General features: G+C 53.1%; 84 protein-coding genes, 2 pseudogenes and 1 other annotated feature (2 of these 87 cut by a window edge). Of the genes and pseudogenes, 24 read left to right on the top strand and 62 right to left on the bottom strand.

Annotation, left to right across the window (positions count from 1 at the left end; genetic code table 11):
• Together BBD41_RS22050 and BBD41_RS22045 are read right to left on the bottom strand one after the other, a co-directional pair.
• Positions 1-755, bottom strand: partial view of a TetR/AcrR family transcriptional regulator gene (locus BBD41_RS22050; RefSeq protein WP_099478738.1) — the 5' portion only. The gene continues 103 nt to the left of window position 1, outside the view; the window shows 755 of its 858 coding nt (coding positions 1-755); the start codon lies at positions 753-755; the stop codon falls past the left edge of the window.
• A gap of 209 nt (positions 756-964) precedes the next feature.
• Positions 965-1,312, bottom strand: a complete 348-nt coding sequence (locus BBD41_RS22045) for a VOC family protein (RefSeq protein WP_099478737.1) — start codon at positions 1,310-1,312, stop codon at positions 965-967.
• Positions 1,313-1,663: 351 nt separating this feature from the next.
• Between BBD41_RS22045 and BBD41_RS22040 the strand changes: the two genes are divergently transcribed.
• Complete coding sequence (locus BBD41_RS22040; RefSeq protein ID WP_099480740.1) at positions 1,664-2,449, top strand: glucose-1-dehydrogenase; 786 nt, start codon at positions 1,664-1,666, stop codon at positions 2,447-2,449.
• Between the two features lie 46 nt (positions 2,450-2,495).
• Positions 2,496-4,181, top strand: a complete 1,686-nt coding sequence (locus BBD41_RS22035) for a glycoside hydrolase family 13 protein (RefSeq protein ID WP_099478736.1) — start codon at positions 2,496-2,498, stop codon at positions 4,179-4,181.
• An 81-nt stretch (positions 4,182-4,262) separates the two neighbouring features.
• Here BBD41_RS22035 and BBD41_RS22030 read toward each other — a convergent pair whose 3' ends face one another.
• From BBD41_RS22030 to BBD41_RS22020, 3 genes are all read right to left on the bottom strand, one after another.
• Positions 4,263-5,096, bottom strand: a complete 834-nt coding sequence (locus BBD41_RS22030; protein ID WP_099478735.1) for a carbohydrate ABC transporter permease — start codon at positions 5,094-5,096, stop codon at positions 4,263-4,265.
• A 17-nt stretch (positions 5,097-5,113) separates the two neighbouring features.
• Positions 5,114-6,007, bottom strand: coding sequence for a carbohydrate ABC transporter permease (locus BBD41_RS22025; protein ID WP_077567612.1), 894 nt, complete (start codon positions 6,005-6,007; stop codon positions 5,114-5,116).
• Between the two features lie 120 nt (positions 6,008-6,127).
• Positions 6,128-7,519: an ABC transporter substrate-binding protein gene (locus BBD41_RS22020; RefSeq protein WP_099478734.1), complete on the bottom strand. Its 1,392-nt coding sequence runs from the start codon at positions 7,517-7,519 to the stop codon at positions 6,128-6,130.
• Positions 7,520-7,834: 315 nt separating this feature from the next.
• On the opposite strand from BBD41_RS22020, the gene BBD41_RS22015 reads away from it, so the two are divergent.
• The 3 genes and pseudogenes from BBD41_RS22015 (at position 7,835) to BBD41_RS22005 (ending at position 9,951) form a co-directional block, all read left to right on the top strand.
• The gene (locus BBD41_RS22015) at positions 7,835-8,617 is read left to right on the top strand and encodes an endonuclease/exonuclease/phosphatase family protein (RefSeq protein WP_099478733.1); all 783 of its coding nucleotides are present in this window, start codon (positions 7,835-7,837) and stop codon (positions 8,615-8,617) included.
• 196 nt (positions 8,618-8,813) lie between these two features.
• Positions 8,814-9,194: pseudogene (locus BBD41_RS30690) on the top strand (Hsp33 family molecular chaperone HslO); the annotation flags it as partial.
• A 70-nt stretch (positions 9,195-9,264) separates the two neighbouring features.
• Positions 9,265-9,951: a G1 family glutamic endopeptidase gene (locus BBD41_RS22005; RefSeq protein WP_099478731.1), complete on the top strand. Its 687-nt coding sequence runs from the start codon at positions 9,265-9,267 to the stop codon at positions 9,949-9,951.
• Positions 9,952-10,112: 161 nt separating this feature from the next.
• Here BBD41_RS22005 and BBD41_RS22000 read toward each other — a convergent pair whose 3' ends face one another.
• From BBD41_RS22000 to BBD41_RS21985, 4 genes are read right to left on the bottom strand one after another with little or no spacing between them, the layout of a single operon-like run.
• Complete coding sequence (locus BBD41_RS22000) at positions 10,113-12,167, bottom strand: beta-galactosidase (protein ID WP_099478730.1); 2,055 nt, start codon at positions 12,165-12,167, stop codon at positions 10,113-10,115.
• Positions 12,168-12,193: 26 nt separating this feature from the next.
• Complete coding sequence (locus tag BBD41_RS21995) at positions 12,194-13,000, bottom strand: carbohydrate ABC transporter permease (RefSeq protein ID WP_077567618.1); 807 nt, start codon at positions 12,998-13,000, stop codon at positions 12,194-12,196.
• Positions 12,997-13,872, bottom strand: coding sequence for a carbohydrate ABC transporter permease (locus BBD41_RS21990; RefSeq protein WP_099478729.1), 876 nt, complete (start codon positions 13,870-13,872; stop codon positions 12,997-12,999). Before BBD41_RS21990 ends, BBD41_RS21995 begins: the two co-directional genes overlap by 4 nt.
• Positions 13,873-13,898: 26 nt before the next feature.
• Positions 13,899-15,209 carry an ABC transporter substrate-binding protein gene (locus tag BBD41_RS21985; protein WP_077567620.1) on the bottom strand — a complete coding sequence of 437 codons (1,311 nt, stop codon included), beginning with the start codon at positions 15,207-15,209 and terminating at the stop codon, positions 13,899-13,901.
• 268 nt (positions 15,210-15,477) lie between these two features.
• On the opposite strand from BBD41_RS21985, the gene BBD41_RS21980 reads away from it, so the two are divergent.
• Positions 15,478-17,037 carry a response regulator transcription factor gene (locus tag BBD41_RS21980; protein WP_099478728.1) on the top strand — a complete coding sequence of 520 codons (1,560 nt, stop codon included), beginning with the start codon at positions 15,478-15,480 and terminating at the stop codon, positions 17,035-17,037.
• A gap of 20 nt (positions 17,038-17,057) precedes the next feature.
• The gene (locus tag BBD41_RS21975; RefSeq protein WP_099478727.1) at positions 17,058-18,830 is read left to right on the top strand and encodes a sensor histidine kinase; all 1,773 of its coding nucleotides are present in this window, start codon (positions 17,058-17,060) and stop codon (positions 18,828-18,830) included.
• A gap of 150 nt (positions 18,831-18,980) precedes the next feature.
• Here BBD41_RS21975 and BBD41_RS21970 read toward each other — a convergent pair whose 3' ends face one another.
• The 5 genes from BBD41_RS21970 to BBD41_RS21950 form a co-directional block, all read right to left on the bottom strand.
• Positions 18,981-20,213: an amidohydrolase gene (locus BBD41_RS21970; protein ID WP_099478726.1), complete on the bottom strand. Its 1,233-nt coding sequence runs from the start codon at positions 20,211-20,213 to the stop codon at positions 18,981-18,983.
• A gap of 43 nt (positions 20,214-20,256) precedes the next feature.
• A complete protein-coding gene (locus BBD41_RS21965) occupies positions 20,257-20,937 on the bottom strand; it encodes an ankyrin repeat domain-containing protein (protein ID WP_077567624.1) in 681 nt (226 codons plus the stop codon).
• A 318-nt stretch (positions 20,938-21,255) separates the two neighbouring features.
• Complete coding sequence (locus BBD41_RS21960; protein WP_099478725.1) at positions 21,256-23,106, bottom strand: ABC transporter ATP-binding protein; 1,851 nt, start codon at positions 23,104-23,106, stop codon at positions 21,256-21,258.
• Positions 23,090-24,865, bottom strand: coding sequence for an ABC transporter ATP-binding protein (locus BBD41_RS21955; RefSeq protein ID WP_099478724.1), 1,776 nt, complete (start codon positions 24,863-24,865; stop codon positions 23,090-23,092). The genes BBD41_RS21960 and BBD41_RS21955 overlap by 17 nt, the downstream gene beginning before the upstream one ends.
• Positions 24,866-25,499: 634 nt before the next feature.
• Entirely contained in the window at positions 25,500-27,554 is a 2,055-nt protein-coding gene (locus BBD41_RS21950; RefSeq protein WP_099478723.1) for a HelD family protein, read from the bottom strand.
• 306 nt (positions 27,555-27,860) lie between these two features.
• Here BBD41_RS21950 and BBD41_RS21945 point away from each other — a divergent pair, with 306 nt between their 5' ends.
• From BBD41_RS21945 to BBD41_RS21930, 4 genes are read left to right on the top strand one after another with little or no spacing between them, the layout of a single operon-like run.
• Positions 27,861-29,456 carry a spore germination protein gene (locus BBD41_RS21945; protein WP_099478722.1) on the top strand — a complete coding sequence of 532 codons (1,596 nt, stop codon included), beginning with the start codon at positions 27,861-27,863 and terminating at the stop codon, positions 29,454-29,456.
• Positions 29,457-29,493: 37 nt separating this feature from the next.
• Complete coding sequence (locus BBD41_RS21940) at positions 29,494-30,705, top strand: Ger(x)C family spore germination protein (RefSeq protein WP_099478721.1); 1,212 nt, start codon at positions 29,494-29,496, stop codon at positions 30,703-30,705.
• A gap of 9 nt (positions 30,706-30,714) precedes the next feature.
• A complete protein-coding gene (locus BBD41_RS21935) occupies positions 30,715-30,954 on the top strand; it encodes a hypothetical protein (RefSeq protein WP_077567630.1) in 240 nt (79 codons plus the stop codon).
• A gap of 17 nt (positions 30,955-30,971) precedes the next feature.
• Entirely contained in the window at positions 30,972-32,096 is a 1,125-nt protein-coding gene (locus tag BBD41_RS21930) for a GerAB/ArcD/ProY family transporter (protein WP_077567631.1), read from the top strand.
• Positions 32,097-32,893: 797 nt separating this feature from the next.
• On the opposite strand, the gene BBD41_RS21920 is transcribed toward BBD41_RS21930, so the two are convergent.
• From BBD41_RS21920 to BBD41_RS21885, 8 genes are all read right to left on the bottom strand, one after another.
• The gene (locus BBD41_RS21920; protein WP_099478720.1) at positions 32,894-34,165 is read right to left on the bottom strand and encodes a Gfo/Idh/MocA family protein; all 1,272 of its coding nucleotides are present in this window, start codon (positions 34,163-34,165) and stop codon (positions 32,894-32,896) included.
• Between the two features lie 53 nt (positions 34,166-34,218).
• Entirely contained in the window at positions 34,219-35,841 is a 1,623-nt protein-coding gene (locus BBD41_RS21915; protein WP_099478719.1) for an extracellular solute-binding protein, read from the bottom strand.
• A gap of 50 nt (positions 35,842-35,891) precedes the next feature.
• Positions 35,892-36,776 carry a carbohydrate ABC transporter permease gene (locus BBD41_RS21910; protein WP_007127539.1) on the bottom strand — a complete coding sequence of 295 codons (885 nt, stop codon included), beginning with the start codon at positions 36,774-36,776 and terminating at the stop codon, positions 35,892-35,894.
• Positions 36,777-36,795: 19 nt separating this feature from the next.
• The gene (locus tag BBD41_RS21905) at positions 36,796-37,755 is read right to left on the bottom strand and encodes an ABC transporter permease (RefSeq protein ID WP_099478718.1); all 960 of its coding nucleotides are present in this window, start codon (positions 37,753-37,755) and stop codon (positions 36,796-36,798) included.
• A gap of 697 nt (positions 37,756-38,452) precedes the next feature.
• On the bottom strand, positions 38,453-39,490 hold the full coding sequence (locus BBD41_RS21900; RefSeq protein WP_099478717.1) for a LacI family DNA-binding transcriptional regulator: 1,038 nt from the start codon (positions 39,488-39,490) through the stop codon (positions 38,453-38,455).
• A 152-nt stretch (positions 39,491-39,642) separates the two neighbouring features.
• Positions 39,643-40,830, bottom strand: coding sequence for an MFS transporter (locus BBD41_RS21895; protein ID WP_099478716.1), 1,188 nt, complete (start codon positions 40,828-40,830; stop codon positions 39,643-39,645).
• A gap of 138 nt (positions 40,831-40,968) precedes the next feature.
• Positions 40,969-41,271: an ArsR/SmtB family transcription factor gene (locus tag BBD41_RS21890; protein ID WP_007127535.1), complete on the bottom strand. Its 303-nt coding sequence runs from the start codon at positions 41,269-41,271 to the stop codon at positions 40,969-40,971.
• A 45-nt stretch (positions 41,272-41,316) separates the two neighbouring features.
• The gene (locus BBD41_RS21885) at positions 41,317-41,955 is read right to left on the bottom strand and encodes a TetR/AcrR family transcriptional regulator (RefSeq protein WP_077567637.1); all 639 of its coding nucleotides are present in this window, start codon (positions 41,953-41,955) and stop codon (positions 41,317-41,319) included.
• Between the two features lie 175 nt (positions 41,956-42,130).
• Here BBD41_RS21885 and BBD41_RS21880 point away from each other — a divergent pair, with 175 nt between their 5' ends.
• Complete coding sequence (locus BBD41_RS21880) at positions 42,131-42,943, top strand: SDR family oxidoreductase (RefSeq protein ID WP_099478714.1); 813 nt, start codon at positions 42,131-42,133, stop codon at positions 42,941-42,943.
• A gap of 64 nt (positions 42,944-43,007) precedes the next feature.
• On the opposite strand, the gene BBD41_RS21875 is transcribed toward BBD41_RS21880, so the two are convergent.
• The 12 genes and pseudogenes from BBD41_RS21875 to BBD41_RS21820 form a co-directional block, all read right to left on the bottom strand.
• The gene (locus tag BBD41_RS21875; protein ID WP_077567639.1) at positions 43,008-44,171 is read right to left on the bottom strand and encodes an MFS transporter; all 1,164 of its coding nucleotides are present in this window, start codon (positions 44,169-44,171) and stop codon (positions 43,008-43,010) included.
• Between the two features lie 602 nt (positions 44,172-44,773).
• Positions 44,774-46,314 (bottom strand): annotated as a pseudogene (locus BBD41_RS21870) (2-isopropylmalate synthase).
• 98 nt (positions 46,315-46,412) lie between these two features.
• Positions 46,413-46,644, bottom strand: a binding site (T-box leader).
• Between the two features lie 71 nt (positions 46,645-46,715).
• Positions 46,716-47,804, bottom strand: coding sequence for a bifunctional 3-deoxy-7-phosphoheptulonate synthase/chorismate mutase (locus BBD41_RS21865; RefSeq protein WP_077567641.1), 1,089 nt, complete (start codon positions 47,802-47,804; stop codon positions 46,716-46,718).
• Between the two features lie 450 nt (positions 47,805-48,254).
• On the bottom strand, positions 48,255-49,481 hold the full coding sequence (locus tag BBD41_RS21860; RefSeq protein ID WP_077567642.1) for a Gfo/Idh/MocA family protein: 1,227 nt from the start codon (positions 49,479-49,481) through the stop codon (positions 48,255-48,257).
• 45 nt (positions 49,482-49,526) lie between these two features.
• Entirely contained in the window at positions 49,527-53,495 is a 3,969-nt protein-coding gene (locus BBD41_RS21855) for a discoidin domain-containing protein (RefSeq protein WP_077567643.1), read from the bottom strand.
• A 34-nt stretch (positions 53,496-53,529) separates the two neighbouring features.
• The gene (locus tag BBD41_RS21850) at positions 53,530-55,188 is read right to left on the bottom strand and encodes a DUF4091 domain-containing protein (protein ID WP_099478713.1); all 1,659 of its coding nucleotides are present in this window, start codon (positions 55,186-55,188) and stop codon (positions 53,530-53,532) included.
• The gene (locus BBD41_RS21845) at positions 55,169-56,305 is read right to left on the bottom strand and encodes a glycoside hydrolase family 88 protein (RefSeq protein ID WP_099478712.1); all 1,137 of its coding nucleotides are present in this window, start codon (positions 56,303-56,305) and stop codon (positions 55,169-55,171) included. Before BBD41_RS21845 ends, BBD41_RS21850 begins: the two co-directional genes overlap by 20 nt.
• A 13-nt stretch (positions 56,306-56,318) precedes the next feature.
• A complete protein-coding gene (locus tag BBD41_RS21840; RefSeq protein ID WP_077567646.1) occupies positions 56,319-57,200 on the bottom strand; it encodes a carbohydrate ABC transporter permease in 882 nt (293 codons plus the stop codon).
• A 15-nt stretch (positions 57,201-57,215) separates the two neighbouring features.
• Complete coding sequence (locus BBD41_RS21835; protein ID WP_077567647.1) at positions 57,216-58,169, bottom strand: ABC transporter permease; 954 nt, start codon at positions 58,167-58,169, stop codon at positions 57,216-57,218.
• 86 nt (positions 58,170-58,255) lie between these two features.
• Positions 58,256-59,884 (bottom strand): extracellular solute-binding protein, encoded by a 1,629-nt coding sequence (locus BBD41_RS21830; protein ID WP_099480736.1) that lies wholly within the window; start codon positions 59,882-59,884, stop codon positions 58,256-58,258.
• A 267-nt stretch (positions 59,885-60,151) separates the two neighbouring features.
• On the bottom strand, positions 60,152-62,443 hold the full coding sequence (locus tag BBD41_RS21825) for an AraC family transcriptional regulator (RefSeq protein WP_099478711.1): 2,292 nt from the start codon (positions 62,441-62,443) through the stop codon (positions 60,152-60,154).
• Positions 62,444-62,742: 299 nt separating this feature from the next.
• Entirely contained in the window at positions 62,743-63,972 is a 1,230-nt protein-coding gene (locus tag BBD41_RS21820; protein ID WP_099478710.1) for a DUF418 domain-containing protein, read from the bottom strand.
• Between the two features lie 193 nt (positions 63,973-64,165).
• Here BBD41_RS21820 and BBD41_RS21815 point away from each other — a divergent pair, with 193 nt between their 5' ends.
• Together BBD41_RS21815 and BBD41_RS21810 are read left to right on the top strand one after the other, a co-directional pair.
• Complete coding sequence (locus BBD41_RS21815) at positions 64,166-64,864, top strand: response regulator transcription factor (protein WP_099478709.1); 699 nt, start codon at positions 64,166-64,168, stop codon at positions 64,862-64,864.
• The gene (locus BBD41_RS21810) at positions 64,861-66,348 is read left to right on the top strand and encodes a HAMP domain-containing sensor histidine kinase (protein WP_099478708.1); all 1,488 of its coding nucleotides are present in this window, start codon (positions 64,861-64,863) and stop codon (positions 66,346-66,348) included. Before BBD41_RS21815 ends, BBD41_RS21810 begins: the two co-directional genes overlap by 4 nt.
• Before the next feature lie 40 nt (positions 66,349-66,388).
• Here the strand turns inward: BBD41_RS21810 and BBD41_RS21805 are convergent, their stop codons facing one another.
• Positions 66,389-67,345 carry a 3'-5' exoribonuclease YhaM family protein gene (locus BBD41_RS21805; RefSeq protein WP_077567652.1) on the bottom strand — a complete coding sequence of 319 codons (957 nt, stop codon included), beginning with the start codon at positions 67,343-67,345 and terminating at the stop codon, positions 66,389-66,391.
• 240 nt (positions 67,346-67,585) lie between these two features.
• On the bottom strand, positions 67,586-68,506 hold the full coding sequence (locus BBD41_RS21800) for an aldo/keto reductase (RefSeq protein WP_099478707.1): 921 nt from the start codon (positions 68,504-68,506) through the stop codon (positions 67,586-67,588).
• Between the two features lie 215 nt (positions 68,507-68,721).
• Between BBD41_RS21800 and mgtE the strand changes: the two genes are divergently transcribed.
• Together mgtE and BBD41_RS21790 are read left to right on the top strand one after the other, a co-directional pair.
• Positions 68,722-70,077: a magnesium transporter gene (mgtE, locus tag BBD41_RS21795; protein ID WP_099478706.1), complete on the top strand. Its 1,356-nt coding sequence runs from the start codon at positions 68,722-68,724 to the stop codon at positions 70,075-70,077.
• Positions 70,078-70,259: 182 nt separating this feature from the next.
• Positions 70,260-71,252, top strand: coding sequence for a glycoside hydrolase family 43 protein (locus tag BBD41_RS21790; protein ID WP_099478705.1), 993 nt, complete (start codon positions 70,260-70,262; stop codon positions 71,250-71,252).
• Positions 71,253-71,384: 132 nt separating this feature from the next.
• Here the strand turns inward: BBD41_RS21790 and BBD41_RS21785 are convergent, their stop codons facing one another.
• The 3 genes from BBD41_RS21785 to BBD41_RS21775 all read right to left on the bottom strand — a co-directional run bounded on the left by BBD41_RS21785 (position 71,385) and on the right by BBD41_RS21775 (position 72,995).
• Entirely contained in the window at positions 71,385-72,023 is a 639-nt protein-coding gene (locus BBD41_RS21785) for an SdpI family protein (protein WP_077567655.1), read from the bottom strand.
• On the bottom strand, positions 72,007-72,291 hold the full coding sequence (locus BBD41_RS21780; protein ID WP_077567656.1) for an autorepressor SdpR family transcription factor: 285 nt from the start codon (positions 72,289-72,291) through the stop codon (positions 72,007-72,009). The genes BBD41_RS21785 and BBD41_RS21780 overlap by 17 nt, the downstream gene beginning before the upstream one ends.
• Before the next feature lie 182 nt (positions 72,292-72,473).
• Positions 72,474-72,995 (bottom strand): GNAT family N-acetyltransferase, encoded by a 522-nt coding sequence (locus tag BBD41_RS21775; RefSeq protein WP_099478703.1) that lies wholly within the window; start codon positions 72,993-72,995, stop codon positions 72,474-72,476.
• Between the two features lie 218 nt (positions 72,996-73,213).
• Between BBD41_RS21775 and BBD41_RS21770 the strand changes: the two genes are divergently transcribed.
• On the top strand, positions 73,214-74,374 hold the full coding sequence (locus BBD41_RS21770) for a lyase family protein (protein WP_099478702.1): 1,161 nt from the start codon (positions 73,214-73,216) through the stop codon (positions 74,372-74,374).
• Between the two features lie 79 nt (positions 74,375-74,453).
• On the opposite strand, the gene rpoN is transcribed toward BBD41_RS21770, so the two are convergent.
• Positions 74,454-75,764, bottom strand: a complete 1,311-nt coding sequence (gene rpoN, locus BBD41_RS21765) for an RNA polymerase factor sigma-54 (protein ID WP_237086858.1) — start codon at positions 75,762-75,764, stop codon at positions 74,454-74,456.
• 132 nt (positions 75,765-75,896) lie between these two features.
• Positions 75,897-77,444 (bottom strand): L-glutamate gamma-semialdehyde dehydrogenase, encoded by a 1,548-nt coding sequence (gene pruA, locus BBD41_RS21760; protein WP_099478700.1) that lies wholly within the window; start codon positions 77,442-77,444, stop codon positions 75,897-75,899.
• Between the two features lie 180 nt (positions 77,445-77,624).
• Between pruA and BBD41_RS21755 the strand changes: the two genes are divergently transcribed.
• From BBD41_RS21755 to BBD41_RS21745, 3 genes are all read left to right on the top strand, one after another.
• Positions 77,625-78,545 (top strand): proline dehydrogenase family protein, encoded by a 921-nt coding sequence (locus BBD41_RS21755; RefSeq protein WP_099478699.1) that lies wholly within the window; start codon positions 77,625-77,627, stop codon positions 78,543-78,545.
• Between the two features lie 85 nt (positions 78,546-78,630).
• Positions 78,631-80,370, top strand: coding sequence for a sigma-54 interaction domain-containing protein (locus BBD41_RS21750; RefSeq protein ID WP_099478698.1), 1,740 nt, complete (start codon positions 78,631-78,633; stop codon positions 80,368-80,370).
• Between the two features lie 196 nt (positions 80,371-80,566).
• On the top strand, positions 80,567-81,307 hold the full coding sequence (locus tag BBD41_RS21745; RefSeq protein ID WP_099478697.1) for a Bax inhibitor-1/YccA family protein: 741 nt from the start codon (positions 80,567-80,569) through the stop codon (positions 81,305-81,307).
• 126 nt (positions 81,308-81,433) lie between these two features.
• Here the strand turns inward: BBD41_RS21745 and BBD41_RS21740 are convergent, their stop codons facing one another.
• The 7 genes from BBD41_RS21740 to BBD41_RS21710 all read right to left on the bottom strand — a co-directional run bounded on the left by BBD41_RS21740 (position 81,434) and on the right by BBD41_RS21710 (position 88,497).
• Positions 81,434-82,252 (bottom strand): carbohydrate ABC transporter permease, encoded by an 819-nt coding sequence (locus BBD41_RS21740; protein ID WP_077569066.1) that lies wholly within the window; start codon positions 82,250-82,252, stop codon positions 81,434-81,436.
• Between the two features lie 139 nt (positions 82,253-82,391).
• Positions 82,392-83,270 (bottom strand): carbohydrate ABC transporter permease, encoded by an 879-nt coding sequence (locus BBD41_RS21735; protein ID WP_077567664.1) that lies wholly within the window; start codon positions 83,268-83,270, stop codon positions 82,392-82,394.
• Position 83,271: 1 nt separating this feature from the next.
• Positions 83,272-84,375: an ABC transporter ATP-binding protein gene (locus BBD41_RS21730; RefSeq protein WP_077567665.1), complete on the bottom strand. Its 1,104-nt coding sequence runs from the start codon at positions 84,373-84,375 to the stop codon at positions 83,272-83,274.
• Positions 84,376-84,391: 16 nt separating this feature from the next.
• Entirely contained in the window at positions 84,392-85,720 is a 1,329-nt protein-coding gene (locus tag BBD41_RS21725) for an ABC transporter substrate-binding protein (RefSeq protein ID WP_007127502.1), read from the bottom strand.
• A gap of 374 nt (positions 85,721-86,094) precedes the next feature.
• Positions 86,095-86,757, bottom strand: coding sequence for a glycerol-3-phosphate responsive antiterminator (locus BBD41_RS21720; protein ID WP_099478695.1), 663 nt, complete (start codon positions 86,755-86,757; stop codon positions 86,095-86,097).
• Positions 86,750-87,631, bottom strand: a complete 882-nt coding sequence (locus BBD41_RS21715; RefSeq protein ID WP_077567667.1) for a metallophosphoesterase family protein — start codon at positions 87,629-87,631, stop codon at positions 86,750-86,752. Before BBD41_RS21715 ends, BBD41_RS21720 begins: the two co-directional genes overlap by 8 nt.
• 449 nt (positions 87,632-88,080) lie before the next feature.
• On the bottom strand, positions 88,081-88,497 hold the full coding sequence (locus BBD41_RS21710) for a hypothetical protein (RefSeq protein ID WP_206098258.1): 417 nt from the start codon (positions 88,495-88,497) through the stop codon (positions 88,081-88,083).
• A gap of 443 nt (positions 88,498-88,940) precedes the next feature.
• Between BBD41_RS21710 and BBD41_RS21705 the strand changes: the two genes are divergently transcribed.
• Positions 88,941-90,301, top strand: a protein-coding gene (locus BBD41_RS21705) for an IS1182 family transposase (RefSeq protein WP_099476806.1) whose coding sequence is annotated in 2 segments (ribosomal slippage) — positions 88,941-89,508 and positions 89,508-90,301 — 1,362 coding nt in all. Because the reading frame shifts where the segments join, the coding sequence is not laid out codon by codon here.
• 198 nt (positions 90,302-90,499) lie between these two features.
• Here BBD41_RS21705 and BBD41_RS21700 read toward each other — a convergent pair.
• From BBD41_RS21700 to tyrS, 12 genes are all read right to left on the bottom strand, one after another.
• Entirely contained in the window at positions 90,500-90,679 is a 180-nt protein-coding gene (locus BBD41_RS21700) for a GapA-binding peptide SR1P (RefSeq protein ID WP_099478694.1), read from the bottom strand.
• Between the two features lie 331 nt (positions 90,680-91,010).
• On the bottom strand, positions 91,011-91,958 hold the full coding sequence (locus tag BBD41_RS21695; RefSeq protein ID WP_077569067.1) for an ArsR/SmtB family transcription factor: 948 nt from the start codon (positions 91,956-91,958) through the stop codon (positions 91,011-91,013).
• A 216-nt stretch (positions 91,959-92,174) separates the two neighbouring features.
• Positions 92,175-93,575: a family 43 glycosylhydrolase gene (locus BBD41_RS21690; protein WP_206098257.1), complete on the bottom strand. Its 1,401-nt coding sequence runs from the start codon at positions 93,573-93,575 to the stop codon at positions 92,175-92,177.
• A gap of 139 nt (positions 93,576-93,714) precedes the next feature.
• Positions 93,715-95,463, bottom strand: a complete 1,749-nt coding sequence (locus BBD41_RS21685; protein ID WP_077567670.1) for a glycoside hydrolase family 2 protein — start codon at positions 95,461-95,463, stop codon at positions 93,715-93,717.
• Positions 95,464-95,511: 48 nt separating this feature from the next.
• Positions 95,512-97,359, bottom strand: coding sequence for a glycoside hydrolase family 2 protein (locus tag BBD41_RS21680; RefSeq protein WP_099478693.1), 1,848 nt, complete (start codon positions 97,357-97,359; stop codon positions 95,512-95,514).
• 38 nt (positions 97,360-97,397) lie between these two features.
• Positions 97,398-98,333, bottom strand: a complete 936-nt coding sequence (locus tag BBD41_RS21675; protein WP_007127493.1) for a carbohydrate ABC transporter permease — start codon at positions 98,331-98,333, stop codon at positions 97,398-97,400.
• Between the two features lie 15 nt (positions 98,334-98,348).
• Positions 98,349-99,317, bottom strand: coding sequence for an ABC transporter permease (locus tag BBD41_RS21670; RefSeq protein WP_077567672.1), 969 nt, complete (start codon positions 99,315-99,317; stop codon positions 98,349-98,351).
• A 29-nt stretch (positions 99,318-99,346) separates the two neighbouring features.
• Positions 99,347-101,086: an extracellular solute-binding protein gene (locus tag BBD41_RS21665; RefSeq protein WP_077567673.1), complete on the bottom strand. Its 1,740-nt coding sequence runs from the start codon at positions 101,084-101,086 to the stop codon at positions 99,347-99,349.
• A gap of 456 nt (positions 101,087-101,542) precedes the next feature.
• Entirely contained in the window at positions 101,543-102,496 is a 954-nt protein-coding gene (locus BBD41_RS21660) for a glycoside hydrolase family 43 protein (protein WP_077567674.1), read from the bottom strand.
• 135 nt (positions 102,497-102,631) lie between these two features.
• Positions 102,632-103,450 (bottom strand): ABC transporter permease, encoded by an 819-nt coding sequence (locus BBD41_RS21655; RefSeq protein WP_077567675.1) that lies wholly within the window; start codon positions 103,448-103,450, stop codon positions 102,632-102,634.
• Positions 103,447-104,484: an ATP-binding cassette domain-containing protein gene (locus BBD41_RS21650; RefSeq protein ID WP_077567676.1), complete on the bottom strand. Its 1,038-nt coding sequence runs from the start codon at positions 104,482-104,484 to the stop codon at positions 103,447-103,449. The genes BBD41_RS21655 and BBD41_RS21650 overlap by 4 nt, the downstream gene beginning before the upstream one ends.
• A 371-nt stretch (positions 104,485-104,855) precedes the next feature.
• A complete protein-coding gene (gene tyrS, locus BBD41_RS21645) occupies positions 104,856-106,115 on the bottom strand; it encodes a tyrosine--tRNA ligase (protein ID WP_099478691.1) in 1,260 nt (419 codons plus the stop codon).
• Between the two features lie 464 nt (positions 106,116-106,579).
• On the opposite strand from tyrS, the gene BBD41_RS21640 reads away from it, so the two are divergent.
• The 3 genes from BBD41_RS21640 to BBD41_RS21630 are packed head-to-tail and all read left to right on the top strand — an operon-like array spanning position 106,580 to position 109,635.
• Positions 106,580-107,035 carry a MarR family winged helix-turn-helix transcriptional regulator gene (locus BBD41_RS21640; protein ID WP_189636064.1) on the top strand — a complete coding sequence of 152 codons (456 nt, stop codon included), beginning with the start codon at positions 106,580-106,582 and terminating at the stop codon, positions 107,033-107,035.
• Positions 107,036-107,092: 57 nt separating this feature from the next.
• Complete coding sequence (locus BBD41_RS21635) at positions 107,093-108,523, top strand: MFS transporter (protein WP_077567678.1); 1,431 nt, start codon at positions 107,093-107,095, stop codon at positions 108,521-108,523.
• Complete coding sequence (locus BBD41_RS21630; RefSeq protein ID WP_099478690.1) at positions 108,517-109,635, top strand: saccharopine dehydrogenase family protein; 1,119 nt, start codon at positions 108,517-108,519, stop codon at positions 109,633-109,635. The genes BBD41_RS21635 and BBD41_RS21630 overlap by 7 nt, the downstream gene beginning before the upstream one ends.
• 96 nt (positions 109,636-109,731) lie before the next feature.
• Here the strand turns inward: BBD41_RS21630 and BBD41_RS21625 are convergent, their stop codons facing one another.
• Positions 109,732-114,810 (bottom strand): choice-of-anchor I family protein, encoded by a 5,079-nt coding sequence (locus BBD41_RS21625; protein WP_099478689.1) that lies wholly within the window; start codon positions 114,808-114,810, stop codon positions 109,732-109,734.
• A 144-nt stretch (positions 114,811-114,954) separates the two neighbouring features.
• Positions 114,955-115,343, bottom strand: the final stretch of a protein-coding gene (locus BBD41_RS21620) for a helix-turn-helix domain-containing protein (RefSeq protein ID WP_157929326.1). The gene runs 1,900 nt beyond the window's last position; the window shows 389 of its 2,289 coding nt (coding positions 1,901-2,289); its start codon lies beyond the right edge, outside the window — the gene reads right to left on this strand; the stop codon is at positions 114,955-114,957.

Here is a 115,343-nt window from a genome sequence, read left to right as displayed (position 1 = left end):
CGCTCGATTCCGTCCAGAATGCGCTCCAGCCCGAAATCAATGTCGTTCCCGATCGGATTCTCTCCCGGGTTCTCTTCCGTATAGACGCCGGACATAATGACGGGGTACAGGTACGGGAACTGGTCGGGCTTCACGAGCGCCTTCAGCGCGAGGGTATAGTCCGTCCCGCTGAACCGCTCCGCGGTGGACCCTGATTTGAGCGCAAGATCCATATCCCGTTGGATGAGGCCGCTGGATCTCGCGTAGTTGCTCAGCAGCAGAATGAAGGAGATCTTTTCATAGTCATTCAGCGGAAAATCCCTCATGAAGCGCAATCCCCAATCGATGACCCGGAGATTGTTCGGGGTTATCGGTACGCCGGAGATTGGAATGTCGCCGAACCAGGGGTGGTCCCGGAATACCTGCATGCTTAATTTGACGAATAGGCGCATGTTGTCCCGCCAGTCCGGCGCATCCTCGTCCGGAAGCGGAACCTCGCAGACCGCATCCTGCATGAGCAGCAGAAGGTCATCCTTGCTCGGAATGTAGCGGTACAGCGACATGGCGGTGTACCCTAAAGACGATGCCACCCGGTTCATCGAAACGGCAGACAGGCCGTCACGATCCGCAATTTCGATTGCAGCGTCGACGATCTGCCGGATGCTGAGCTCCCTCTTCGGCCCTCGCTGCGGGGGCTTGACCAATCCCCAGCTGAGCGCAGCGCCGCCGGGCAGCATGGGCCCGATTTCATGCTCTGTCGTATTATCTTTTGACATAACGTATGCGTCCTTTCCCTAAGGCTGTACATCCCGATAAGCCATTAAATTGTTTATAATATAAACAGTATATCACAGACTGCGCTTTGCCGGCAGGCCGATCGGGAATCATGGAAATGCTGTTGGCATCGGTACGCACGCTCTTTACAATGACAGTCGTGATCCGGAGCACATCGGATGGGGGATGTATGCCAATTTCCATGTGCGAATCAATGCATCAAAATATTGACGAGCTTGCCGAACGGATCGCGTACGAAAAATCGGCGAACGCCCCAAGGCTCATCCACTGGGCCGTATTCGACAGGGAAGCCGGCGTTGTTCATATCGGCCAACACCGCCTCGACATCGTCGACTTCGATGGAAAGGTCGGGTACGGGCGTGCCGGATCCTCCCTCTTCGGCAAAGCTGATCTGTACCTGCATCGTCTCCGGCGACCCGTAGGTGGCGATCCAGCCGTGATCCATCAGCAGATCAAGACCAAGCACGTCCTGGTAGAAGCGTTTAGCTTCCGCAACTCGTCCCGTATCAATATTAGCGACAATTCGTTTGACTGCCACAGCACCTATTCCTCCTTTATTAGAGCCTACACTCTTTAGCTCTTATGCTCTCTGCCCTTCTAGCTTTCTGCCCCTCTCCCCTTCTACTCTTCTACTCTCCTGCTCCGTATAAATCCCTTTTCTCGCACTCCCCAAATCAACGAATCCGGCGTCCACGCTGCAGCACACGCTTATCGCTTGCTCTGAAGTATAACAAATTCTTCCATAAAGAAAAACACCTGCAACACTTCATGCACGAAGGACCGTGATCACCGATCGGCTGTTCCCTCCAACGCGTCCATGTTGAACGCGAAGAAATTCGGTTAATTATATTATTGTATTCCATTACACGATCGTTAGGAGGCATTCATGGTGTACAAGGATCTGGAGGGAAGCACAGCCGTCATTACCGGCGCCTCGTCCGGCATCGGGCGCGCAATCGCTCTGAGGTTCGGACAAGAAAAGATGAACGTGGTCATCAATTACGTCAGCAACGAGGATGAAGTGAACGCCATCGTACGCAAGATTGAATCCTTCGGCGGAAAAGCCATCGGCGTGTATGGCGACGTCACCAAGGAAGAGGATGTCAAGAAGCTCGTAGCCGCCGCTCATCATCATTTCGGCTCCTTGGAGGTCATGGTGAATAACGCTGGCATCGAAAACGAAGTGCCTTCCGAGGATTTGACGTTGGATAACTGGAGAAAAGTGCTCGACGTGAATTTAACCGGGGCCTTTCTAGGCTGCCGCGAGGCAATCGATTACATGCTTGAGCACCGGATCAAGGGACGGATCATCAACGTTTCGAGCGTGCACGAGAGAATTCCGTGGCCTCATTTTCTGCATTATGCGGCCAGCAAGGGCGGGATCAAGATGATGACCGAAACGCTGGCGCTGGAATTCGCACCGAAGGGGATCCGAGTCAACAATCTGGGGCCTGGTGCGATCGACACCCCGATCAACGCCGCCAAATTTTCCGACCCTGCCGCCAAGGCGAAGGTGGAAGCCCTGATCCCGCTTGGGTATATCGGCAAGCCCGAAGAAATTGCCGCTGCCGCCGCCTGGCTGGCCTCCTCTGAATCGAGCTATGTCACAGGCATTACCTTGTTTGCGGACGGGGGTATGACCAAGTACCCCGCTTTCCAGGGAGGGCAAGGCTGATTGCTGCGGCTCGGCCATTGACTACACGGACAGGAGGAATGTATACATGCTTGAAGCCTGGTGGAAGGAAGCGGTCGTCTACGAGATCTATCCCGTCAGTTTCAAAGATAGCAACGGGGACGGCAAAGGCGACCTTCGCGGGATCATTTCCAAGCTCGATTATTTAAAGGATCTCGGCGTCAATGTCATATGGATCTGCCCGATCTACGAATCTCCCGGAATGGATAACGGTTATGATATCAGCAATTATTATGCGATCAATCCGTCGTTCGGCACGATGGAGGATTTCGACGAGCTGTTAAAGGAAGCTCATGCAAGAGATTTGAAAATCATGATGGATCTGGTACTGAACCACACCTCTGACAAGCACCCCTGGTTCATGGAATCGAGATCCTCAGCCGATAATCCCAAACGGAATTATTATATCTGGCGCAAGGGCGTGAACGGGCTGTTCCCCAACAACTGGGAGTCTTATTTCAGCGGCTCGGTGTGGGAGTTCGATGAGAGGACCGGCGAGTATTACATGCATTTGTATTCCAAGCATCAGCCGGATCTCAACTGGACGAACGAAGAAATGGTCAAGGAATTGTACGACATGATCCGGTGGTGGCTGGAAAAGGGAGTCGACGGCTTTCGCTTTGATGCCATCGCTCATATCGTGAAAGCCAAGGGTTTGCCTAATGCCGACAATCCCCAGCATCTGCCGGTCGTCAGGGCCTATCAGCTTTTTTCGAATTTGGAAAACGTCCATGATTTGCTGAGAAGGCTGAACGACGAAGTGCTGATGGATTACGACATTATGACGGTCGGGGAGACCTCGGGCCTTGGCCCGGAACAGGCGCTGCAATACGTCGGGGATCAACGGCACGAGCTGGATATGGTGTTTCAATTTGAACATATGACCCTCGATTCCGTCTCGACGGGAACCGGGAGATGGGAAGCCCGCTCCTGGACCCTTCTGGAACTGAAAAAGATTATGAGCCGTTGGCAAACCACACTTCATAACCAGGGCTGGAATGCAAACTACTTGGGCAATCACGACCAGCCCAGACCGGTATCCCGATTCGGCGATGATCGGCAGTTCCGTGTCGAATCGGCCAAGATGCTCGCAACCTTCATGCTTACCTTGCAGGGCACCCCTTATATTTACCAGGGCGAGGAAATCGGAATGACGAATGCAGCCTTTGAGAACATCGGCGATTACCGGGACGTCGAAACCCTGAATTATTACGAGCAATCCCAGCTTCAAGGCAAGCCGAATGACCAGATCATGGCGGCCATTCAGGCTAAAAGCCGGGATAATGCCCGTACTCCCATGCAATGGAATGCAGGCCACCAGGCTGGATTTACGACCGGAATACCATGGATCAAGGTGAACCCGAATTATACCGAAGTGAATGTGGATTCGGCGATGAAAGATCCGAAATCCATCTACCATTACTACCGGAAGCTGATCGCCCTTCGCAAACAGCATAAAGCGCTTGTGTACGGGGAATATAAGCTGCTCCTTCCCCTGGATCCCGATTTGTATGTGTATATCCGAACGTTGGAGCAGGATACCATACTCGTGATCCTTAATTTTTTTGACGAAATGCCCCGGATGGAGTGGCCGAAGCATCTTCGGGACCTAACGCGTGAGCTGCTGATTTCCAATTACGAGCCCGTGCCGGATGAGTTGGCGGACCAGATCGATCTCCGCCCTTATGAAGCCAGAGTTTACCGGCTGTACTGACACGCACTTCGAAGCAGAAATGGGAAAGGCACCCCGCTTGCAGCCGATCGACTGCAAGGAGGTGCCTTTTTGGGCGTTGCTTTACCCCTTCGTTCCGCCTTGGAGCCCGAAGCCCTTCGACATAAATTGCTGCGACAGAATGTACAGGATGATGGCCGGTATGGCATAGAGCACCGAAAATGCAGCAAGACTGCCGTATTCGACCATGCCGTATTGGCCGAAGAACTGGTACAGCTTGAGGGATGCCGGGAATTTTTCGGGAGACTGGAGCAGGATATACGGCACGAAAAAATTGCCCCAGCTGCCGGAGAAGGTGAAGATCGCAACCGTGCAGATGCCCGGGACCATCAGCGGCGCAACGACCTTGCGGATGCCGGTAAACACCGAGGCCCCGTCCACCCAGGCAGCTTCTTCGAGATCATTCGGCACGGAATCCATGAAATTCTTCATCATCCAGATGCCATACGGCATGGATGACGCCACATAGAACAGGATGACGCCGAAGATATTGTCATACAGCTTCAGTCCCAGGAACAGCTGATAAACCGGCACCATAACGGCTGTTATCGGAAGCGAAGTCATGAACAGAATCGTCAGCATGAAAGGCTTCTTATATTTCATCTGATACCTGGATAAAGGATAAGCGGCGAGCAGCGCCAGCAGAACAACCAGAACGGCTTGGCCAAGCGACATGATAAGGCCGATCAGGAACGCCCGCTGATTCTCGCTGCTGGTGATGACCTCGGCGTAGTTCGCCCCGGTGATGCGGCTCGGCATCTTCAGCGATTGCATCGCATTTGGATCGACGGATGCTACGAGCACCCACAGCAGCGGCAGCAGGAAGCATATCCCGATTCCGGTAAGGACGGCATACGGCAGGATGCGATACACGAGCTTGCGTTGTTTGGCATTCATATCGTTTCACCCCCGCTTTACTCTTTCATCGATCGAATATACAGAAGACTGAGAACAATGCCGATCAGGAGCAGCAGCAGCGAGATCGCGGTTCCATAGCCCAGCTGGTAATTGACAAAAGCCTGGTTGTACATGAAGATCGGCAGCGTGGTCGTCGAATTGCCAGGCCCTCCGCCGGTCATGGCATAGATCAGCCCGAACACGCCGAGCGTCTGCAGCGTGACGAGCATCATATTTGTCGTGATCGTCCCTTTAATATACGGAATGATAATGCTCGTGAAGATTTTCCATTTAGACGCCCCGTCGACGACTGCCGCTTCTTCGATCTCATTCGGGACGTCGTCGAGCGCGGCTTGGAACACCAGCATGGAAAAGGCGGTGCCGTGCCAAATGTTCGCCAAAATGATCGTCAGCATCGGAACCGTGAACAGCCACGTCACTTCGGAGAACCCGAAGAAGCCAATGATGGCGTTCAAAGTGCCCTCATCGCCGAAGAAGCTGTAGAGGCACAGGGCGCATACGATTTCCGGGGTCACCCATCCTGCGAGGACAATCGTGCCGATCACCCGCCGAAATGTCCGGTTTCGCTGCTTCATCAGCAGCGCGATCAGGAAGCCGAGCACCTGCTGTCCAATGACGGCCGAGCCGATGAGGAATACGAGTGTATTCCATATGCTGATGCGAACGGTAGGGTCTTGAAACATTCTTGCATAGTTCTCAAATCCGATGAATTTCAGCTCTCTCGCGGCTTCGCCCGTTAACGCCAGGTTCGTGAACGAATAATAGAAGGTCAGCAGAATCGGATAAATAAAAAACACAAGCATGATCGCAATCGAGGGAAGCAGATAAAAGAGCCAGGGATACGATGATTTGCGCTTAATCAAAGCGTCGTTCGCCGATAGACTGCTCATGCGTACGCTCTCTCCTTTTCTCCTGATGATCGTGAAATGCCGCCTGCCCAAGGCCTCTCTTATCGATCGGGACCTTGAGCAAGCAATGGCATCCATTTAAACAATTGTGGATGGGCCTGGTTATTTCTCCACAACCTTCTCCGCGCCGACGATCCGGGTAACATCCTGCGCGTATTTATTCATCGCATCGGCAGGCGAGGTGCCCGTGGCAACCGATTCCACCATCGTTTGGATTTGCGTCGACACCTCCGGATACTTCTCCTGGGCCGGGCGGAATTCTGCATTCTGCAAATATTCCGTCGCGATTTCGTTAAACGGCATCTTCGTGTATTCCGGATCCTTCGCCACGTCGGCGCGGACCGTAATGTTGCCCGAGGACATGACCAGCTTCTGCGTATTTTCCTTGTTCAAGGCAAACTTGATGAACTCCCAGGCCTTATCCTTGTTCTTGGAGTTGCTCGGAATCGACAGCGCCCACCCGCCGGCCAACGTGATCGAGCCCGGAGCCTGGCCTTGGCTGGTCGGCATCGGCGCGAACCCCAGCACATCCTTATACTCCGGCCAAGGCGCGGCCCCGGTTTCGAGATAGTTGCCCGTAATCCATGAGCCGTCAAGCGAGATTGCCAGCTTGCCTTGCGGCAAATACTCCCGGGATGCGGTATTGCCGGCCTGACCGTTCAATACCTTCGACAGCGGCGGCCCGAGCTTTTCCTTGTTGACCGTCTCCACAAATGTCAGAGCATCCAGGATGCCCTGGCTCTTGATGATCCATTTGCCGCTTGCGTCATCGTATAACCGCTCGCCCGTTCCGTAGAGCAGCATCTCATAGGTCTGCATGGAAGTCGCTTCGCCGGTCGCCTTGCCCATGTTCATCCAGATCGGCACGATATCCGGCGCCTTCTCCTTAATCGTGCGGGCGGCATTCAGCACATCCTCCCAAGTTTTCGGCTGCCAATCCTCCGGAAGCCCGACCTGCTTGAAAATATCCTTGTTATACCACAATCCCCGCGAATCCGTATTGTATGGAACGCCGTACACTTTGCCGTCGCTGGCGGTCACGCCCTTCTTCATCGCCTCGATGAACGAGCCGTTGCCCCAGTCCTCCCACTGGGCCAGCCGTTCGTCAAGCGGCTCCAAGTAGCCGGCGCTGGCATCGGAGTTCAAAATAAAGGTATCCTCCGTGACGATATCCGGCGCGGTATCCTTGGATTTCAGCGCCAGTGCAACCTTGGCGAAATAGTCGCCTTCGGAGGCCTGGATCGGTGCCGGCCGGATCTCGACGCTTTTGTCCGGAAAGGCTGCGGACATTTCCTTAAGCCATTTATAAAACGAACCGTTCTCGCCGATCCCGTCATCCCGGAACGTGACGTTAATGACGGTCTTCCCTCCGCCATCGGTTCCCCCGCTTCCCGCATCGCCGGGCGTTTCCTTGCCCCCCGTACAACCGAACAGCATGGAAACGCTCAGCAAGGTCGTAGTTACGAGCCCCAATCCTCTCTTGAGTGATTTCAATGTTCTCCCTCCCTATGGCTGCCACAGCATCTAGTAAATATCCAGATTTTGTATACGCTTACGAGAGCGTATATTTATCTCTATTTGCGTGACAGCCTGGATATTCTGAACTTTTTTTCGGGGCGAACAACCGAAATAATTCTAGTTAAGCATCTATGGATTCGATCGGCGGCCTGACGGAAGGCTCCATCAAATAAAGACGGGCGGAGGGCAGCGTAAGGTCCGCATGTCATTGATGAAGACCATCAAAGCGGATATAGTAGTATTATTCCGGCCTTTTGTTGGCTAGATCATAGTAGATGGGAATGACATGACATGAATGTGATAACAATGACCTTCAATTTACGCGTGAATGTGGACAGCGACGGCAGCAACGCTTGGCCTCACCGGAAGCATCGAGCAGCTGCCGTCATTGCAGAGGCATCCCCCGATTTGTTTGGAACCCAAGAGGGCTCCGGTGCCATGCTGCGGGATCTGGACGAAGCTCTGCCCGAGTACGGCAGAATCGGAACGGGACGGATGGGGCAAGGCGACCGGGACGGAGAACACTGCGCGATCTATTACAAGCAAGCCGATTTCTCCATCCTGCGGGAAGGGCAGTTCTGGCTGTCCGAAACGCCGGAGAAGCCAGGAAGCCTCGGCTGGGACGGCAGCTATCCCCGAATTTGCACATGGGGACTGTTCCAAAGCACGAAGGACACTGGCGTACGTTTTTACGTCGTGAACACGCATTTTGACCACATGGGCGCAGTTGCCCGGCAGGAAAGCGCCAAGCTCATTCTCGATCATATTCAGCGTCTGACGAAGGAAGCATCGCTTCCGGTTATTCTAATGGGCGATCTGAATGCAGGACCCGGTGAAACGGAAATTGAGATACTGCGGGAAGCGCTTCAAGACGCCTACGAGCTTCTGGGCGAACCGGCAGGCCGCACATTCCATGATTTCAAGGGTGGACTCGAAGGCGAACCGATCGACTATATTTTTACTACACGTGGTGTCGAGATGGTGGAGACGATCATTTATCGGGATACTTACGACGGGGCCTATCCGTCCGACCACTACCCGGTGTCGATGAAATGGAGAGCAGCATCCGAATAGAAAGAGGCGGCAACCTTTCATCCTTCCTTCGCCTCTTTCGTGGTAATGGCTGGCATCATTAAAGCAGGGGCGGCCCCAAAGCCATCAGGATTCGATGACTTTTGGGACAGCCCCTTTTTGATCCGAAAAATCCATCCCATTATGTGATGGCGGCTACCGCCCTGCTTGATAAAAAGATACAGCTCTCGCCGTCCATTCCGTAGGCAAGAAAGAAGCGGTAAGAAGCCGGGGAATCATGGCTCAGCTCTTACCCGGTTCCCCGCCACAACTGATTCGATTCATTCGAAAGCGAATCATTCAGCGCCAGAAGTTACTGACGGATTTCATAAGCCCCCTCCCGCTGATGGATCTACCGGGCCTGATGTTTGATGACATAGAGACCGTCGGCTGCAGTCCCCTACAGCACTTCTGTGGCTGCTCGAAGGAATCGCTGCTGGCCATGCTGTTTTCTCTCGATATCGATGAATTGAGGCAAGCCTGTAAGCCGGAGATCCAATCGAGATGGTCTGCCATCGCTGCAGCAACAAATATCGGTACGAACCAGAGGAGATTGCCCGCCTGCTCTAAACCTTTCTAGCAGAAAACCCATACCACCGCGGCCTCAGCATCATTAGATATATTATCAATCTATTAAAGGCGGTGGATCTATGGGAACCGTTGCTAGAATGAGCACACATCACATCTGCCGCTTTGAATCCGCGGCCAAGCCGCAGCGAAACATCGGGTGGATTTCGAATAATTGGTCCGGCTACAGCATCAAGGGGGCAAAAGGTGCGTTTAGGCGAATATCCGGGGAGTGGAATGTTCCATTTCTTCGCCCAAGTGGAGGCTCTTCCTATTCATCCGCTTGGATCGGGATCGATGGCTTCGGCAACCAAAGCTTGATTCAGACGGGCACCGGGCATGATCTGATAAACGGCAAGCCTTATTATTATGCGTGGTGGGAGATCCTTCCCGCCGCCGCGACCCTAATTCCGCTGCCTGTCCATCCGGGGGACCGCATGTCGGCCGTCATTGCCAAAAAGCGCGGGAGCACCTGGATTATCTGCCTCCGGAATGTGACAAAAGGCTGGACGTTCCGTATAAGCCGCAGATACCGCGGTCCGCAAACCTCTGCGGAATGGATCGTGGAGGCGCCGCTGGTAGGTGGCATACTCTCCAGAATGGCGCGTCTATCCGACGTCGCTTTCTCCCGGTGCCGCGTAAATGGCAGCAATCCTAAGCTGAAAGCACGCCATGGAGGGCTTATGCTTCAAAATTTGATGATTACTGCAATTCCATCGGATCCTTCTCCTTGCGGAGACGCTTTCGTCGTGAAGAGCACCCTTCGGTAATGACAGTTCGAAAGCTATAGGTTCGGCCATGAGTCGCAAATCGCTTGCGCGAATACTGGCAGAAATCAAGTTTCATGATATGAAGCCTCGAAACCCCTTGGTAAAATCAAGGGTTTCGAGGCTTCATATTTTCGAGAAAATATTATTTACAAATCATTCAGCTATCCTACACTGCGCTCAGCCACAAGAACACCATATGCCTTCAGTCTCCAAGCTGCATGCAATGCATCATCGCTTGTTACCGACTGCCATGCCGAACCGAGCGCAGGCATAACGACCTCGTCGCCCGAAAAATTATGAACGAACAGATACTCCTTCTCGTCGTTGGAACGTACCGTTGTATATACGCCTTCAGGCAAAGCCGCTGCTACCGGCTTATATAACGATGCAGCTGCCGCTATATCCCGGTAGAAGTCATCGTAAAAGCCATCCTCAAAATGGCTGGACACATAGTAGGACACGCCCTCACCATATGTATGTCTGGTCAACGCAGGACGGCCCGCATAAAAATCATCCTGGTACACCATCAAGGCTTCGGCGCCCTTTAGATGAACCAGATCACAGAGCTTGCTGCAGGAATAAGTGCCTGCGAGCGATGTCTGCTCAAGACCAGTTATATGCTGAACAACCCCTCCGGCATTTTGTTCATGATCATATAGGCCGTCAATCTCCTCGCTGACGACACCCGCCACATCGCTCAGATGATGGGGTGCTTCCCCTTGGAACACCAGATCATTCTCATTCACGATCCCGCTCCAGTAAGTCAGCACCAAGGTTCCCCCCAGCTCAACGAAGGCGCGAAGCTTGCGTTCGAATCCGCAGCGCAGCATATAGAGCATGGGAGCGATAACCACTTTGTAGCTGTCTATATCGCATTCCATATCCACGAAGTCCACCGTAATCCCCTGCTTCAGCAGTGCCCGGTAATGGGACTGAACTTCTTCGATATACCCCATCCCTTTGTTGCGCGGTCCTTGGGAATCCTCAATCGCCCATTTATTTTCCCAATCATAGACGATGGCGACTTCTGCGCGGCTTTCGGTCGCCGCAACGGGAGACAGCTTCTTAAGGATATTTCCGAGCTCGGCGACCTCTTTAAATACACGTGTATCCGGGCTGCCGTCATGCGAGACGACGGCGCCATGGAATTTCTCGCTGGAACCCCGGCTTTTGCGCCACTGGAAATACTGCACAGAATTGGATCCGTGAGCGACGGCCTGCAAGGAAGACAAGATGTGCATCCCCGGCTTCTTCAGCTTCGAAACGCTCTGCCAATTCGTCATGCTCGGCGAGCTTTCCATAAGCAGAAACGGCTGGCGCTTGATGGATCGCATCAAATCATGATTCATGGCAGTGTCTACGGCAATCTCGAAATCGGACTTCTTGTGCCAGGTCGGATAGTTGTCCCAGGATACGATATCAATCGCATCCTTGAATTTAAAGTAGTTCAGGCCATTGTAGTAATACATGAAATTGGTCGTAGCCGGCAGGTCCGGATTCACGGATTTCACAACCGCGATTTCATGCTTCATGAAATCCAGGGTTTGATCCGACACGAATCTCCGCCAGTCCAGATTCATCCCGTGCGTCGCATTCTCCCCGTGGGGCGCAGGGGATTCAATCTGGGACCAATCGCTATACGTATGGCTCCAGAAGGTGGTCCACCACTCTGCATTCAGCTTGTCTAACGTACCATATTTCTTCTTGAGCCAACCTCTGAACGCTTCCTGGCATAAATCGCAGTGGCATTCTCCGCCGAACTCATTGGAAATATGCCAGAGCTTCACGGCCGGATGATTCGCATAACGAACAGCCAGTCTTTCATTCATCTGCTTGATCTTCTCACGGTAGATCGGAGATGTATAGCAGTGATTATGCCGTGCCCCATAAAGATTGCGATGCCGATCACTTGAAACCCGAAGCACCTCGGGATATTTCTGTGCCATCCATACGGGACGGGCTCCGGAAGGCGTCGCCAGGAATACGGAGATTCCGTTCTCATGCAGCGAATCCAGGATTCGGTCCAGCCACTCCCACTTATATTTCCCTTCCTCGGGCTCCAGCACGGCCCATGAGAATATTCCTACCGACATGACATTGCAGCCGGCCTTCTTCATCAATTCAATATCCAATTGCAGCACCTGCGGATCATGCAGCCATTGTTCCGGATTGTAGTCCGCCCCGTGCAGCAAGCCATTTTTGAATTGCGTAAGCATGTTTGTCGATCACCTCCGGTGTTATATTACTTGACGGATCCAAGCATCCCTTGCACGAACTGCTTTTGCAGCAGGAAGAAGATCAGGACCGTCGGGAGCGTCGTGATCACGATGGCAACCATGATCATCCCGTAATCCGGATTATAAGAGGAAGCGAGTGACGAGACAATAAGCGGAAGCGTCTTCTTATCCGGCGTTTGCAAGGCAATGAGCGGCCACAGGAAGCTGTTCCAGTAGTTCATAAAGGTTATGATCGCGGCTGCCGCATACGTCGGCTTCATTGTCGGCATATAGACATGTGTAAACAACCGCCATTCGCCGAGTCCATCTACCCGTCCCGCCTGCAAGAGCTCGCGCGGGAATGATTTTGTATTTTGCATAAAGAAGAAAATCATGAACGCTGTCGTTATGGTTGGCAGAATCACGGCCGTTGGCGTATTGAGCATCCCCATCGAGCTGAACATACGGAACAGCGGCACCATAACCGCCGCGAACGGCATCATCATGGACAGCATCAGGATGCCGAACAACCGGTCCTTGCCCTTCGTCCGATAAATCTCAAATCCGAATCCGGCCATGGAGCTTAGAATTAAGGTACAGACCGTGCCGATCACCGCGATCACCGCCGAGTTCCAAAAGGCCCCGCCCAGATCCGTCATATCGAGAAGCTTGTTAATATTGGTAGACAGCTCCGATCCGAAGCTGAACTTGCCCTTTACAATGTCGGAGGAGCTGTTCGTCATGCCGATCAGCATCCAGACAAAAGGAAACAAAGAAACCACCGAGGCCATGATTAGAAACAGATGGATAGCTGCTGCCGAAACCTTCCTCATTTCTTCTCACCTCCGACCTTCAGCTGGAGAAAAGCCAGCACCGCAACCATAATGACGATGGCGTAGGATACCGTTGCCGCATAGCCGAAGTTTGGTGTATACATGAACGACAAGTTATAGATGTATTGGGAAATCGTCATCGTGGAATTGCCGGGTCCGCCGTTCGTAATGTTCACAACCTCATCGAACAACTGCAAGGTACCGTTCGTCGAGATGATCGCCGTAAACAAAATGATCGGCTTCAGCATAGGAACCGTAATGCTGAAGAATTGCCGCGTTTTGGAGGCCCCGTCAATGGAAGCCGCTTCATACACGCTGGGATCGATATTTTGCATCGCCGCTAGATAAAAGATCATATTGTAGCCGGTCCAGCGCCACGTAATCGCTGCAATAATCGCTACTTTCGCCCATACCGGATCCATGAGCCAGGCGATCGGCTCATGGATGATGTGGATCGACATCAGCATCCGGTTCAGAATTCCATCCACTGCAAATATGCTCTTGAACAGCACAGCGTACGAAACGAGCGAGGTTACGCACGGAAGAAAGATGGCGGTACGGTAAAAGCCTTTGAATTTAAGACCCGGCATGTTCAAGAAGTATGCAATGACCAGACCCAGCATGAGCATGATCGGAACCTGAACGATCAAGTATAACAGCGTATTGAGTACAGCCTGCTTGAACATCGGATCCGAGAACAGCCGTGCATAATTGCTCAGCCCGACATAATGGTACACATTCCCTTTTCCCGACTGAAACGATAACAACAAGGATTGAATCATGGGATAGAAGCTGAACAATAAGATGAGCGCCGAAGGCAGCAGCACGAACTGCCATCCCATGAGATTCGATTTATTCCATTTACTGCCCATTTCTTACCACCTGCTGACTTTTAAAATTATTGCACTTGCTGTTCGAACAATTTCTGAATGTTAGCCAAGCTTTGGGTCAGGTCGGATCCATTCAAAATGTTAGGCAGTTCATTTTTCAGTGCATCTTTTGCTTCTTGCGTGTACATGCCCAGAGAAATGCCCGGTACTTCGGTAGACCATTTCGTAAAATCAGTATAGATGGCTTGTCCACCGAAAAATTCCGGTGTCTGGCTGTAAGCTTCGCTGGAGAAGGAAGGAATGTAGGAGCCGACGCCGCCGTTTTCTTTCAGGAAGCGCTCGTAGAATTCACTGCTGCCGCCAATCGTCTTCGCCAAGAAATCGATCGCCAGATCCTTGTTCGCGGAGCCTTCCAGGACGAACCAGCTGGAGCCGCCTTCGTTCGAAGCGTTCACAGCGCCCTCCACATTCAATCTCGGAATCGGAGCCACTCTCCATTTGCCGCTTTGATCCTTGGCATCCATGATCGAGGAAATCTGCCATACGCCGGATACGACCGTCGCTACATCGCCGGCGTTGAAGCTGCCTACAAACTCGCTCCAGCCCGTTACCGGCTTGGCAATTCCGGAGTCGGCAATCGCTTTGTACACACGGAGCGTCTCCGTCATGACCGGATTATCAACAAAATTGCCTTTGTTATCCGGCGTGATGTACCAGGATCCGCCGGATTGAAGCAGGATCGAGGTCAGCGCTTCGTCGTTCGGGTTAATGGTCGACATATATTTCCCTGTCTTTTCCTTGACGACTTTGCCGATTTCAATGTACTCATCCCACGTGATGTTCTCAAGGTCCTCCGCCTTAAATCCGGCTTGCTCCAAATAATCGGAACGGTAGAACATGCCGGTGACCCCGATATCGAACGGAACGCCGTAAACTTTTCCGTCGATCGTAAGCGCATCCACTTTGTACGGGGAAAACTGGGAATAATCAACCTTATCCGTAAAGTCCGCAAATGTGCCTGGATAAGCGGTTACATACTTCTGAATATTCGGATCATTCACCAGAATGATGTCCGGAAGGCCTTCCTTAACGCCGGAAGCCAGGTTGGTGTTCAGCTTTTGCTCCAAATCCGTTTTTGCCATATCTACGACTTCCAGTTCAAAGCCCGGATTTTCTTTGGCATACAATTCTTCGGCGATTTTCAGGGCAGCTCCGTTAAAGGACGGATCCCATGCCCATGCCACAACCTTCTTGCTTGCGGAGCCTCCCTCGTTTCCTGTTCCCGACTGGCCTGAATCCGATGACTTTGAAGAGCCGCAGGCCGCCAATAACGAAGCTGTCATGGAGACGAGCAGCAATACGGATAGCAATTTTTTCAATCTGTACAACCCCTTTTGTTCATATATTTTGTAAGCGCTTCATGATTCGATCTCTATTCTATGTCATTCAAAATAGGGAAGTATAATTCATATTCAAGCTTAAATCGTATTAATTATGGCCCTCTTGTCAAACGCCTGTTTATTATAGTAAAAATTATGGGTCGTAGAAATAATTATTGCATGTTGGATTCATTCAAAGCTCTATCATACCTTTATCTTTCACATTGGTATATGATGAGGAAATAAGAAATTGCAACGAGGTGTAATCATGGATAACCCTATCGCTACCTATCGGGTCATGATTGTGGATGATGAAGCCATTTTACGTACCGGCATTTTACATCTATGTAATTGGAGCGAATATGGAATCGAGATCGTCGCCCAAGCTGCGAATGGTCAAGAAGCGCTTCAGCTGATCGAAGCGGCCGCCCCCCATGTCGTAATTACCGATATTGTCATGCCCGTGATGGACGGGGTGGAGCTGACCAAGACGATGCGTGCACGGTATCCCGACATCAAGATCGTCGTGTTAAGCAGCTATAGCGAGTACAATTATGTGCGCGAAGTGTTTAAATACGGGGTTACGGATTACTTGCTCAAACCCAGGGTATCGGCAGCCGAACTCGTCTCGCTCATTCAGTCCTTATGCAGCAGCATGAATTTGAACAGCCCTGGCAGCCAGCCGGCGAAAAAAGATCCCGCGCTTATGCTCGGCCGATGGCTGGATCACGAAACGGATGAGGAAGTCAGGGACGATATCACCCTGGAGCTTCTTGACATTTTCAAGCGAAAGCATTTCATTATAGCCAAAGCAAGCACAGCCCTGCTCTTATCCCGGACGAAATGGACGCAGAGCCAAATCGAGGATCAGATCATTGGGGTAGCCTCAGAGCAGTTAGCGGGGCTGCCACATTGCTGCGTGTTCCTGAAAAATGAAGCGCTGCTGCTCGTTAATTATGATTCCTCGCAAACCGTAGAAGTCACCGCTGCCTTGCGGCGATTCGCAGAGCGTGTCAAGGATTCGTTGACATATATATGCTATGTCCTCTCGCATCCATTTGATCATTTCCGCTCCCTTAAAGGGGAGCACGAAAGATTATCGGCACATCTCGGAAGGCTGTTGTATTTTAGCGGGCAAGCCATGGTGGCTGAAGACGGGATTACGATTAGCGGCGAGAAAACCAGCTTCGATGAACGGCAATATATCAGCACGCTGCGCATGTTTTCAACGGACGAATCGATCGCGATGATAAGAGCCCTTTTCTCTGAGACGAAGGCTCATCTCTCGTATGACGAATACAGCTTGAAACGGCTATTCCAGAATCTGGTTTACTCTACCCTTTTTACCCTGGAGCAGCTCAAACAACCGATAGCCGAGCTTGGCTCCTCCAAGCTGAAGCTCTTCAAAATGATTGATCTTGCCTTTGATATCGAGGAGCTGGAGCATATCATGGTTCAATTTCTGGAGAAGGTTAAACGTGTCGTTCAAGGCAATGATTATCGGCAATCGATCATACTGCACCAGATCTATGAATACGTAAATGAACATTATGCCAATGAAATATCATTATCGGAAATGGCAAACGCGCTGCATTTGAACTACACCTATTTGTCGTCTTATTTTAAACAGCGCACCCAAGAGAACCTCACGTCCTATATTAATCGGGTTCGCACGGATAAGGCCAAGGAACTGCTGCTGGATCCATCGCTTTCCGTGTCGGAGATCAGCCGCCTGACCGGCTTCTCGGATCATAATTATTTCTCGAAAGTGTTCAAGAAGATGACGGGAATGACCCCCGTCGAATACCGCCATCAAATCTCTCATTAAAGAAAAGTCAGGTGCTTGCCATGCTTCGAAAAAACAGCATCTTCATCAAGATGCTCATTCTGATGCTGTCGGGGATCACGATTATTTCCTTTGTGCTCATCGTTGCATCGTCCAATATTGCAGAGCGCATTCTGCTCAACCAGGTCGTCCGAAACGCTTCGGCCAACATGAATATCGCCAAGGATGAATTGCTCAGGTATAACGACCAGGTGGTTAATACCATGCTTCAAATCAACAGCAGCCACGAATTCAAGGATTATATTACCAAGCCTGCCAATACAACATTAGAGCAAATCAATCTGGCCATCACCCTGGGCAGGTACATCGACGTGTACAAGGAATATTTGAGTCCTGAAAAGTCGCATATTATTGTATCCGGCCTTCCCGGCGAAGGCGGAAGACATTATTCCAGCAACGCGCTCAAATGGGACAAGATTCCACAGGATATCGTCTCTACGTACATGACCATTGACGGGAACATCCCCAATCGGATCAGCTACCACAGCAGCCCGGATTTATTTGCGGAAACCGTTCCTTATGACAACTATATTTTTGCGACAAAGCCATTGGTGGACAGCAGTACGGGTTGGATGTACGGCTATGCGGCCGTCGTGATGGATGAACAGAACATCAAACAAAAATACAATGCCTATATCGCCAAAGGCATTCATATTTCGCTTATATCATCCGATGGTACGATCCTGTCCAGCAGTGACAAGGATTCGATCAGCAAGCGGGACCCTGAACGTTTGTCCCTGGCAGCCCAGGCTGCGTCCGAGCAGGACGGCGTATGGACCGAATCGGAGGATAAGGAGACCTATATTTCCTACTATCTTCCCGAGTTCAATGCCTATTTGCTGGAGGAAATCAACCAACGAGCCGCTTTTGCGCCTCTTTACAGCCTGTCTGCCGAAATCTTCAAGGTTGTAAGCGTTGTACTGGTCGTTAGCTTGGTTTTTGTCTACTTCCTGAGCCGGCGGATCACCCATCCGTTGAACAAGCTGGTCAAGACGATGAAAACCTCGAAGGGGAATAATCTGATATTCCATCCTTTGGAGGAAAACGGCAGCTATGAAACCAATATATTGGCCAAAACCTACAACCGGCTGATTAAGGAAATTGACCAGTATACCGAGCGGCTTGTCCATGAGGAGCAGGAGCGCCGAAAAGCGGATCTGAACGCATTGCAGATGCAGATCAATCCGCACTTCCTATACAACACATTAAGCTCTATCAAATACTTATCGAAAATGCACCACACGGTTCAGGTAGACCAAACGATCGACAGTCTGATTTCCTTGCTCCAGAGCACGCTGGGCTCGACGGAAGATATGGTCACCGTGGACACAGAGATCGAGTCCCTCAAGCATTATGTGTTCATTAACCGGATCAGGTATGGCGAACAGATCGGCGTGCATTATGAAATCGCGGAGGACTGCAGACAGCTGCTTGTACCCAAGCTGATCATCCAGCCTTTTGTGGAGAACGCATTCTTTCATGCTTACCCTGGGTATGTCAGCGGAAATATTCATATTTTCATTCATCGGTTCGAGGAACATTTAATTATAGAAATTATGGATGACGGCGTGGGGATGAAATATGCTGAGGATCAGGTTAACGAGAAGAAGCGGCATCATCTATCCGGTATCGGGATCAGCAACGTTCACGGCCGCATTCAGTTACTGTTCGGCCCTCAATATGGCGTGCATATCCAAAGCGAGGAAGGCTACGGCACCGCTGTGAAAATAACGCTCCCTGCTTCACGGAAGGAAGCCTATGAGAACTCGGCTTAAAGCCTCTCTAGCTTTCTGGAGATGCTGCAGCTCATACGCCAGGAGTAGAGCTGTTTTCTAGTCGTAAGCTGCTTGACATCATCCAGAACCAGATAAGCCGCCTTCATGCCCGGCTAATGTGCGGGGCATGAAGGCGGCTTATTCGTTTCGTCAAGCTTCGTAGACCCAACGGCCCCGATGAAGCACAGCCTTGCGCTCCGGCCTCCTCGCCACGGCTTCGGCCGAGCAGCTGGCAGCTACGATGACGGCATTGGCTGCATCGCCAACCTTCGGCCACGCCCATTGTCCATTTCTGTCCAGCGGCGTGATTCCTCCGGTAATGAAGCCGAGGGTCTGTCCCAGCGAACGCTCATCGCTCAGTCCGAAGCGTTCGGCCAGCGTGCCCGCCTTCGCCAGATTGTCGCCCGTGCCGAACGGCGACCAGTGATCCATAATGCTGTCCTGGCCCAGCGATACGTTGACCCCGTGGCGCTCAAGCAGCGGGATCGGAATCGTACGGCCCAAGGATACGGACGAGGCAATGGAAATCCCCAGCTCCGCTAGACGCGCTGCCATTTCGCTTGCCTCAGAAGCCGGGACATCGGCCAGAGCCAGCGCATGGCTGAGCGTCACCCTTCCCTGCCAGCCGGCCTGTTCCGTCAGATCGGCCAGATGCCATAACGTCTTCATCCCGACATCCCCCGGCTCGTGAAGATGCAGGTCGATATCGGCATTTGCTTCCACCGCAAGCTGCATCACGGTGTCGAGGGATTTTTCCATATTCTCGTCCAAGGTCGCCGGATCGACCCCGCCCACGATCGACGCCCCGCTGCGGAGCGCTTCCCTTACAAGGGCCGAGGATTGGCTCCGCAGCAAGCCATGCTGAGGAAAAGCAACGATCTCGACCGACGCCCTGTCCTTGTAATGCTCCGCCGCTTGCATCGTTGCTTCCAGGTTGCGGAGGCCGATGATCGGATCCACATTGCAATGGGAGCGGATCTGTGTCGATCCGAAGCGGATCAACAGGTCCAAGAGTCCCTCGGCTCTTTCCCTGGCGACAGGAAGCAGCTCGGGGAGAAGACGCTCCTCTTCTTCCAGCCGGCTGAGAATGCCCTTCGTCGGAACGGTAGGCGCCTTCCAGGGGCCGCCGTAATAGGTTTTGTCCAGATGGATATGCATGTCCCGAAAAGCCGGAAGCATAAGTCCTTGGCCCATATCCCGCACCGGCAGCGTCGTTTCGGGCAGATCATGCTCCGGGCGGATCTCGGCGAATACGCCGTTCTCTATTTTCACATGAAAAATCGCGGTTTCCGTGCCCGCCACCACATCATCCTCATATCGATAGCCTGTCTCCAGCCGAACGTTCAAGAGCCAGCAGGCAGCGCCCTGTCGTTGTTCTGTCATCCGGTAATCTCCTCTCTTCCGCTTCACCGATGTATGCCGTTCATCAAGACCCGGCGGCCTCAAGCAATATGCGTTCGATCTCTTTAAATCCGCGCTCCTGCGCGTGCTGCAGCGGGGTAACCCCGTTGCCGTCGGCCAGATCGATATCGGCCCCATGCTCAATCAGCAATCTGACGATCTCCTGATGCCTCTCCCCGCCGTCTCCCAGAATGACAGCCTCAAGCAGGGCCGTCCAATCCAGGTTGTTGACATGATTGACGTCGACGTCCGTCCGGGTCAGAAGCTCGCGTACGATTTCGACGTGTCCCCGTTCCGAAGCCGGAATCAAAGCCGTTCCGCCAAATCGGTTGGTGAGCGTCGGATCCGCCCCGGCGGCAATCGCCAATCGCAAGATCTCAAGCTGCCCTTCAGCACCGGCATAGAGAAATACATTATTAAGATTGCGGTCCCGGATATCGATATCGGCCCCCTCTTCGATCAGCAGCTGCACGGTCTCAATATGATTGTTGTAGGCAGCAGCCATCACCGCTGTTCTGCCGGCCTCGTCGGTTGCATTGATCGCTGCTCCGGCTTGCAGCAGTTCCTTTACACGCTCGGTGTTCCCCTGCTCCGCGTGTTCGATGAGACTCTGATTCATATTCATATCCTCCGCCTCTCCCTTCTTCGGTTCGGATTGACAAGCTGACAGAACAACCACCAATACCATGGCGATTACAAGTCTCACTGGATCCCTCCTCCCCATCTGACGTTTATATGGGTATGCTATCATGAGAAAGAAGCTTATGAAAAATATTAAAAACATTGATGATCCATAGCTTTATCATATGAGGGTATTGCTAATGTCCAAGGGGCGCTAACGAAACCGCCATTCGCCATCCCTTTATCGAATCCGGCGCACCAGGTTAGAACCAGCCCTAGGGCTGCGCAGCGGCTCTGCTATTTCACAGCTTCTGGAGAGCAAACAGCGGGTCCATGAATGCAAAAAGAGGACAAGGTCGCCTTGCTGACCCTGCCCTCTACCTAACATGAATATTGGATTAGATTACCGCGACCGGTATAACCCGGCCCCTTCATGCTCCTGCTGCTTTTGTCCTTGGGAGTGTAGATACAGCTCCTCGTAATACCCATGGGAATCGAGCAGCTCCTGATGTGTGCCCTGCTCCACGATCCGGCCTTTACTGATGACCAGAATCCGGTCCGCCCCCATGATCGTTGACAGACGGTGGGCGATCACGAGCGTGGTCCGCCCTTGGGCGACGAGATGCAGCGCATTCTGGATCAGCTGCTCCGTTTGCGAATCGAGGTTTGCGGTTGCTTCGTCCAAAATCAAAATTTTCGGCTGGAATACGATAATCCGGGCGAAGGAGATCAGCTGCCGCTCGCCGGCGGAAAGGCCGCTGCCCCGCTCCGACAGCCGGGTGTCGTATCCTTTGCTCATCCCCTGAATGATCGGGTCTGCACCGATAAATCGGCATGCCTCGATCACCCTCTCCCGGGAAATGCTGTCGTCGAACAGCCGCACATTGTCCAGCACCGTCCCGGAGTACAGATAGGGCTCCTGCTGGACCAGCCCGACGATCCGGTGCAGGTCCGATTGCGCCATCTCCCGAATATCGATGCCGTCGATTTTGACGCTTCCTTCCCGTACATCATAGAAACGGCACAGCAGGCTGATCAGCGAGCTTTTGCCCGCTCCCGTCGTGCCGACGATACCGATCATCTCGCCGGGCTTCACATGAAGATCCAGATCCTCAATGACCGGCGCTCCGTCCCCATAACCGAACGTAATCCGATTGAAATCGATCCGTCCCTGAACCTTTGCCTGATCCACCCGGGCCGGCGTCTTGGGATCGGTCACCTCCGGCCTGATCGCAAACAATCCCCAGATCCGGTTGATCGCGACGGTCGCCGATTGCAGCGTGTTCCACTGCTGGGTGATCGTATTGATCGGCTGGAAGAACATCCGGATGTACGTGATGAAGGCATACAGGACGCCGAACTCGAGCGTCAGCCCCAGAACGGCGCGCCCGCCGAGCCAGGTCACGACCGCTATCGCCAGATTGTTCAGGATTTCATACGTCCGGTTGAACAGCACGTTGGTCCGGATCTCCCGAAGATTCGCCTTGAAATAGGAATCGTTGCGTTCTTTGAACTGTCGTTCCTGCTCCTCCTCCTGATGGAATACCTGAACAAGATTCATCCCGGATAAGTTCTCCGCCGTGAACGCGACAAGCCGGGACAACCGTGTTCTTGCCATCTGATACGTTTGCCGCATATACCGCCGGAAGGCGATCGCGATTCCGGCGATGATGGGCAGCAAGATGAGGCAGTACAGGGTAAGCGTCACGTCCAGCTGGAACATCAGCACCAGGATGAAGATCAAGGTGAAGCCGTCGCGGAAGACACTCAGCAGCACCTGGTTGAAGAACTGGCTGACCGACTCCGTGTCGCTGGATACATGCGTGATGAGGCTGCCGCTTGGCACCTTGTCGAAGTAAGACATCGACAGCTTGGATATATGCGCGAACAGCCGCTTCCGTATGCTTGCAACGATGCTCTGCCCGGCCTTCTGCAGCAGGTTGTTCTGCAAATAGGTGAAGACCATGCTTATGAGCGACAAAAGAAAGTAGACGACGCAAATGATCATCAATCCCCGGACATCATTCTTGCCGACCAGCAGATTATCATCGATCGCGATTTTCATCAAGTAGGGCTGCAGCAGCTCGGCGGAAATGGCAATCAAGGTACAGCCGATAAATCCGGCAAAGGTAAGCCGGTGCTCTTTCATGTATCCGGACAACGCGCGGATGGTCGAAACCGGCTTCGCCTTCGGCGCAGGTGCGTTCGGGTCGGCCTTCTGATCCATCTGCCAATTGTTAATGGCCTGTGCCATGGTGCACCATCCCTTCTTCCTGGATGTCGTGCAGCATCCGATACACCCCGTCCTGACGCAGCAGCGATTCATGCGTGCCTTGCTGCACGATTTCCCCCCGGTCCAGAACGATAATGTGATCGGCATGCTTCAGCGCACTGATCCGGTGAGCGATAATGATCGTTGTCTTTCCATGCCGAATGCGGCGGATCGTCTCCATGATTTCCGTTTCCGTTACCGCATCGACGGCGCTGACGCTGTCGTCCAGGATAAGGATGGGGGCGTCCTTGATAATGCCCCGGGCCAGACTGGTACGTTGACGCTGCCCTCCGGACAGCGTAATCCCGCGCTCGCCGAGCCGCGTCTCGAACCGGTCCGGGAATTCCGCGATATTGTCGTATACCCTCGCCTTCCTTGCTGCTTCCTCGACATCGGCCAGACCAGAATCCCGCTTATAAAAAGCGATGTTCTCCCGAATGGTCGAGCTGAACAGGAATCCATCCTGCGGAACGTAGGCGATGCCCTCCCGCAGACTCTTAAGCGTAAGATTCCGGATATCCTCGCCGCCGATGCGGATCGTGTTCGGTGGCGGATCGTAAGTGCGAAGCAGCAGCTTCATGAGGGTGGTCTTCCCGCTGCCGGTGCGTCCGATAATGCCCAGCGTTGTCCCGGGGGGGACCTTCAAATGGATATTCCGAAGCACGTCCCTGGCTTCGTTCCCCCCTTGGCCGGATCGATCGTAAGCGAAGTTCAAATGCCGTATTTCGATCCCCGTACGGTCCGGATCCAGCTCCTTGGCATTCGGCAATTCCTTGATATCCGGCTGCTCGTCAAGCAGGGCGTTCAACCGGTCAAGCGAAGCCCTTGCCCGCTGGACCGCGTTGATGACGTTTCCGATCTGCTGCAGCGGGTTCATCAGCATGCGGATGTACAGCGTCAGTGCAACAAAGTTTCCGACCGTCATGCGTCCGATCACCGTCAGGTATCCGCCGAACAGGAGCGCGATGATGAGCGAAGAAGCCCCTAGAAACGGAATGATGGACTGGAATAGCGATGAGGCGCGCACCATGCTTAGCTGCTTGTTCTGAATGCTGTCAACCGTTGCACCGAATCTGCGTTTCATAATATCTTCCACCGCGAATTTCTTCGTAACGCGGATGCCGCCAAACTGCTCCTCCGCCGATTCGGTCATGACGCCAAGCGCCTCTTGGACCGCAAGCGATCTGCTCCGGATGATCGGTCCCAGCCATACGACGATCACCGGAATTAACAGAAGAGGAGCGATGGATGCAGCCACCACATAGAACGGAACATTCGTAATCATCAGCATGACGATGGTGGACACCAGCAAAATCGACGCATTCACCGACTGGTTAACGCCCATGGAGATGGATTCCCTCACGGTCTTCACATCGTTCATAAAATAACTGAGCAGCTTGCCGACGCCGTTCCGGGAATAGAAGCGCTCGCTCAGCCCGGTGAAATGCACGAACAGCCGCCGCCGGTTGACGAATTCGAAATATCGTCCCGTGTACATGACCAAATATTGGCCGATGCCCCCTATCACTGCAAAACCGACACCGATGCCGAGCAGCGTCCAGCTGTACGATGCGATGCCGTCTGCAGACAGCAGCCCGTCCTGCAGGTCGTCCGTGAAATGACCGAGCACACGCGGAAAATTGACATGAAACATATTGGCTACCAAATGACAGCAAATCGACAACACATAAATCGGCCACGTCTTCTTAAAAAAGTCTCCAAGTATTCGATGTGAGTCCAATTTCCCATATCACTTCCTCTTAAGTTAAGTTCATTGCCTTATCCGAATGTTCCCCCTTTCGTTCAAAGCTGTGATACCTCCATCTTATTAGTTTCTATAAAAAAAATAGTCCTCCTTCCATCTATGCGATATTGGCAATGGAATCTTTGAAATCGCTTTAAAGACAACGAGATTTTTCAGGAGATAACTTGATGATTGTACTTCAGGCTATCCAGCACGGGATGGTAGGGAGCGTGCGACTATGTTTGAACTGACTACTATAAATGTGAGAGACCCTGTACTTTTTTGACAGGGTCTCTCGACAATCTGACTAACCCTAAACTAAGGTTTAGTTTTTTTGTTAGAAATCAATATCGGCTTTTCAACATGCTTACCGGTTCTAGAATCAATAATGAAAAATCCCCCTGAGAACTCGTTTTGCATCAATGGCCTAAAATTAATGCTTGAACTCCGTAGGGTTTATTTCCAAATTGTGCAATTTCCTTATTCTAGGTTTCCTCCTTATCTATGCGACTTTCTGTATAAATGGATAACGCCATGAAGTGCAAATCAGAACCCCGTTCGATAACATTGTCGTTGCCAATACAAACCATTTGGACTTAATGAGTTGTAGACGTAAAGCTCATCGCTTCCCTTAAGGAAGCCAGGGAGACCGCTGGCCTGTATAGGTTATGGCTAACGCGTGCATAGCCCGGGTGCAAGCAATGTACAGCAGGCTTCGATCCATCTCAGAGCGGTAGCATTCGGCATCCACGAACGGGATGACGACCTGATCGAACTCGAGGCCTTTGGCCATATGCGAGCAAGTCACCGTAATGCCTTCATGGAACTGCTCGCTCTCGAAATCGAGCAAATGCACATTCCCTTGCAGGTGATTCAAAGCATCAAGCACCTGCCTGGCCTGCGCGCGCGTCTTGCAAATGATCCCCATCGTATGATAACCCGATTGCAGGAAGCCCTCGCTAAGCTTCCTCAGTGCATCCAATTCATGTTCATGGCTGTCACATGTATGGATACGTGGCGGCTCGCCATGACGGTCGATCGGAATTATCGTGCCGCCGGGCTGGATCTCCTTGGCAAACTCCATAATCTCCAGGGTCGAGCGATAGCTTTTGGACAGCTCAATGGTATCTGCCTGCGGAAAGATGGCTTTGATCGTCTGCAGGGTACTGGAAGAATAGGCATTAACCGACTGCTTGCTGTCACCAAGGATCGTCTTCTTGCAGGAGAACCAGCGGGACAGCACTGCATACTGCACTGGCGTATAATCCTGCATTTCATCAACCAGCAGATGCTTCACCCGGTCGTATGGCGCGCTGCCTTCCAAATACATCTTCAGGTAGATAAGCGGAAAAACATCGGCATACTCGATCAGGCTCTTCCCTTTCATCTTAAACAGCTCCGGCTGATTTGCATGCGCATAAAACGCCTTGTACAATCCGAGCGGCTGCTGATATTTATACATTTTCTTGACCGCGGTTTTGATTTTGTTCGTTTCGGATTTCGTGAGCCGCTCCCCGTCATCCGTCCGTGCCCCCGAGGCTAGCAGAAGCGCTGTCTTTTCGAGCCTATGTTTAACAGGCAGCTGCATATTCCGCTCATAAACGCTCCAAACCTGCTGTGCCGACAGCTGCACCCGGTCCATGAGAATATCGGCAGGCTCGAAGAAATGCTTGTCCGCATAGCCCATGAAAGCTTCAAGCTGACGGACAAATTCCCGGCTGGCCTTAAACCTGATGCGCTCGACACTGCCAGGATCGTCACGGTTCAGCAGCTCCTCCACCTGCTCATAGAATGTCTGGAAGCGGCACATACCCGCAAGCTCCTTCTCGGCCAGCTCCTCCATTCCTACTTCCATGATTTTCTCCTCGCCCAGCTCCGGCAGCACGTTCGAAATGTAGTCGGAGAACACCTTGTTCGGAGATATAATGAGGATATCGCTGGAGCTGAGCGTTTCTTTATACCTGTACAGCAAATAAGCCACTCTGTGCAGTGCAACGGACGTTTTGCCCGAACCGGCCGCCCCCTGAATGATCAGCTCGTTCGAAGTTTCGTTCCGGATAATGGCGTTCTGCTCCTGCTGAATGGTAGCCACGATATTTTTCATTTTCTCGTCCGACGTGCTGCTCAGCTCCTTCTGAAGCACATCGTCATGAATATTCATCGAGCTCTCGATCATGTACTCCAGAGCGCCATCCTTGATTTTATATTGGCGTTTTGCCGTAATCTCGCCGTCAACGTTTCCCATGGGCGCAAAGTAAGATGCAGGCCCCGTCTCGTAATCGTAAAACAGGCTGGCCACCGGCGACCGCCAGTCGTAGATCAGGTGATGCTGGCTCTCTTCTTCAACAAAGGAATGAATGCCGATATAATAAGCGCCGGCATCAGGCTGCCGCATTGTGCGAAAATCTACTCTGCCGAAGTAAGGCGAGCCTAACAGCTTGCGTATTTTTTGCAGCCGGGCCACCGTCTTCTCACCGGCATCGATCGACAGCGAAATGTCCACACGGTTCGCCGCCCGCTCGGCGGCATCCAGCTGCGCCATATTGACCCACAGGTATTTCTTCGCCTCAATGATGTCCCGATACGAATCGGATACCTTCCCTTCCAGCTCCGCCAGCGTTCGCTGAAGCTTCTTTTGAACATGCGCAAGATATTCACGCTCTTCCGTTTCCCTCTCATTCAGCATAACCCTTCGCTCCCTCCCTTAAAGAATAGCTTTAAGTATAGGGGTTTCCGGGAAAAAATATAGACTTATACTTTCCGTTGTAGTATTATATTTTTATCGTGGGTCCAAAAAACCTTATACGATGATGTGCAATTTCATTCATACGATCATCATAATAACCAGGCTGCATCCCCGGATGCGGACCTGGTTTTTTGTCGTTTTCATCAGAAATATGCCGGGGTGGTTTGCCTGCATTGACGTAAGTTTACAGCTTGTTTTCTTCGGTAATAATGTGGGAATAGCATCAGTGAGAGGAAGGGTATTCCCATGCGGTATCGAAGAAGAACCGGCCATTCCAGTAAAAACAACACCAAGGATATCCCACCGGCCAACTCATCGACGAATGATACCGATGCATTAAACCCGGATATCAAAAGCAGCCTGGAGCATATCCGAACCACCCTTGGTAACAGCACCGATATCGTGATCAGGGAAATTCCGCTTGATGAAGAGGAAAAACACTATATTGCGATCCTCTATACGGACGGCTTGGCCGACCAAAAGATCATCTCGGAATCCATCATGATGGTCGTGGCGGATGTTTCAAAATCCCTTGTAAGAAAAGATTACGATTACTCGCAGCCTTTGGACGGGCAAAAAATATTAGAAAAAATCTCTCTTGTCAATCATGAAATCCACACCATAACCGATTATAAAAAGCTGTTTCATTCGCTCTTGTCAGGGGACACGATTTTTCTGATTGATGGATTGGATCGTGGGATCACAGCATCTACCCGGGGGTGGAAGGATCGCGGGGTTATGGAAACGTCAGCGGAAAATGTCGTCCGCGGTCCGCGCGAATCCTTTTCGGAATCGCTGCGAACCAACACGGCCTTGATTCGCCGAAAGATCAAGGATCCGAATCTGTGGATGGAAACGAAGCAGATCGGCCGAATAACCCAAACCGATGTCGCCATCATGTACATTCATGGCATTGCCAATGACAAGATTGTCGAGGAGGTCCGCACCCGGCTTGACCGAATCGATGTGGACAGCATTTTGGAGAGCGGGTATATCGAGGAGCTGGTCCAGGATAAGACCCTGTCTCCATTCCCCACGGTTTACAATACCGAGCGCCCCGATGTGATCGCGGCTGAGCTGCTGGAAGGAAAAATCGCCATCCTCGTTGACGGAACTCCGTTCGTTCTGGTAGTCCCGGCGCTTTTTGTTTCGTTCCTGCATGCGGCGGAGGATTACTACCAGCGTGCGGATATCAGTTCCTTCCTGCGCTTGCTGCGCTATCTGAGTATCTTCATTTCTTTGCTGGGGCCTTCACTCTATGTGGCCATTACCACGTTTCATCAAGAAATGCTGCCGACGCGCCTTATATTCGGATTGGCAGGGCAGCGGGAGCAAGTCCCGTTTCCCGCGTTCGTCGAGGCCGTCCTCATGGAGGTCACCTTCGAGATTCTGCGCGAGGCGGGCGTACGGCTGCCGAAAAATATTGGCTCGGCGATTTCCATCGTCGGAACGCTGGTCATCGGGCAGGCCGCTGTTGAAGCTGGGATCATCTCTCCGGCGATGGTCATCGTGGTTGCCATTACAGCCATTTCCAGCTTTGTGGTGCCGTCTTTTAACATGTCCATTGCTTTTCGGATGCTCCGGTTTCCGCTGATGGCGCTTGCCGGATCCTTTGGACTGTTCGGCATTTTAGTCGGGGTCATCGCGATTATCCTCCATTTATGCAGCCTTCGGTCGTTCGGAATCCCGTACATGTCCCCTTTCGCACCGTTAATTCCGGAGGGGCAAAAGGATTCGGTATTTCGGCTGCCGCACTGGATGTTATCAAGCCGTCCCCGATTGATTAACCAGACCAATTATAAGCGCAGAAAACGTACGCCACCTCGAAAATCGAGGGAATAGACAGATTGAGACCAGCGGGAAAGCGAGTGAAATTCGGATGAAACGGATTTTGGCGTTGATTCTCTTACATATCATCGTGACTCTTCTTCTGAGCGGCTGCTGGAACCGCAGAGAATTGAACGAATTGGCCATCGCTGTAGCCGCAGGGGTTGACTGGGTTGATGGCCGCTACCGTTTAACCGTCCAGGTTGCTATACCGGGGCAGGTCACCGCCAAACGAAGCGGCGGACCTCAAGCTCCCGCTACTCTGTATACAGCTGAAGGCGATACGATCTTTGAAGCATCTCGAAGGATGACGCAGATTAGCCCGCGGAAGATTTATTTTTCCCATCTCCGGATGTTTCTGATGGATGAGGCGATGGCGAGGGAGGGAATCGCCAAAGTGCTTGACCTGTTATCCAGGGACCATGAATTCAGACCCGATTTCTACCTCGTGGTGACCAAAGGAGCAACAGCGGAGGAAACCTTGAAAATCATGACGTCCATGGAGACCATCCCTGCCAACAAACTTTATGAATCCTTGCAAATCTCCGAGAAGTCTTGGTCATCCAGCATGGCCGTTACACTGGATGAATTGATCAACGACCTTATCAGCAGCGGCAAGCATCCCGTGCTAACAGGGCTGGTGATCACGGGGGACCGGGAAATCGGAGGAACGAGGAAAAATATTGAAAATATCGAAACACTAAGCCAATTGAAATATTCCGGCCTTGCCGTTTTCAAATTCGATAAATTGGTCGGCTGGTTAAATGAGCGGGATAGCCGAAATTACCGGCTCGTAACAGGGAATGTCAAAAGCTCTGTAGGCTTCATTCCCTGCAAGGAGAAGGACGAGGGAAAGATCATCATTGAGACGCTGAGGACCCAAGCCAAGATGAAGGGAAGCATAGTGAATGACCGCCCGGAAATGGATGTCAAGATTCGCATGGAGGGCAATATTGGTGCCGTGGAATGCAGCAGCTTGGATGTATCTCAGCCTGCGACCGTGAAGGAGCTCGAAGCTGAAATGGAAGAGGATTTAAGGCGAAGCTTGGAGTCTGTTGTCGACAAAGTACAAAAGGACCTTAAAGTTGACATCTTCGGCTTCGGTGAAGCGCTTCGTCATTCGCATCCGAGAGAATGGAAGAAAATGAAGGAAGCGTGGAATGACCGATACTTTCCGAACCTCGAGACCCGTATCCATGTGGATTACAAAATCCGGCGAACCGGCACAACCAACGACACTTTTCTAAATAACCTTAAGGAATGAGGCGAACGCATGCTGAATATTGCGATAATTGCGGTTTCTGCCGGAGTCATAACCTGGCTTGAGCTGCCAAGGATGCTTCGTGAAGGAGAATACAGGGAAATCTGGGGGTTTGCCGCATTTTTGCTATTGGGTATTGGCATCAGCGTGGCCCAGACGATCATGAATGATCTCCCGACACCCGTGAATGTGATCACCATGGTGTTCAAACCGTTCAGTGATTGGCTCTCAGCCGTCGGTTTGATTCAATAGGAAAAGGAGCGGGGAGCATGCCCGTAATAAAAATTTCTTTGCGCCAGATCAGCATTTTAACCGCTTTGTATACGATCGGCAGCGCGATTCTTATCGTTCCATCGGGATTGGCCTCCATTGCTAAGCAAGATGCCTGGATTGCCTGTTTGGTGGGGGCCGGCCTCGGATTTATCATCTTGGCGGTGCAGATGCAACTATTCAGAAAGCACCCGGAAGCGAATTTGATGCAATGGGCCGAAAAGCTGTTTGGGAAATGGATCGGTAAAATGGTGAGCTTCTTGCTTCTGCTTACGCTATTCCTTGGAGGTCCCGCCACAGTATTACACGAAATCGGCATCTTCATGACCATCCAGATGCTCCCTGAAACACCGATTCAGGCCATCATCTTCCTCTTCGGGGCGCTGGCTGTACTGGGAGTGCGTTTGGGGCTGGAAGTACTGGCCCGCGCGGCGGAAATGCTGTTTCCCTGGTTCTTGCTCCTGTTTCTGTCAATGAGCGTCTTATTGTTGTCGGAGATCCGATGGGAATATGCAGGGCCCATTCTCGAATCAGGTGTAAGCCCCATCTTCCCGGCCGCCTTCTCGTTCATCAGCATTGCCTTTCTGCCGCACATCGTGTTGATGATTATCTTTCCAGGAGCCGCCAACCGACCGGCGGAGACATACAAAGCGGTATATATTGGAAGCATAATTGGCGCTGGTGTCCTATTTGTGATTATTGCATTATCGATACTGGTTTTAGGCCCGGACATTACAGCCAGAAATATGTATCCCAGTTACATGCTGGCCAAGAAAATCAATATCGGAAATTTCCTTCAGCGAATCGAGGCAGCCATGGCGGTGATGTGGTTTATCACGTTGTTTTTTCGGATCTCGTTGTATTTTTACGCCATTGCGATCGGCATCAGCCAAATATTCAATATTAAAAACTATCAGCCGCTGGTCATGCCGCTTGGTTGGGTTCTGGCTGCCGTTTCCGTCTTCATCTATCCCAATGTTCCGTTCAAGCTGCAATGGGACGCAACCATTTGGGTACCATATACGATCACCGTGGGCTTTCTTTTCCCATTAGTGCTGCTCGTCATGTACGGCCTGCGTAAAATGCTGTCCAAAAAATCAAAAAAGCCATCAGATTCGGCTTGAGCCGCATTGATGCTATAGACATTCACATGGACAATGTATAGCCCCCAAGCAACAGTATGCACAAAAAACGAGCTGAATCCGGTTGCCGGGGTTCAGCTCGTTTGAGTGCCTCTTTGGGCGCCCAAGTCCTTTTTCGGGACTTGTTGCTGGCTTAGGCGCCTCTTCGAGCCTTACAAGTCCCTTTTCGGGACTTGCTGCTCGCCCTCAGCAACAGCACCACTTGGGTGCTGCGCCCCGTCTACCTTATTTCGAATTTTTCATATCGTGAGATATTGAGAATAAACAAATCTACACTACCCATCTAACCGCTCCTTACCACTAATCCAACCAATCCAACTAATCCAACTAATCCCACTAATCCATTCAATCAAACCAAATTAACCAATTTAACCAATCTAACTAATCCATTCAACATCAAAGATTCTTACTAATCCATTTACTCAATCAAACATTCTAACTAATCCACTTGCTCCATCAAACACTATGAATCCACCTGTCGTTCCTGTCGTTTTTTTATCCCACTCATTTGATTCCAAACATTTGATTCCACTCGCTTTGCTTCAATTGTATCCCCATACGTCTGACGTTGCCTCCATACGCTTGCTTTTATACCTTTGCTTCTATACGCGTTTGTTCTATAGTCTTGTTCTATACGTTTCTTCTATACGTTTGTTCTATAAGCTTGTTCTATACGTTTACTTCCACAATTTCATCTCCATACAGTTGGCTTCCAGACGTTTGCTTCTACCCATTGCTTTACCGTATTTCGTCACCCGCTTCATTTCCCGCTGCTGCCATTACTTCGACGCAGACTCCTGCGCCATCAGCTCCCGCGCGTATTCGTTCAGGTTGATGGACTTCCCGCGGTTCAGTCGTGATTCTTCCGCCGCAAAGGCGATGAGATGACTCCGAACGGAGGCGCTCGCCGACGTCAGGCTCTCCTGGCCGCTGTAGCCTCTGACCTCTTGGAGGAAACTTGCCACGATCCCGCTGTCGCCGCCGCCGTGGCCGCTGGCCTGGGAAGGGATGGAGATTTCCGTCTTCTGCCCGGTCAAAAAGTCGTACACCGTAATCATTCCTTCCTCGCCGCGAAGCTCGCCGCGCGTCCCCATGATCTGGATTCGGCGTTCCTGCTCGTAGGTGAACCCGCACATGCTGAACATGGCGGTGGCTCCCCCCTCAAACTCCATGTTGACGACCTGGTGATCGACCACATTATTGTCGCTCCGGTAGACGCAGCGCCCGTAGTCGGTATTGCGCAGGCCTTGAATGATATTCGCCTTGGTCAGCTCATGCGTAAAATGTCCCGCCCAGCCCTTGTACTGATCACTCAGATAGAACCGGGGCGCCGAGTAAGGGCATGTGGATTCTACCTTGCAGTCCAGACAGCGGTCAGCCGATCCTTCCGGCGCCTGGTCCTCGCGAAAATGCATCAGGGAGCCGAAGGATGTAACCTGCGTGCAGGGCTGGTCCATCAGCCAGGACAGCACATCCATATCATGACAGGATTTGGCCAAAATCATCGGGCTCGCCTTGTCAGCGTTATTCCAGTTTCCGCGTACAAAGCTGTGGGCGATATGCCAATACCCCACGTTCTCGTTCAGCTGGATCGAAGCGATCTCCCCGATCGTCCCCTGCTGAATCACGCGCTTGATCGTGCTCCAAAACGGAGTATACCGAAGAACGTGGCAAATGGTCAGCAGCCGGTCATTCTCCCTTGCCGCCTGCTCCATCTCCAGACACTCCTTCGGATCCGGAGACATCGGTTTCTCCAGCAGCACATGGTACTTCTGCTTCAGCGCCTGCATCGTCGGTCCGTAATGCATCCGGTCCTGCGTGCAGATGAGTGCGATATCGGCAAGCCGGGATTCCGCCAGCAGCGGCTCCCAGGATTCATAGCATCGTTCCGGCGGGATACCGTGATTCTCGGCGAACCGGTGTCTGCGCACGGGATCCGCCTCGGCCACGGCGACGAAGGTCAGCTCATGCGGGTAATCCAGCGCATACGGGGCATAGCCCCCGGCGCCGCGGGCGCCTGCTCCGATCAGGATTGCTTTTAGTTGTGTCATGTCATGTCGCTCCTTTGCATTCACACACATTCACAGTTGTATGAACATCTTGTTTATTGGTTGTAGCGTTCCGCCGCCGACTCGTAAATGGCGAGATATCGGTCGAGTCCCATTTTCTGCAGATTGGTGACATATTGGTCCCAATTGTCAAAGGACTCGTTGCCGGAAATGAATTTATCCCTCATTTCATCCACGTAGGTGGTAATGTCCGTCTGTATGCCGGTAAGCTCGGACTGCTCATCGGCCGTAAAGTTGAACGGCGGCCATATTTTGTCCTGCGGGATGACGTAAGGCTCAGCCTTTTTCGCATTATCCACGGAGGTCGGCAGCCCTTCCGCACCTTTAAAATACTTCTGCGTCACGAAGCCCGGATAATATCCGCCTGGCCAGATCAAATATTGTCCGACCGCCTGGTCCAGATTCAGCCCGTCCGGGTTGTTCTTGATTTCGTCGACGTAATCCACGTTACCGTCCGCATCTTCCTTATACGTTTCGTCTTTCCACCCCATAAAGAACAGCCTGATGCCTTCATCGCTGTAGAAGTAATCCATCCAGCGGATCATGGCTTCCGGATGTTTCGCTTTGTCCGTGAGGACGAACATGCCGATATTGCCGAGCGGGGATCCGGTTGCGGTGTACATCTGATCTCCATGCGGTCCCTTCAGCACCGGCAGGCCAACATAACCTTCCTGGTTATAGATGGCGACCGGGTCCACATTATCCACGACGCCAAGCAGGCCTTCCACGCCCTTCGCATCCACCTCGGTGCTCTTCACGGACATGATGTCCTGCTCCAGCAGGCCGTCCTTGTACAGCTTGTTTACGTACTGCAGGAGCTCTTTATACCGCGGATCGGTCGGAATGAACCGGACCTTACCCGTCTCGGGATCCGAGTCGACGTATATATTCGACGTGCCGTGATTGTTGAGGCCGAACGAACCGCGTAAATAATTCACGATGCCCGCCGCTCCGACGCCGCCCCAGGCGATTTCATCCTTCTGGCCGTTTCCGTTCGGATCCTTCTCTTTAAATGCCTTCAGCATATTGTAAAAATCATCAAGCGTCTGCGGCTCGGATAATCCCAGCTTGGTCAGCCATTCCGACTTCACCCACGGCGTGCCGTACAGCACGGATTTGAATTCCGGATCATACAGCGTCGGCAGGCCGTAAATATTGCCGTCCGGCATCGTAATCCCTTTCTCGATGATCGGATACTTCTCCATGAGGGCCTTAAAGTTCGGTGCGTACTGATCGATAAGATCATTCAGCGGTATAAACGCCCCCTGCTTGCCGTATTTCAGCAGGTCTGCCCGCGGGAACGCCGAAGCGTAGAACATTTCCGGATAATCGCCGCCGGCGAGGAGCAGATTCCGTTTTTCCGCGAGATTATCTTTATGCACCGTGTCCCACTGGATCTTGATGTTGGTCGTCTTTTCATATTCCTGCCAAAGCTTGATATTGTTCCAGTCCGCATTGGCAAAGAACTTTCCGGCAAAGCCGGTCACCGTAATCGGCTCGTTCACGATCGGAAACCCCGTCTGATTCAAATTGGCCGCCGTTTCGCCCGGCGTTTCCCCTTCCTTCGACCCTCCCGGATTTTTCGAGCCGCAGCCGGCTGCCAGCGATACCGACAATACGCAGGTCAGCAGAAGACCTCCCCATTTCTTCAGCTTCATGCTTCATCCTCCCTTTTTCTCAGCATCCAATCATTTATCCATGCAAGGAATTATCCTTTGATGGCTCCAATCATGACGCCCTTCACGAAATACCGCTGCAGAAACGGATAGAGCGCGAGGACCGGTAAATTCGCGACCACAAGGACCGCATATTTGATGCCTTCCACTTCCCGTTGCTGCTTGATCGCCGACTCGGTCGACATCTTCACCATGTCATTCGTTTGACCCTGAATGAGAATTTCGCGCAGGATCAGCTGCAGCGGAAATTTCTCCTTATCGGATAAGTACAAGAGTGCGTTGAAGAACGCATTCCAGTGTCCGACCGCGTAGAACAAAATGGTTACGGCAATGATCGGCATCGACAGCGGCAGGATGATCCGGGTCAAAATTTTGATATTCGAGCAGCCGTCGATGGTCGCCGCCTCCTGCAGCTCGTTCGGAATGGACTGCTGGAAGAAGGTTCGCATAATGATGATGTTCCAGATGGATACGGCGTTCGGTATGATCATGACCCAAAGTGAATTCAGCATGCCCAGGTTCTTGATGAGCAGATAGGTCGGGATCAGCCCGCCGCTGAAAAACATCGTGAAAACGAGCAGTGCCATGATCGCATTGCGCCCGACAAAGTCCTTCCGCGACAGCGGATAAGCCGCAAGAATCGTCATTGTCAGGTTGATGAGCGTCCCGAGCGAAGTGTAGATCAGCGTGTTGGTAAAGCCGCTGATGATATCCTGATTTTGAAATATTTTGACATAGGAGTTCAGATTGAAGCCTTTTGGCCACAGCAGCATTTCGCCCCGAAGAACCGTCTGCGGATCGCTGAAGGATGCGCTTAGCACGAACAGCAGCGGGTACAGGACAATGAGCGTGACGAGGATCAGGATCGTGTAATTAATGATGTTGAAGATGCGGTCTCCCCTGGATTCGATTTGCATGATACTAAAGCGCCCTCCCCTACCAAAGACTTGTTTCGCTCACGCGTCTGGAGATAAAGTTCACGACAACCAACAGCACGAAGTTGATGACGGAATTAAACAATCCGACGGCGGCCGAGAAGCTGTATTCGGCATTCTGGATCCCCATCCGGTACACGTAGGTGGCAATAATGTCGGAGCTCTCCATGTTCAAATTGTTCTGCATCAGCAGCACCTTCTCAAAGCCGATGCTCATGATGCTTCCGATGTTCAATATCAGCAAAATGATGATCGTCGGCATGATGCCGGGAATGTTAATATGCCAGATCCGCTGGAGCCGTGTAGCCCCGTCCACCCTCGCGGCTTCATGCAGCTGGTTGTCGATGCCGGCGAGCGCGGCCAAATAAATAATGGAGCTCCATCCCATGGTCTGCCAAACATCGGACAGCACGTACAGCGTTTTGAACCAGCCCGGTTCAGTCATGAAATTAATCGCCTTGCCGCCGAACATCTCAATAAAATGATTGAGGATGCCGTAGCGCGGCGACAGGAAAATCATCATCATCCCGACGACCACGACGATCGACAGGAAATGCGGTGCGTAGGTTATCGTCTGTACGAATCGCTTGAATTTCTCGGCACGAACCTCATTCATGAGCAAAGCCAAAATGATCGGAACCGGAAAGCCAACGGCGAGGCTGTACAAACCGATCCCGAGGGTATTCTTTATCAGACGCCAGAAATAATAGCCGTTGAAAAACCGTTCGAAGTGGTCTAGCCCGACCCAGGGGCTCCCCCAGATCCCTTGAGTTGCGATAAAATCCTTAAATGCAATCTGGATTCCGTACATCGGGACATACTGGAACAGGATGTAGTAGGCAATGACCGGAGAGATCAGGACGTACAGCTGCCAATTACGCCAGATCCGGTTCCACTTATAGCGGCTGCGTTTCGTTTCAGTTGCCGCGATGGCTGGAGACTGCAGCGACGTGTTGGCCAATTTAGCATCACCTCATTGAGAAATAGTAGGGGGACGAAAAATCGGTGTAGACTGCCCCTGAAATGACAGCGCTTGCAATTTTGTGATTAAAAAAATGAAAGTTTCCCCCTTCCTGCATACGATAAAGCTTTTTCGAAAATGCGTTCCACCATCTTCCCCCTTTTGGTTTATTCGTTATGTCGCATTGGCAGCCAAGAAGCCATCTATGCATTAAACCCATGTGGCATGGGGTTTAATCCGGTTTTTGGATAGAAACTCAAACTAAATGATATAAATTTGGATAGTTATTTGGATATCTCGAGCAGGTAATTTCTAGAAATGGGGTTGGACGAGATATTTAGGGACGGTGACTCGTATACATAAAAGCTTGCTGTACAAGCAAAAAAACGAAGACAGGACAAAATGAGTTGGATAGAGGAAGGTCTTGGGTAATCCAAAATATGATCAAAAATATCCAAAACCCTTTGATTTTTTTCTCATAATAATATAGGGATATCGTCTTGTCAAACATTTTTTTGGACCAATTTTGGCATTATTTTTGGATTTTTGGCACAAAATCATCACAAATACAGCAGAAAAGCAATACAAAAACAGTAAAAAAACACTACAAATACAGCGCAAAAACAGCCGCAAGCTATGCAAGCTAGCGGCTGCTCTTTACGTACCTATATCCTGCTTGTTGCACACTGTCAAACCATTACATTCGATCCAATCTGGAGGACTCCCGAATGATCAGAGAGCAGGGCAGCAGTATTTTCGTGGCGGTCGGGAAATGTCCGTCCAAGTAATCGACGATAGATTTCGCGGCGACTCTGCCGATTTCATGCTTCGGCACCGAAACGGACGTGAGCGGCGGTGTCGTATACTGCGCTACATCGATATTGTCCATGCCGACAATCGCAATATCTCCCGGGATGGTGCCGCCGTTCTCGATCACCGCCCGCATGGCCGGAATCGCCAGCATGTCGCTCGCGCAAAATACCGCTGTCGGCCATTCCTCCTTCGGAAGCTTGCCCAATAAATCATTCATGTGGCTGAAGCTTCGATCCACGTTCCAGCCGGTGTTCATGATCCAGTCCTTCCGCAGCTCCAGATTCGCTTCAAGGATCGCGAATTTGTAGCCGACATACCGCTCCTCGCTCTCCATTTGATTGGAATAGGCAGGTCCCCCGATAAAAGCGATTCGCTTGTGCCCTTGATCAATCAAGTGGCGCACCGCGGATCTGGCGGAAAGCACCCGGTCGCAATCCACCACCGGGACGGTCAAGCGTTCATCGTTTAAGCTTACCCCCATAATCGCGACGTCTTCCTGCTGGATGAGCTCAAACAATTCCTGGTCATACCAGCTGATCGCAACCATGCCCTGGGCCCCGGTCTCCTTCAGCATCAGCCGCAGCCGTTCTGCATCGCTAACCTCCTCGCAGGTGCGAACGATGGCCGGCGGCTGTCCGAGCTCCTCCATTTTTTCATGGAAGCCTGCAAGAACCTTTGAGAAATAAGGATGGTCATCCATCAGAAGCTGAGGCACGATACAGACGATCCGCTTGATCTCCGTTCCATTATCACGTGCGAGCTGCATGGGTTCCTGGAGCTTATACCCCAGCTCAAGCGCCGCCTCCCTGATTCTCTGCTTGGTGTCTTCGCTGACCGGACGGCTTGTATCGTTGCTGATTGCCCGCGAGACCGTGGATATGGATACCCCGACCCGCTCGGCAATATCTTTTAGTCTAGCCAAACGTATTTCCTCCTCCGCAAAGTTGGAGCCAAATTTTCGCTTTCTGTTGATCCTATCATACCTTGGACCCATTTAGAGCGTCAAATCGCGCTGAAGAGGCGTATGGATATCATGAAACAGCAGCAGACAGAACCGGCGGACAAGCCTTAAGTTCAGGAAGATACGACCGTCTGTCCGGCCTCCTTCTCCTGCTTCCCGATGCGGAACAGCACCAGCGCCAACCCCACGGCGATTGCAACACCCGCTGCCCCAAGCCATGTAATGGATGACAGGGATATGCTATCGACGGCAATGCCGCCGAGTCCGGCCCCCGCAGCCATGGACAGCTGCATCATCGACTGGTTCAGTCCCAGCATGACTCCCGATGATTCCGGCTCCAGCTGGACCAGGTTGAACTGCTGTGTCGGACCGGAGGACCAGGCGGACAAAGACCACAGGATCAGCATGGCGAACACCGGAAAAGCTGCAGCGGATGCGTTCGTGACCGATAGCAGGGCTAACGCAAAAATGTGGATGATCATCCCGAAGGTAAGGGTCAAGGGTACACCCCACCGGTCGGTGCTGTATCCGCCGAATTTCGACCCGATCAGGCTCGCAATGCCGAAAGCGAACAGCGCTGCGCTGATCCATTGTTCGCCCAAGCCGCTGACGCTTAGAAGATAAGGGGAAAGATACGTATAAGCTACGGAATATCCCCCAAGCCAGAAGAAGGTTATTCCCAAACCGAGCGCCACTTTCGGCTTTCGGAGCAGTGCAAATTGCTGAAGCAGCGGAACCGGCGCATCGCCTTGGATTTTCGGAATCGCTTTATATAAGACAACCATCGCTACCATACCCAGAACGGCAATCAGGCCGAACACCGACTTCCAGCCGAACGCGGCTGCAGTAACGCGCCCGAGCGGGACACCGATAATAAGGGAAGCCGTAAAGCCCATGACAACCGTAGCAATGGAGCTCGCCTGCTTGCCCTGAGGCGCAATTCGGGCGGCGATGCCGAGCGCGGTGACAACCACCATCCCTGCCCCCATCGCCATAATGATGCGCGCAATGACAAAGGGAACATAGCCGGGAAGCGCGAATGACAATAGGTTAGCCACTACAAACAGCCCGAGCGAATAAACCAGCAGCCGCTGACGCTCCAGCTTCGCGGTCAGGGCCATCAACACCGGGGTCAGAACGGCATACACCAGCGAGAAAATCGTAATCAGCTGGCCCGCGGCCGTAATGGTGATACCGAGGGAATCCGCGATTTTGTCCAAGATCCCGGAGATGATATATTCCGATGTCCCTACTAAAAAACTCACGATAGCCAGCAAGTATATTTTCCAAGCGTTCTTCATAATTCCACTCCTTATATATTTAGATATCGCAAAACATCGATATATGAAACCAATAAAAATACATATCGTAATATGTAGATATGTAGTGCGGAACAAAACTGAATATTCCTTGGCCAAGGAAGCATTCAGTTCTTGTCGTTATATTTCCTGCTTCAAATATTCGCCGATTTGACGGATGACTTCCTCATCACGCTTGTAATACGTAAATTTGCCGATCCGCTCGGTCTTAATCAGTCCGGCCCGCTGCAAAATGGACAGATATTGCGATGCTGTCGATTGCGTCATATTCAATTTCTCGGTCACCTGGCTCACGCATACCCCGATTTCCCTCATATCAATCCCTTCATGGGGCGTAAAATGCTGCTCAGGCTCCTTAAGCCACCGCAAAATATCAAGCCGCGATTCATTGGACAGTGCTTTGAAGATTTCGATTGGTTTCATACAAATTATTATATCGTGAATTATCGATATGTCAACGGTCGGACATTACGTGATCATCTTCAGAATATTCACGATCTCCTGTTCCATTATCGAATCCTGCACGGAATCAACATGATCCGGCTGGAACAACTGGTATTTTTTCAACTGGTAAAAATCCATCAACGCCTGCTTTAAGGTCATGTCGTAATGAATCGAGAACAGCGGGTCCATGATCCGCCGAAGCACGGCATCATCTTGAACCATGAACAATGCGGCATTCAAACGGTTGAATACGCCTTGCTCCATCCCTGCCTCGAAAAAAGTCTCCAAGTTGCGATATCGGATCTGCTGTGCCGCAATCAAACGGTCAAACAGCGCCGGGTAGGAATCTCTCAGATCTTCCAGGAAGAGATCCGACACGTAAACGACGCACCGCAGCGATTGCTCGTATATTTTCTGAAAACGTTCGGCAAAAGAAATGGATGCATCTTGAACGATGGCATCGGCCTGAAGCAGGTAATCGATATAATGCTTCACGACAGCCTCGATGACATCGTCCCTGGATGAGAAATGCTTGTACAAGGTTACTTTGCTAATATCCATGTAACTTGCGATTTCGTCGATTTTCAGTTGGCTGAACTTCGTTTTTCTTAGGACCGGTTTTATTTTCTCGATGTAATGCTCCGCGCTTACCGCCTTTTTCACCTGGATGTCCCCCTCCACTTTTCTAATCCCCATTATAACTTAGAAGTAAAATCATTAAACCCTTTTCACCACATTTACTATTTTTATTAAATTAACTAATTTAATAATTTTGGTTTACTTTGTTTTGATTTCGTCATATAATCGTATCGAAATGAACCAAAAGGAGATGAAGAATGTGAATACAATCCTCATTACAGGAGCTTCTTCAGGGATCGGAAGAGAAACCGCGCGGCATTTTTGGGAGAAGGGTTGGAATGTCATTGCTACCATGCGTTCGCCCGAACACGAAACGGAGTTTACCGGACAGGAGCGCATGCTGGTCACGAAACTCGATGTCACCCGGAACGATACCATCCAATCGGCCGCTCAAGAAGGAATTCGAGCGTTCAGCAAAATTGATGTCCTGCTGAATAATGCAGGTTACGCGGCGATAGGCGCATTCGAAGCTGCGACGGAAGCCCAAATCAAGCGGCAATTCGATGTCAACCTGCTTGGGGTCCTTCGCACGACGCAAGCTCTTCTTCCCCATTTCAGGCAAAGCGGCGGCGGGACGGTTATCAATGTATCCTCCGTAGGCGGAAGAGTGGCTTTTCCGCTGCTGTCGCTGTATCATGCGAGCAAATGGGCCATCGAGGGCTTTTCGGAATCCCTCTTTTACGAGATGGCTGCCCATCAAATCAAGGTGAAGCTCGTAGAACCCGGCAACGTGGCCACGGATTTTACCGGACGCTCCCTCGATCTGCTGACCGATACTTCGCTGGATGCTTATGCCTCGTATACGGAAACGGTTCTGCAAAAACAGATGAACAGCTTTGACGTCCATGCTTCCGAGCCGAAGCTCATAGCGGAAACGATCTTCGAAGCGGCAACCGATCCGTCCGATCGCCTCCGTTATCTGGTTGGCGCCGATGCCCATTACCTGATGGATCTGCGAAGCAAAACGTCGGATGAGGAGTTTATGGCAGGCATAACGAAGCAGTTCAGCTGAAGATCAGCAAAGACGCAAGCCGCCCTACAGCCTTATTTTCCAGGCTGGGGGCGGCTTATCAAGATTAATGGCTGGATGTCACCCGCTTCGCTCGGCCTTCTCCACGTACAGGAGGCAGCAGGGACAGCAGGCCCAGAACGGCTAGCAACGCGCCGACCCAAAGCGGTGAAGCCAGGCCCAGTCCAGCATCAATTGTCAGCCCGCCTAAAGAAGACCCGACCATGACCCCCAAGCTGATTACCGAGCTGTGAATCGTCGTAACAATGGATCCCGTATCGGCTACGCGCGTTACCCGGGTAGCCATCGCAGGGTTCATCGGCACGCCAACCAGACCGACGATCACAACCGAGATCACGGCGATCGCGGGGCTGTGAACGAACAGGCCGAACATCACGAGCGCAGCGGTCAGTGCGGTCAAGCCAATCGTCAGAATCGGCATCATGTAATGATCCGCCAGCCTGCCGGTAACGATGTTGCCGATGACCGTCGCGATGCCGTAAACGCCGAGCAGCATGGGTACGGCCTCAGCACCGAAGCCTGACAGATCGGTGAGTATCGGGGAAAAATAGCTGAACGCGGCGAAGGTCCCCCCGATGATCAGCATGCTGGTGGAGTATGCCGCCCACAGCCTAGGATTCTTAAGCGCGCCAATCTCCTCCCGAAAGCTGATCTTCTCGGACTTCGGCAGGGACGGGATCGTAAATAGGCCGATAAGTCCCGATATGAGCAATAGAATCACAACCGCCCAGAAGCTCGCTCGCCAGCCAAAATGCTGTTCGATCCAGATTGCAAGCGGCAGGCCGATGGCGGTGGCCACCATCAATCCGCCTAGAACGATCGAGGCTGCACGTCCTCGGGCACTCGGGCCCACCAGGCTGAAGCAGATCGTCAGCGATATGCCGAAGGCCGCGGCGGAGGATAGGCCGGTAATGATCCGGGCCGCCATCATCACCTCATAGCTTGGAGCCACAGCGCCAAGCACCTGACCGGCCAAGAAGATGGCGGAGACGATCATGAACGATTGCTTTCGCGGCACTTTCAGCAGGACAGCGGTCAGCAGCGGACCTCCCACGATCATCCCCGCGGCATATGCAGTGATCAAGTACCCGATCGCTGCCACCGATACTTGGAATTCCGCAGACAGTGCAGGCATGATCCCCGCGACCATGAACTCGGAGGTCGTCATGGAGAAAATCATAAGACCCATAATATAAATGGATAACGGCATTCAAATCCACTCCTTCACAAACATTTTTGTAGTGATCGGTAAAAAAATCGGTCGGTCATCGTCTATGCCGCACCAAAGCTCTTATTGGCGGACATGGGCCCACTCGGGCTTTCACTCGGAACTGTACCGGGACTACCTTCTTCGCCAGACATTAATGGCTTCTACCGGCATTATCTTCTTCACCAGACTTTATAGGGCTTCACCGAACCATTCACCGAACCTCTTAGCGGGCTGACACCGGACCGTCAAACGTTTTCTGGGAGCTGCTTTATTGGCAGCCTCAACTTTTTTACTACAAAGTACAAAATTGATGTAATTAAACGTCTTTATCGCCGCCCGCCCTGCCTAAACGAAGCCTGTAATGGCTGCTGGACGATGCTGGCCGGCCTCAACGTCCGGAAAATGCGCTATGCTGTTCTCACTCTAAACGGCTCCTTTCCTAAGTTTCCAGCTAAATTATATATATTTTGTAACGATCGGTCAATAAGCTTCGCCAGCATAATTCCGATCTAAGGAAGGCCCCATTTATCCCGTCACATCCCAAACGCGAACAACCTCGTCTCACTTACTGTAAGACGAGGTTTCCGCGTTCCGCTCCCGGCTTACGCCTGCACTTCTTGCGCAGCGTCCAACAGAACGGCGTTGATCCCGTTCAGGAAAGCGAGCGCGCTGGCCTTGATGATATCCGTGTCCATCGCGCGGCCGGAATAGCTTTTCCCTTGATACTCGATTCGGATGTTGACCCGGCCGATGGCTTCTTTACCGCGGGAAAGGCTGTTGATTTTGTAATCCTTCAGCTCAACGTCCAGACCAACGATCGTCTTGATGGCACTGTACAGCGCATCGATCGGGCCGTCTCCGACCGTGCTGTCCTGCACCATCTCCCCGCCTTTTTTCAGCTTGACCGTAGCGGTAGGATGCAGAGCGTTCGTGACAACCTGGAAGGAATCCAGCTCATACAGATGGCTGCCGGCGTCTTCGTAAGTCCGGTGATGCGTAACCAGGTAAAAGACGTCATGGTCGTACACTTCCTTTTCGCGTCGGCCAACTGAAGGAACTTCGCGAACAGCGCCTCGAATTCCTCGCCCTCGCCTGCGTCAAAGCCCAGCTTCTCGACCGCGTTTCGGAAAGCGTGTCTTCCCGACCGGGCCGTCAGAATCAGCTCCATGCTGTCGGCGCCAACCTCCTCCGGCGACATGATCTCATACACCTGCTTATCCTTAAGCAATCCGTCCTGATGGATGCCGGAGGAGTGGGCAAAGGCGTTCTCGCCCGTAATGGCCTTGTTCACCTGCACATCCAGCCCCGTCAAATACGTCAGCAGGCGGGAGGTCTTGATCAGCTCCTTCGTCCGGATGTTCGTGCTCGCGTTGAAATAATTCTCCCGCACCTTCAGCCCCATCACCACTTCCTCCAGCGATGTATTGCCGGCGCGCTCTCCCAATCCGTTGATGGTGCACTCCACCTTCTCGGCGCCGTTCTTAACGGCTGCGAGCGTATTGGCCGTAGCGAGTCCCAGGTCATTATGACAATGAACGCTGAGTATGACTTGATCGTTCAGGTTTTTGAGCCGCTCGTTGATTCGGCGAATCAGCTCGCCGAACTCTTCCGGCACGGCATAACCGACCGTATCCGGGATGTTGATCATCGTTGCCCCCGCCTTGACCACCGCTTCGATCGTTGTCCACAGGTATTCGAAGTCGGACCTGGAAGCGTCCTCTGTGGAATACTGCACCTGCGGCAGCAGCGTTTTCGCATATTTCACCGCATCGACGCCCATTTGCAGCACCGCATCCTTGGAGCGGTTGAATTTCTTCTCGACATGGATATTCGAGGTTCCGAGCACGATATGAATCAGCGGGTTTTGCGCCGGCTTGATGCTTTCGTACACCGCGTCGATGTCGCTCTTCACGGCCCGCGCCAGCGCGGTAATCGAGACGCTGTCACCTACGGTTCGTGCAATTTCACGGACGGATTCGAAATCCCCGGCCGACGAAGCGGGAAAGCCCGCTTCAATGATGTCCACGTTCAGCCGTTTCAGCTGCTGGGCGAATTCAATCTTCTGGTGCACGTTCATTTTCGCGCCCGGTACCTGTTCTCCGTCGCGCAAGGTTGTGTCAAGAACGATAATGCTGCGTGTCATTTCTGATTCCTCCCTGGAAAGTTATCGTTGATCTATATCTATTTCAAGCGGGGTTGGTTAAACCCGGAATTTAACCAACAAAAAAACCCCGTCTCTGCTATAGAGACGAGGTTGAACCCGCGGTACCACTCTAATTCATTTTACAAGTAAAATGATCTTCTTCGATGGCCATCACCATCTATCCCTGTAACGGTGGAACTCCGGCTTACCCTACATTGTCAGGCAGCTGTTCATAGACGAGTTCAAAGGGAACGACATTACCGTTTCGCACCTGCCAACGGCTCTCTGAAAAGTCATTTCACTTCTACTATTTCTAATCGAAACATTTGGATTATGCGGTTGAATTGATAACTATGTTAGGGAATGAGCAGCGATTTGTCAACCCTTTATTTCCCAATTGGTTATACCAATGAGTGTGCCGGCAGCAAGCCGGATTTTCTCACATTGTCCAGGAAGTCCTGGAACTCCGGAATATTCAGCTGCTGAGCCGCATCGGACAGAGCGGTCGCCGGATCGGGATGAACCTCCACCATGACGCCGTCCGCGCCGGCAGCGAGGGCCGCTCTTGCACAAGGAGCCAAAATATCCTTGCGTCCCGTAGAATGCGTAACGTCTACCAGCACCGGAAGGTGGGTTTCCTGCTTGAGGATCGGCACCGCCGAGATATCCAGCGTGTTTCTCGTGGCCTTCTCATAGGTCCGGATTCCGCGCTCGATCAGCATGACCTGCGTATTGCCGCGGGATACGATGTATTCGGCGGCATGCACGAATTCATCGATCGTTGCCGCAAGCCCGCGCTTCAGCAGAACCGGGGTCTTGACGTCGCCCGCTGCTTTGAGCAGCTCGAAATTTTGCATATTCCGGGCGCCGATCTGAATGACATCGATATAGTCGCAGGCAAGCTCGATATGAGCCGGATCCACGATTTCGCTGATCGTTTTCAATCCGAATTCGGAAGCGACCTCCTTCAAAATTTTAAGCCCCTCGACGCCCAGGCCTTGGAAATCATACGGCGACGTTCTCGGCTTGAACGCCCCGCCGCGCATCACGGTGATGCCCGTTTCTTTCAGAGCCTTCGCGACCTGGCGAACCTGCTCGTAGCTCTCGACCGAGCATGGTCCAGCAATCATGACCGGCGTTCCGCCGCCAATGACCGTATCCCCAAGCTGGATCAAGGTGTCCTCCTTCTTCTTCTTGCGGCTGACGAGCAGATGCTTCTTGTGGTCGACCTGCTGCAGCTTCAGCGATGCCTGGAAGATCTGCTTGAACAGATGCCGCACCGTTTCGTTGTCGAACGGGCCGTGGTTGTGCTCGACCAGGGCATCCAGCATTTTTTTCTCGCGTACCGGATCGAAATTCGGCACTCCCTGCTTCTGCTTCTCCTGCCCGATCTCTTGGGCGAGGCGCGCCCGCTCCGACAGCAGCTCCAGCAGCTGCAAATTCACGGAATCCAGCTCCGATCGCAATTGCTCCAAACGTCCTTGACTCATATCGAATCTCTCCCTTATGTGTATGATTTGAAATAAATAAAAAAGACCCCCCGCCGCAAGGGACGAGGAGTCGTGGTACCACCCTTATTAGATATGCGAAAAAACCGTTGCTTCTTCGCTTATCTCACTTGAACCTCTTAACGCGAGGGCCTCGGGTAAACCTACCGCTTCCCATTCTTAGGAATGCAAAGCTATCGGAATACCGGCTCCGGAATGAACTTCGGCGGAGAATCTTCACCCGGGCGCTCTCAGTCGGTGGCGGCCCTTTCCTGTCAGGAAGCTTCTGTCGCTTACTCTTTCCATCATTGCTTGTCGCAGCATGTCTTATGAATTTATAAAGCATTGTATTACACACGACAAAGGAATTGCAAGAGTATATTTTAAAGCTTAGGTGCTTTGGTGTGGTGAATCGCCAAATACAGGGCAACGGACTCGAGGCCAGGCTTTGTGTTAAAAAGAAATGCCGGCGGGCTCCGCCGCTTCCCTGTACATCCATTTCCCGTTGGTGAAATCCGGGATCGCTACGGCGGCGCTTCCAAGCTCGATCGATTGTTCGGACAGGGCGGTCACCGCCATCCAGGACGCCATATCATAGACGTCGATCGGCATCTCCCTTTCCTGAAGAACACTCTCCACAAATGCGCGGAGGCACAGATAGTCCATCCCGCCATGGCCGCCCCGCACGCCGTCTTGCATGTATTCGGCCCACAGCGGATGCTCGTATTCCTGAAGGTAATGGGCGAAGGGTTCCCACTCATGGAGCGGACTTCGTCCTTCCAGGTGAATGACGCCTCCGTCCTCCATCCAGATGCCCCGGGTTCCCTGAACCCGCCCGCCGCGGGAATATGGACGTGGCAGCGACGTATCGTGGGTCAGCAGAATGGTCTCCCCGTTCGCACATTGAATCATGGTTGTTACGACATCGCCAAGGGCCATGTCCGTCCGCGCCACGGGATGGTCTTCGCCCAAATGCCGGCGGGCCCAATCCCTTACGCCGCGCGATTTGGTCGCCATGGAGGACAGCTTGGTCATCCGGTTTCCGCGATTGATATTCAGCAATTTAGCGGCAGGGCCCAGACCATGCGTCGGGTACACGTCGCCGTTGCGGTGCAAGTAATTGTGGATGCGATAGTGGCGGTTCTCCATTCCTTTTGCAACCTCATCCCGGAGATCATGCCCGTAAGCCCCTTGACAGTGGATCAGCTCGCCGAACACCCCCTGCCGGACCATATGCAATAGCGCCATTTCCTCCCGGCCGTAACAGCAGTTTTCCAACAGCATGCAAGGCGTGCCGGTCGCTTCATACGCGCGCACGAGCTGCCAGCATTCCTCCAAGGAAGCGGCTCCCCCCACTTCCGACGCCACGGCCTTGCCGACCTGCATGGCCGCTATGGCAATCTCGCTGTGGCTGGTCCAGGATGAGGCGATGATGACCGCCTCAACATCCTCGCGACCGATGACCTCGCGATAATCCGAGCAGCTGGCTGGGGCAGGTCTGCCCATATCGGTTACCACTCTCGCGGCCTCTTCAAGCCGATCCTCGTAAAGATCGGATATGGCCGCAATTTCCACGTCCGGCATTTCTACAAGCAGCTCGAGCAGACTTTTGCCGCGCTTGCCCAGACCGATGAAGCCGAGCCGCAGCGATTGTCCTCCCCTGCCGATCATCCTGTTCATATTTCGACTACGCTCCTTTTCGATTGACAGGCTATGGATGCTTCCTTAACCTGCATCACGTAAAATGCTGTTCTCCGCGTTTCCCCTCATCGGCTTGAATATGCCGACCTCCGCGTAATTATTCCATTGATTCGAGGTATTGCCCGTGCCGTTAATGCGGATATACCTCGCGGTGACTTCCGGAAAAAGGAACACCTCCGGTTCGGCCGTCAGTCCCGAGCTGATCCCCTCGGCATACACCCGCTCCCAATGAGCACCATCGACGGAAACATCGATAGTGAAATAGGACTTTCTCGTATTTCCGCTGAAAAACGCGATCGATACCGCTCCAACCTGCTTGGACTCCCCAAGGTCATACTGAATCCACTGCGGTCCCTCCGAGGTCCAGCGGGTAATCATGTCTCCGTCCAGCGTTTTATCGGGCGTATGGCCTTGGTTCGCCTGCGGGACTGCGCTGGCCGTGACCTCCCGGACCGGCAGACGGAAGCCCGGAGGGGGATCGCCGATCAAAGGTCCGACCGTAAAGGCAATCGTATATCGGTTGCTCACTTCCGGCCTCGACGGATCGGTCACGTCAATATAGGTTTTTCCCGGAATACTTTCAGCCGTCTGGACCGAAACCTCATGACCGGACACCGCCTCGACCTTCGGCACCTTCGACCGCTCCCCGTACGGCACTGTCCATTCGTAATATGTGCGCTGCGGGTCAAATCCGGCAAGAGGGACCCCGTCCACGAGGATGGATTCGGCTTCAGGCAGCGGAACCTTCTCCGGCAGCGGACCATCCGGGATCGTCCAATCATCGAGGCTGCGGACGTCCGGAGACCCTTCCGGCAGCGGTGCCGAGGCTGTCAGCGGAACCATCCACAGGGACAGACGTCCTCCGGTCACGCCCTCCATATGAACGGCCAGCTTCCGGATGCCGTGATTGACGGTTTGCCCCGAAGGATTCGGCGTCCCTTCCAGCGGCTCAGCCTTCATCGCACGAAACGCCGCTCCCTCCGGAGCGTCCAGCATCCGCACGTACAATTTCTTATCGTTCTGTGTCAACACGGCCTCTTGTCCGCTGCCGAGCACATCGATCTCGGCTTCCGTGTGCATGAACCAATACAGCTCGGACGGCGACTTGAGCTCGAACTCGTCTTGAACAATCAGTTGCTCGCGATCGCCGGTCAGCATCAATCCCCGCTTGTAGGACCATGCATCCTTCGGATACCGCTCGGTCAGGTCGATCACGCCAAATGCGCCGCGAGGCTTGGATTCGCTCCGGACAAGCGGTGCCTTGGCGTCGTAATCCTGCATAAACACAGGGTTTGCTCGCGGATTGATGACCATGACGTTCTGCCCCTGCGCACCTTTGCGGTAATAAGTCCAGCGTTGACCGCCGGCATAATCCCAGAAGCCGGGGAGACTGTAATTCTCCATCCCCAGATCGGTTGCCCAGCGTTCTCCCAAGGCATCAAATACGAAGGTGCCGGCGTCCATATCGATATGGCTGAGCAGCGTATCGTTAAACCCCTTAATCGAGGCATACGCATCGTTCAGATTGGACCAGCCGCTGCGCATGGATATCGATTCGATTCCGGTAAATACCCGGTCCAGCCCTGCCGGCTGCTCGTCAAACATGCCCGGGCGGTAGAACAGCAGATAGTACGGGGAAAAAGCCCCTTCCCGCCGGGTCAGCTCTCCCGCATACCAGGCGTAATGCGGCTGATCGTAGAAATCGGCCATCCAGAGCGTTTGGGGATGCACGTTCGGCGTTGCCGAATCGTAAAAGTTAAAAAATCCTCCCGGCCCCCATAAATGCAGCGGATATTCCCCCGATGCCTTCACGCCCTTCAGCTCCGCCAAACCATAGTCGGTTCCGAGCGTATTATGCATTGCAGCAATCTTATAAATAAGGAACTCGGTACCGTACTGCCAATAATGCGGCCCTTCAGGCCATGAGCCGTCCTCCGCGAAGAATCGAAGCGTATTCTGCAGCTTTCCGTAGGACCCCCGGAGAATTTCCAGTCCGGCTTGAGTCGCTTTCTCGTCATCGCCGAGCATGGCTAGCGCCGCAACGGCAAAGCTGCCGTTATCCACGAAATTGATGTTGTTGAACTCCCCGTTATGGGTGAATTCCCCACGGTACCAGGAGAGCGCGTGACTGAACGCATGCTTCATGACCGCCTCCCGGACCATGCTCCGCTGTTGTTCCGTCATGGCGTCGTACAGCCAGTCGTAAGCGAACGTAAATCCCAGCGTCATATACGTTAAGGAGAGCATATTGTTATAGCGGCCTCCCCAATCCGGGAACGCCGCGGCGGATTCAAGTTCCTGCACGGCCCGCTGTGCGTAAACCTCATCCCCGGTTAGCCGGTACATCATCGCCGTACGGATCAGTAAATCCCGCACATTGCTGTTGCTCCCCCCGTTCGGAAGATAACCGTACGGCTCCGCATCCAGCAGCCGATCTGTTTCCCGCTTCAGCTGCTCAAACCAAGCCGTGACGTATTCATCCTTGCCGATCAGGCTGCGGGTCAGAGAAAAATCCTCCGCATTCGCCAGAACGCGCGGATGGACGCCTTCGTTGCGGCTGGATGCAAGCTTCTCCATCAAGTCTGTCTCATCCGGTATAACAAAGATATAGGCCTTGCCCGCAGCCGATTTGCCCGACGCCGTCGTCGCCGTCACTTCAAATGAATCGTAGCCCACATCATTCGAGGCAGGCGTATAAGTAAACGAACCGTCCGAAGCGAGGGACATCTCGCCGCGCGGAGCGCCGGCCAGCGTCCACTCCACCGCCTCCTCCGAGAGCAGACGGCCTATCCGCCCTTCTAATGGCGTGTTCTTCCCGGTGGAGTACCACAGGAGGTCAAGCACGGGCGGCCCGTCCTTCGGCAGCACCTCGATCATGGCCGCCGCAGCGGCAGGCCCTCCCTCCGTGCCGTTAGCCACAAACAGGAAGGAATCCGGGCCGGCGTAATCCCGGTTCGGGTAATAGCGGAACGAACCGTCGGAAGAGACGCTTACCGTGCCGTGGCGGGGCGCAGCGGCCAGCTCAAAAGAAACGGAGCCGCCGGAGGTGCCGGAGCTGTCCGCAGCGGTCAGCTGCCCGTCCAAGACGCCGTTTTCATTCACGTTGCCCGCATAGGGCTCGGCGGCCAAGCCTGGCGGAGTGTCTACCGTGACCACGGCCTGCCTCGTTATGCCCGACGAGTGGGAGGCGGCGGAAATGACCGAATAACCCGCATGATGCGCCGTTACTTCTCCCGTCTGATACACCGATGCCGCGACCGTGTTGGAGGAGCTCCACTCCAGGAAGGTATCGGACGCATTCTCCGGTGCAAAGGATGCCTGAATGCGTCCGGCTTCGCCCGCTCTCAAGCTGATGATCTGCGGATCGAGCGTAAATTCCTCAAGCGGGACATATTCCCGAAGGGAAAGCTGGTCGAACCATACTGTGCCCGCCGATTTTTCCAGAAACGCCTCCACCTTTCCCTGCGGGCTCGCATCCATATCGGAAGCGACATGGATGACATGGCTGAAGCGGGTCCAATCCCGGGTTCCCTTCTGCCCTTGGACCGCATAGCTGATGCTGCTCGAGCCGTTCCGCTTGTACTGAAAGCGTACCACGACCTGATCCGTCACCTGCTCGAGCTTATACATGCCGGTGAGCAAGTAGCTTTTGCCGGCTTCAATCCCTGCCGCAGGCAGCGTAATCGCTCCCCGGTCGGTGCCGGAAGCGGTGCCGGAAATGGAAACCGAGCGGCTCCCGCTATAATACACGTCCTGATCCACCGCAAACACCGGGTTTCCGGCCGCCCTCCATTCGCTGACATGCTCCGGCGCGACCTGGTTCAGCCAAGTGGACTTGGCCGTTACGGCTTCAAAGTCCGAATTCATTAGCAAATTGCCGGCCGGTACGGCCCCCTGAGCCGAAGCAGGCCTTCCCGCCGCAGGAAACACCCCCGCCGTAAGCGCGATGACCAGAACCATGGACAGCCAGCGCTTGAAGTTGAAGCTCATCATCCATTCCTCCCTCTCTCAAGGATTCACTTCGGGTTTATCGTTCCATCATGCTTGCTTTGATCTGCTCGTTAAGCGTACTTCTTATATCCAGCAGCCATCCCGCATCCCGCGGATATTGCTCAAAGGACAGCGGCGCCTCGAGCGCCCCCTCAATCATGTTAAGAACTTCGTCCCTCCCGATGGTTTGCTCCAGCAGCTCAAGCGCCCTGAGATCCTGCAGCGCTTCGCGGAATACCTTTATCCGTAAAGAGCATACGGGACCGTCCTCGCCCGGATATACCAGAAAGGCATCGCCGGATGGATAGCCGATATCCGCATCGGTGGTCAGATAGGGGTTCACCGGCCGCTTCGAATATTGGGAGTTCCAGAAATTAAAGCCCCAATGAAGGAAGCCCTTAATCCGGTACTTATACAGCTGCAGCCCGAGGATGCGGTTCCGCTCGGACGGAAAGGTGAAGAAGCGGTTTGCCACCTGTTTATATTGGCTGCAGCAATAATAGGTCCACAGGGGGGCAACGCCGGATTCCAGAAACGGCTGAAGCTTGTCCGTCGCCGGAATCGGATTCGGGACCAGCCCCTCCTTATAAAATGCATAATCGGACAATGCGTCGATCCGGGGATAATCTCCCACCGCTTCATCCATCATTTCCGCCGCTTTCCGGTAAGTTTCCAAGTGCTCTAAATGGGGCTCGTCCGATACATGGAAGAATATCCTGTCCTCAATGCCAAGCACTCGGATCAGCTGCACAAGCTCCTTCAAGAACCGGGTTAGGAATTCCCGATACTCCGCCCCAAGCGCATCCGTGTCCCAGCCAAAGAGGCGCTTCGTCTCCCCGTCCTCCCGAACCATGATTTTCGGCGCATGAGCTGCTCCCCACTGGGTAAACAAATGCGAAAATTCGAAATATTCGATGCCAAGCCGCAGCCCCATCTTGATCCAGCGCTCCAGCTTATCGAAGCCGAAAGCATATCCGTCACCGGACTTCTCCACATCCACAAGCTGGACCGTCAGCCGCTCTCCTCCTACGGCGGTGTCCAGCGGCGGCGTGAACAGCGGAGTTAGCAGCATATTGATGCCATGCTCCGCCGCAGTCTCGACGTACCGCTCAATCAAGCGCCAATGCTCCTCCGAAAACACCTCCACCCCGTAAAATTGTGCCAGACCGTCACAGTGGAACCATTCCGTCCGGATCAGCTGCTGCTTCGGCAGGGAAGCCGGGATCACATCCACTTCAAACCGTTCCCCCCCAAGCTCATCCCCATGCTGGGAATAAAAAATGACCTCGATGGCATGAATGCCGGGCTCGGCCCGCTCCGTCACCTGAACCTCCAACCATACGGACCGCCACTGATTTCCCGGGGAATGAACCCTATTCTCCGGATCCAGCGGGTATAACGGATCGGGGTAGAGCCCCGGAGTCGACCGCAGGATATGCCCGTCATGGTCCGGATAAATCGGAAATTCGGACGGGACCAGCCCGACCGAATAGACCGATACAGATAACCCTTCGGGGGCCTTTGCTTCCACGCGCATATCCCTCTGCCTCTCTCTTGTGCGATAGGCGGTTTGAAAGGCTACGATTTCCCGCCGCAAGGCGCTTGTCCGTCGATATGGCGGATCATTTAATTCCGAATCCGCAAACACTTTGGACAACGAACTCAGCGCCCGGGTCTCAAGCCCGCTGTCGTTCATACCAGTACCCCGCTTTCCCTTTGATGCTGCGCATCAGCGCTTCCAGATAAAAATAATCGCCCCAAATCATATAATCATCAGGACCTCTCCCTCCCCGCACATGGTACGATCCGTGCTTCAACAGACCTTCCGCACCGTCGTCATCCAGGGTTGCGCAGCGTTCCACCAGCGCTTTCAGCAGACGATCGGCCGCGGAACCGAGCTCGGACCCGATCGGGTCGTCTTCTTCCAGCAGCGAGCGGATTTCCAGCATGCCGCAGACGGCAATGGCTGACGCCGAGCTGTCCCGAGGCGTCTCATCCGCGATCTCCGCGTCAAAATCCCAGTATGGAATTCCATCCGACGGAAGGCGTCCGATAAAATACCGGGCGGCTCTTATCGCGGTCTCAAGATAGTCTGGATTGCGGGTATAGCGGTAGGATAACGCGAACCCGTACACGGCCCACGCCTGTCCCCTGGACCAGGTGGATCCGTCATGATACCCCTGATGCGTTCCGCCTCCGATCGGAATCCCGCTCTCCTCCCGGAAATAAAACGTATGATACGACGAATCATCCCCCCGCATCAGGTAGCGGCGGCTTTTGTCCGCCTGGTGCTCCGCGGCCTCACGGTACCGCATGTCGCCGGTCTGCTCGAAAGCCCAGTACAGCAGCGGCAGATTCATCATGCAGTCGATGATGATTCGCCCGCCGTTTTGCGGGTCGCCTTTCGGTCCCCATGCCTGCAGGTAACGTCCTTCGGGGCGCCAGCGAAGCATCAATTGCTCCGCCGCCTCCAGCGCGAGCGTTCTGGCAGCCTCGTCCCGGTCGATGATCCATGCCGCCACGGCGGAGGGCTGATACAAAAACCCGATGTCATGATGATCCAAGTTCCGGCGGGTCACATGCAGCCGTTCCCGAAAGCTCTCCACCTGCATAAGCGCCGCTTCCCTGAACTCTTCTTTCCCGGTGTACTCGTAGCAGAGCCAGGTCATCCCGGTATAAAATCCCTCGATCCAATCCCGGTTCTCCCCCCATTCATACCTCTTGTCCGAGGTAATGTGGGGGAACAAGCCGGGGGCACGACGAAGGCTGCCAAGCGTCTTCTTCCATGCGTCCTCCATAGCCTGCTCCCACATGCCGTTTCCCCTCCTATTCCTTGATCGCGCCGACCATGACGCCTTTGACGAAATATTTCTGCAAAAACGGATACAAGAACAGGATCGGCAGCGTTGCAACCATTACGGTTGCATACTTGATCGTCTGCGCCACGGGCATTCGGTCTCCCCCGCCAACCGAGGTCATCATGCTGTTCGTATCGTTCTGGACCAGTATCTCCCGCAAAATGAGCTGAAGCGGAAACAAATCCCGATCTCTCAAATAGATGAGTGCATCAAACCACTTATTCCAATGCCACACGCCATAGAACAGAATCATGACGGCCATCACCGGCATCGACAGCGGGATGACAACCCGGCATAGAATCGTCCAGTCATTGGCCCCGTCGATGCGGGCCGCCTCTTCTAGCGATACCGGCACGCTTTGGAAAGCGGTCCGCATTACAATCAAATTCCAGGTGGTCATGGCACTCGGGATAATTAATGCCAAATAGGTATCCGTCAAGCCCAGTCCTTGAACGATCAAATACTTGGGAATGAGGCCACCGTCAAAGAACATCGTCAACACGATCAAAATCATGATCAAGCTGCCCCACATCACGTTCCGGCGTGATAGCCCGTAAGCCCCGAGCGCAGTCATCACCATATTAAGCGTCGTTCCTGCGATGACATAGAACAACGTGTTCAGATAACTGTTTAGAATGTTCGGATTCTCAAACACCATTTTGTAGGAATCCAAGGAAAATCCGGCCGGCCACCACAAAATCCCCCGGTGCTGCACGAACTGGTTCGGATCGCTGATCGAAGCGAACAGCACGTAAACGATCGGGTACAGCGTAACGGCCGACAAGGTGAACAGCAGAACGACATTGGTTATATCAAACGCATGCTCGCCAAAGCTTTTTTTATGCACCATGCTGTCTGCCCCCTTCTACCACAGCTTCGTATCGGAATAGCGTTTGCTGATATAATTCGCTCCCAGCAGCAGCGCCATGTTAATGAGCGAATTAAACATGCCCACGGCTGCGGCGTAGCTGTAGCTCGCCTCCAATATCCCCTTGCGGTACACGTATGTGCCGATGACATCCGCCGTTTCGTACGTAGACGGATTGTACATCAGCAGAATCTTCTCATCCTGCAGCACCATGAAGCTGCCGATCCGCAAGATGAACAAAATGATCACCGTCGGCATGATGCCGGGCAGCGTAATGCGGAGCATCTGCTTCCAGCGGCCGGCTCCGTCCACTTTAGCCGCCTCGTAAAGCGAAGGGTCGATGTTCGAGATTGCCGCCAGATATATGATCGAGCCCCAACCGACGCCCTGCCAAATCGCCGAAGTCGTAAAGAGCGTCCGGAACCATTCCGGGAGCCGCAGAAACGGTATCCCTTTCCCTCCAAAGAACTGGATGATCTGATTGATCAGTCCGTCCGTCGACATGAAATCGACCATCATCCCCACCACGACCACGACGGATATGAAATGGGGGATATACGTGATGGATTGCACGGTCCGCTTAAAGAAGCGGCTCCGCACTTCATTCAGCATAAGCGCCAATAGGATGGAGGCGGGAAACACGAAGATCAGGTCATACAAGCCGAGTAATACCGTATTTCGCAATACCCGCTCAAAGAAAAAACCGGTGAAAAAGTCCTGAAAATGCTGAAAGCCTACCCACTCGCTATGCCAGATGCCTTTGCCCGGAGAAAAGTTCTTGAAGGCGATCTGAAGCCCGTACAGCGGCCCGTAATGAAAGATGGCATAAAAAGCCACGACGGGCAGCAGCATGAGATAAATCAACCGGTTGCGCCGGAAATCCTTCCTGACTCTCACGCCGAAGGGTTGGCTGATTCGGGCGGATGCTGCATCCTTCCTGCCTAACTCCACAGCTGTCCCTCCTTTATGCTATTTACTAAGGTTGACCGGAACCCATATATCGGCGGTCCCGGCTTCTTGATTAAAACAAGCCATTGTTAACGGCTGTTATAGCGGTCCAGCGCGGCCTGCTGAATGGCGACGGCCTCTTCGATTCCCATGCCTTTAATCGTTTCGACGAAGGCTTCGAATTGGTCGATCGGCTCCACGCCCATGATAAATTTGTTCAGCATTTCGTCGTAGTAGGTTTTCACATCGTTCATGATGGATGCGTACCGGGCCGATTCCTCTTCATTCGGAGAAATGACCGGCATCAAGCGGTCGTTCTTGGCATTCATCCAGGCTTCGATGGCCGACGCTTGCTGCGGCAGCGAGGAATACTGCTCCATATACCTGCGATCCTGGACGAACGGACCGGAGTATCCGGCCATCGCATACTGCGCCAAGGCCTGCGCAATCGGAAGACTGTCGTTTTTCGTGATTTGCTCGGTATACGTCGGGTACCCGTCAACCATCTCGTAGCTTTCTCCCTCGATGCCGAAGTTGAACAGCAGTGATCCTTCCTCCCCGTATTTGTAATCAAGCCATTTGACGGTGGCCTCCGGGTTCTGGTTTTTGGATGTGATGGCGGCGCCGTACCCCGTAAACGGAGAATCCTTCTGGCCCAGCGGCGGCGTCTCCCCCTTCTTCAAGGCCACGTTCGGCGCGCCGGCAAGATCAAAGCTGCCGCCCTTCCCTTCCATCATCTGCAGATAGCGGCCGATGCCGCTGCCCGTATAGCCGGTGAAGGCGCCCAGCGTGTTGTTCGTAATTTTGGCGTCCCACAGATTGGAGTCTCCGGAGAGATAATCCGGGTCGATCAGGCCTTCGGCATACCACTGGCTCATCGTTTGCAAAAATTCCTTGAATTCCGGCTGGATCGGACCATATTTTACGACCCCGTCCACTTGGTAAAAGGAGTCGGTGATCCCCCATGCCCCCAGAAACGCCTTATTCATAGAGAGCTGCCCCGGATCCAGGCGAAGCGGGATTTCATCGGCCTGTCCGTTCCCGTTCGGATCGTCGTTCTTGAAAGCGGTCAGGACCGTATGCCACTCTTCGATCGTTTCCGGCATGCCGAGTCCCAGCTTGTCCAGCCAATCCTGGCGGATGATCAGGCCGTTGTAGGTCAACAGGTAGTCGTCGCCCCGCAGAAACGGAAACACGTATATATTTCCGTCGTCCGAAGTAATCATTTTGCGATACTCCGGATTTTCGTCGAGCACCTTTTTTAAATTCGGGGCATGCTGATCAATAAGCTCATTGAGGCGAATCAGGGTGCCGTCTCCAATCAGCTTGTCGGGACCGCCCGAAACGGCGGACCAGTTGTGCTCGATCACGTCGGGCAGATCGCCGGACGATACCATGATGTTGAAGGAGTCCTGCTCCGAGCCTGCCGGAGGGTGCTGGAACTGCACCTTGGTTCCCGTAATTTCCTCCAGCTTTTGATATGCCTTGATCTCACCGGCATTTTGAAGGGTTGCGGAAGCGTTGGAATTCAACGTTACCCAATACGTCAGACTTTCCGGATAGCCCACCTCCTTCGGTGTCCCTTCCTGCTGCGTCTTGGCCGGATCGGCTTCGCCGTTTTGGTCGGAAGCGGCTTTGCCTCCGCCTCCGCTGCAGCCCGTTAATGCCAATACAAATGACATTATTAAGGAAACAAACATGACATTGCGATTTTTCATTTTAACCATTCCCCCTCCTCGTTGTTCATCCTGCGAATATCGCTCCCCTTATCGGGTTCCCCTTGAATTTTAAGGAATGGCGACGCTTTCGTATATTGCCAAAATTTCTTATAGCGTTTACATTTCTTCAGAATAAAGACCTAATTTTTAATGTTTTGTTTACAATTTTAACGAAATTTCACAATAACCTTCACGATATGTAATCTTTATTAACTTATATATAACAACTTGGAGCTCATAAACAGAAAACAAGCAGCTGTGAAACAACTACTTGTTTTCAACCAATGTTTTGTATTTACCCGGCGTGATTCCTTCATGCTTTTTAAATACGCGTATGAATCCGACATCATTGTTGTATCCGACGAGGCGGGCGATTTGGGATATGGTAATATCCGGGTCGCTCATCAGCTCCTTGGCCTTTCGAATGCGGATCTGGGCGAGATAGTCCGACATGTTCATGCCGCTGCTCTTCTTGAACAGCCCGGACAGATACTGCGGCGTAATTTGAAAATGCTCCGCAACCGCGGCCAGGCTCAGCATGGCGTCATCCGCGTTCTGCTCCAAATAGGCCTTGGCCTTATCCACGACCGCCGATGCATTGTTTATACGTTTCTTTCGCACCTGCTCGCAAACCTGTTGAAAGAGCGACGACACAAAGGCATACATATCCTCGACGCTATCCGCTTTGTTGATGACCTCCAGCGGTTTCAACCCGGGTTCGAACAGATCCTCGTATTTTAGATTCAGGGCGTTCAAAAGCTTCAGCAGCGTGCTGAGCAGATTGGCGAACAGCAGCCTCGCCAGCTCCGGCTCCTTATGCTCCATCTCTAAATTGCTGCGATATAGGTTTCCGATCAGCTGCTCGACCTTTTCCGTTTCCCCGTTCTTCACCGCATGAATGATCTGAACCTCGGTGTCCACCGGGAAATCGTAGACCAGTCCCGACCTGTGCTTCATATCATCATAGACGAGCACGGACCGGTTCTCCGTGAAAATGGAATAATCCAGTGCTTTCATGCTTTCGTCCATACATACGGGTACCTGTTCCATGCCCGAGTGAAGATCGCTCAAGGCAACGATTACGCCGGTCTCGAACTGCCCGCTGATCAATTCCTGGATTTTCCCCAGCCATTCGTACAGCGAAGCTTTATGTTGGTGATCCTTCTCGGAAACATTGAGTATGACGGCAACCAGATCCTTGTCCAGCTCCACGCAATGAAAGCAGTACAGCGGGTGGTCTTCCACGAGCTTCCCTGTCAGAAACCGCATGATCGCCCAGACCCTCTCCGTCTTCTCCTGTTCCTCCGCCCCCATGCCGCACAGCTTGATCAACGCCACGCCAAAGTAAGCATGCCTGAACTCGATCTCCATGAATTCCAGCGACTGGTCCGATACCGCTTGGGCATCCACATGACCTTTCAGCAGCCGCTGCAGGAAGTGGGAGCGGATGACTGGCTTCTGCTCCTTGAGCCTGTCGTTTATTGCATCCTTCTGGACAAAAGCGTCCTTCACGGCGGTCTTGATGAATTCGTATTCGTTGCCGTAAGCGGATGGGTTCGGCTGCTTTTTTTCCGAAATCAATCGGATGATATCCCGCACCGGCTGATACGCCCGATAGGTTAAGAACGCGCAGGCGCCGATCCCCCCGACTAAATAAATGAACAGCACGCTGAGCGCCCAGCTTTTGACGGTTCCTACCTTTCCCCAAAATACCTCATCCGGCACAGCGGACACATACTCCCACCCGCTGCGGGCGGAATGTGCCGACACGCTGATCGTGCTCGGACTCCCCTCCTGCATCGTCATAAGGCTCTCGCCGCTTCCCGTATGCAGCAAAACCTGACCTTCGGCGTTCTTAATATAGATCGTCCCTTGATTCGACCGGGTGATTTCCTCCAGCCACGTATGTATCTGCCGTTTATCGATTAACATCACCAAAGCGCCTTCGGGAGCGCGTCTCTCCCCCGACGGCAACGAGTGAACGTAGGTCAGCATTTCCGTTTTGTCATCGGGCCGGCCGATGGGTTCCACCGGCAGAAACGAATTATAATGAGGAGCATTCAATATTTGGTCCTTCCACTGCTCATACGTCATGCCATTGTATGCATACAGGCTCGAATAGAACAATTGGGCATTCGTTTTCAGCCCCGGCGTCAGGACGATGTCGCTGTTCCGGAAGTAGATGTACAGCTCGCGGACAAAGCTGTTGTTGTTTTTGTACCGCTGTATTTCCTCCATGAAATTGTAGAAGGCATAGTTCTCCTTGCCGTTCGTGATGCCATCCACGCTTAAAAGCGCTTTCATATCTGGATGGGACGTAATGTTGCGTGAAAGCTGGTACATCTCCTCTAGTTTGCTGTCAACAATCTGCTGCGCCTGCTGAATCAAAGCCTGGTTCAGCTTATTGGCGTTATCTACCATGACGCTCTCGATTCGATTATAGACTGCGGCAAAAACAAGCCCCGGAAAAAGCAAGATCAATAAGTACGACAGCAGCAAAGTCATAAACACTCTTCTGCGCATGAATCGTCTGTCCCGCATCATTGCCGATCCTGCCATATCCCATCCACCTCCATCGTGTTATACCTAGCATCATAACGCAATCCTTTCAAGATCGCACAACCAATCTTAAATATTGATAGTGCACTTTCAAATTATATAATGCGTTTTTCATGTTTAAACGAGCCTTCTGTCCTGTATACGGCTCCCCTTTGTTCCTATTAGCAAATAAAAGCGGGAGCCAAACCGCTTCGAAGCCATGAAGACTTCATTGGCCCCCCTCTTTAGTTTCGTATGGTCAAAAAAAGAGACTCCCGCCGCGAGGGACGAGGAGTCGTAAAATAACCCTGTTAAAGAATTTATAAGGTGCCGCGTTGCTGCCGGGGATGCGATACGTCTTGCCCGCTCCGCTTTACAGGGCTCCCCCAATATGTGAACAGCCGCCACACATATTCCAATGGCCCGATTGGAAACCGTCTTAGCCATACTATACTGAATACGGTTTGCAGCGTGAAGATGACGATAACCAGCAGCATTTGCATAGCCGGCGGCACTTTGCCGAACCAGCCAAAGCCGTAGCCGTAGAAGATCAATCCGCAGATAACGGATTGAAGCAAATAATTAGTGAAGGCCATTTTTCCGGGATGGGACAGGATGCGCAGTTTGTTGCTCCAGCCTCTTTTCTGGTATAAAAGTGCGAATGCACCGATATAGGCCAGCGCCACCAGCGGCGCCCCCACGAACAGGGAGGCCGCTTCGACCCAGGACGGAAGCCCTTTCGCCAGCGACATCATCACTTGAAGCGGAAGGCCGATGAGCGCCCCAAGCCAAATCAGTCTTGCTATAATCTTACGGTTTCCGTTCGGATCATGAAGAATCCGCTGTTTGCAGAAGTAAGCACCCAGCAGAAACATCCCGAGAATTTGCGGATAAAAGACGAGCATGTTGAACAACGAGGCGATGTAATCGTTGATGCGTTGAACCGTGATCTGAAGAAACGTACCCTCGCCGTAAATGGCCGCATCGCGTTCTTGAAAGTAAATCCCTATCCGATGGGCATCCGCCTGGCTAATCGGCTCGAATGCTTGGCTTCCGTTGCCGGGCGACAGCAGGCTGGCTCCCGTCAGCAGGACAGGAACGATCAGGAGCAGCGCCGCCGACCAGATCAGCAGCGTAGGCGGCTTGCAGCGCTGAAACAGCAGCAGCGCAAATCCCAGAATGGCGTAATGTGTCAGGATGTCGCCGTACCAGATCAGCAGGCCGTGCAGCAGCCCGAACGCCAGCAGGGCCAACAGCCTGCGGATGTACAATCGATGGAAGCGGCTTCCTTTTCTCCGGCTGCTCTCCTGCATTAGCACCATGCCGAAGCCGAACAGAAAAGAAAAAATCAAGATGAACTTCCCGTCGATCACAATGCCGCGCAGCAGCATCAGTCCTTGATCCAGCCATCCGTTCCATAATTCGATGCCGAAGGAGATCGTCTGCAGCGAGGTCGTAAAGAACGTAATATTGACTAAAAATATGCCCACTAATGCCAACCCTCGCAAACTGTCGATCATCGTCAAGCGTTGTTGCGAATTCTTGTCCATTCATTTCCCTCCTTACCCATGTATTCCAAGGTTAATGTACAATGATAAAGAATCTATAAAGTCCGCTATTCTGTTGCCGGATCTATGTTTTTGTTCAACCGGCGGGGTATTCTTTATTCTTTCTTTAGAAAATCCATATAGACTATGAAGATCCTGATTCTCGCAAGTCTAGCGATTGGAGGAAAACAACAACATGAACGGATTAAACGAGACGATTCTGCTTATCGACGACGAAGAGGACATCGTTTCATTTATACGCGACGCGCTTGAACTCGACGGCTACCATGTGCTGACTGCAGTGAACGGGCACGAAGCGCTCGCCCAATGTAAGCTTGAGCCCTCCCTGATCATCCTGGACGTGATGATGCCCAATATGAACGGCTTTGAAGTATGCCGCGTGCTCCGGGAAACGATGACCTGCCCGATCGTCTTTTTGAGCGCAAGCCAAAGCGAGGTAGACCGCATTCGGGGCTTGGCAGCCGGAGGGGACGATTATTTACTGAAGCCGTTCAGCCTTGCTGAGCTGAAGGCGAGAGTTCACGCCCATCTCCGCCGGGAGCAGCGGATCCGCACGCAGAAGGAGCAGGGCATCCTCCGCTTTCCGCCTTTAACGGTCGATTGCCTCGGCCGCACCGTAACCTGCCGCGGACAGGAGATCGTTTTGACAAACAAGGAATTCATGATTCTTGAGCTCCTCGCCATGCATCAGGGACAGGTTTTTACGCGGGAGCAAATCTACGAGAAGCTGTGGGGATATGATGCTGAGGGCGATGACGCCACGATCACGGAGCATGTCAAAAAAATCCGCTCCAAGCTCGCCGCTGTATCCGGAGAAAGAACCTATATTCAGACCGTATGGGGCATCGGCTATAAATGGGAAGTGAAAGCATGAAGGCGCGGTCGATCAAGAGCACGTTCGCCCGTCATTTCGCCTCCATCCTGACATGCAGCTTGCTTGCGACGCTTGCAGCATGGGGGCTGCTTGTATTGCTCTTCAATTATTTATTCAACCAAGGCGTCCTGCTCCCGGCGAATCACTATGAAGCACAGATCCCTGCCATCTCTGAGTTTGCGCGAACGAACGGCGAATCGATCATGAACGGTCAGGGACAGGCTGAGCTTAAGCGACTCATCCCTTCCGAGGGGTTGTCTTATAGGGTCATGGCTATATCAGGCGAACCATTATACGGAAATCTTACGCTGAAGGAGGAGCACAGCCAGCAGGACTTGGTGTCCCGATTGAATAAAACGGAAAGCGGCGTCAACCAAATCATTCAGAACCTTCCGGTGCTTTCGGACCGTGGCGAGCTGCTCGGAGCGCTGCTGGTCGGCTATTCCTTAAAGGTAAGCGCGGCGGATCCCTCGTTTAATCCGTTCGTTCCGCTTGGAATGTTGGTTTTTTTCCTGACCCCTTTCCTATTCATCACCATCTTCACGTACCTGTACGGCCGGCGGTTTAGCCGGCGCATCGGCGGGCCGCTTCAGCAGCTGCTTCAGGGAGCGGAACGGATCAAGGCCCGCGATTTGCAATTCGCCATGGACGGGGACTCTTCAGTGATCGAGGTTAACCAGCTGGCACACGCATTCGAGGACATGCGCCGGGAGCTTGCCCGCTCCATCGAGCGGGAATGGCAATTGGAGCAGGAGCGAAGCACGATGCTGGCCGCGCTGGCCCACGACCTGCGCACGCCGCTGACGATTATTCAGGGCCACGCCGAAAACCTGGAGCGGATGATTGGGGAGGAGCATGAGGAGAAGCGGAACCGGTACGTTCAGGTGATCAAGCGCAATACATCGCGTGCTGCGAATCTTTTGCAAGACATGAATGCGATCACGGAAATGGAGCAGGTATCCTTTCGCCTGAACCCGGTTGCGCTTGACATCGGGGAATTCATGGATGAGAAAAAGGCTGATTACGAGGCCCTGTGCAGCCATAAGAACATCTCATTTCGAACGGAATTCCAGGATGAACGGACCGCCAAGAAGCTTCCCGTCGTCTTCGATCCCGGCCGGATCATCCAGGTGCTGGACAATCTGGTCGGGAACAGCATCCGGCATACGCCTGAAAGCGGGAGCATCCTATGGCGTGTGGAAATTGCAGATACGCAGATCACCATGGAGGTTGCGGATAACGGCACCGGATTCGCCGAGCAAAATCCGGAGCAGACGTTCAAGCCGTTCTATCAAGGATCCGGCCGGTCCGCCAGATTAAAGGGCCACTCGGGGCTTGGCCTGTATATCGCCAAGCTGCTGGTTGGGCATCATGGCGGGACTATCACGGCCGGCAACCGGGTGAACGGCGGAGCCGTAATCCGTTTCTCACTGCCGCTCGGAGGAGTGCAGTCCTCCGGCGTACAGCAAAAGGACATCTCCTAAATCCGCACGGATTTAGGAGATGTCCAAATTGGAGAACTGACTAGACCTTAAGCCGATAGATCGCTTTATTGTCCAGCCCCCGCACCATCTGCGTCCACGGCTCGCTCTCGGCCGTCGTATCGAGCGCATCCTCTACCATCTGCAGCTTGGCGTCCAGCAGGTCGATATGATGAAGCGCGACCGCTTCGGCGGTCTGCGGCTGAACCGGGCTTCCCCACTCTCCCAGATTATGATGCGACAGGACCAAATGCTGCAGTCCAAGTACGACCTCGGATTCAAGCGGAATATGATGCGCGATGGCGGCCTCGACGATCCAGTTGGATGCCAGGACGATATGACCGATCAGCTTGCCCTGATTGCTGTAGTCCGTCACGACGCCCATCTGTGCAATCATCTCTTCGGGTTTCGCGATATCATGCAGAATGATGCCGGCCTTGATGAGATCCGGCTTCAGGAAAGGCCGCTGCCTGCAGATGAAATCGCCAATCTCGAGCATGCGCACAATATGGTAGGCCAAGCCGGCAAAATAGGCGTGATGATAGGTTTTGGCAGCAGGATAATGCATCAGCTTCTCCTCCACCTTGTCCACGCAATACTGTACGATCAGCTTGACTTCCGGATTCGAAATATCCTGGATTGCCAGCTTGATCGTATGCAGTAAATCAACGGGCCGAATGGGCGCAGCCCTGACATAATCGGTGATCGATACCCCGTCCTCTTCGGTCGCTTTGCGGATCCGGCTGATTTTTACCTGTGGCTGATCCCGGTAGCTTAGGACGGTTCCCCGGATTTTGACCAGCTGCATTGGAAAGAACGTTTCTTTATCCTGAATCGACACGTCCCAATACTTGGCTGATATCTGGCCGCTCGAATCCGACAGGATGATGTCGAAATAGTCCTTTGGCGGCGTGCCGTTCGTTTGCCTGAGGTTGAGCTCCTTCAATAAGTAAAATCCAACGAATTCGTCTTGTATGCTAAGTTGATTAATGGGCTTCATCTGGTTCCTCCCCGAAAATCTCGAGCTATATAAGATAACATAACTATAGCAAAATCTGTCGGTTAGCGTCTATCATCCTAGCCAGTCCCCTCAAAATGATAGAAATCATATACGGGCTGCGGGGGATGAATCCAGCAAAAAACACGCCCGAAAAGGCGTGTTTTTCTTGCTTACTACCGCATCAACAAGTCACTTATAACACCGTGGCGGACCCGGTAATTCATATTCGATTTATCGCTATTATGATTTCCACGCTCCGGGATGGTCGTCGCCGACCATATCCAGCTCTGCCGCTCTCGCGTTCATCTCAACCTGCTCGACGCTCTTGCAGCCGGGAATGACACAGCTGACGGCCGGATGCTTCAAGCACCAGGCCAATGCCCACTCGGCCATTGGAACGCCCTCCGGCACTTCATTCCTGCGAATCTCTTCCACAAGCTTCAGCTTGGCATTAATCTCGTCCTGATCACGGTTCTTGCGCACATTGTCGCTGAATACCGTCCCCGGCTTGTACTTCCCGCTCAGGTACCCGCTTGCAAGCGGAACTCTCGCCAACACCCCGAGATCCTGCCGCAAGCATGAAGGAAGGACCTCTTCCTCCGGCGCTTGATCGAGACGATTATAGACGACCTGAATAGCCTTGGCATTAAGCTCCGTCGCCTTGTCGGTTTGATACAGGTTTGTATTGCTTCCGATGGAAATACCCAGATGACGAATCTTTCCCGCCTGGACCTGCTTGTCCAGGATCGTCCACATGTCGTCATTGTTGAACACTTCATCGGAGCCGGAGTGAAATTGATACAGGTCGATGTAATCCGTACGCAGTGCTTTAAGGGATTCCTCGAGCTGAATCCGGATCTGCTCCGCATCCCAGGCTTCCTCCCAATGCTCATGCCATCTATGGCCGAACTTGGAGGCGATCACCCAATCCTCGCGGCGGTCCCGCGACAAGAAATCACCGATAAATTTTTCGGACATATGATGCGGTCCGTAACATTCTGCGGTATCCAGCAAGTTAATGCCGAGCTCCTTCGCACGGTTTAAGATGGCGTCGACTTCCTTTTGGTTGAAGTCCTTTCCCCAATCACCGCCAAATTGCCATGTTCCCACGCCGACTACCGATACCTTCAGTTCCGTTTTGCCGAGACGTCTGTACTTCAATCTCCTCACCCCTACTCGTTAATTCATGCGCCTATATTCTATTTGAAATTGAAATCGCTTGCAACTGCTGGCAGATTCTCTTCCCTGCCAGTTTCCTGTTTTGTTTTGGACGGTTGCTGGACCTGGACTGTTTAAGAACAAGTCGTGATGGTGAACCCTATAATACGTAATCAATGCATCATGATCCGGATGGAGGGAAAGGGGGAATAGTTGTTGTGAATGCTCGAACCTTGGAGCAATGGATACCGGAAATTAAAGAGAGCCTGAAAGCCAATACGTCGACTGATTTTCAGAGAATCATCGATGAGTTTCTCCCATATGATCTGGCGAGAATCCACAGTCATCTCAGCGATACGGAGCAAGCCCGCTTCCTGCAGTTCCTGAACGAGGATCAGCTTGCCGATATGCTCCAAGAAATGGAGCACGACCAGCAAATTGATGTTCTGGGCAGATTGGATCAGGAGAAGACCGCTATCATCCTGGATCTCATGGACAATGATGATTTAGCCATCTTGCTGGGTGAGCTGTCACAAGAGCAAAAAGAAGAGCTGATGAGGGGCATGCGTGACGAGGAGTCGCAATTCGTCCAGAACATCATGAAATTCCCGCCGGAAACAGCGGGTCGCATTATGACCAACAGGTATGTTTGGATCCCCCAGCACTATACGGTCTCCGAAGTCGTTCAGAAGCTGAAGGCCTTTGTCTCCATTGCCGAAACCATTAACTATTTGTATGTGATCGATCAGGAGCGGAAACTGGCGGGAGTCGTATCCTACCGCTCCCTCATCCTGGCGGACCCCGATGAAACCATCGTGGATATTATGAACGGCCGTGTGCTGTCCGTGCCTGTCGATGCAGACCAGGAGGAGGTTGCGCAGCTTATTCAAAAATATGACCTTGTAGCTATTCCGGTCGTTGAATCAGACGGAACGCTGGTCGGAATCATTACCGTTGATGATATTCTCGATGTCATTGTCCGGGAAGCCGACGAGGACATTCAGAAGATGAATGCCACAGGGAGCAAATCCATCGATTTCAATACGAAGGCCGTCATCGCGGCTGCGCGGCGATTGCCTTGGCTGATTCTGCTGCTCTTCATCGGACTGATCTCGGGGACGATCATTTCCGTATTCGAGGAAACCCTTGAACACGTTGTCGCCCTGGCCTTCTTCATGCCGATGATCGCCGGCATGACCGGGAACACGGGAACCCAGTCGCTGGCCGTCATCATTCGGGGCCTGGCAACGAAGGAACTGTCCAGACCGGTTGTCGTCCGGCTGCTGGCCCGTGAGCTGAAGGTAGGCATGATGATCGGGGTGATCTGCGGCATATTCATCGCAGTGATCGCGTACATCTGGCAGGGAAATTTATATCTGGGACTGGTTGTCGGCAGCTCGCTCATTGCCACTCTCATCGTCGGCACCATGGCGGGAACCGTCATACCGCTCATCCTGTTCAAGCTCCGCGTCGATCCGGCTGTCGCCTCGGGCCCGCTGATTACGACGATTAACGATATTTTGTCCCTGATCATCTATTTTGGCATCGCCACGCTGTTTCTGTCTTATCTTTAAAGATTAACCTCCCATTGGATTCTGCCTCGTCGCCAATGGTCGGGACGATGATTCCTCCTTCTTCCGAGAAGATCTAAAATTTTTAGGTATAATACCTAATTTTCTTAGGTGTTCTGGATCCTTCGGCTTTGCTACAATAAATATAAACGCTTACATGCAATGAAATGAAGGAGGATGTCCAAATGACCAAGCCTGTACAGCCGAACGAGCCGATCGTAACCCATATCTACACAGCCGACCCTTCCGCCCATGTGTTTGAAGGGAAGCTTTATATTTATCCGTCCCATGATCTCGATCACGACAATACGTCCAATGATAACGGTGACCAATACGATATGGAGGACTACCATGTGTTCTCGCTGGAGGATGTGAATGCGCCTTGCGTGGATCACGGCGAGGTTCTTCATGTCAAGGATGTGCCTTGGGCGCAAAAGCAGATGTGGGCACCGGATGCCGCATTCAAAAACGACACCTATTACTTATACTTTCCGGCCAGGGATCACGAGGGGATATTCCGGATCGGCGTAGCCACCAGCTCCTCCCCTTCCGGACCGTTTACGCCGGAGCCGAACTATATTCCGGGCAGCTTCAGCATTGATCCCGCCGTATTCGTGGACGATGACAACCGGGCTTATATGTATTTCGGAGGTCTATGGGGCGGCCAGCTGGAGAAATGGCAGACCGGCACATTCGTTCCGGATGCGGAAGGGCCGGCCGCCGATGCGCCGGCGTTAGGACCGCGCGTGGCCGAGCTTAGCGACGATATGCTGACATTCAAAGCCGCGCCGCAGGAAATTTCAATCGTTGACGAGAACGGGAAGCCGATTCCGGCAGGCGATGAAGACCGCAGATATTTCGAAGGCCCGTGGATGCATAAATACAACGGCACTTATTACTTGTCCTATTCGACAGGCTCCACCCACAAGATCGTATACGCGACGAGCCAAAGCCCGACTGGCCCGTTCGAGTACAAAGGAACGATCCTTACGCCGGTTCTCGGCTGGACGACCCATCATTCAATCGTGGAATTTCAAGATAAATGGTACCTGTTCTATCATGACAGCTCCCTGTCCGGCGGTGCGGACAATAAGCGCAGCGTGAAGTTCACCGAGCTGAAGTACAACGAGGACGGAACCATTCAAACGATCGAGCCTTACGGTAACGAAAGCCGTTGACCGCAGGTGAACGAGCGAGCTCCGTCCATTAACGACCGAGCCGTTTGACGCTTGCCGGTCATGCGGCGGAATACAAATGGGATAAGCCCGGTTATTCCGGACTTATCCCATTTACTTTTAAAATACCTCTCTCTACACCCCTCTTTTATATAGGGAAAAAGAGTAAATTGCCGGTACCAAGACAATCAGCACGATAATCGGCAATGTCGCATAGATCCCCTGAATATCCAGGAACGCCACGGCCATCAGGAGCAATCCGCCCACCATCCACACATACCCTGCAAAGCGATGGGTCCGATTCCAGTTGTCTTGACTGTTCAAGGTCCAAGGAAGCTTGATTCCCACGGTATAATTCTGCTTGCTCTTCGGCAAGTAGTTTCCGATGATGACAAACAGCAGCCCCACCAGTACGGGCACGAAGGTATCGATCGGAATATCGGCGCCCATCGCTTTAAATAACGTGACAGGCGTGAGGATACACGACAGAACGGGAATGGACCAGTAGCCGAACAGTCTTAACGCAGGTGCGGCATTCATCCGCTTCGGATCATGATTGAGCCCAACGTTTACGATCACGTTCAGCACAGCCATCATGAGCGGAAGAACAAAGGCCGCAACCGCCTTCGTTGCGTAATTGTCGGGATTGCCGGCCGCATCCCAGTGAATGGCCACCCGATCCGGCAGCCGGTCATACAGCGTGACCGACAAGACGATTGGCAGCAAGCACAGCAGCGTGGTCAGAATAAGCACGGATTTATTGTTTTTTTCCATCCTCTTTACCTCCATTGAACTGTGAGAACCACAGCATGATTTCCTCAATAACCGAAACATTGATCTCATAGTAAATATAGTTTTTATATTTCGATTCCGAGATGAGCCCCGCCTTCTTCAGCTGGGACAGATGATACGAGATCGTTGCGCCCGTCATGTCAAAGTGCTGGCCGATTTCGCCTGCCGACATCTTCCCTTTGCGGAGCATGATCAAAATTTCCCTCCTGACGGGATCTGACAGCGCCTTGAAGGTTTCCGGAAAACCCAAAATGCATCACCTGTTTCTATTTAGAATTTCTTCTAAATACATTATCTCTCAGCTCAGGACGGATTTCAAGATCTATTTAGAAATTTTTCTAAATTAAATTTATAAGTTAAGGCTGCCCATAAAAAAACGGGCCGCACCCCAATCGTGCACCCCGCTTAGCTGTTGATCATTATAGAATAAATCTACTCCACGCGCTCTGGAAATACCTTCTCGAATACCGGGAAGCTGGCCGCTTTGCCCGGATAATTCACCTCGCCCCGCTCCTCGTAGCCCAGCCCGCGATACAGCTTCAATGCCGCCGTATTTTTGTTATAGGTATCCAGCCGGATGCTGGCATATCCTTCTCGGACCGCATAGTTTTCGGCAAATTCAATCAGCTTGCGGGCAACTCCTTGACCTTGCGCCTGTGGATCGACGGCAAGCCGATGCATCACCAGATTTGGCCCCTCCTTCTGCTTCCAATCGATCCTCCCGTACTGCTCATCCTGATGCTCATCCAGAACAACGATGCCGAGAATTCGCTCATTCCCTTCTGCTACAAACAGCGTCCCCCGCTGGAGATCCTCCCCGATCACGTCCCGGTTCGGATACTGCTCGTCCCACTGATCGCTTCCGCCGGCCTGCATCACTTTCACGCAGCGGGCGATCAGCGCCATAATCTCTTGCAGCTCATCCCTGCGCCCAGTTCGAATATCAATACTCATTTCATGCACCTACTATCGTGGTTTTTCAATCAGTTTACTAAACATTGGGCAAGGATAGCAATTTGCTGTCGGATTAATGAATGAATGAACGGCTGTCGTATTAATGAATGGACGAATAATTGAATGATTCGCTAAGGGTCAATGGATCGCTTGGCACGAAAATTGCTTGTATTCCCCATAAGAAATGACGACACAACATTTTCGAAAGGGATGAGAGGATGATCAGAATTGAACGGGACAAGACCGGGCCGGTAGAGGTGCCGTCCCATGCCTACTACGGAGTCCGCACGATCCGCGCTGCCGGGCAATATCCGACGGTGAATGCCCCCGTCCATGGCGAATTCATTAAGGCTTTGGCCTGTGTCAAAAGCGCAGCGGTCCGTTCGGGTATCGATCAACAGATCGTGTCCGAGCGGATCGGAAATCTCATCATGAAGGCGGCGGATGAAATCAAGGAAGGAAAGCATTCGGAGCAATTTATTGCAGGCTATATCCATGGTTCATCAAGCCATCTCCTGAATGTAAATATAAACGAGGTGCTTGCCAACCGCGCGCTGGAGCTGATGCTGGAGGATAAAGGTAACTACGCCTTGATCGATCCGGACCTCCACGTAAACGGCCCTCATTCGGCCGACTGGATTCTTTCGACATCGCTGAATGTCGCCGCCCATCAGCTAACGCATAAGCTGGTCTCAGCCACCGAGGGATTAAAATATCGATTATGGATGGCAAAAGAACACCTCGAAGGACCGCACCAGGCCGATTCCCGGAATCCCGCCATGAACGTGCCGGTTCGGCTGACCCGGGCTTTCGGGGAATCCGCGAAGCAGCTGCAGCTGGATGCGGCGCGGCTCGCCGAAGCCGCCTCCCGATTAAAGAGGATTCGCATCGATTCGGCACCGGATGCCGTCATGCCCCATGCGAATCGTGAATTAACGGAGCGGACCGTCTCTTATTTGAGGCATATGACGCGCATTGAGTATTTTGCGGCAAGCCGCTGGGACGCTTCCTCCGGCAGCAAAAGCGTCTATGCTGACCTGTCATCGGTTCTGAAAACGTTGTCCGCAAATCTCTTCAAGCTGTGCAGCGATATTCGAAACGCCGCTTCCATCAAAGGGTCGGCTGCGAGCTCCGAGAGCCGCCGCTTCTATGAATCGGCCGGATTTCTGCATCAGATCTGCTTCCAGGTTATCGGATATGACCATATTATCAGCCTCGCTGAGGAGGCTGGTATGCCGGACGAGGAATCCGTTCCTCCGGTAACCCTCTATCATGTACTCGAATCGCTTAACATCATGGTGAAAGGGATCGAATCGTTTGCAGGCTCGCTGACACAAGAGCAGGACGATGCCGATCCGGCGGCCATGCAGCGGTATTGATGCATCCGTATTCGCTTCAAGGAAGGCCGGAGTCAAAATAAGGGTGCCCTCGGATACATCACTCCGAGGGCACCCTTTTCTATCTGCGTTTGCGTAAGGCGGAGGGCATAATCTGCATTTGCTCCCGATACTTCGCAACCGTTCTGCGCGACAGCCGGATCCCCTCCGCCCCCAGCACATCCGCAATATGCTGATCCGAGTAGGGACGGTGCTTATCTTCTTCATCGATGAGCTCCTTGATTCGCGCTTTCACGCTTCGAGAGGATATGCCATTTCCGCCCATGGTTGATAATCCGGCCGAGAAAAAATATTTCAAGGGAAGCACGCCGTGCGGCGTAAGCACAAATTTCCCCTGCACCGCCCGGCTGATGGTCGATTCATGCACATTCAGCTTGGCCGAGATCGTATTCATCTTCATCGGGGCAATGCCCCTGATTCCTTCCGCCAGAAACCTTCGCTGCTCCTCCATAATGGCAATCACGACCCTCATCAGCGTGCGGTTCCTCTTCTCCACGCTTCGAACCAGCCAGCGTGCGGATCGGACGCAGCTGTTCAAATACGAAGAGGCTTCAGCGGATCCACGCAGCATAACCCATTCCCTGGCGGAGCTGTTAATGGAGAGCCTGGGTAGGTTCACTGGATGCATCGACACCGTGAAGCCATCCTCATGGCTTTCGACGATCACATCCGGAACGATGTACTGTGTCTCCAATGCGGCAAACGCCAGCCCAGGACGCGGATTCAAGCCGCGAATATAATCCGCTGCCAGCCTTGCCTTCTCCACCGGGATGTTCAAAGCCGCGGCAGCCTTCTCCAGCTTCCCGTATGCCAGCTCGGGCAAAAACCGGTCTGTGATTTCATAGGCAAACGGCGGAGCCGCAGGGTCTCTCACAATCTGCAGCAGCAGGCATTCCCGCAAATCCCTGCAGCCGACCCCGGCCGGCTCCAATGATTGCAATGCCTCAAGCGCGGTCCGAAGGAGCTCTTCCGATACGCCTAACTTTCGTCTGATTTCGATGACGGGGAGATCCAGATATCCGTCATCGCTCAAATTGCCCGCCATAAATACCGCAATTCGGTATACCTCCTTCGGGAGGGAGAGGAGGCGCAGCTGGCTCTTCAGATTGGACTCCAGCGTGTCCTGCGCCTGCCTTGCGTTCCGTAATGGGTCCGGCTCGCGTCCATTGTCGATTGCGCCCCTGCTTCTGCCGCCGTACATGTCGTACCCCCGTCTGAAATCGAGTTCAAGGACCGGATTTTCGGCTTCCTGCTCCTGTAAATACCGGATCAGCTCTTCGGCGGACATGGTTAATATATGAATCGATTGCTTCAGTTCAGGAGTTATTGCCAGCTTTGTGCTTTGGTCCTGCACCAATTGATAGCCCAGCAACAGATTCTCCTCCTTCCGCAGGCTCTCTTCTAAGCCATTTCTGCTCTCCCTTGACTATACTCAAAAACAATCCAATTGAACATCAAGATGCCATGTCTAAATTTTTAGACGATATGACCGGATTTCCTCTGCCTAAAATCGCTCGGCTACCAGCTTCGCTTGGGTAAACAGCAGTAAATAGTCCCGTCCGCCGGCTTTCGAATCCGTACCCGACATATTGAACCCGCCAAACGGATGCGTTCCGACCAAGGCGCCTGTGCATTTGCGGTTAAAATACAGATTGCCGACGAAAAACTCGCGTCTTGCCTTCTCCAAATTCGCCCCGCTGCGCGAAATAACGGCTCCGGTTAAGCCGTAATCCGTATTGTTGGCGAACGCAAGCGCCTCATCGAAGGATTGGGCCTTCGTGAACGCAACCACCGGACCGAATATTTCTTCCCGCGAAATCCGGGCATTCGGGTCCACATCGGCAAAGATCGTAGGCTCGATAAAAAATCCGTTCGGATCCCCCGTTCCGCCACCAAGAACCAGACGTCCTTCCTGTTTTCCAATTTCGATGTACTCCTGAATTTTCAGGTAAGCCTTCTCGTCGATCACGGGGCCTACATCCGTCCCGGCTGCCGACGGCGCACCTATTGTGAGCCGGCTTGCCCGCTCCACCACCCGCTCCAGGACGGTATCGTAGACCTTCTCGTGAACGATGACTCTGGAGCAAGCCGAGCACTTCTGGCCGGAGAATCCGAAGGCGGACAGCGTAATGGCATCCACAGCCAGATCGAGATCGGCATCCTGGTCGACGATGATCGCATCCTTGCCGCCCATTTCCGCAACGACGCGTTTGATCCATTTCTGTCCAGGCTGGGTCTTCGCTGCCCGTTCGTTAATGCGGAGTCCTACATCGCGGGAGCCCGTAAAGCTGACAAAGCGGGTCAGCGGATGGTCAACCAGATAATCGCCGACCTCGCCGCCCGGTCCGGGAACAAAATTGACAACGCCCGCCGGCAGTCCCACCTCTTCGAGCAGCGCCATAAATTTCGCGGCAATGACAGGCGTCGGACTAGCCGGCTTCAAGACGACGGTATTCCCGGCAACGACGGCCGCCATCGTCATGCCTGCCATAATCGCCAGCGGAAAATTCCATGGCGGTATAATGACGCCGACGCCTAAAGGCAGATAATACAGCTCATTCTCTTCTTCCTGGCTGACCGTCAATGGCTGCGGCTGGCTGAGCCGCTGCATCTCGCGCCCGTAGAACTCCAGGAAATCGATCGCCTCCGCCGTTTCAACATCCGCTTCCACCCGGGTCTTCCCTGCCTCAAACGTCATCAAAGCGGAAAATTCATGCCTGCGCCGGCGCAAAACAGCCGCTGCACGGAACAAATATCGCGCACGCTCATTCGGATCGGTCCGTTTCCATGTCTCAAAGGCCGCCGCAGCGGCCTGGATGGCCTGCTCCGCATATTGTACGTCCGCCTGCGATACGACACCGACCACCTGAGCTTTGTTTGCCGGATTAATGGAAGCGGCCTTGATCTCCGTCAAGATGCGCTCGCCTCCGATAATTAGCGGATACTCTTTGCCAAGCCCGGCCTCCGTCTGCTCCAGCACGCGGTCAAATTCCGCATTGTTGCGGTCATCCTTGAAATTGACAAACGACTCGTTCCTGAATTCGGTTCTCATAATCGTTAACCACCCTTTCGCATGTGTGGAATCGCAAAACCTGTTCCACCAGTCCTTATAGGATAATAAGCAAATATCGTGCCAACGGTGCTTGTTTCTTCGTCTGGAACGTTTTTTGCTTGCGTTATCCTGTACAGATTCATTGCGTCAGCGATGACAGCCTGAAAGGAGAAATCAAACGTGGACAGTATCGAACTCTATCGAAAGGTATTGTTATCGGTTTCCGGCAATAGACTGGTGGAGCATCTTGCCCTTCGGTACGGCCGTAAATTAGCAGCAAAATTCATTGCGGGCAGCAGTCTGGAGGAGGCGCTGGACGAAATCGAGAGGTTGAACGGAAACGGGATCATGGTCACTTTGGATCATCTGGGAGAGGGAATCAAGCAAATAGCGGAAGCTGCAAGCTACAGGGAGGAATATGTACGCCTAATTAACGGGATCGCCAGACGGAAGGTAAACTCCAATGTATCGTTAAAGCCGACGCAAATGGGCTTGGCGCTGGACCCGGAAGCCTGTTACAGCAATATTCGGGACATCGTTGCCGAGGCTAAACAGCATAACAATTTCGTACGGATCGATATGGAGGATTCGCCCTATACGCAAGCGACCATCGATATCGTCCTTCGTCTTCACGGGGAAGGACTGACCAACGTCGGGACCGTGATTCAAGCCTACTTGCTGCGTTCCCGGGAAGACGTGAAGCAATTGATCGAAGCGGGCGTAAACCTCCGGCTTGTAAAAGGAGCCTACAAGGAGCCGGCATCCGTTGCCTATCAGCAAATGAGCGAAGTGATCGATAACTTCAAAGCACTCATTCAAATGCATCTTGACCAAGGCGTGTACACCGCCATCGCATCCCATGACGACCGCATCATCAATTGGGTCAAGGAATATGCGCATAAGAAAGGCATCAAGGCAGACGCCTTTGAATTCCAAATGCTGTACGGCCTGCGAATGAACGACCAGGCGCAGTTGGCAAGGGAGGGCTACCGGATCCGCTGCTATATGCCATACGGCAGCATGTGGTACCCTTACTACACCCGGCGTCTGGCGGAAAAGCCCGCAAATCTATGGATGGTCGTCAAAAATATGTTCAAGTGATTTACACTGAAAAACAGGCTCGGTATAATGGCCCTAACATGAGTTTGTAAGCATTTACATTTCTTATATCATAGGGGGCCACCGAATGAAGCATCGATTGCCGAGCGTGGAGCAGCTTATCCGCACGGACTGCATCATTGTTGATCTGACCGACCCGGCAGCAATCCGGAATGCCCTGGATACAGCGGGCTGCGGCCCAGTCTTTGTCAGGGACGAGACCGGCAAATACGGGCTGCTGCCTCCCTCGGCCGCGGATCCCGTACGGAATATCCAAGATGTCCTGATTCATGTCGAGACCATAAACGCAGATGAGCCATTAGCGAAAGCTTCTGCTGCCTTCACTTGCTGCTCATTGGCAATCGTACTGCAGAACGGCAGGGCACTCGGCTATCTATCCGCGCTGGATATGACGGATGCGGTGGTGCAGGCTCACCGGGTGCTGGAGGCTTACTTCGCTGCCACGCTGGATACCTTGGACCCGGATGTTGCCATCACGCTGATTGACGAAGAAGGACGCGTGGCCGTCTGGACATCCGGCGCGGAGCATATATTCTCCATTCCCAGGGGCGAGATCATCGGCAAGCCCGCTTCCGATTTCTTCCCCGTCGACCGGCTGCAGTCCCTGCGCACACTACAAACCGGCCAGCCGGCCCATAAAATGCAGCATCGGCCGCGTCAAGACCTGTTCGTCCTGATTAATTCCAATCCGGTTACGCTCGAGGATCGGATTATCGGCGCCGTTGCAGCGGAAACGGATCTGACCACCCAAATGCGGCTGCATCAAGAGCTGCTGCAGATGACAAGCAAGGTCCATCATCTTCAGAAGGAAGTGGCGATGCTGAGTCCTGCAGGAGACCCTTTTCAGCATATTAAGGGAACGAGCCGCGCGATTAAAAACAGCATCGAAACGATCAAGAAGATCAGCTCGACGAAAGCGACGGTGCTGATCCAGGGCGAGAGCGGGACGGGGAAGGAATTGTTCGCCAAAGCGATCCACGAATCGCGCGAGCCTGCGAACGCCCCCTTCATTGCAATCAACTGCGGAGCCATTCCGGCCGCATTGTTCGAGAGCGAATTATTCGGCTACGAACGGGGCGCTTTCTCCGGTGCGGACCCGAAAGGGAAGAAAGGAAAGATTGAGCTTGCCCGCGGCGGCACCTTATTCCTTGACGAGATCGGGGAAATGCCTCTCGACCTGCAGGTCAAGCTGCTGCGCGTGCTCCAGGAGCGAAGTTATTTCCCGGTCGGCGGGACCCAGCTGCATCGCGCCGACTGCCGGATCATCGCGGCCACAAACCGGGACTTGAAACGGATGATCGCAGATGGCAGCTTCCGTGAGGACCTGTACTATCGTCTGAACGTTGTGACGTTGGTCGTTCCCCCTCTGCGCGAACGCAAAGAGGATATATACGAGCTGACACAGTCCTTTCTTCATGAATTCTCGCTAGTCTATGGACGCCATATCCATTCGTTTACACCGGAGGTATTCGAGGATCTGCTAAGGTACGATTGGCCGGGCAACATCCGCGAGCTGCGCAACACCATTGAGCGGCTCGTTATCTTCTCTACCGAAGGAGAAATTCGCCGTGAATATTTGCCGGATCATATGTATTCCGGCGATAAGAGTCCTCTGCCGGGGGAGGGAAGCGGCATAGGCATCGCGCCTGTCAACGGTGCTGCTTACCAAGCTAGGCTTGACGAGTACGAGCGAAAGCTGCTGCTTGAAGCGCTTGAGTCTGTTAACGGAAACAAATACACGCTGGCGAAGCAGCTCGGCATTTCACGTGCGACGCTCTACAATAAGCTCAAGCGGCTTAATTTATAAGAGATGAGTTTGATTGGGCGATGTCTAATATTTTGGACACATCAAATTTGAATGTCTAAAATTGCATACACAAGCGCTATCCATCATCCGCTTCGCGAAACAGGCGGGGAATTTCGATGCAAAAAGATTATATCTCCTAAAATATGACAACCTATGATAGAATGAACATAAAAATAGTTATTTAGGAGGCATTCATTTGTTAGGTCGCAGCGGAAATCCAACACTTAATGAAAATACGTTTGAGAGGAGCGGGCATTACAATGATCGAGAGACGATGACCATCGGCGGAACGGTGAACAAATCGTTCATGCTGCTTGCGCTGCTTATCGGGGCAGCGGTCATTTCTTGGGTCATGTTCTTTAACGGATACGACATGTTCCCGCTGATGGTCGGCGGCGCGATCGGCGGCTTTGTGCTGGCGCTGATCATCAGCTTCGCGCCGAAGTCGGCGCCGTTTCTCGCACCGATCTACGCGGTTGCGGAAGGATTGTTTCTCGGCGCATTATCAGCAAATTATGAATCCCTCTATTACGGCATAACGCTGCAGGCTGCCCTGCTGACGATGTGCGTGTTCCTGGGCATGCTGCTTGCGTACAAGACCGGACTCATCAAGGCGAGCCCCGGCTTCCGGCGGGGAATCATTGCAGCTACGGCAGGCGTTGCGCTGGTCTACTTGCTCAGCTTCGTACTCGGATTGTTCGGCGTCACCGTTCCGTATTTGCATGACAGCACGCCGATCGGAATCGGGATCTCGATTGTCATCATCATCATCGCCGCACTGAATTTCGTGCTCGACTTTAATTTCATTGAAGAAGGGGCGCAACAGGGTGCACCGAAATACATGGAGTGGTACGGCTCCTTCGGTTTGTTGGTCACCCTCGTATGGCTGTACATCGAAATTATCCGTCTGCTGTCCAAGCTGGCGAATCGGGATTGATAAGCGTTTAGCATTCACGAATTTCGTCTTCGAGCTTTCCATACACAACACAAGAAGTCCGGCCAAGGTGCCGGACTTCTTCCGTTTCGTCATATACAATCATTGCCTGATTTCGCAAATTGTACACTACTTCACGCCATTGTACACGAACGCCTTAATAATCGAGCGCTGTGCGAAGAAGAACACGATCAGGATCGGCACGACGAGAATCAGGTTCGCCGCCATCAAAATATTCCATGTCGCAACGCCCTCCGTTTCCCGGATCTTCGCAATCCCGAGCGGCAAGGTTCTTGCCGTTTCGTTCGTCGTCATGACCAGCGGCCAGAAATAATCGTTCCAGTGGCTGATGAAGCTGAACAGCGCAATCGTGATCAGCGCAGGACGGGCCATTGGAATCATCAGCTTCCACATGATCTTCCATTCCTTGGCTTTATCCAGCCGTGCCGCTTCGATGAGCTCTTCCGGCACCTGCTTAAAGGACTGCCTTAACAGGAATATGCCGAAGGCGCTGGAGGCGAAAGGCAGAATCAGCCCCATGTGAGTGTTCAGCAAATGCCACGAGCTGAGCTGCAGATAGACCGGGAGAAAGATAAGCTGGGACGGAATCATCAAGGTTACCATGACGAATCCGAACAGAATGCCTGACCCCGGAAATTGGAATCTTGCGAAGGCATAAGCCGCGGGAATCATGGTCAGCATTTGTAAAATGAGAATGCCGCCCGCGATCAGGACGCTGTTGAAGAAATAATGAAGGAACGGTCCGGAATTCCAGGCTTGAATAAAGTTTTGCCACTGCGGATCGTTCGGAATCCATTCCGGCGGAAAAATCATCGTTTCCGGCAGGGTTTTAAGCGACGTCGAGATCATCCATGCAAAGGGCAGGGCGAAGATCAGAACAAGGCCCAGCATGCCGATCATGTTCAAGGCTTTCAGAATGCCGTTCATCACCTTGACCCCGCTCCATGCCTCCGGCCTTAAATTTCGTTCGGACGACTCTCTTGCCTGAACTGCTTTCTCTATTGCACTCACTTGAATTCGTCCTCTCCTTTCCGCTAACTATCTATACCGGATGCCGCTACCAGGCTTACCTGTAATGGACGCGTTTGGACAGCATGCGGAAGTAAATAATTGTAAGCACGCCGACAATGATGAGCAGCATGACGCCGGCTGCCGATGCATATCCGATCTTGAAGAAGCGGAAGCCGTATTCGTAAATGTAATATACCAGCGTGTTGGTCGAGTTGACCGGCCCGCCCTGGGTCATGATTGCAATCGTCTCGAAAACCTGGAATGAGCCGATCATGCTCATAATCGCCAAGAAAAACAGCGTCGGGGAGAGCATCGGCAGCGTAAGCTTCCGAAACGTCCGCCACCGCTTCGAGCGGTCAAGCGCGGCCGCCTCGTAAATGCTCGGCGGGATGCTCTGCAGGCCGGCGATAAAGACCAGCGTGTTGAACCCGATGCCCTTCCACACGGCGACCAGAATCAGCGACATGAGCGAGGTGTCCGGGTGGGACAGCCACTGCAGCGGCGACAGGCCGAACAAACCGATCACCCAGTTCAGCAATCCGTATTCGGGATCCATGAGCCAGCTCCACAGCAAGGAGATGGACACCAGGGAAATGATGTGCGGACTGAAGATCGCGCCTTGCACGAATCCGTAAAACAATCCCGAGCGGTTCAGCCAGAGGGCGATGGCCAGCGAAATGCTGAGCGTCAGCGACACCGTGGCAAAGGTATAGATGGTCGTATTCAGAAGCACCTGCATGAACTCTTTATCCGACAGCAGATCCGTAAAATTTTGCAAGCCGACATAGTTCTTCGTCGGGCTGACGAAATTCCAATCGAAGAAGCTGAGATAGATCATGTAGAAGATCGGGTAGATGAAGAATATGCCGAATACGGCAAGCGAAGGCGAAATCATGCCATAAGGCTTAAGCTTTTCCCACAAACGAGATGTCATGCTAGAGCCCCCCGCCTACTGATACCAATTCAGGCGTCTTCGTCGTACTGAACTCTTCCCCACGCCGGACCTCTAACTGTCTGAGCCTTTGGCCTTCGCTATTGAAATAGTACAGACGCTCATAAGGAACCGTCACCGAGACCAGCGTATCCGATGTGAGCGGTTCAAGAAACGTCTTGACCGAGAACATGCCGAGCGAGGACTGGATTTGATAAATATTTTCCGCGCCGAGGCTTTCGCGGGTCAGCACCATCCCGTCCAGCCGAAGTCCTTCGACTGCAGCCGGCGCTTGGAACAGCGCATGCTCAGGACGGAACCCGAAGCTCGCGATATCATGCCGCTTCCCTTGGGCCGAAGGCAGCTGAAGCTCCTGGCTTGGCAAAATGTTCATAGCCGGCGTACCGATGAATTGAGCTGCAAATACATTGGCCGGATCGTTATACAGCGTCATCGGCGAAGCCGCCTGCTGGATAACGCCCTTGTTCATAATTACGATTTCATCCCCCATGGACATCGCTTCAACCTGATCATGGGTAACATAGACAAAGGTGGTGCCGAGACGCTCGTGCAGCTGAATCAGCTCAGTCCGCATTTGGTGGCGCAGCTTCGCATCCAGGTTCGAGAGCGGTTCGTCCAGAATAAAAACCTGCGGCTTTTTGACCATGGCGCGCGCAAGCGCCACGCGTTGTCTTTGCCCGCCGGACAGCATTTCCGGCTTCTTCTTCATATAATCGCTAAGGCCGACGATTTCGGCGATGTCCTTGATCAGCTTCTCCCGCTCTTTCTTCGGCACCTTGCGGTTAATGAGCCCGAACTCGATGTTGTCGTAGACGTTCATCGTCGGGTACAGGGCATAGTTTTGAAACACCATGGCTACGTCGCGATCTCCGGGAGGAACCCCGTTCACACACTTGTCATCGATCCAGATTTCACCCTTCGTCTGCTCATCGAGGCCGGCAATCATGCGGAGCGTTGTCGATTTGCCGCAGCCTGACGGTCCGACGAGGACGGTGAAAGAACCGTCCCGAATCGTCAGATCCAAATTTTTGATGACTTCCTCTTCTTTGAAAAACTTGCTGATTCCTTTTAGCTCGATTCTGCCCATCTCACATACCTCCCGATTATTTGCTGAGCAGTGCGTTCGCCTTTTCGTTCGCCTCGTCCATCGCTTGCTGAGGCGTTACTTTCGGATCAAGCAGCGTTTTCTCGATCGCGCTCTTCACGAGTTTGGCCACTTCCGGATAAGCCGTCTCCATCGGACGCGGTCTCGCATATTCCAGCTGGTCCACAGCTACTTTGTATTGCGGATATTCCTTATACAGGGACTGCATCTCTTCCGTCTCCAGCGCCGACAAACGGGTCGGCAAGTAACCGACGTGCTTGCTTTGGTAAATCGTGCTTTCCGTTGTTGTCATGAACTTGATGAACTCCCATGCCGCAGCCTGCTCTTCCTCGCTCAGCTTGGATGTCATGACGAGCTGGCAACCGCCTGTAGGCACCCCGTAAGATTTGTTTGCCGGCATAAACGCCGTATCAAATTCAAAGTTATTTCCTTTCGAGATATCGATCGCTCCAGCTACTCCTGCCGTCGAACCGAATTTAAACGCGGAGGTTTGGTTCGCCCAGTCTTTATCCGCCGTTGCGCCCGCTTCATCGCCGACCGGAATTTTAATGAGTCCTTCTGACGCAAGCTTCTTCCAGAACTCCACCGGCTCTACCGCTTCAGGCGTGTTAAACAGGCCGGATTTGCCGTCTTCGGCAAGCACTTGGCCGCCGGATTGGGCGACAAGCCCTTCGTAGAACCAGATGTCAACCGGCATCGTCATGGCCGTAATCCCTTTTTCCTTAAGCACGCGTCCGTATTCCTCGAACTCGGCCCATGTCTTCGGTCCGGCCGGATCAAGGCCTGCTTTTTCCAGCAGCGAAACGTTCATATACATGATCGGCGTGCTGCGCATGAACGGAAGCCCGTACAGCTTTCCATCAACATAGGCATTTCCCATCAAGCCGGGATTGAAATCATCGATCTTCAGCTGGTCCTTATCCTTTTCGGCAAAAGGCGCCAGTTCCTGCAGCATGCCATATCTGGCAAACGTGCCCGTCGAGGCGATTTCCAGATCCGTTACGGCCGGAGCATCGCCAGCCGCAAATGCAGCCTGTACTTTAGCGTGCAGGTCATCGTAATTGCCCTGGTATTCCGCAACGACTTCAATCTTGTCCTGGGACTCGTTGAACCGTTTAACCAGCTCCTGCTTGGCTTCCTCGATTTTCTCCCCGAACGCGTACCAATACTTGATTTGGATCTTCTCGCCGGAGGCATTGCCCGTGTTCGCCGAGCCTGCGCTCGCGTTCGTTGCCGCGCCACCGCCGGACTCGCCGCCGCATGCGGACAGCATCATGGCCATCCCCAGCATCAGTGTTAAGAAACCGCGTCTTTTTCTTCTTTTCATTTCATTTCCTCCCATAGTTTTATTTCTAAAGAATTTGCAAAATTCGATTTCAGTCGCTCCCGGGTAAAAATATATTGACGAATTAAACCATTTCGTTGGGGCCATTGCTGATTGAAAGTTACTCTTTGGATTTTTGCAAAATCCTCCCCTTAATGCCATTTGGGACCCGGTCTATCAGGACTGTATGGGCATGACAAAAAGAAACCTGAACCAAACCATGCAAAAGTCTAAGATACGGACTCCATGGTCTGTTCAGGTTTCTCCATCACTCCAACCCCATCGGCTATTTACTTGTGTGGTTAGAAAAGGCAGGTTTGTCTCTTCAACCTGCCTCCATCTTATCGCCCATATGTTAACGGGATATGTGTGAATTGTTAAACATCCGTTAAGCCAAAACTTTCCTTCCACAGCGAAGGGCTTGAAGAGGAAATGGCGGTCGCCCCGTGCGCAAGGCACTCCTCCGCGTGCTTTCGCTGCGTAAGCAGCCCGCCGGATATGATGGGGAGCTTCGTCATCTCCCTTACCTTTCCCAGCACCTCCGGAATCCGGGCAGGCATAATCTCGATAACGTCCGGCTGCACCTGATCCAGCGATTGCGTGATGTTGGCAAGCCCCTCGGAATCGATCAGGAAGAAGCGCTGGATGGTGGTAAGCCCCAGCTTCTGCGCTTTCTTCACGACCTGGATCTTCGTCGTAATGATGCCGTCAGGCTTGATTGCATTCGCTAAATATTCCAATCCCGGCTGATCGAAGGACAAGCCGCCGATCTTCTCGACGTGAACGAATACCGGAATGTCATGCTGCTTAAACAAATCCACATAGCCTTTAATAACGCCGATGTTTCCAGTCAGCATGAATACGCAGCTTAATGTATTGCTGAATGTTAGGGCAGCTTCAAGCTGCCTGACGTCCCGAATCGATGCCACGTTCCGGCGCAGCTCAAGCAGCTCCCGCAGACCAGCGGCGGATGATCCCGCAAGCTTCCCCCGCTTTTCCGAATAGGACCGGTTGGCCTTTGATGGTGTCTGATTAACCATGGCTGCTGCCAGCCTTCACTGCTGCAGTATTTGCAAGCTCGGCGTCTCCTCTCGCGAGCAAAATGCTGCACGCTCGCTCAAGCTCCGCACCTCTCGCATTTGCATTCGGACTAAAGTGCTTCATATGGCGATGAATTTCAGGAAGCTGCTTCGAAAGCTCCATGTCATCAATGTCGACGGCATGGATGTGAATATAATCGTCTTCCATTTCGACGATCCGATAAGCGTGCTGGTCCAAGCAAGCGGACAGCTGCACGAAGGTCCAGTTGTTCTGTTGCGTAATGGAATCGACATGGGTATGCCCGTTGAAATAGACGGCTGAGCCCTGCTTTTGGCTTAAAATGCGCCACATATCGATCGAAGGGTCAATGGAGCCTTTGTCCCGATCCGATCCTGTCGTGGTCAAATGCACCGGGTGATGCGCGAACACAAGCATCGGCTTCGTGCCGGAGCTGACAACGATATGCTCGAACCAGCTCAGCTGCTCCTCGTCAAGCCAGCCTCCCCAGTTTGTTAAATCCATCTCTCTTGTCGTATCCAAAAATACGAACACCGCATGTTCCATGTCGAGCGCCTGATAACGGGCCTGGCCCGTCCTCATGAGCAAATCCCGCTTGGGCTGGGAATAGGTGTCGTGATTCCCGAGCACATGAACAAAGTTCGTATCGTAACGCTCCATGATTCCATAGACTTCATCAATCTCTCTCACCGTACCGAAATTCGTAAGATCACCGAGCGAAATATGCATATCCGCTTCAGCACTCATGAAATGGTGCAGCATTCTTGTATAAAACGCATCCCTTGCCATCACCCATGCGCCAATCTGTTCGTCCGCCTCGTGATAATGCAAATCTCCAAGGATCGCCAGCTTCATCTTCACACTCTCCTTATGCGTTTTGTCTCAGATCCATTATAGTAAGAGAATGTTATCCGAACGTCCCCTTTAGTAGATAGTTATGTAAAATAAGCTATTGCAGGGGCCTCGCCTTCGACATGGCAGCACACGCCGATCCAGTAGGAAGCCTGAGACTCGCAAAATGGAAGGCCAAGATATAGGCGGCAGTGATCGGTGCGGCAGGACCTGAGCGGTAGCGAACTCGGCAGTGGTTACATGGGCAGCTTGGATATAGCTGTGACGATATGGAAGTGACGATATTACAGTGGATTGTGGCCCTAAAGTTAAACGTTCTTATCCGGCCAAACAAAACCCATGACCCGCCGGGATTTCCGGCCATGTCATGGGTTGCACGATTTCTGGCTCTTAAGATTACATCTTTTCGACTAACTAATCCCCAAGCATGACCACGGGCTGCAATAAGCAGTTTATCGCTTGACCGCACGCATCCACGCCAAAGCAATCCCGCCCGTGACGATCCCCCAAATGGCGTTCGTTATCAGAACGCCGACGATGGCAAACGGATTCGTCACCGGTCCTTGGAGCTCGCCGGTCAGGATTGGCGAGAGAACGGCGCTGATCAGGATGACCAGAATGCCGTATACCATGCCGGTATACATCAACGTCATTACAGGCTGCTTCACTCGCGCGAGCACGGCAGCTGCAATCCATACGACGGAAATGGCAACCGTAAAAATAATGCTGCCGGCAGGCTGCCCGATTTGCTGCAGCAGGCCAAGCATGCTCATAAGCGGACGAATGCAAGCAACCACAGCTAAAATCAAGATGAGCTTTGCGTGTTTATTTCCATCTGTGACGCGGCTGTATTCTGGATAAGTTTTCATCAATGGCTTCCTCCTCCGGAGCGGAAATCCGGCCGTTAACCAAGCCGCCTGTCGGGAACCCGGAGAATCTCTTTGTAGTCCCCTCAACACAAGCCAGACCGGATTTCCCGCTCCCTTCTTGACCCTTATCATATCAGTCTCATGTTGCAAACTTATTGCGGTGCGTCACGGAAGCGATGAAATTTCAAATATTGTGCGCGGCCCCTCCTGCCTCTGCAATGTTTTGGTCTGGAACGGTTATTAAGAGCCTAACAAAGGAATTCATAATGGTTCATTCCGCCGCTTAGGTTCCCCAATAAAAGAAGGCAGCGCTGTAACAGCGGCTGCCTTCTCAGGCTGTCGAGAAAGTCTCGACAGCTATTTTCTTGTGAATTTAATTCAACACGACACCGCGTTAATGTTGTATAATAATAGTAAATAAACCGTTCGGAAGGGTGTTACATATGTTGCGTTCGAATCGAGAAAAACAGCAGACTTACGAATTTGTTTCGATTGAAGAATTGGTTCCTCAAGATCATCTGCTCCGTAAAGTGGACAAGTATATCGATTTCTCTTTCATCGACGAAAAGGTTCGTCCGCTTTACTGTGCGGATACTGGGCGGCCTGCTATCGACCCTGTCGTGTTATTTAAGATGATTTTCCTCGGTTATTTTTATGGCATCCGTTCCGAACGCCAACTCGAACGTGAAATTCAAACCAACCTTGCTTACCGCTGGTTTTTGGGGTTAGGTTTAACCGACAAAGTGCCGGACCACTCTACGATTAGCTGGAATCGTCGCACGCGCTTTAAAGACACCGAGATTTTTCAGGAGATCTTCGATGAGATTGTGCTTCAAGCTATCCAGCACCGTATGGTGGGCGGACGTGTCTTAGTTACCGACTCAACCCACGTCAAAGCGAATGCGAACAAGCATAAATACACAAAAGAACAGGTTTTGCAAAACACTCGTGATTATGTGAGTGAACTTAATGCGGCCGTAGAGGCTGACCGGAATGCACATGGAAAAAAGCGCTAAAGCCAAGAGAGGACGTGATCGAGGAAAAGGAAGTTAAAGTGAGCACGACAGATCCCGAAAGCGGTTATATGATTCGTGATGGGAAACCGGAAGGATTCTTCTATTTAGACCACCGTACCGTGGACCTGAAATATAATATGATTACGGATGTCCATGTCACCGCCGGAAATGTCCATGATTCTGTACCATATTTGTCCCGTTTGGATCGTCAACAAGAACGATTTGGTTTTAAAGTCGAAGCCGTTGCTCTGGACTCCGGGTACTTGACTTCACCCATCTGCAAAGGGCTGCAAAGCCGAAACATCTTTGCCGTTATTGCTCACCGAAGATTTCACCCGACCCAGGGTTTATTCCCTAAATGGAAGTTCACGTATGATGCGGAGCGCAATCTTTATGTTTGCCCTGCAAAGCACGAATTACCGTACAAGACGACCAACCGTGAGGGATACCGACAGTACGCTTCGGATCCACAGCACTGCAAGAACTGCCCGTTATTAAATGAATGCACGCGGTCTCGCAACCACCGAAAGGTGGTAACTCGTCATGTCTGGGAGGACAGCAAAGAGTGGGTGCGAGGCAACCGGTTGAGTCGATCCGGGAAATATCTCTACCGAAAACGAAAAGAAACGATTGAGCGAAGCTTCGCGGATGCCAAAGAGCTCCATGGGTTTCGCTATTGCCGTTTGCGCGGGCTGCAAAACGTCAGGGAACAGGCCCTGATGACAGCAGCTGTACAGAACATGAAGAAGATGGCGATCCACCTGGATCGCCTGGAAAAACGGGGGTAATCTCCCCGTTTTCACTTTTGAAGTGACCACTTGAAATTGAGAAACCCTGCACTTTAGAAAAAAGTACAGGGTTTCTCGACAATCTGAGAAGGCAGCGCTGTAACAGCGGCTGCCTTCTTCTGATTATCCTCGAGGTTCACATTGGATGAATAGGTTCCTGGACTAGATCTTCACAGCATCAGCATGAGGCCGCATTCGTTACGGTGCCTCTGCGGATCGTACCGATCCCTCCCCGGCCTTGTGCAGCTGCCGGCATTCCGGCTTATCACACACGCCGTAGTACACGGCAATCTTATTGGTGTCCACCGTATCTACTAGAGAGCTGCAATGCCTGCAAATGATAACGCCCATATTGATTTGCTTCATGGAATGGTACATGTCTCACTCATCCTCTCTTGTTCTTGTTTGATTCATTTGATTCGTATGGACTGCCGGGTCCTGCATAGGATGATACTTACAACATCCGAAAAGGAACGATCAATATATGATTCCTAAATACGCATCGGATACCATTAATGTACACTATAAACGAGATAAATTCAATTAATAACGACCTATTTATTCGAAAACATTTTAATTATGACGTCATATATAATAAAAAAGAATTCATCTTCCTTCCATGATGCAAAGCAATGCTTGATTCAAACAAAAAAAACGGCCCACAGAAGCTTCCTCCTGTGCAGCCGTTTCGGATGCCGTATATTTACGTTTAAACGTCTTCTTCTTCCGGGTCCATCGTATATTTCACCTGCATCATAATATTCTGCTCGTGATCTCCGAATTGGCGGCCGAACAGGTTCAGCCCGCCCTGGTGTACGGCATCGGGCTTGATGCCGATGCGCAGCCGCAGCTTCGGGCTTTCCGAGATGCGGAGATCGCTTAAGGTAACGTCGGAAATTTTCTCCATATCCAGCGTCGTCTTCTCATGATCGACCCGCCATGTTTTGAGAAACCCATACTGCGTCGCCCAGTCATACCACCAGTTCGGATTGAGCTTTCCGCGCCGGTCGCCGAAATCGCCGGGGCTGGTCCACATGCCGATCTCCACTTCATTCACCCATACCGAGATGTTAGACGGCCAATTACTGTCGTAATTGGGCGCCTCGGAGCACATCTCCATCGAGAGCTCGAGCGATTGGATGCGTGCACCGGCCGGAATATCCATCGGCAGCAAATATTCCAAATACCCTTTGCGCAGCCAGATGATCTGAGCGTTCACATGCTTGGGATGATAAAAGCTCGCCGGTTCGTCCTCCTTGATGATGTAGCCTTCAGCATTCGCCATCCCGCAAGTAGGGTGCACTTCGCAATCGCTGTAATGCCCGATGGGCATGTCCACCTCATAGACATGCATGACTCCTTTGGGCATGGTGTTTCTTAAATTAAGGGCGATATGAATGTCATCATAATTCCGGCTGCATACCTTCATCGCTCCGCGGGATGCCGGAAGCAATTCCGTATTGATGAGCTCTGCCGCTTCCAATACCTTGATATTGCTGGCCACGGTCGATACGGGAAGCTTAAGCGTCTCTGCGATTTCCATAATGTTTAAGTTTTTGGAATTCAAGAGGCGAAGAATATCTACCCGGGAACGCGTCGACAAAGCATGGGTTACCTTAACAAGCTTCTCCGGGTCGTTAAAACTTAGTTCCAGCACGAATCCGCTCCCCTTTATCTTAATCGTTACAATCATCTTACTTCGAACGGTAATGAAAAACAATGATGCCTGCCTCTGCTGCCGTTTGGCTTATTCTTGATGCTGATCGATTGCGGAATTTGAATAATGGAAGGAAAAGGACCCCCGGAAAATCCGGAAGCCCCTCTCGATTGGATTCGCCTTCGTTTTACTCACGCGGTACCCGTGCCCTGCATCTTAATTCGCCGGTTTAATATCAAAGAAGTCAATTTCGCCATACTCTTCGCCTTTCGTAAACCGGATCTTGTTGGCTCCGGCTTTCAGCTGGATTCTGGCTGTGGACAGTCCCCAATTCTCCCAGCCTTTATTCGTGATGTGGAACCGGCTCGGCTCGCCCGAGTTTACGCTCAGCTGCAGATAGGACCAGCCGCCCCCGGCCGTCCCGTTGGCGGTGCGCGCAAGCAAAATATATTCGCCTGCCTCCTGGACGTGAACGTTAAAATCTACGAAGCTCTCCGGGGTATCAATATGACCTGCCTTCCGGCCGCCTGAGCCGTTCGGGCTTTCCGATGCATAGGCCGCCCCGCCGAAAGCTCCCTCCTCCCCTTCATACCGGAGATGAGCCGGTTCACCGGAAGGCAGAGGAATCGGCGTGTTCGGATCGACCGGTTCGCCGAGATTCGGCGTGCCGTCCGCATGCCACGTGAATTTCTGCATCCGAACCTCCCGGTTCCACCCGGCATTATTGTATTTGGCCACATGATACATGATCCAGTCCTCCGTATCATCCGGAGACTTCGTCAACGAATGGTGGCCTGGACCGTAAAGCCCGTTGCCGGACTTGAATATAGGCTGGTCCCGCTTGGTCCATGAGGCGGGATCCATAGGATCGCTGGATACACTCGCGGTGATCAGTCCCAAGCAATAGTCATTGGTCCAGCTTCCGCTTGCAGAATAGACAAGATGAATAAGGCCGTCCCGGACGATGACCTGAGGTCCTTCATTGACTTGGGGAACATGATTCGTTTCCCAGCTGTACGTCGGTCTGGATATCTCCACCCGCTCCGAGTCGATGGTCCATGGATTGCTCATATGGGCAATATACAGGTTCTGACGGATATTGACGTCTCCTTCCCAGCCGGACCAGATGAAATACAGCTCCCCGCCGAGCTGCAGCACCGTCCCGTCAATCGCCCATTTGTTCGTCGGATCGGTGATCTGCCCCTTGTATTCCCACGTGCCTTGGGTCGGATCAGGCGATTTGTTCTCCATGACGTACATGCGGTGATTGACATTGTCTCCGTCATCCTTGGCGTAGTATATATACCAGGCGCCGTCAATGTAATGCAGCTCCGGTGCCCAAATGTTGCAGCAGCCCGTGTTTACCACCGTTGTAGGGGCCGCATCAATCGTAGTGAGCTGGGCGGATTTCCAGATCGTCACGTTGCCGCCGGTCGTTTTCGTGAAATAGTAATAGCCGTCCGTATGCTTATACACCCAAGGGTCTGCCCCCTCCTGCATGACAACGTTATAGAAGTTGTTCTGAACGGAGGCTGCTTGCGTCGTCTGTCCGATCGGAAAAACAAGCAGCGCGCATATCGACAGCAGCAAGGTGTTCCTGAAATTCTTATTCATCATCCGGTTCACGTCCTTTCGGTACATGTATGATCATGCGCCCAAACGGCTATTCGGCACGGTCCGCATTCGCCGCCGCTGCGGGCGGCGTTATGCGACCCTGCTTAGCACCATCGGCCGCAGGATGGCAAGCTCCGGGATATCAATCTTCGATGGCCGCTTTGCGCGAATTGATGCGGCGGATGGCTTCAGGGTCAAATTTCGCCTTTCTTTCGTAGGTATACAGCCCGTTGACTTCCTGCTCCACGTCGTATAGCTGCGTGTAACAGAATCCGAACATCATCGGATGATCCAGCAGCGTGCTCGTTAACCCCTCGTAACGCGCAAGGAATTCCTCTTCGGAAGCCGGTCTCTCGCCGTACCCCCAGGCCTTCCCGTCCTTCTGGTCCGGGTTCCACCATATCCCGCCGTACTCGCTGACGAAATAGGGCTGTCCTCCGTAGGTTTGCCGGTTCGGAAACGTATTGTACACCTCGCCGCCGTCCTTCATCGGCTCAAATTTTTGGCGGAACGTCTCCGGATTCTGATCATAGTCATGAATGTCGAAAATATCGGTGACGACATGGAAGTTCCCGCTGGTGTCGATCACAGGACGGGTCGGATCCATACGCTTCGTCACCTCGTAAACGATGCGAAGCACATCGTTATGCTGCTTCGTGCCATCCTTATCCCATGTTTCGTTAAACGGGCACCAGCCGATCAGCGCTGGATGATTGAAATCCCGCTCTACGCCTTCCAGCCACTCCGGCAGAAAATGGGACACCGCTTCGGTCGTCGTGATGTCCAAGCCCCAGTTCGCGTGCTCGCCCCATACCAGATAGCCTAGGCGATCCGCCCAGTACAGAAAACGCGGCTCAAAGATTTTCTCGTGAAGCCTGGCCCCGTTAAAACCGAGCTCCATGGAGAGTTCTATATCCCTGCGAAGATCCTCATCGCTCGGCGCCGTGTAGATGCCGTCCGGATAAAAGCCTTGGTCCAGCACAAGCCGTTGAAACACGGATTTGCCGTTAATCCGGAATGCCATGCCGTCAAGACGCAGGGTCCGAAGACCGAAATACGATTGGACGGAATCGCTTGCGCGGCCCTGATCGGTCAAGGACAGGGCCAGGTCGTACAGCCGCCCGTTTCCTGCTTCCCACAGGTGGATCTCCGACAAGGGAACGGTGAGCTTAACCGAAGGTCCGGATACGATCGCGCCGGCTTCGCCGACAAGCCGGCCGTCGAAATAGGCGGAAGCGGCAAGCCGCTCCCCGGCCGCGCTCCCTTCGACCGCAATCTCGAGATGCACGCAGGCATTATCCGGATCCCCCACCAATTTCATCGACGCCATATAAGCCTTTGGCACATGCTCAAGCCATACCGTCTGCCATATCCCTGTCGTACGGGTGTAGTCGCAGCCGTGCGAGTGGTATAATCCGCTCTGCTTGCCTCGCGGCTGGCGCCCCGAACGAACGTCGTCCTCCGCATATACCGTAATGACGTTGCTGCCCGGCACGACATGGGACGTAATGTCGAAGCTAAACGGCGTGTACCCTCCGCGGTGCGAGCCGGCAACCGTCCCGTTCACCCATATCTCGGCTGCATAATCGACGGCGCCGAAGTGGAGCAGGATCCTGCCCCCGGCCCAGTCTTCCGGCACGGTGAACGCCCGTTTATACCAGACAGCGGCCATAAAGTCTTTATATTCTACGCCGGAGAGCTTGCTCTCCGGACAGAAAGGCACCGTGATCGTCCCGGACAGCTCGTAACCGGGATCCGCCAGTCCGCGGTCCTTGCCGCTCTTGCCGTGATCAATTTCAAATTGCCACTGGCCGTTCAGATTGGCCCACGCGGACCGGACCCATTGGGGTCTAGGATACTCGGGGCGCGGGATGTTCGATGAATGAGTCATGGCTTTACTCCTTTTTAATGTCTGATTATGTCTATATTTGCAAAAGGCCTATCTTACCATTTCGGGATCTGCCTTCGTCGACTCGGCGTCAATATCCGGCTCCGCACTTAGCGGTTCGGTTAGCGTTCCCGTCATGATCGCGCGGATCATCTCAAGCGGCGCTTTCGGCCTTCTGTCATAGGTGAGCAGACCGTTGATCTCCTGCTCGACATCGGTCAGCTGCGTATAACAGTAGCCTTGCACCACCGGCGAGGTCAGCATCGGGTCGACGACGGCTTTAAGCCGGACCAGGAAATCCTCTTCGCTGTCCGCTCCCGAGTATCCCCAGCCCTCCCACTCGCTCTTCTTGAAGGCGATGCCTCCAAACTCCGAAACGAGAATGGGCTGGCCTTGATAGGAGGCGCCCCCGACGAAAATGCTGCGGTTGGCCGGCATCGCTTCCACGGCGGACTGCACGCTTGTATAGCGTTTCTCCAGCACCTCTTGACGGCTCTCATAGTCGTGAATCGTGACCAGGTCGGTGGTCATATGCTCCCAGCCGTCGTTATACACCACCGGTCGCGTATCATCCAGCGATTTCGTCAAATGATACATGGCCAGCCCGTGCTGCTGCTGCCGGCTGTCCATGCGGACATTCGGGATTCCCCAGCTTTCATTCAGCGGAACCCAGGTGACGATGCACGGGTGGTTATAATCCCGCTCGATGATCTCCTGCCATTCCTTGGTGAAGCGGCGTACATACTCTTCGGAATAGTCATACGCATTCGCCGCCTCGCTCCACACAAGCAGCCCGAGCCGGTCGCACCAATAGAGGAATCTTGGATCCTCCGTCTTCTGGTGCTTCCTCACGCCGTTGAAGCCCATCTCCTTGGCCAGCTCCACGTCGCGTCTCAGCGCATCGTCCGAAGGAGCGGTTAGGATGCCTTCCGGAAAATATCCCTGGTCCAGCACCAGTCTTTGATAATACGGCCGGTTATTCAAGCAGAGCTTGCCGTCCTCGATCGACACCTTCCGCATGCCGAAATAGCTCGCAACCTCATCGACGACCTCTTCGCCGCTTACGAGCCGAAGCTCCAAATCGTACAGATTCGGATGCTCGGGGCTCCACAGCCGGCCAAGGCCATGATCCGTGAAATCCCCGAGGCCGATGGTCCGCAGCTGCTCGCCGCTGCGGATCGAATATTGATCCTCAGCCACGACTTCGTTCCCGTACGTTACGGTAACCTGAAGCTTTATGTCATCTGCCGCTTTCAATCCGTCAACGAAGGTGCGAATCCGGATTTCATTCCGATCGATGTCCGGCGTGACCACCGTTTTTCTAAGATGCACGGAGGATAACGGCTCCAGCCAGACGCTTTGCCAAATGCCCGTCGTCCGGGTGTAGAAGATGCTGGCCGATTTCTCCAGCCAGTATTGCTTGCCCCTCGGCAGCGTCACGTCGCGGCTGAAATCCTCGGCCCTGACCACCAGCGTGTTGCTCCCCTCAACGAGGAAACGGGTAATATCCGCATGAAACGGCGTGTGGCCCCCTTCATGAACAGCCGCAAGCTGCCCGTTAACCCAGACCTTCGCCAAATAATCGACGGCGCCGAAATGAAGCAGAATGGTTTTTCCTTTCCAGTCTTCCGGGATGTGAAAGGTTCGCCGATACCATACCACATCATGGAAGGAGGGATCCGCGATGCCGCTCAGCTTGCTTTGGAACGCGAAGGGCACATTGATCTTTCGATGGAACGAATCGGAGCCATCCGCCTCATACCACCGTTCTTGCTCGCCGACGTCTCCGTCGTCAAATCCGAATTCCCACTCTCCATTCAGGCTCAGCCATGCCTTGCGCATGAACTGGGGCCTCGGATACTCCGGGCGCGGAGGCTGCGTATGGTTTGTTTCTGTCATCAAGATGTCATTCACTCCTCATTGATTCATTGTTGTATCTATCCTTTGATCGAGCCTACGTAAACGCCTTTAACAAAGTACTTCTGCAGGAATGGGTATACCATTAAAATCGGCACCGTCGAAACGACGATCGCGCAGTACTTCACCAGCTCCCGGAAAGCGTTCGCGCTCTGGGCGCTGTTAATGACGACGCCGCCGGCGCTCCCGATCGACGTTGCCGTGGCATCGTTCGCCACCAGAATTTCCTTCATTAACAGCTGCAGCGGGAACAGCTGCCGGTCTTTAAGCAGCACCATCGCATTAAACCAGGAGTTCCAGTTCCCGACCAGATAATACAAGAATATGACGGCGAGCGTCGCCCTCGACAGCGGCAGGATAACGTTGACCAGAATCTTCGCCTGGCCGGCGCCGTCAATAACGGCCGCCTCCTCCAGCTCCCTCGGTATGGCCTGGAAGGCGGTCCGCAGGATAATGATGTTCCATGTGCTGATGGCGGTCGGCAGAATCATGGCCCATAGGTTGTTGTACAGCCCGATGTCCTTCATCAGCAGGAACCAAGGAATCAGGCCGCCGCCGAAAAACATGGTGATCGTGATCAGGATCATGATGAAGTTTTTGAAATATAGGTCCCGCCTGGACAGCACGTATGCCCCCAGTATCGTCATCACCATGTTGACAAGCGTGCCGAGCCCGACATAGATGATCGTGTTTTTGTACCCATTGAGCAGGCTGTTGTCCTTAAATACCAGCTTATATCCGTCAAGCGTAAATCCAAGCGGCTTGAACAGCGCGCCTTTATGGGCAATCAGAGCGGTAGGGTCGCTGACGGAAGCGAACAGGATATGCAGGATCGGATAAAAGCATACCAGCGTCAACGCGGCCAACAATGTATAGTTCGCGAAATCGAATACGAAGTCTCCCACCGATTTATGCTTTCTTTTCCCTCGTGCTTTGATCTTCTTGTTATCGATCATGGCCATCTCCTCCCCCTACCATAAGCTGGTTTCCGATCTGCGCTTCACGATGTAGTTCGTCACCCAGAGCAGTCCGAAGTTAACGACGGAGCTGATCAGCCCCACCGCGGCGGAATAGCTCAGACTGGCTTCCCTGAGGCCCCGGCGATACACGTAGGAAGCGATGACGTCGGCCGTCTCGTAGGTGAGCGGATTGTACAGCAGGATGATTTTCTCGTAGCCCGATGACATCAAGCCGCCGATCGCGAAAATGAACAAGATGATGATGACCGGACTGATCTGGGGCAGCGTAATGTACCACATTTTCTTCACCCTGCTGACGCCGTCGATTTCGGCCGCCTCGTATAATGCCGGGTCGATCCCGCTCATGGCGGCCAGATAAATGATGCTGTCCCAGCCGATGCTCTGCCAGATGCCGGAAAACGTATAGATCGGCCGGAAGAATGAGGCGTACCCCAGGAGCGAGGAGTACTCTTTGCCTGTAATGAACTGCAGCAGTTGCGTAATGATTCCTTCATCCGCCGTGAAAATGTGGATGATCCCGCACACGACGACCAATGAAATAAAATGCGGCATGTACGTAACGGTCTGGACGGTTCGTTTGAACTTGGACGACCTGACCTCATTCAGCATTAATGCCAGAATGATCGGTGCCGTGAATCCGAAGGCGAGAGCCCACACGTTCAGCATCAGCGTGTTCTTGACGACCCTCCAGAAATAGGGCCCTTGGAAGAAATCGATGAAATGCTTAAAGCCTACCCAGTCGCTCTCCCCGAATCCAAGCAGCGGCTTGAAATCCTTGAAAGCGATCATGACGCCCCACATAGGGCCGTAGCAGAAGATCAGGTACCATGCGATCACGGGCAGCGCCAATAAGTATACAAACCAATTCTTCTTCATATCCCGCTTGATCAGCAGGCTCTTCCTCAGTTTGGCTTCCGCGGGAGCCGGGCTTATCTTCCTGTTTTTGCGAATGATCTCCATGATTCTACCACCTATTCCCGATATGGAAGCTATCGTTGGTTATACCGGTCCAGCGCCGCCTGATGGAGACTTAAAAATTCGTCCAAGCCCATGCTCTGCGCTTCCTTCAAAAACTGGTCATACGCGTCGACAGGCAGCTCGCCCATGATGATCTTGGCAAAATACTCTCCCCGGAGCGTCGACAGCTGGTTTCCAAGCTCGGCTTCGCGCGATGCCTCCTCTTTGGTGAAGGTGATCGGCGGCATGGCCATGCTGGTGTCCATGTTCTCCGTCCAATACTTCCGGATCTCACCGGAATAGCTTCCCTTCGCCACGATCAACGGGTTGGCATGATGCTCGTCGCGAATGTTCGGCCAGCTGTGCATGCGGTATTTCCACAGCGTCGTGGCGACCGGCTGTCCGTCGGGATCATTGTAAATGTAGCTGTTCTCAGGGAAATACGGCATTCCCTTGTCATCCACCAAATGAACGGTTCCATACTCGCCGAAGTTGATCAGTTCCCATCCCTTTTTGCTGTAGCTAAAGTCCAGCCACGCCATGGCTGCTTCCACGTTGTCCGCTTGGGTCGTAATCGCCGCCTCGGTGCCGGTGCGCATGAAGTTTTTGTACGTCGTCGCCGATTTATCGCCTTCGTTCAGGATCGGATTCAGCGCACCAACGAAATCGATGTCGTTCTGTTCCTTCCAATAGCTCCACATCGTATCCGGGGAGTCCATGATGACCGCCGTATCGTCCGAAATGGCGCTCGCCATCCGCTGGTTAAAGTCGGCCGTTGCCCAATCGCGGTTAAGGAGACCTTCCTTGTTCCACTTCTGCATGGTCGCCAAGTACTCTTTCGCTTTCGGCTGCGCAGGCCCCCATTGTACCTTGCCGTTCTCGTCCTGGAAGGTCCAGTCCCATACGCCGTAAGCGCCGTTAATGATGCCCGTAAAAATTTGGCCGTAACTCGATCCGTAGTTCAGCGGGGTCTTGTATCCGACCTCCTGGCATTTCTTCAAGAATGCGTACCATTCGTCAATGGTGTTCGGCACTTCCATCCCCGTCTTGTCGAGGGCTTCCTGCTTGATCAGCATGCCGAACCAGGTCCATTCCGAATACGGAGCGATTCCGTAGAAGCCTAGCAGCCTCCCGTCGTCCGTCACCGTCGTCTTCCTTCTCATCTCGTGGGAATTGCGCCAGGCCGTATAGTTCGGAGCATGCTTCTCCATCAGGTCGGTCAGGTCGATGTAAGCGCCGTCGTTAACCCCGGCTTCCAGCCCTCCGGGATACCGGCCCGGTTCAATGATGATGTCCGGCAGCTCGCCGGAGGAGATCATCAGCGTGAATGCATCCGCTTCCTGTCCTACCGGCGGCGTGATGAAATTCACCTTGATTCCGGTCAATTTCTCGATCTGTTTCTGAACGGCATGGTTGTTCATATCCGGTATGTTGGAGTTGGCAGGCATCCAAACATCCAGCACGACCTCTTCCTTGAACGGATAGGCGGAGTAATCGCTTGGAATGACTTCGTCGTATACATCGCCGAGGTATGTATCGTTCAGCGTGTTGTTCACCTCGTCGATTTGCTCTTGCGTCGGAGCCGTATTGCCGCGGATGCTTGCGCTAATGTCCGTAAACTCGACGTCGTTCTTCTTCTCGGTGGATACGGCCTCTTCGTTGCCTTCCGGCTCTTCCTTCCCGGAGCCTCCGCCGCTGCATGCGGTTATGGCCGATATCATCAGTATGGAGATCAGGAATAAATGAATCACACGCTTAAATTTCGCTTTCATCGTAATCCTCCCATAATCAAAATTGGTTGACCTTCCGTTCCAAAAACCCGCTCTTGCCTGCTTCCCCCTTTTCGAAATCAAAATGCTAAAGGCCTCTCCACAAACACCCTTGTTTAATACAATAAAACCGTATCTTTAATCGAAGTATAGGCATGATTTCATCATCTGTCAACGCTTTCATACATTAATTTTGTAATTATTATTCCTTCAAGCAATTCCCCATATCGTATAACAAAAAGTCGTTTCGAGGGGTTGAATACAGATAAAACCTCAATAATGACAAGGTTTTCGGGTGCATTAATTCAATTTGCTATCGATCTATTTGGATTGAAACAATCAATAATCCCGAAATAAAAAAAGCCTTTTATTACAGATTTTCCGTAACAAAAGGCTTTTTACTTCGGATCCTTCGTTGCTATCGGCTGCCGTTTTTCAATGGGATACGGATCTCCTGCATCATTCTCCCGAAGGGACGTAGAGCGTGTCGGAATCGCCTGCCGGAATTCCGAAATCCGGCGTTCCGTCGGGTTTCCATCCGAACTTTTGAATGCGGGTTGCGCGCAAGCGGGTATCCGCTCCCGGTTCAGGCAGGGCATGGTAGACGATCCAGTCCTCCGTCCCGTCCGGAGACTTCGTAAAGCTGTTATGGCCGGTCGCATAAATGCCGTTCTCCACGCTTTTGCGAAATACCGGTTCCGGGGATTTCGTCCACGCATCCGGATTCATCGGATCGCCGGACGCGTCCATCGTCAGCATGCCCAGCGCATAGTCCTCGGACCATGTCGTGCTGGCGGAATAGACGAGGAAGATGCGGCCGTTCCGATGGAGAAGGACAGGGCCCTCGTTGATGGCCATGCCTCCCTGCTTCTCCCATTCCAGAGTCGGAGCGGTGAGCAGGACATGCTCGCCGGTCAGCGTCCACGGGTCAACCATACGCATGATATATATCGCCGAGCCGTAATCCGGGAACCGGCCGTATCCGGCATACAGGAAATAGAGCTGGCCCTGCAGCGTCATCACGGTACCGTCCAAACCTGGAACGGGCGTGTCAAGCGCCCCCTTCCAGGTCCATTCGCCTTCCATAGGGTCGTCTTCTCCGTTCTCCAGGACGCAAATCCTGCGGGTATCGTCCCCTCCCCCGTCATTCGCCGTGTAATACACATACCATTTACCCTGAACGTGATGAATTTCCGGTGCCCATAAGTTATGGCTGTATCTGCCTCCAGGCTCCGGCGCCCAAATCGTTTTCTTTCGTCCTGCTGCGATGCGGCTCAGCGACTCCGATTTCGTCAGTTCAATACGATCCCGCGCCGTATGCATGAAATAGTAGAAGCCGTCGGTGTGCTGCCACACCCAAGGATCAGCCGCTTGCTCGACAATCGGATTGTGAAACGTTGCAGTTTGGGGCATTTTCTCCATCTCCCTTCGCATTTCGCGCGTCAGGCCCTACGCGTGGATGCTATTCCCTGATCCCTCCCGGACCTTTGGCGTTACGTTCCATCTTACCGATGCCGATTTAGGTTGTCTATGCTAAATTGAGTATATTTAAGTCCGGCGCATATAAGCCCGAACCGTTAACGGAGCGAATATCGCCACGATGACGGCGGCGCCGATCAGGGAGATGGACAAATCCCAGCCGACGGTACCCGAGTTGGTCAAGTCCCGGACGGCGGTAACCAGATGCGAGATCGGATTGACATTCACGAACCATTGCAGCCATCCCGGCATCGTCTCGACCGGCACGAACGCATTGGAAAGAAACGTGAGCGGGAACAAAACGATCATTGAGATGCCCTGCACGCTGGAGGCCGTACGGGCGATCACGCCGAAGAAGGCGAAAATCCAGCTGATCGCCCAAGAACAGACGATGACGAGCAGCGCGGCAAGCGCCACGTACCCCAAGCCGCCGCCCGGATGATAGCCCATCACATATCCCATGGCAAAGGTCAGCACCGTTGCGATGGTATACCTGACGGTGTCCGCCAGCAGCGCGCCGGCAAGCGGCGCGATCCGTGCGATCGGCAGCGATTTGAACCTGTCGAACACGCCTTTATCCATGTCCTCTCGCAGCTGTACGCCGGTAACGACCGACGTGGTGATCACGGTCTGCACGAGAATGCCGGGAATGATGACTGGCAAGTAGCTCTGCACGTCTCCGGAGATGGCGCCGCCGAAAATATACGTGAACATCAAGGTAAAGAGAATCGGCTGCATCGTCACGTCAAAGAGCTGCTCCGGCGTTCGCTTGATCTTCAGCAGCCCCCGGTACGCCATGGTGAAGGAATTCCGCAGGGACTGGCCGAAGCTGGTACGGTTCTTCAGTCGGGATTCGGTGCCGGATTTCATCGTCATCGTGCTTCTCATACGCTTGCCTCCTCCTTTTGCTTCGAATGTGGTTCCCGGGACGGATGCGATGTTTCAGCCTTCGCGGCATGCCCGGTAATGGTCAAGAACACCTCATCCAGCGTCGGCTTCTGGACGCTCATCTCAGCCAGGCCGATCCCCGATGCCCGAAGCTCGATCAGCAGGTCCGTCACCAGATCGGCATTCGCCATCGGAGCCGTGATCGCTCCGGCCTCCGGGGATACCATGGAGGGCGCCTGGAGCACACGTTCAACCATTTGGCGAGCCTGCTCGATGTTCGCCGGATCACCGACGCGCAAATGCAGCGACGAGGTGCCAACCGATGCCTTCAGCTCATCGGCGGTCCCTTCGGCAACGACCCTGCCGTGATCGATAACCGCGATCCGGTCGGCCAGCTGGTCCGCCTCCTCCAGATACTGCGTCGTGAGAAGTACGGTCGACCCCGTGCTCACCAGCCGGCGGATCGTATCCCACATCTGGGATCGCGTTCGCGGGTCGAGCCCCGTTGTCGGCTCATCCAGAAAAATAAGCGGCGGCTGGGCGATCAGGCTTGCCGCCAAATCGAGCCTGCGGCGCATGCCGCCGGAAAATTGCTTGAGCGGCCGCTTTGCCGCTTCCGTTAAGCCGAACTCCTCAAGCAGCTGTCCCGCCTTGCGTTTCGCTTCCGCGCGTCCAAGCCCGAGCAGCCTTGAGAAGATGATCAGGTTCTCGGTCGCGCTGAGCGATTCGTCAACCGACGCGTACTGGCCCGTGACCCCGATCAATTGCCGGACGATCTGCGCTTCCTTCCGCACATCGTAGCCGAAGATTCGCGCCGAGCCGGCATCCGGCCGCAGCAGAGTGGCCAGCATCCGGATCGTGGTTGTCTTGCCAGCGCCATTGGGCCCGAGCACGCCGTAAATGCTCCCGGTCCGGACCTTGAGCTCCACCCCGTCGACCGCCCGGTTGTCGCCGAACGTTTTGACGAGCCCGTGCGCTTCAACTGCCCAATCCCCGCTGCCTGGCTCCCATTGGTATGGATTGATCTGCTTCAATTTATTTCCTCCTTCATCGTGATGATTTATGTAAGGAGGGTAACATGCTTATTTAAACGGAATTTAAATCCGCCTTACTTTGCCTCAAGCAACAAACGCAGCTTCTCAAGCGATCATTGCACGAAGCGCCTTACAAAGCGTGGCGCAACAGTTATCGGCACGCCTCGTATACGAAAGAAAAGCGCCATTTCATGCTAAATCAGCTTCGAAGCGCTTCGTATTATGAAAGAAAAAGTCATTTCATGCTGAAAAAAACCGGCTTCGGAGCGCTTCGTGTTTAAAAGCGTCCTACCAAGCAAAAAAAGTGCCCCGCAGATCTAGTGATCTTATGGGGCACTTTCTTATTTTATTTCGAGCATCAGAGGATGTTCTTACGACATTTTGACCAAGCTGTAGTTCTTCTTCCCCTTGCGGATGATGATGAACCGGCCGCCGATCGCTTGGTCGGCGGTTACTTCATGGCCGACATCGCTAATCCGCTCGCCGTTCATGGAGATGGCGCCGTTATTGATATCCTCACGCGCCTGCCGCTTGGAAGGCTCGATGCCGAGGTCGACCAGCCAATCCACGATATTTTTCGTCTCCGGACCTGCCTCGTAGGTCGGCATTTCCTTAAAGCCCTGCTCGATCTCATCGGCCGTCAAGGACTTGATATCGCCGCTGAACAGCGCTGCGGTAATGCGCTTCGCCTGCTCCAGCATCTCCTCGCCGTGCACGAACCGCGTCATTTCCTCGGCAAGCGTTATTTGCGCTTCGCGTTTATGCGGCTCGGTCTCCACCTTATGGGCAAGCTCCTCGATCTCCTCTTTCGAGAGGAACGTGAAGTACTTCAAGTATTTCACGACGTCACGGTCGTCGGTGTTGGCCCAGAACTGGTAGAACTCGTACGGCGTCGTTTTCTTCGGATCGAGCCAGATCGAGCCGCCGGCCGTTTTCCCGAACTTCGTGCCGTCGGCTTTCAGCATCAGCGGAATCGTCAAGCCGAACGCCTTGGCTTCCGCGCCTTCCTTTTTCCGGATGAGGTCAAGGCCGCTTGTGATGTTGCCCCATTGGTCCGAGCCCCCGATCTGGAGCTGCACGTCGAAATTCTTGTACAGATGCAGGTAGTCCAGCGACTGCAGAATCTGGTACGAGAACTCCGTGAAGGAAATGCCGCTTTCCAGCCGGCTTGCCACGACGTCCTTCGCCAGCATCGTGTTGATGCTGAAGTTTTTGCCGTAGTCGCGCAAAAATTCGATAACGCCGATGTCCTTCGTCCAATCGTAGTTGTTCACCAACCGGATCTGGTTGTCGCCCTCGGTGATGAACAGCTTCTTCATCTGCTCGGTCAGGGCGTCCACGTTGGCCTGTACCTGCTCGAGCGTCTGCAGCGAGCGCTCGGTTTGGCGTCCGCTCGGATCGCCGATCGTCCCGGTCGCGCCCCCGATCAGAATGACCGGACGGTGTCCTGCCATCTGGAAGCGCTTGAGGACCATAAACGGAATCAAATGCCCGATATGCATGCTGTCGCCGGTCGGGTCGACGCCGCAGTATACGGAGATTGATTTTTCATTCGTCAATTCGCGGAGGCCTTCGGCATCCGTCTGCTGATTGATGGCATCGCGCCACTCGAGTTCATCGATAATGTTCATTTCTGCATCCACTCCTTGAATTCGTAAACTTCTGCTTGTCAAAAAGCTTTAAAAGGCTCGGTTATAAAACCATAAAAAAAACGCCCCCATGTCTATGACAGACACAGGGACGATTGAACACCGCGTTACCACCCAGATTGCACCCCTCCAAGCGCCGGCGCCTAGGCCGCAAGCAAGGATGCCACTCGTCGGCGAGTTAACGTTCGCCTAATCCCGCTCGGCATTACCCGAGATACTCCAGAGTGTATTTCGCCAGCTTAATATGTGCCAAGGTTCCATCCTCCTCGGCTTTCTGGAACAGGGATTAAGCAAGCTACTGGGCTCTTTCAACGTATATCCTATATAAGATTACAGACAGTATAGTGAAATACGAATTGAATGTCAACTGGCCATCTGATTCGATCTTACAGCTCGGGGTTCACACCATACTTGACAGCCTATTGTTTAGATTCTAAACTAATGGCATGAATAATGAATCCAATCCAACCCATCAGGAAGCGAACCGCGGCAGCAAGAACTTAGGCCGGCTGATCCTGCAGCTGAGACGCCTGGAGCGCCAGCCTCATACATTCGGCCGTGCAGGCAAATTAACGCCAAGCGAGATCCATACGATTGACGCCATCGGTTATGACGGAGCCATCCTCATGAGCGAGCTCGCCTCGCGGCTTGGCGTGACAAAGGGAGCCATCACGCAGGTGGTTGATCGGCTGGAAGCCAAATCGCTCGTGACCCGTTCCCCCCATCCTCATGATTCAAGAAGCTCGATCGTTTCGCTCAGCGAAGACGGAAAGGAGGCATATCGGGCCCACGAAGCCGTGCATCTCGAATTCTATAATCAGCTGAGATCGCAGCTTAGCGAGCAAGAAATAAAAATTTTTGAGAAGAGCATTGAGATATTAAATAATATGCTGAGCAAATAACTATTTTTTTTCGATAAATAGTTTAGAATCTAAACTAAAATCCGAAGGAGGCTTCCCATGAATCTTGATACCCATCCGGCTCTCATCGGAACAGCGAAACATCGATTGTGGGTCTTGTTTTCAATCTGTACTGGCGCATTTCTGACCCATTTTACTGCCGGCATTGTGAATGTATCGCTTCCTTCCCTTACATCGGTATTCCAAACGGATTTGGATATCCTGCAGTGGATTACGACGGCATACTTGCTTGCCATTGCGGCATTGCTGCCGATCATGGGGAAATTGGGCGACCGTTACGGGCATGGTCTCATTCATAATATGGGCTACTTGATCTTTGCCGTAAGCTCTCTTCTGATCGCCTTGTCTCCGAACGTTCTTGTCCTAGTCTCGTTTCGAATCCTCCAAGGGATTGGAGCCGCCATGTTTCAAGCAACCAATATTGCGCTGATCCAGCTTTATTATCCTAAAGAACAAAGAGGCCGCGCCCTCGGCATCATGAGTTCGGTCGTCGCCCTGGGAGCCATGACCGGCCCGCTCGCCGGCGGACTTATTGCCGAGCGGTTAAGCTGGCATTGGTTATTTCTGATACATCTGCCCATTGCAGCCGGAGCGGTTGCACTCGCTTACCGATTCATCCCCATTCAGCGTCCTAGCGGCGATTCGCCATCCATAGACCGAGTCAGCGCCTTGTTATTCGTTGCCATTATCGCATCGATGATTTATGGGTTATCCAGCGGGAATGCGCAGGGCTGGTTTTCTGCAATCATCCTTTCGGTTTTTGTCGGCGGCGGATTCGTGCTCGCTTTGTTCTTGCGGCGTGAATCGCGCCTGCCCGTCCCCTTTTTACCTTTGCAAGTTCTGCGCATCCCTTCGGTCTTATCGGGGCTAGTGACAAGCTGTGCCTCCTTTGTGCTGATTAATGCCATATTAGTGGTCATGCCTTTTTATTTGTCCCATATGACCTCATATCCTCCCGCGTATATCGGCTTGATCATGACGGCTTATCCCCTGCTGTTTGCCATATCAAGCCCGGTGTCCGGACATTTATCCGACCGAATCAATCCCCGGCTGCTCATGTTCATCGGGCTCGGGTGCATCGTAACTGGACTTGCGGTTTTTTCTTATTTTCTAGCTTACTTGACGGTCCCCGGCCTGGTAGCCGTACTTGCCTGGATGGGGCTGGGCATGGGCTGCCTGGCTGCGCCGAACAACGGTTACATCATGCGCAGCGTCCCCTTCCGGTATGCCGGTTCGATTGGAGGCATGATTGCACTGACACGAAATGCCGGAATGGCCCTCGGTGCGGCTGTAGGTCTCGGCATGGTAACCGGACATGCGGGAACGGAGTTTTCGATTGCAGATTTTGAACGGATTTTTAGAATCAACGTGATCATCGGCCTATGTTCCTGCGCTGCTTTGGGATATGGAGCGTACATAGAGCGCCGAAGCAAGCCTATTTCTAAACAATCGGAGGAAACAGGATGTTGAAAGATAAAATCGTCGTCATTGGCGGATATGGTCATGTAGGACAAATGATATGCAACGACCTCGCCCACTTCTATCCCGGCAAAGTCTTCGCTGCAGGAAGAAGTCAAGAGCGGGCCGAAGCATTCAGCCGCGCCACGCAGGGCCGCGTGGAGCCGCTGCGCATCGATGCGGATGCAGGCGTAGACCCCGCGTTGTTGTCCGAAGTGAAGCTGGTCATCATGTGCTTGGACCAACAGAATTCGGCATTCGTTCAAGCCTGTATCGGGCAAGGCATCCATTATATAGACCTTTCGGCGGATTATCGATTGTTGTCTCAAGTGGAGCTGATGCATCCCCTGGCCGTTACTCATGGGGCTACCGTCATCCTCAGCGTCGGTCTTGCACCGGGCATGTCGAATCTTTTATCGCTCCATGCCAAGCAGCATTTGGATGTTACAGAGGCTATCTATATTTCGCTTATGCTGGGTCTCGGAGATTCCCACGGTAAAGCAGCCATTGAATGGACCGTTGATAATTTGCGCTCCAACTTCACGACGATGGAGCAAGGGAAAGTGATACAGCATACCAGCTTTGCCGACGGGCGCAAAACGGATTTCGGCAACGGACAGGGCAGCCGTACAGCATATCGATTCAATTTTGCCGATCAGCATATATTGCCGCGTACGCTCCAAGTGCCCAGCATATCGACACGACTTTGCTTTGACAGCCCCTTCATCACCGGGTTATTATCCCGTTTCAAACGGCTGGGCGGCCTCAAGCTGCTGAATATACCCTGGATTCGGGATGCTGCTGTTAAAGCCTTTGCATCCATGCGGATCGGTAAGCCCACGTTCGCATTAAAAGTCGATGCGGTGGGCAAGAAGCAGGACCAGCCAGCTCTTGTGGAATGCTTCCTGCAAGGCGTTCACGAGGCCGAAGTCACTGCAAAAGCAACTGCAATCGTGGCTAGGAAGCTCTACACTTCCCATATGCCGCACGGTGTCTTTCATATCGAGCAGTTGTTCACCATTGATTCCTTCGACGAAGAACTGAAGGAGATGGCCCATATGTCATCACGGCTTCGCATCGGAACGTCGCCTGGCTCGGACCAGATGACAGAGACCTCAAGCTGAGAAAATCGATCATTTGATGGTTAAGGGCTGACTCATTCCCGATGTCTAATATAATAAAACAACCGTCCCGATGAATTCCATCAGGACGGCTGCCATTTATTCTACGCTTTTATCCATAAAACCCAACGTTTGCAACGTGCGCATCAGGACCAGAGCAGCCTGCGCGCGGGTAACCGGCGCTTGTGCCGCGAATCGACCGCGGTGATCGCCCTGCACGATGTTCAGCTGCACGAGCCGGCTTACATCGTTCACCGCCCAGGCGGGTATTGAAGCCTGATCCCGGAATGCAGCCGAGTTGCCCTGCCCTCCGTTCCCAGGTACGGCGGCTGCCGCATTCATCGCACGGTTCACCATCACGGCCATCTCGGCGCGGGTCAAGGCGGCGTTCGGCGCGAAGCTGCCCCCGCTGCCTTCGATGATGCCATGCTCGACTGCAGCGCCGATCTCGCCTGCATAGGCGTCGCCGTCGCGAACGTCGCGGAAGTCCCCGCCGCCCGTAACCGGACCCAATCCCATTGCCCGCACGAGCAGTGCCGTGAACTCGGCGCGCGACATCTCCTTGCCCGGGGCGAACGAGGTCGGGCTGACGCCGTTTACCAGCAGGCGGGAGGCCATCGCTTCGATTTCCTTGCGGGCCCAGTGCCCGTTAAGATCTTCAAACGATTTGCGGTATTCCAGCAATGTGTAAATTCCGCTGCCCGCATGCTTGATTTCGACGGCAGGCTGTCCGTGCCAGATCGTCTGCACGGCAGGAACGAACCGGAAGACACCTGCTCCCTCGTCATAGATCGCAGCCGTGACCGCTGCCGGATTCTTGCCTGCCGGGAGCGGCAGGATTCGGCTTACCGGAAGCTTGCCGAAATCCTTGATCGGCTGCTCCTTGCCTTGCGGCCCTACTGCTGCGCCGATCCGAGCTCCGCCGTTTCCGGCCAGCTTGGCCCCCATGGAAGCGGCCTTGCCGCTCATGGCAGATACCGCGGCGCTGTCAACAGGCGTCACGGACAAGCTAACATTCCCCTCGCCCTTAAGCGCCTCAATCGGAAGTCGGATCGCGCCAGACGCTGTTTCCAGCACCAGCTTCGCCTGCTTCGATTTCGCTGCCGCTCGGTTCACCCATTCTGCCGGAATGGACAGCTCTGCAGCACCGTTCGTTTCAGGAGCACGCACGACCAGCTCCTGCTGTTCTCCGGACAATGCGGTTACCGCTCTGTTCCAAGCCTCTTCTTTCAACGTGATCCGATCAACGGCACCGTCCTCCTTGATGATAAGATCGTTCCCCTCAAGGACACCGGACGGCGCTGCTTCTCCGCCCGTTGACGGCGGCGTTACAGACGGCGCATTGCTGCTGCCTCCCGAGCCGCCGGAGCCGGATCCAGGGGCCGGGTCAGTCGACCCGCCTCCGTTTCCGGGGTTTGCAGGTTTCTTCTGTTCGGTGATCCGCCCCTCTACTTTCGGTGACACCGTTCCGCCGAGCTTGCTCACATGCTCCATGAAAATTTCATAATCCGGATAACCCAGATCCTCGTTATACTTCCCTTCCGCAATCGCTTCGGCAAAGGATTTATAACCGTCTCCGCCGTTAGCTACAAAGCTGTTGGTCGCCATCCGATAGGTCTCGGTCGGAACCAGCGGCTTGTAGCTGCCGTCCTTCATGATCATAATATCGTACACCCGGTCTCCAGCCAGAGCGGAAGGATCCCATTTAAACTTCATACCGGCGACTTGCGGGAATTTGCCTGGAAGATCCGCCAGCTTGGCGCCGCTGATTCCGTTTTCGAGCCCGTCCTTCAGCTGCTGTCCGGTGAGGTCCAGGACAAACAAAGTGTTGCCGAACGGCATCACGGTCCGCAGCTCGCCCATCGTAATCTCGCCTTCGTCGATGGAGGCGCGAATGCCGCCGCCGTTCATCAGCGCGATGTCGGCGTTTTTAAGCTCTTTAGCTTTGGCGAGCATGCCGTCTGCAATCAGATTGCCCAGATTCGTCTCCTTCGAGCGGACATTCTGCCGCTCGCCGTCCAGCTTAACGGTAGCCGTACCGATCACCTGCTTCATTAATTCGTCCAGCTCGGCTTTATAAGGAGCCAGCATAGCCTTCGCCTGCTCGTCCTCCTCCACGCTGGCGTCGACCGCCAGCAGTTTGCCGTCAACCTTGCCTTCCTCCGTCAACACATTGCCGTGCTCATCAAATTCCAGATCCACGCGGCCGAGATATTTGCCCCATTCATTCGCCTGCACGATGACGGTCGGCGTCTCGTGCCGGCGGTCTGTCACAACTTCGGGGGCATCCAGCTTGGTATGGGTATGTCCGCCGACGATCAGGTCGATGCCCTCAACGGCTTCAGCCAGCTCCTTGTCCTTGGCATAGCCCAGGTGCGACAAGGCAATGATGATGTTCAGACCGTCCTTCTCCATCGCTTCGACCGTCGATTTGGCCGAGGCTGCCGCTTCATTGAAGATCACGTCTTTGCCCGGGCTTGAAGTTTCGGCCGTATCCTCGGTCGTAAGGCCGAATATGCCGATCTTGTGCCCGTCCACCAGCATCGTCACATAAGGGTACACTCCACTGTTCGCCGTCGTTTTCGGCTGAGCGGCATCTATGACGGCCGGCGGCTTGAGAAGATGCGAGATTGCTGCGTCCCGGCTGAGATCGACGTTAGCGCTCACCAGCGGGAACTGTGCCTTGGATACGAACTCCGCGAGCGCTTTGGTCCCCTGATCAAATTCATGGTTGCCGAACGTCATGGCGTCATAGCCCATGTAATTCATGAAAGCCAGATCGGCCAAACCGAACCATTTGGTAAAGTACAGGTCGCCCGAGAATACGTCACCTGCATCCAGGAGCAGGCTGTTACCGCCTTCCTCACGCACCTGCTTCACCAGTGTTGCCCGTCTCGCCACATCGCCCAAATGGGCGTGCGTATCATTGGTATGCATGATCGTCAGCTTCCAGCCTTCCTCATCGGCCGGACCGTCCGTAACGGTCACTTTAGCCTCCGCAGAGCCATAGCCGTCCTTACTCCGGACGGTAATCACGGCTTCCCCCGGAGTTAATGGAGTCACCGTTCCGCTCGCGTCCACGATCGCAACCGCTTCATCCGACGAGCTCCACTCCAGCTCGGAGGAGCCGCCATTCGAAGCTTCTACCACTGCCTTCAGACCCACGCCGGCTCCGCCCGCAGTCAGCTTCAGCGAGGCTTGGTCAAGCGTGATTTTGGTAACCTGAAGCTCGAGCAGCGCCACGGTTCCGCTGACCTCATTCGCTACGAGCAGCAGCGGCCGCCCGGTCAGGCTATCCGACGCCGGGATAAACTCCAAGCCCTCGGGACCGGAGTCGGAGGTAATCCCCGCCTCGAAGTCCCGCGTATTGAAATAGTTCAGGAACTCGGGCGCAGAAGGGTTCGTCACGTCATAAGTCATCACGCCGCCGATGCGTTCCAAGCCGATGAAGGCCAGCGTTTTCGCTCCGACCTTGCCGACGGCTGCATATTCAGGCTCAGGGCCTTTCTTCGAGCTTCGGCCGTCCATCTCGTTTTTGTCGTTGCTCGCGTTAAAATATTTCGGTAAGCGGTCTGCCGTAATTCTTTCGAAGTCGCTGCCGCTGTCGTACACCTGGGACATGTCATCCGCATTCCAGATGGAGAAGGAGCGCGCTCCGTACATATACAATCCGTCGCTGCCCATATCGCTCGCAACTTCAACCTTATCGTAGGTCGTTCCTTTATCCGCCAGAAATTGGGCTGCCGGAGAGGAAGGATCAAGCAGGGCCTTCATATCTCCTACTTTGCTTTCATTGGTGCGCTCATCCCAGCCCGTTGCGTCGCCTTCATTAGCGGACACGATAAACTGCTGTCCGCCCACGCTGTAAGTCGCGATGCCGTCCGGCATGTACATGCCGTAGAACGGAACGTTCTCGAACTTGATTTGCCCGTCCTTCAGCAGATCCAGCGCATGTTCCGGCTTGCTGAAATCCTTGTAGCCCAGACCTTTGACCGAACGAATCGTCTTCGCTGCCAGGTCTACTACGGCAATCGCATTGTTCTCCTGAAGGGAAACATATGCAGTCGTTTCGTCTTCCGAGAGGGAAATATACTCCGGCTCGAGATCGCGGATGGCGTCCGCCTTGGTGCCGGCGCTTCGGATTTGACCGTCCGCACCAACAGAGCCGCGGATATGAACCGTATCGTCAATGACTGACGGATCGTCGAATTTTAGATGGCTAACCTCATGGGTAACCGTGTCCACGATCGTAATGCTGCCTTCGGGATCGGGAGCGGTCTCGGTGCGGGGCTCGCCTTCATCGGCCGTCAGGATATAACGCCCATCGGACGTGAATTTGATCATATCCGGCTGAACGCCGGTCTCATAAGTTTCCAGCAGAGCGCCCTCGTAATCGAGTACGAGCACTTTGCCGGGCTTCGTGTGATCCAGCTCCTGGACCGCGATTGCGACCCGCTTGTTCTCGGTATTCACATCCACGCTCGTCAGATCGCCGTACTTGAAGCCGTCCGTCTCGGCGAGCGCCTGGACGTCGATTCCCTTATCCTTCACAAGACTCCCGTTAGCCTCCAGCGAAATGATCTCCAGGCTGGCCGGCTGCGTCGAGCCGTTGACCAAATAAAGCTTGCGGTTCTCCTTATTGTATTTGACGATTTCCGCTACGCCGCCATCCTTATTGGAGGTGCCGACAGCATAATGGCCAATCATCCTCATGTCGAGCTTGTCCGCTATAGAAACCGGCGCCTGACGCAAGCCCAGTACCTGAAGCGTAAACGCCCGCCGCGCCGTGAACGGAACAGGGGAGCTGTCGGCAACCGTCACTTCAACGGAGTGCGCGCCCTCTTCTCCCAGCGCTGGGACGCCCTCGATGATCCCGGTATCCGGGTTCATCGACAAACCGGCAGGCAAACCTGCGGCGACGTAAGTATAAGGCGCTTGCCCGCCGTATACATCGATCATGACCGAATAAGGCTCGTTCACATACGCTTCCGGATAATCTGTTTCCGTGATGCCAAAATCAGCGGCCATCGGAGCTGCGGCCTGCTGGGCTTGGGCGTTGTGCGTTTGGGACGGATCGACTCCCGCGTCTGCGAATACGGTGCCTGTCGAAAATAGGGAGGCCATCGTAAGTTCCGCCGCTATAAACAGCGATACCGCCTTCATTGTTCTATCCTTCAAATTCGGTTCCCCTCTTCCAATTCTATATTCAACTATAGAGTGTAAAGAGAGATTGTTAACGGCCGCTCAACGGAAATCACGGTTTATGTAAAGGAGTCTTACTAATGTTTTATATGGATCACTAAATTAAATGAACGATCTTTATCATTTAGAGACAGGAAGTGGTCCCGACTGAACAATTGTCCGGTATTGGATCGGAGTGACGCCTTCGAGCTTCTTGAATTTTCTGATAAAATTCGTAGGGTCGACATAACCAACTTCCTGTACAATATCCCCTAATGTCTTGTCCGAATGAATCAGGAGGTCTTTCGCTTTCTCCATCCGAACCTGGTCGATATAGTGCTTCAAGGATTGTCCCGTTTGATTTTTAAAGTACCTTGTCAAATATGAAGCGGAAAAACCGAATTCATCGGCAATGGACTCCAGACCAATCGACGGATCCGTGTAATGCTCGTGCACGAAGACCCGAAGCTGCTCCAGCAGGCCGCGGTTTTTACTGTCCTTTTGACTTGCCACGTAATTGCATATTTGTT

This window comes from Paenibacillus ihbetae (assembly GCF_002741055.1).
Taxonomy (GTDB): domain Bacteria; phylum Bacillota; class Bacilli; order Paenibacillales; family Paenibacillaceae; genus Paenibacillus_AQ; species Paenibacillus_AQ ihbetae.
Note: the sequence above shows the minus strand (reverse complement) of the source record. Positions and strands in the feature narration are given on the sequence as shown.

Bases quoted from the DNA above. Each gene is read 5' to 3' on its own strand.
- BBD41_RS22035 (WP_099478736.1), top strand. From the start codon at position 2,496: ATGCTTGAAGCCTGGTGGAAGGAAGCGGTCGTCTACGAGATCTATCCC.
- BBD41_RS22030 (WP_099478735.1), bottom strand. From the start codon at position 5,096: ATGAATGCCAAACAACGCAAGCTCGTGTATCGCATCCTGCCGTATGCC.
- BBD41_RS22025 (WP_077567612.1), bottom strand. From the start codon at position 6,007: ATGAGCAGTCTATCGGCGAACGACGCTTTGATTAAGCGCAAATCATCG.
- BBD41_RS22015 (WP_099478733.1), top strand. From the start codon at position 7,835: ATGAATGTGATAACAATGACCTTCAATTTACGCGTGAATGTGGACAGC.
- BBD41_RS22005 (WP_099478731.1), top strand. From the start codon at position 9,265: ATGGGAACCGTTGCTAGAATGAGCACACATCACATCTGCCGCTTTGAA.
- BBD41_RS22000 (WP_099478730.1), bottom strand. From the start codon at position 12,167: ATGCTTACGCAATTCAAAAATGGCTTGCTGCACGGGGCGGACTACAAT.
- BBD41_RS21995 (WP_077567618.1), bottom strand. From the start codon at position 13,000: ATGAGGAAGGTTTCGGCAGCAGCTATCCATCTGTTTCTAATCATGGCC.
- BBD41_RS21990 (WP_099478729.1), bottom strand. From the start codon at position 13,872: ATGGGCAGTAAATGGAATAAATCGAATCTCATGGGATGGCAGTTCGTG.
- BBD41_RS21980 (WP_099478728.1), top strand. From the start codon at position 15,478: ATGGATAACCCTATCGCTACCTATCGGGTCATGATTGTGGATGATGAA.
- BBD41_RS21975 (WP_099478727.1), top strand. From the start codon at position 17,058: ATGCTTCGAAAAAACAGCATCTTCATCAAGATGCTCATTCTGATGCTG.
- BBD41_RS21970 (WP_099478726.1), bottom strand. From the start codon at position 20,213: ATGACAGAACAACGACAGGGCGCTGCCTGCTGGCTCTTGAACGTTCGG.
- BBD41_RS21960 (WP_099478725.1), bottom strand. From the start codon at position 23,106: ATGGCACAGGCCATTAACAATTGGCAGATGGATCAGAAGGCCGACCCG.
- BBD41_RS21950 (WP_099478723.1), bottom strand. From the start codon at position 27,554: ATGCTGAATGAGAGGGAAACGGAAGAGCGTGAATATCTTGCGCATGTT.
- BBD41_RS21945 (WP_099478722.1), top strand. From the start codon at position 27,861: ATGCGGTATCGAAGAAGAACCGGCCATTCCAGTAAAAACAACACCAAG.
- BBD41_RS21940 (WP_099478721.1), top strand. From the start codon at position 29,494: ATGAAACGGATTTTGGCGTTGATTCTCTTACATATCATCGTGACTCTT.
- BBD41_RS21935 (WP_077567630.1), top strand. From the start codon at position 30,715: ATGCTGAATATTGCGATAATTGCGGTTTCTGCCGGAGTCATAACCTGG.
- BBD41_RS21930 (WP_077567631.1), top strand. From the start codon at position 30,972: ATGCCCGTAATAAAAATTTCTTTGCGCCAGATCAGCATTTTAACCGCT.
- BBD41_RS21920 (WP_099478720.1), bottom strand. From the start codon at position 34,165: ATGACACAACTAAAAGCAATCCTGATCGGAGCAGGCGCCCGCGGCGCC.
- BBD41_RS21915 (WP_099478719.1), bottom strand. From the start codon at position 35,841: ATGAAGCTGAAGAAATGGGGAGGTCTTCTGCTGACCTGCGTATTGTCG.
- BBD41_RS21910 (WP_007127539.1), bottom strand. From the start codon at position 36,776: ATGCAAATCGAATCCAGGGGAGACCGCATCTTCAACATCATTAATTAC.
- BBD41_RS21895 (WP_099478716.1), bottom strand. From the start codon at position 40,830: ATGAAGAACGCTTGGAAAATATACTTGCTGGCTATCGTGAGTTTTTTA.
- BBD41_RS21890 (WP_007127535.1), bottom strand. From the start codon at position 41,271: ATGAAACCAATCGAAATCTTCAAAGCACTGTCCAATGAATCGCGGCTT.
- BBD41_RS21875 (WP_077567639.1), bottom strand. From the start codon at position 44,171: ATGCCGTTATCCATTTATATTATGGGTCTTATGATTTTCTCCATGACG.
- BBD41_RS21865 (WP_077567641.1), bottom strand. From the start codon at position 47,804: ATGAGTCAAGGACGTTTGGAGCAATTGCGATCGGAGCTGGATTCCGTG.
- BBD41_RS21860 (WP_077567642.1), bottom strand. From the start codon at position 49,481: ATGAACAGGATGATCGGCAGGGGAGGACAATCGCTGCGGCTCGGCTTC.
- BBD41_RS21855 (WP_077567643.1), bottom strand. From the start codon at position 53,495: ATGATGAGCTTCAACTTCAAGCGCTGGCTGTCCATGGTTCTGGTCATC.
- BBD41_RS21850 (WP_099478713.1), bottom strand. From the start codon at position 55,188: ATGAACGACAGCGGGCTTGAGACCCGGGCGCTGAGTTCGTTGTCCAAA.
- BBD41_RS21845 (WP_099478712.1), bottom strand. From the start codon at position 56,305: ATGTGGGAGCAGGCTATGGAGGACGCATGGAAGAAGACGCTTGGCAGC.
- BBD41_RS21840 (WP_077567646.1), bottom strand. From the start codon at position 57,200: ATGGTGCATAAAAAAAGCTTTGGCGAGCATGCGTTTGATATAACCAAT.
- BBD41_RS21830 (WP_099480736.1), bottom strand. From the start codon at position 59,884: ATGAAAAATCGCAATGTCATGTTTGTTTCCTTAATAATGTCATTTGTA.
- BBD41_RS21825 (WP_099478711.1), bottom strand. From the start codon at position 62,443: ATGGCAGGATCGGCAATGATGCGGGACAGACGATTCATGCGCAGAAGA.
- BBD41_RS21820 (WP_099478710.1), bottom strand. From the start codon at position 63,972: ATGGACAAGAATTCGCAACAACGCTTGACGATGATCGACAGTTTGCGA.
- BBD41_RS21815 (WP_099478709.1), top strand. From the start codon at position 64,166: ATGAACGGATTAAACGAGACGATTCTGCTTATCGACGACGAAGAGGAC.
- BBD41_RS21810 (WP_099478708.1), top strand. From the start codon at position 64,861: ATGAAGGCGCGGTCGATCAAGAGCACGTTCGCCCGTCATTTCGCCTCC.
- BBD41_RS21805 (WP_077567652.1), bottom strand. From the start codon at position 67,345: ATGAAGCCCATTAATCAACTTAGCATACAAGACGAATTCGTTGGATTT.
- BBD41_RS21790 (WP_099478705.1), top strand. From the start codon at position 70,260: ATGACCAAGCCTGTACAGCCGAACGAGCCGATCGTAACCCATATCTAC.
- BBD41_RS21785 (WP_077567655.1), bottom strand. From the start codon at position 72,023: ATGGAAAAAAACAATAAATCCGTGCTTATTCTGACCACGCTGCTGTGC.
- BBD41_RS21775 (WP_099478703.1), bottom strand. From the start codon at position 72,995: ATGAGTATTGATATTCGAACTGGGCGCAGGGATGAGCTGCAAGAGATT.
- BBD41_RS21770 (WP_099478702.1), top strand. From the start codon at position 73,214: ATGATCAGAATTGAACGGGACAAGACCGGGCCGGTAGAGGTGCCGTCC.
- pruA (WP_099478700.1), bottom strand. From the start codon at position 77,444: ATGAGAACCGAATTCAGGAACGAGTCGTTTGTCAATTTCAAGGATGAC.
- BBD41_RS21750 (WP_099478698.1), top strand. From the start codon at position 78,631: ATGAAGCATCGATTGCCGAGCGTGGAGCAGCTTATCCGCACGGACTGC.
- BBD41_RS21740 (WP_077569066.1), bottom strand. From the start codon at position 82,252: ATGAACGGCATTCTGAAAGCCTTGAACATGATCGGCATGCTGGGCCTT.
- BBD41_RS21735 (WP_077567664.1), bottom strand. From the start codon at position 83,270: ATGACATCTCGTTTGTGGGAAAAGCTTAAGCCTTATGGCATGATTTCG.
- BBD41_RS21730 (WP_077567665.1), bottom strand. From the start codon at position 84,375: ATGGGCAGAATCGAGCTAAAAGGAATCAGCAAGTTTTTCAAAGAAGAG.
- BBD41_RS21725 (WP_007127502.1), bottom strand. From the start codon at position 85,720: ATGAAAAGAAGAAAAAGACGCGGTTTCTTAACACTGATGCTGGGGATG.
- BBD41_RS21720 (WP_099478695.1), bottom strand. From the start codon at position 86,757: ATGGTTAATCAGACACCATCAAAGGCCAACCGGTCCTATTCGGAAAAG.
- BBD41_RS21715 (WP_077567667.1), bottom strand. From the start codon at position 87,631: ATGAAGCTGGCGATCCTTGGAGATTTGCATTATCACGAGGCGGACGAA.
- BBD41_RS21710 (WP_206098258.1), bottom strand. From the start codon at position 88,497: ATGAAAACTTATCCAGAATACAGCCGCGTCACAGATGGAAATAAACAC.
- BBD41_RS21700 (WP_099478694.1), bottom strand. From the start codon at position 90,679: ATGTACCATTCCATGAAGCAAATCAATATGGGCGTTATCATTTGCAGG.
- BBD41_RS21690 (WP_206098257.1), bottom strand. From the start codon at position 93,575: ATGATGAATAAGAATTTCAGGAACACCTTGCTGCTGTCGATATGCGCG.
- BBD41_RS21685 (WP_077567670.1), bottom strand. From the start codon at position 95,463: ATGACTCATTCATCGAACATCCCGCGCCCCGAGTATCCTAGACCCCAA.
- BBD41_RS21680 (WP_099478693.1), bottom strand. From the start codon at position 97,359: ATGACAGAAACAAACCATACGCAGCCTCCGCGCCCGGAGTATCCGAGG.
- BBD41_RS21675 (WP_007127493.1), bottom strand. From the start codon at position 98,333: ATGATCGATAACAAGAAGATCAAAGCACGAGGGAAAAGAAAGCATAAA.
- BBD41_RS21670 (WP_077567672.1), bottom strand. From the start codon at position 99,317: ATGGAGATCATTCGCAAAAACAGGAAGATAAGCCCGGCTCCCGCGGAA.
- BBD41_RS21665 (WP_077567673.1), bottom strand. From the start codon at position 101,086: ATGAAAGCGAAATTTAAGCGTGTGATTCATTTATTCCTGATCTCCATA.
- BBD41_RS21660 (WP_077567674.1), bottom strand. From the start codon at position 102,496: ATGCCCCAAACTGCAACGTTTCACAATCCGATTGTCGAGCAAGCGGCT.
- BBD41_RS21655 (WP_077567675.1), bottom strand. From the start codon at position 103,450: ATGAGAAGCACGATGACGATGAAATCCGGCACCGAATCCCGACTGAAG.
- tyrS (WP_099478691.1), bottom strand. From the start codon at position 106,115: ATGAACATTATCGATGAACTCGAGTGGCGCGATGCCATCAATCAGCAG.
- BBD41_RS21640 (WP_189636064.1), top strand. From the start codon at position 106,580: ATGAATAATGAATCCAATCCAACCCATCAGGAAGCGAACCGCGGCAGC.
- BBD41_RS21635 (WP_077567678.1), top strand. From the start codon at position 107,093: ATGAATCTTGATACCCATCCGGCTCTCATCGGAACAGCGAAACATCGA.
- BBD41_RS21630 (WP_099478690.1), top strand. From the start codon at position 108,517: ATGTTGAAAGATAAAATCGTCGTCATTGGCGGATATGGTCATGTAGGA.